Consider the following 115343-nt stretch of genomic DNA (forward strand, 5'->3'; position numbering starts at 1 on the left):
ACGTAGATGCTCTCATCCATGCCCAATCCCTGCAGAATCCTTCGCTGATCAGGGGTAAGGGAGCGATCCAGTGAGCGTTGGATGCGCCCATCCGGCAGCTTGAACAGGACGACGTTCACATATTGAAACAGCTGAAAAATCGCCTGTCCCGTCGGCCGGGTCAGCTTGCGGCCTCCAGGACCCTTCAACGGGTGTTCTGGAGTAATAAACTGACGCACTCGGCGCTGAAAAACGCGGTAAATAGCCAAGGCCAACAGAAACAAATAGCCTAATACTGCGACCCGTTCTGGTTTTTTGACGTAAATCTCATCCGTGAAAAACGGATCTTTCAAAAAAGCGAAGTTCATTTCCACCGAGATCTGCCCTTTATACAGCTTCAAGATCTCTTGGGCATCCATGGGTTGGCCCTTCCATTCCTTCGGAACGGTCGTGACAAGGACAAACCGGGACGCTTTCCGTCTTGCCTGTTCCCACGCGTCTTGGTCGAATTCGACGTCAAGGTGCAAGAAATACAGCGTCTCCACCTCGGGTTCCGCCCCTTTTTTCGGCCGTCCGCGCCGTTTTTTCAGGCGTACGATCTCTTCGACCGCGGCCTCAACCCGATGAAACCGGGGGCGAAGGGACGCCTTGAGGGACGCCAAGGCTTGTTCGGCATCTTCCCGGCAGGAGAAGGGGTGACGCTCCCAACGGGCTTGTTCCTCGCGAAGAAGCTCCGCTTCTTTGGTTCGTTCTTTTTCAAGCGTCTTTCCTTTTCGCTGGTCGAGCGCGCTCGATTCAACAACGATCAGCCGAACGGGGTGGCCTTCATACGTCGAGGCCGTTTCCCATACCCGGTACGTGGCGCCGTTTCTCTCCGCCAACGTAAAGGGATCGCTCCACGTCGTGTCCTCAGCATCCGCTTCGGCCAGCGCGGTTTTCACGATCCGGAGCGACGAAGGGCCTCTGGTGATCAAAAAGGCGTTGGCCGCTTTGGTTTGCGCCAGGGTCTCTTTCGTCATCGCGGCGGAATCGGCCACGTAAATCCATTCGTCTTCGATTTTGGCCTGCTTCAGCTGTTCATGGACACGAGACAGCACCTCGGGATTCCATGTTTTATCGGGCAGGNTCGTGCACATCGCCGTAAAACGGGATGCCGTCCTCGTTGCCGACCAGTCCGAAACCGATCTGTTTTTGCCAACGATGATGGCGGTTGTAGCCATGTGTGATTTGTAAGGCCTCTAACGAGGCCGATTCATACGCGCCGTAAACGGTCTTGTCCGTCGTATCGGCGTGGAAGGCTCGGAGGGAAAGGCCTTCTTTGCGATAAATATGAATCAAGCAAGTGCTGATGACGTTGTGAATGCCAGCCTCATACAGGCGATCGAGATGACGGGCCAACGCATCGTCGTTCAACCAGGAAGGATGGAGATCGGGACGGATGAGTTTCTCACAATCGACCTCCTGAGCCCAATGTTCCAAGTGAACAAGGGCTTGCCGGCCGTCAAACACATTGTAGAGGATGGCCTGAACGGCATCGCTGACTCGCGTTTGGCACTGCGGATCGACGGGCACGAGATGGTCAATCAATTGAGGCAGACCCAGTTTCTTGAATAGGGCACTTATTATATTCAAATAAGAATTGCGATAGACCTTTTTGACTTGAACGTTCATAAGAGAAAAACTCCTTTACGTTCCTTGTGTGTCAAGGATTCATTCGACATCGGAACGAAAAAATCCTCCCGATTTTCGTCGAGAGGGTGCGAAATGTGAGTTTTTAATAATCATATACTGTTTCTTATTGAAACAACTCACCCGTTAGTCGCCTATGCCCNATATTCAAATAAGAATTGCGATAGACCTTTTTGACTTGAACGTTCATAAGAGAAAAACTCCTTTACGTTCCTTGTGTGTCAAGGATTCATTCGACATCGGAACGAAAAAATCCTCCCGATTTTCGTCGAGAGGGTGCGAAATGTGAGTTATTTAGTTTTTCAGAATAACTTTTTGACCAACACAACGAGCGATGGCAATCTTTTTTTTACCATCGCTGGTCGTTCCGTATGACGTTACACGTAAATGCTCTCATCCAGCCCCAACCCCTGCAGAATCCTTCGCTGTTCAGGGGTAAGTGAGCGATCCAGTGAGCGTTGGATGCGTCCATCCGGCAGCTCCAGCAGGACGACGTTCACATATGGAAACAGCTGAAAAATCGCCTGTCCCGTCGGTCGGGTCAGCTTGCGGCCTCCGGCGCCCTTTAATGGGCATTCTGGTGTGATGAACGAACGCACCCGGCGCTAAAGGACGCGGTAAATAGCCAAAGCTAACAGAAACAAATAGCCCAATACCGCGACCCGTTCCGGTTTTTTGACGTAAATCTCATCCGTGAAAAACGGATCTTTCAAAAAAGCGAAGTTCATTTCCACCGAGATCTGCCCTTTATACAGCTTCAAGATCTCTTGGGCATCCATGGGTTGGCCCTTCCATTCCTTCGGAACGGTCGTGACAAGGACAAACCGGGACGCTTTCCGTCTCGCCTGTTCCCACGCGTCTTGGTCGAATTCGACGTCNGTAAATCTCATCCGTGAAAAACGGATCTTTCAAAAAAGCGAAGTTCATTTCCACCGAGATCTGCCCTTTATACAGCTTCAAGATCTCTTTTGCATCCATTTGTTGACCCTTCCATTGTTTAGTGCAAAATAAAAATACACAGTTCTGCAACGTAAAGTGCAGAGCGTAAGGCAAAGAAAAAAGGCTTGCCAGTTCCTAACCTTTCCTCTACTGTGGAAGTTGTGAACGCATAACCAAACAGTGGAGGATGGAGAGGATGCTGACAATGCCTGAAGTTAATCGTAGCAAAAAATTGCGTGAAAAGAAAGGAGACGAAAAGATGAAGGTGCTCGAGTACCGCTTTGCCATTGCACCCATTTTTCATTTCATCGCAAACAAATCGATGGAAGCAGGCTTGCATTTATGTGATGGCCATGCAAAGCAAACCGTGCAGTTGTTTATGAATGATGCCGCTTCTGAGAAAGGGAAGAAGCGCATCGGGGCTATACAATATGAAGGATCCAACGATTACACAGCGAAAGAGCCCTGCATTGTCAGTTGGAGGTTCGAACGAGCGTTGCTTCCCGATGGCCTCAAACAAGATTTGGAGGCCATCACGGCGTTTCGCAGAGATCAAAACGAAGGGACGGCCATCAATCCAAACGCCCAGTCGATTGCCTTTAAATTTGAAGCGTTGACGGATGCCGCCAAAGAAACGATTGAGGCGATTACCGCCGTTCTTCAGAAGCACGCAAAGAGTTGAAGCGGTTATGTGTGTGTCATTTTTCGATGGATGGGACGGTGTGGCTAAGGCGGAGGTTGAAGAGGGAAACGGGGGATTAGGAATGGCGCATGTATTTCAAATCAAAACAAAACCGCATGGGTTTCAGCGGTACGACGAATTCATTCGCGATCAGGTCATTGGGATTGGCTGGCCGCTGATTGGCAATTTGGACGGCATAAGCAAAGATGAGCTGAGAGAGCGATTGCGCAACGTGTACCATTATTCGGGGGCGAAGCTTGGCAACGCTCTTGGCGCGATCTGGGCGTTTGTCAATACAATGGAACAAGGGGATATCGTGTTGGTTCGTAATGGAGCATGGCTCAGCATCGGAATCATTGGCCCCTATCGTTATGTGAAACATCTCGACAATGATCTCGACGGGTTTTGCCATCAACGATCGGTGGAGTGGAAGGTCATGAATGAAAACGTTCGCTTGTATAATGAGAAAGTGCATGAAACATTGCGGCATCCGGGAGTGGTGACAAAAAGCAAATATACGGTACGCGAACTTCAACTAGGGATTTAATGGTGAACCAGGAATGTTTGAGACATATATGAAATGGTACAAAGGTCGAAAATCGTCATTTCGTCTCACTTCCTCGCGAAGAAAATCATGGTACAATCATAATAAAGGTACAGCTTAAGGAAACTTAGCGTCACAAAGCTACAGGGGCTAAGGGGAAACCTATGCCAGCCAGCTGCCATTACCAAAAAATAAAGGCTCTTCACCAAAAGTTGTACTTGATTTTTTCTGAACATACCCTATTTACGCTTGTGAGGGAAAATCAACAAATCAGTGATTTTTGCACATCTTTGTGCAGGAAACCGTATTGCTTGTCAAGTACATGTTGTGGTGAAGAGCCATAAAAGATCAAAAATGGATATGATTGATGGTTCCACAAACCCTTCCTCTCGACGAATCTCGAGCGGTTTCATAGGGATCAGACGGACCGGAACGGTCCGAAATCGCAGGGAGACAAGGAGGAAATCCGAATGGATGAATCGATGAGACACGACATCGCGCTGTTTCGGTACGGGCTGATCGCTCCGTTGGTGAATGGCCAGGTGGAACCCAAAGCGTATTTGAATGAGGTGGGCGGGCGAGTGCACTCGATTCCTCATCAAGGGGAGAAACCCATTGCGGCGAAGACGATTCTGGATTGGTGCGCTCGATACAAAAAAGGGGGCTTTGACACCTTGAAACCGAAGCGCCGTTCGGACCGCGGCCACTCCAGACGTCTGTCCCCCGATGATGAGGATCATATTCTAGCGTTGAGGAAGGAACATCCCACCATGCCCGTCACCGTCTTCTATGAACAGCTCACCAAGCAGGGGGACATTCCCACCACCCTCTCATACTTTACTATATACCGATTGTTGAAAAAACACAACCTGGTGGGGAAAGAAATCTTGCCGATGCCGGAGCGAAAACGTTTTGCGTATGACCAGATCAATGAGCTATGGCAAGGGGACTTATCCCATGGACCCACGATTCGCGTCCATGGGATAAGTCCAGAAAACGTTTCTGATCGCCTATATCGATGACTGCTCACGGTTGGTGCCATACGCCTAGTTTCCCTTCGGAGAAGTTTGACGGGCTGCGGATCGTCCCGAAGGAAGCGGTGCATCGTTGCGGGAAACCAAAGCGCATGGGAGAAGAACCGAAATACCGCAAGGTGGACCTCTTCCGTCAAATCCAGCAGGTGATCGAGCGATTGCATCATGAACGGCGGATCACGCCAGTGTTCATTTTGGACGAGATGCATTTGGTCCAAAGATGCCTTTTTACAAGACATTGCGATCTTGTTCAACTTTGAGATGGATTCGACGAACCCGTTTGTCTTGATGTTGGCCGGGCTGCCCCATTTACAGGGGAAGCTGCTGCTCAATCAGCACCGCCCGCTTGACCAACGGATCATCATGCGATGTCGGATGGGGCCGCTCGAGAAGGAGGAGGTGGTGGGCTACATCGAGCATCGGATGAAACAGGCGGGGGCCAAGCATCCCATCTTCACCCCATCGGCGTTGGAGGCCATTGCCCTGCAGTCGCGTGGATGACCGCGTGTCATCAATACGTTGGCCACGACTTGCCTGTTGTACGGGCATCAGCTGAAAAAGGACGCCATTGACGAAAGTGGTGCGCATGGCTGAAGAGGAGATGGGATATTAGCACGAAAGGGGCCAAATCGGCCTCTTTTGTGCTTTCTCTTTTCCATCGTTCTATCAGGCGCGCTGGAAATCTTGATCTGAAAGAGCGTGCAAATGTTCTGAAAAAATGTGCAGAATCCGCAATAATCTGCAAAAATTTTGCACACGATTTCGGGATCCGTCTGAAATAATTTGAAAAAGGGATTCCGAAATAATGTGCAAATTTACAGCAAGCCTTAAGGAAAATGTAATTATAAATTATTGCGTTTCAGTAGCATAAATGCTATCATATGTGTAATAATTAGTAAAGGGTAGAGGATGTTGTTTGAGGTAATATACACAGGAAATGTAAAGGAATTTGAAGATTATCTATTGAGTAAAGCCGAGCAAGAACTTAGACAAAAAGGTCGTCCGGGTATATGGTGTCATGTTGCTGATGTATATGCAAGGCAACTTACGATTATTCAACATAATCCATATCCTTCTGATCCAGAGGACAACAGCTTTCTGGACGATATAACCCCTCCATCATTGAAACATCTTAGCATGAATGCTCGTTATGATAATTTTTACAGATGGGGTATAAGGGGTGGAAGAGATGGAAATCACAGGATTATATTTGCGATCCACAATTTTTCAAAAGTCATACTGCTCCATTATTTCGACAAGCAGTATAATGGAGCGATAAGACGAGAGGATATTGTGCCTGCCGAATCAGCATATGAAAGTTATTGCGCTTTTGATCCTTACCTTTATTGATCAACTGGGAGGGAAAAAGAATGAGTGATTTTTTTAAGAAATATGCAGCTATTCGAGGCGAGCAGCATGTTCAAAAACTTCAATTAGAGGGAACTATAGCTGCACAAATCAAAACAAGACGGAAGCAGCTGAATATGTCTCAACAGGAACTTGCAGACCGTATTGGAGTTCCAAAATCCACGATTGGGAGAATTGAAGCGGGGCTTACAAGCCCTAGAGTAGAGACACTTTTTAAAATCTCGCAGGCATTGAATACCCCTTTCATCATTGATGGTACAAGTAGACAGGATCATAACTTGCATGTTCAAGTTTAGCGCATAATTAATACGCTTATATTATCGAAGCAGTTCCTTGGAGAGAAAATTCTCCAAGAAACTTGTTTTTTAACATCTGTCCGACAGAAGTCTCTCACCTCAAGGAATGTGCAGGGCAAAGCCCAATGAGTAGGTGGGAGATGAGTGTGAGTAAAATATTTGTGGGTGACATTCCGAAATGATCCCCGACGAGGATTGCGAACTTTTGTTCGCGACGCTCGTCGGGGGTACCAAGCGAAGCGCGGTAGGAAAAAGCTGATCTCATGCAAAAGATTGCTTTTAAGTTTGAAGCGTGGACGGATGGCGCCAAAGAAACGATTGAGGCGATTACCGCCGTTCTTAAGAAGCATGCAAGAAGTTGAAGTGGTTACGCGCCTGTCGCTTTTTGATGGATGGGACGGTGTGGCTAAGGCGGAGGTTGAAAGGGAAACGGGGGATTGGAAATGGCGCATGTATTTCAAATGAAAACGAAACCGCATGGGTTTCAGCGGTACGACGAATTCATTCGCGATCAAGTCATAGGGATTGGCTGGCCGCTGATCGGCAATTTAGACGGCATAAGCAAAGATGAACTGAGAGAGCGATTGCGCAACGTGTACCATTATTCGGGGGCGAAGCTTGGCAACGCTCTTGGCGCAATCTGGGCGTTTGTCCATACGATGGAACAAGGGGATATCGTGTTGGTTCGCAATGGAGCGTGGCTCAGCATCGGGATCATTGGCCCCTATCGCTATGTGAAACATCTCGACAATGATATCGATGGGTTTTGCCATCAACGGTCGGTTGAGTGGAAGGTCATGAATGAAAACGTTCGCTTGTATAATGAGAAAGTGCATGAAACATTGCGGCACCGGGGAGTTGTGACAAAAAGCAAATATACTGTACACGAACTTCAACTAGGGATTTAACGGTGAAGCAGGAATGTTTGAGATATATATGAAATGGTTCAAAGGTCGAAAATAGTCATTTCGTCTCACTTCCTCGCGAAGAAAATCATGGTACAATGATGATGAAAGGTACAGCTAAGGAAACTTAGCGTCACAAAGCTACAGGGGCTAAGGGGAAACCTATGCCAGCCAGCTGCCATTACCAAAAAATAAAGGAGGAATTGGTAATGTTGAAGAAAGGATGGCCGATTTTGGTGGCGTCGATGCTCGTCGCCTCTCCGGCGTGGGCGGCCGCCAAACCTGCGGGCAAAGCGCATGAGCGCGAAACGATGGTGAAGAAAGTGGAAGTCGTCGTCAAGAAGAAGACGGAACAAAAGGAAACAGAGGCGAAGAAAAAACAGGAATCGTCCAAGCAACAAAAATGGCTTGCGCAAAAGTTGGCGCAGTTACATAAAAAAGTAGGCCAAATTGAAGAGCGGCTAGACAAAGTGACCGCTCGCATTCAAGCATTGAGCGAAGCGGAATCGGCAACGGACACGCAAACGACGCCTGCTGATTCGTTGCCAACGGGCGAGCCGTCTGCTTCTCAACCGACAGAAGTCACAGCGGCAACTGACGCTCCGAGTGGACAAGCCATAGCGGCCAATGACGCTGCCGCTCCAGCTTCCAGCGGGCAAACGGTAACGGAGGCGCCGTCTCCGAATTCTCCACAACCTGTTGGTGAAGACCAAGAGGAACTCGATGAAGAAAAACAAGAGCAAATTGATGGCCTCATCGGCCAGCTCATCGCGCTGTCCAACCAGCTGCGGGCGGTGACGAATGAAATTCGCGCCCTTGAAAAGAAAGTCGGCGCCAACAACGCAGACATTCAGAAGTTAAAAGAAAAAGTCAAGGCGTTGAACGACCAAGTGCAAGCGAACAAAAAGGCGTTGCTCAATTTGCTATAGAAATGAGGAAGGGCGCCAGTGTGTGAAGTGCCCCCTGCTGGCGAACATCCTTCTCGACGATTTAGATAAGGAATTGGAGAAGCGAGGATTGAAATTCTACCGCTACGCAGATGACTGCAACATCTATGTGAAAAGTCTGCGGGCAGGACAACGGGTGAAACAAAGCATCCAACGGTTCTTGGAGAGAACACTCAAACTCAAGGTGAACGAGGAGAAAAGTGCGGTGGACCGCCCGTGGAAACGGGCCTTCCTTGGATTCAGCTTCACACCGGAACGAAAAGCGCGAATCCGGCTCGCCCCAAGGTCGATTCAACGTCTAAAACAGCGGATCCGACAGCTGACCAACCCAAACTGGAGCATATCGATGCCAGAACGAATTCATCGCGTCAATCAATACGTCATGGGATGGATCGGGTATTTTCGGCTCGTCGAAACCCCGTCTGTCCTTCAGACCATCGAAGGATGGATTCGGAGGAGGCTTCGACTCTGTCAATGGCTTCAATGGAAACGGGTCAGAACCAGAATCCGTGAGTTAAGAGCGCTGGGGTTGAAGGAAACAGCGGTGATGGAGATCGCCAATACCCGAAAAGGAGCTTGGAGAACAACGAAAACGCCGCAACTCCACCAGGCCCTGGGCAAGACATACTGGACCACTCAGGGGCTCAAGAGTTTGACGCAACGATATTTCGAACTCCGTCAAGGTTGACGAACCGCCTAGTGCGGACCCGCATGCTAGGTGGTGTGAGGGGACGGGGGTTAGCCGCCCCCTCCTACTCGATTGCAATGGTGACCTTCTATTTTTGCTTGGGTTGCTTCTTTTCCTGCTCTTTTAGAAAAGACATTCCTTCAAGGCATATTCTCTCTGCGAATAATGGATTATTTGAACAGCTTTTCTGCTTCCTTATCTACTCCTCTTTTTGTATATTCAAAGACGAGTGACCAGTATAGAGCAACTTTTGCTGTGGACCACATTTTTTCATTTTTGATAGTATATAATACGTCCCTAATTTTAAACGGAATGAAGAGTATTTGTTCCATTTCCCATTTCCCTGGGATTCCTCTGCTGCGTTGTTTCATAATTTCTTCGGCTTTTTCTTTACAGTGCGCAATGCCGATGATATTCCATTGATAGTATTGTTCATCTACACCGAACCCAAGAAATTTTATATTTTCCCTAGGGATGACAACGCCTAGCTCCTCTTCTGCGCCACGTACAGCAGTATTAAATAGGTCCGGCCCTTGTCCTACCGCTTTACGGTCGTGGGAAGGATGGATTGCTTCGACAACGCTAATATCCAACTCGTTTGGCCGCACCCCGCTTTCAGGCGATCGTTTGGTTAAAATGACGTAATTGTCTGAAGTAATGACAGTGATGGCTACGCCAACGCCGTTTGCTAGCGCTGGGATTGGTTGCCTAACTGTGTTTCCGGCCAAGTATTTCTCTCGGATTGTATAACCGGAAGGAAGTTGTTTATCTAGATTCATATTTAACGCTTTAAATGTATAATAATCTGAAGGAACGAACGAAAAAATGACTTTCATATCCTCATTCACTTTTGTTCGTAGAATTGAATATTTTTCGAGAGAGAGCAAAGGTCCATTCCAACTGTAGCTTTCCCCCCGTTGTTTCTTTGCATCTTCCGCTTTTTCTATTTCTCTCCTCAAAATTTTTAAATCACTGGGAAGCTCAACTGCATGGTTGTTTACTCTTGTTTCAATATTTTCAGGAGAGTAGGTCATAACGCCATCTCCGTCACAAACAATAAACGAAGTAGTTTCATTCCCAATGGTAAAATATGAGGGATCTTTAATAGTTTTTGGCTTTGCAAGGAGGCGCTTCATGTATTTGACAAATTTCCCCCAAGCCTCCTTTAGAGGGTCTCCTAAAATGACCCCGATGATCACACCGAGAACAGCATTGATGATGTCCCGCAACATTGCATACTCCCCTTGCAAATAAAAGCTCCAAGTTTTTATTTAATCATAACATTGATGAACGATGCGTGTCACTCCTTTAATGTCGGCTGTCATTCCTTCTTTTTCTATCTTCCAACGGTTTTTTGATGTGTTCTGCTAATGTTGAGCTGTCAATCGCTCGTCGGACGGCGGTTTCAATGATAATATACAGCATGAATGTAAAAAAGAAGATTGAAAAGATCAACCATCCCCAAGAATAGGACATTGTGCTTTCCTCTATCTCTTTCGATATTGTTTGTTTATTTCCTCTATTTTTTTGTTTGTTTTTTCTATCAAAATTTTGTTGCTTTTATGGTAATATGTATAGAGATGACAATGATTTGATCTGAGTGAGGGGGATGGACATTGAAAAAACGGAAGAAATACGCGGCGGCGAGCGTGGTGTTGGCGTTGGGGCTGCTTGCTCCGGCTGTGTTGCCGACCGCAGCGGGCGCGGAAGACCGAGATGTCGTCAAGCTGCGCATTTTAGAGACGACGGACGTACATATGAATCTCGTCAACTACGATTATTTCAAAGATAGTCCGACGAATGAGTTTGGGTTGTCGAAGACGGCGCGTTTGATCGAGCAGGCGCGCGCTGAGCAGCCGAATACGCTTCTGTTTGACAACGGGGATTTGATTCAAGGAACGCCGCTTGGCGACTATGTGGCGAAAGTGAAGCCGCTGCAAGACGGCGAAGTGCATCCAGCGGTGAAACTGTTGCATTTGTTGAAGTACGATGCGGCGACGGTTGGGAACCATGAGTTCAACTATGGCTTGGATTTCCTCAATGAAGTGTATGACGATGCCAAGCTGCCGATCGTGAATGCGAACGTGTACCGTGACGATCATGACCAAAATCCGGATAACGATGTCAACTATTTCACGCCGTATCAAATTTTAGCGAAAGAAGTCGTTGATGAAGACGGGGAGAAGCATACGCTGAAGATCGGCGTCATCGGCTTTGTGCCGCCGCAAATTATGGATTGGGACAAAGCGAATTTGCAAGGGAAAGTGATTGCGAAAGACATTGTGCAGTCGGCGCAAAAGTATATTCCAAAAATGAAAGCGGAAGGGGCCGATTTGATCGTTGTGCTATCGCACTCGGGCATTGAGACCGGCGGAAACAGCCCGAATATGGAAAACGCATCGTATTATTTGACGCAAATTCCGGGGGTCGACGCCGTGTTGGCCGGCCACCAGCATAAAAAATTCCCGGCCCTTCCAGGCACGACACCAGATTTTCCAGACGGAAACGGAATCAACAATGAAACCGGCACGATCAACGGTGTTCCGGTGACGATGCCGGGTTCATGGGGCGATACGCTCGGCGTGATCGACTTGACGGTCGAGCAAATCGACGGAAAATGGAAAGTGACGCAAGCGAAAGCCCAACTCCGTCCAGTGTATGACAAGGCGACGAAAACGCCGCTTGTCGACAGCGACCTGGACGTGGAGCAGGCGATCCAAGCGGAACATGAAGCGACGATTCAGTACGTCCGCAGCCCGGTTGGAAAAACAACGAGCCCGATCAACAGCTATTTTGCGCTTATCAAAGACGATCCGTCCGTGCAAATCGTCACGAATGCGCAAAAATGGTATGTCGAAAAGATGTTGAAAGGGACGAAATATGAAGGCCTTCCGGTGCTGTCGGCCGGCGCTCCGTTCAAAGCCGGCGGACGCGGCGGGGCGAGCTATTATACCGACATCCCGGCAGGGGAAATCGCCATTAAAAACGTCGCCGATTTGTACTTGTATCCGAACACGGTGTATGCGTTGAAAATTACGGGAGCCGAGTTGAAAGAATGGCTTGAGTGGTCGGCGGGGCAATTCAACCAAATCGACCCGAACAAGACAGACGTTCAGCCGCTTGTGAACAACGACTTCCCGACGTACAACTTCGACATTATTGATGGAGTGACGTACGAGATCGATGTGACCGAGCCGGCGAAATACGACAAAAACCAAAATGTGATCAATCCGAATGCGAACCGGATTAAAAACTTGAAATTCGAAGGCAAGCCAGTGACGCCGAACATGGAATTTATCGTCGCAACGAACAACTATCGGGCGACGACAAACCGGATCATCAATCCGGGCGGGAAAAACACGATTTTGGCTGCGCCGGATGAAAACCGGCAAGTGATCATCGATTACATTCGGGAAAACGGAACGATCAACCCGTCAGCGGATGGCAACTGGCGGTTTGCGCCAGTGAAAGGGAAAGCGCCGGTGACCGTCACGTTTGAATCGTCGCCGGAAGCGCAAAAATACTTGCCGCACGACGGCAGCATCCGCTATGTCACCGCCTTGCCGAGCGGATTTGCCCAATATGAATTTGCCTTGCCGCTTTGGAAGGAAGAAAAGCCCAACCCGCCAAAGCAGCCGGAGAAGCCAACCACTCCTCGAGGCCAAGTGAAAAAAGTGTACTGGGATGGCGTGGAGCTGAAAAAAGGGCAAATCGGCCGCTTGACGGTGCAAAAGCCGATCAATCTATGGAAACGGACGAAGGATGGGCGCCTTGTGTTCGTCCGCATCTTACAGCCTGGGGAAGTGNGGTGCAAAAGCCGATCAATCTATGGAAACGGACGAAGGATGGGCGCCTTGTGTTCGTCCGCATCTTACAGCCTGGGGAAGTGTACCGCGTCTACGGGTATGATGCGCGCTTCGGCGGGCAGTACGCGGTCGGCGGCGGGTATTACGTGACCGACATCGACACGCACATCCGCTATGAAACGCCGTCAAAGGAGAAGTTGAAGCAAGCAAATGGATGGTAACATCAAACACGGCCTTGTGCCGCCATTCATGGCGGGCAAGGCCGTGTTTTTTGTCTCAATGATAGAGCGGAATATCTTTACAACGCGATCGCAGGCATCAAGGCCATGCCACCAACCGTGGTTCGGTCCAACGGACGAATTCACCAGTCCACGGTCGGGTTGTGATCGGCCGAGCGATGGTAGAAACGGTCGTTTTTCTAGGAACCCAAACCGAAACCGAACCGCCATTGACTTTGAATTCCCCCCATCCATCACTGTTGATGGTGACGGTGTCACTCCGGTTGCCGGTAAGGTCATAGAACACTTTTCCAGCGTGTTGTTTGCCAACGTACATCCATTTGCTTCCTCCCGGCCCATCGGTGATCAGTGCGGCCAGCCCGGATCCTGGTTTTTCAGTGACCCCTTCCCTTGTCCACCCGATGATGTCGGAGTGATCAAGATAATCATGTTGCGTTCCGTAAGCATAATCCCTGCGCGCGATGAGGAGCGGATCGATTTTGCTTTTCAGCGAAGGAATGTTATATTGTGGAATGCCATAATAGTCACCATAAAAGACGCACGGGTATCCTTCCTGCCGAGTTAGAATAAAGGCGTAAGCCAACGGTTTGAACCATGGGTCGACCCATGACTGCAGCGCTTGGCCGGGTTCGGTGTCATGATTATCAACGAAGGTGACGGCCAATGTCGGTTGATCTTTCATGAGAGTATTGGTCATTAACGTGCGCATATCAAATGCGCCCCCTGATTTGGAAGCGGTATAAAATTTGTTGTGTAACGGGGCATCAAACAAAGACATCGTTCCGTCTGTTTTCGTAATGTAATTGTGCAACTTGTTGATGTCATAGCTCCAATATTCCCCGACGGTAAATAGCGGCTTGCCAGTCTGAGAACGCACATACGACAACCAATCAGGAAAAAAACTGAACTTAATATGCTTGACGGCATCAAGCCGGAACCCATCAATGTTCGTTGTGTTGACATACCATTTCCCCCAGTTTTTCAGCTCGGTCACGACTTCGGGATGATCCATATCAAGGTCGGCATACATTAAGTAGTCATAGTTTCCGTTTTCCGTGTCTACTTCCCAATCCCACGCTTTGCCGATGCCGCGGAATTTGTAAATGCGGCTCAATTTTCGGCTTTCGTCCCAATCAACGCCGTCAAAATGGTACCAGCGCCACTTAAAGCTGGAGTAGGTGTTGCCCCGCCCGGGAAAATCAAATTTCGTCCATGCTTGGATTTGATAGGTGCCCGAGATTTCTTGGTTGCGGTCGGACGGATTGACTTCGACGGCGTCCACCCATTCCGTGCCGTCAGCGCCGCCTTTATGGTCGAACACGACATCGGCGTACACTTGCATTCCAGCGGCGTGGGCGGCTTGAATGGCTTGAAGATATTGAGCTTTTGTTCCGTATTTTGTGCGGACGGTCCCTTTTTGATTGAATTCGCCGAGGTCATACAAGTCGTATACTCCGTACCCTACGTCGCTGCGGCTTGTTCCTTTGTAAGCGGGCGGCAGCCAAAGAGCGGTGATGCCAAGGCTGGATAAGTTGTTGGCTTCATTGGCCACTTTGGTCCATAACGTGCCATCATCCGGCAAGTACCATTCAAAATACTGCATCATGGTGCCGTTAAACGGTGCGGCAGCCTTGGCGGGCTGTCCTGTTGGGCAGAACAGCGAGGCAGTGAGCAAAAACGCGAGCAGGAACATCCATCCTTTTCGAATGATGCGGTGAAACGTTAGCACAATGCCCTTCCCCCTTAATCAAATGTTACATTCGACGGTTTGGCTTCCAAAAAATTAAGGGAAACGATTGCATAAAAAGAGTAAAAAGGGAGCAAACCCTCGAACGTTTACGTCTATTATAATTTTTATTTGTAATCGTTTTCAATATCGAATTTAAACAATTTTGAGTTTGACACGAATGGAAAATAGAACAACGGAACGATTCGTTTTTCAACATGGGGAAAATATAGTTGAAATATTCTGTTTATTCGTATAAGATAAAGATTGATGAAATCGTTTGCATCAACCATTTTGTGCAAACGATTGCACAAAGAATATAAAAAGGAAAGGAGAGAAGGAAGTTGGCCAAACAAAGGAGAAGGGAGCGGGGGATGATCAAGAGGGCAAGGAGAATGCTATCATTGGTTTTGGCATCGGTGTTGTTGCTGGCATTGACTCCTTTCCAGGCGGTTGCCGCTGCGAACGAGGCAGGAAGTTCTAGCGCTCTAGGGAATGGAGCGCATCGGTGGACGGCCGAATCCACGGCCTCGCAACCACGGACGATCACGCTAGTCGGCAATTTGCAAGATGAGTTGGGCCATACGGCGGAATGGGATCCGGGGGCATTGGCGACGAGGATGCATGATGAAGGGAATGGGCTTTATACATTCACCGGGACGCTGCCAGCCGGGACCTATGAGTACAAAATTGCGGTCAACGGCAGCTGGGATGAAAATTACGGCGTCGGCGGCCGCAATGGCGCAAATCTGGTGTTGAAGCTGGATCGGCAAACCGAGGTGACGTTTTATTACAATGACCGGACGCATGCGATCGCTGATTCGACATGGTATACGGCGATTGCGAAGGAGAAACAGCCGCGTCTTGTCGGGACGGTGCTGCCGGCCATCGGCTATGAGGGGGAGAGCAACGGATGGACTCCGGGGACATCGACGGCGCTGTTGACCGATGATGATTTTGACTCGGTGTACACGTTTACGGCGCAGGTGCCGAAAGGATCGTATGAATATAAAATTGTCCTCGGAAACAATTGGAATGAGAGCTACCCACAAGAGAATGCACGCTTAAATGTTTTGGAAACGACGATCATTACATTCTTCTTCAATGCGAAAACAAAAGAGGTGTACACCGACTACAACCCCAATGGCTCTGACGGTGTTGTTCAGAAAGACCGATTAAAACACAATACATGGGATACGCTGTACCGCCAGCCGTTTGGTGCGGTGAAAGCGGGAACGAAGGTGACGCTTCGTCTGGCGGCGAAAAAAGGCGATTTGACGAAGGCGGATGTGTATGTGAAAAATGCGACGACCGGAACCGCCAAAGTCTACACGATGGAAAAAGTCGGCGTGCTCGGGGATGATGAATATTGGGAGGCTGCGTTTACCCCTTCTGCGCCGGGGGTATACGGTTATAAATTTATCGCTGTCGATGCCGGGATGAAGGCGGAATATGGTGAAGATACGAAAGAAGGACAATGGGGGAGGGCGGTCGACAAAAATGCGGGGCTGTTTCAGCTGACCGTCTATGATCCGAATTACAAAACACCAGATTGGATGAAAGAAGCGGTTGTGTATCAAATTTTCCCGGATCGGTTCTTTAATGGCAACCCTTCAAATGATAACAGCAAGCAGCAGGCACGCGGGGCGCAGCCGATTGAGCATCGCGATTGGTCGGATTTGCCCGATAATCCGCGCCTGAAAGGGACGAGCGGCTACGATGGCGACGGTGAATGGTCGAATGACTTTTTCGGCGGAGACATCGCCGGAATTGAACAAAAGTTGGATTATTTGCAGTCGCTTGGAGTGAACACGATTTACTTAAATCCGATCGCCAATGCGCCATCGAACCATAAATATGATGCGAGCAATTACAAAGAATTGGATCCGATGTTCGGTTCCCCGGAAGAATTCCAATCGTTTGTGCAGGCGCTTGCGAACCGGGGGATGCATCTCATCTTAGACGGGGTGTTCAACCACGTATCCGACGATTCGATTTACTTTGACCGCTACCACCGCTATCCGACCGTCGGTGCGTATGAATATTGGGAAGCGGTTTACGATTTGATGAATGAAAAAGGATTGAGCGAGGAAGAAGCGCGGAAACAAGTGGAAGAGAAGTTCAAACAAGAGGGACAGACGTTCAGCCCGTATGGGTTTCACCTTTGGTTCAATATTGAAAACAAAAAAGTCGATGGCCATTATCAATACCAATCATGGTGGGGCTATGACAGTCTGCCGGAGTTTAAGTCGGTGACGGGGGAAAAAGTGCCGCATCCGAGTGAATTGAACAACGATGCGCTCGCGAATTACATTTTCCGTGAATCGGATTCGGTGGCGAAAAGCTGGATTGCCCTCGGCGCCTCCGGCTGGCGGTTGGATGTGGCCAATGAGGTGGATCCGGCGTTTTGGCGCGAGTTTCGCCAAGAATTGCTTCAAGGGTCGTACGGTCGTGGTCCGACGTTAAAAGAGGGGGAGCAGCCGCTCATTTTAGGGGAAATTTGGGATGACGCATCGAAATATTTTCTAGGCGACCAGTACGATTCCGTGATGAACTACCGGTTCCGCGGGGCGGTGCTTGACTTTTTGAAAAACGGAAATGCAGAAGAGGCGGACAAGCGGCTGACGGCCATAAGGGAAGACTACCCAAGTGAAGCGTTTTATGCGCTGATGAACTTAATCGGTTCGCATGACACGGCGCGGGCGGTCTTTCTGCTTGGGAACGGAACGGATTCATCCGAGCGGGCGGAGCTTGATCCGAATTATAATGAGGAACTTGGGAAAAAGCGGCTCAAGCTGGCGGTGATTTTGCAGATGGGATACCCGGGAGCGCCGACGATTTATTACGGCGATGAAGCGGGAGTAACAGGCTCAAGAGACCCAGACAACCGCCGCACGTATCCGTGGGGCAAAGAAGATCAAAATCTGTTGTCCCATTATCAGAAAGTGGGGCACATTCGCCAGCACCATCAATCGTTGTTGGCCCATGGCGACATCAAGACGGTGTATGCGCAAGGGGATGTATACGTATTTGCCCGCCAATACGGGCGTGAAGTGGCGCTCATTGCCGTCAACCGCGGCAATGAGGACAAGACGGTGGCGCTTGACGTCGCTTCGTTGCTTCCGAACGGCACCGTGCTTACGGATGAGTTGCATGATGGCGGGGAAGCTACGGTCGCTGGCGGAACGTTGACGGTCACGATTCCGGCCCTGGATGGACGGATGATGTTTGGGACGGTGACGGCGGAAATGCCGGCAGCAGTCAGCAATTTGCAGGCGAGCGCTTCGGATGGCTGCGTGACGTTAACGTGGGAAGGAAATGCGTCGAGATACCGAATTTACGAGTCCACGTTAAAAGGTGCCGGTTATACGATGGTGCAAGAGACGGAAACAACTTCGGCCACGATCGGTTCGTTGACGAACGGAACAGCCTATTACTTTGCCGTTGCGGCGGTCGATGAAAACGGGAATGAATCACCGAAGGTCGAAACGAATCGCGTCGTTCCTCATTACCCGCTGACGAGCGACAATGTCCAGTTCGTGACAACGTTAAGCGATGCCACACTGGATTTGTCAAAGCCGCAGCAAGTGGATGTCCATGTCAACATCGACAATGTGACAAGCAAAGGAGCAGCTGATGGGTTGCAAGCGGTGTTGCAAGTGAAAGGCCCGCATGACGAAACATGGAAAGAATACAGAGCGGCTTACCAAGGACAAGACGGCGACGCCAACGTGTTCCGAGCTGCCTTCACTCCGCTCGCCGCAGGGACGTATACGTATCGTTATGCGCTGACGACCAACCTCGGCGAGGAGTGGGTGTATACAGAAGAGAAGCAAGTGACGTTTGCGGCAGACAACAGCGACCAAATAGCGCCAGCAGACGCCATCGAGCTGCGGCAGCCTGCGGTTGAATCCGGACAAGTGAATTTATCATGGACGTTTGTTGGGAAAAAAGATGGGGATGCTTATTTGTTAGCCATCGAGCGCAACGGTGATATCGTGCATACAACCACTTCGATCGGCGATTCATTTACAGACTACGATGTCGAAAACGGCACCGAGTACACGTATGTTGTCAAGTTGTATGACCGCGCCGGCAATGTTGTGGCGTCAAACACGGTCAAGGTGACGCCGGACATTGTGATGGTGAAAGTGATTTTTAAAGTGAGGACGCCGGATTACACACCGTTGGATGCCCGAATTACGATTCCGAACAGCTTGAACGGCTGGAACACAGGGGCCTGGGAGATGTCGCGCAACGGTGCGGTGACGCCCGATTGGCAATTTACCGTCGAGGTGCAGGAAGGGGAAACGATCACCTATAAGTATGTGAAAGGCGGATCGTGGGATCAAGAGGGGTTGGCCGACCATACGCGTGAGGACGACAACGATGATGACGTGAGCTACTACGGCTATGGGACGATTGGCACCGACTTGAAAGTGACGGTCCACAATGAAGGAAACAATACGATGATTGTGCAAGACCGCATTTTGCGCTGGATCGATATGCCGGTCGTCATCGAAGAGGTGCAAAAACAAGGAAGTCAAGTGACGATCAAGGGCAATGCCATTAAAAACGGTGTTTTGACGATCAATGGCGAGCGGGTGCCGATTGATGGCCGGATGGCATTCTCGTACACGTTTGCGCCGGCCAGCCATCAAAAAGAAGTGTTGATCCATATCGAACCATCGGCCGAAAGCAAAACAGCCATTTTCAACAACGACGGCGGAGCGATTGCGAAAAACACAAAAGATTACGTGCTGAATTTAGAAACGAAGCAATTGCGCGAAGGGAAGTTGACAACGCCGCCAAGCAACGGCGATTCTCCAGGAAGCGGTTGGCCGGGCAGCGAAACGCCGTCCCATGACGGAGGGACAACACCAGGCAACGGCACCTCTCCGGGCAACGGTGGTCCATCGGATGGCACATCCCCTGGGGGGAGCGTTCCGCCGGGCGGCACAGCTCCGCCGGGAAACGGAGCACCTCCATCAGCACCGCCGCAAAAACCGTCTCCATCGAAACCAAAAGAGAAACCGAGAAAGCCAACCACTCCTCCAGGCCAAGTGAAAAAAGTGTACTGGGATGGCGTGGAGCTGAAAAAAGGGCAAATCGGCCGCTTGACGGTGCAAAAGCCGATCAATCTATGGAAACGGACGAAGGATGGGCGCCTTGTGTTCGTCCGCATCTTACAGCCTGGGNGCCAAGTGAAAAAAGTGTACTGGGATGGCGTGGAGCTGAAAAAAGGGCAAATCGGCCGCTTGACGGTGCAAAAGCCGATCAATCTATGGAAACGGACGAAGGATGGGCGCCTTGTGTTCGTCCGCATCTTACAGCCTGGGGAAGTGTACCGCGTCTACGGGTATGATGCGCGCTTCGGCGGGCAGTACGCGGTCGGCGGCGGGTATTACGTAACAGACATTGACACGCACATCCGCTATGAAACGCCGTCAAAGGAGAAGTTGAAGTTGGTGAATGGGGAGTAAGCAAGAAAGCAAGGCTGTCCGAATGAATGGGGCAGCCTCGCTTTTTGCACGTTATTGTTCACTCGTGACCGTAACCGCCAACCCGTCCGCATCATAGGAAAGGGCAATCACAAGGCCGTCTTTGTGAAATGCGAGTGCAGGCGGGTAGCCTTGGCCAGAATCGGACTGTTCATACTGGTTTCCAAATAGCGTGATGAGCTGTTGTTTCAAATTGTTATAAATCGCTGTGAGCTGATCGTTTGTATACTCCTGGCCGGCATCGAACGAGTAGCCGTAGAAGGCAAGCTTTCCGTTCTCAAATCCATAGACGAGCAGCGTATGATATCCGAAAAGAGAAGTCGAATAGACCCAGGCTTGGCCGCCGTCTATATTTTCTTGTAGGATAAATTTTGCGGTTTCCAACTTCTTGACTTGAGAAGTGGACATGCCGAGTTTTACTCCACGGAACAGCTGTTCCATTTTAACTTGATTGAGTTTTGCTTTGGAAGGAGTTTCGTATTTTACCCGGGCATCGCGATCGACATAATATCCGCCGCCTAAACCTAACATGCCAGGTTTAAACGTGTAAATGCGATAGACTCCGCCGGCTTTTAACGTTTTTATGTAAACTTTCTTCTCTCCTTGTAACTTATAAAGCTCGGTATCTTTCAAAACAGTTAATTTGCCGATCTGTCCCTGCACCAATTCCATGCCATTCCACCAAACTTTTGCTTGCGCATCGTGGGCGTGAAATGGCGACAGAAGGATTCCGGCGCTTAGCGCTGAGACTGCTAGAAATTTTTTCATGATCTTCATAAAGTATGCTCCTCTCTCACGAAAATGGAAGAATAATATGATCCATTTTAACCTATATTTCGCCCCTTAGCCAAGTGGGTGCGAAGCTTGTTTGACGAAATTTCGACATTTGCACAGCCAAAGCGGCCTCTTTTTCGTTGAAATCATTCTTTTTTCTCTTTTCTCTTTTCTTTTGATGGAAAGACCTCTATGATGAAAGAAAAAGAGAAAGGAAGGAGCGGGCGGAAGTGAGGAAATGGGTGCAGGCGGTGGCAATCGGAATGCTGTTGGCTGCGGCCGGATGGCTTTGGATGCCGAGTTCATCAATGGTCAAGGCGGAGGATTGCGAGGAGCTTGTCGGAACGGAAAAAGTGTGGTGGGACGGCGCTGAACTGAAGCCCGGACAAATCGGCCGGTTGACGGTGATGGCGCCGACAGAGCTATGGTTGTCGAACAAAGCAGTGAAGACGTTGCCAAGCGGTGCGGTGTATCGCGTGTACGCGCTAGGCGGCGGCTATTTTGGTGTCGGCCGAGGATATGGGATCAAGAACGATGCCCGCGTCCGCTATGAAACGCCGTCAAGAGAGAAGTTGGCCGCTGCTTTATGCGTGCAGCAGGCGAAGGCAAACATGGCGGATGTCACGATGAACGGGGTGGCGATCGGCGACTCGCGCGCCAAGGTCGAAGCGATGTACGGCACGGCGAAGCGCAAGACGAAAAACGCCTACGGCCTATATTGGGAGGCGTATGATCAAGGCGGTTACAAAAACTTTTTGATGGTGAGCTATGACCGTGATCGGGTGGCGGCGATGTACACGAACCAACCGATCGTCCAAACGAAAAAAGGAACGGGCATCGGAACGGCGAAAACGGTGGTGGAAGCGCGCTACGGCCGGCCGCTCGCCTTCATCCAAAAAAAGGATGCCGTCTACGACATTCAAAATGACGAATACGGGACCTATCTTGTCAACGGCCGCTACGTCACCTTCTTTTATGACCGGTACAACAACAACCGGGTGGATGGCGTGCTTGTCGTCAATCGGGCGCTCGAGGATGAAAAGCCCGGGTTTTACGGAACGACGACGGAGGAGCTGCGCACAGCGTATGAATATCAAATTTTTGATTTAGCAAACGCGGCGCGCCGCTTGCACGGGCTTCCGGCGCTCGCGTGGGATGCGAAGGCGGCGGCGGCCGCCCGTGAACATAGCGAAGATATGGCGGTCCATCACTACTTCTCTCATACGAACTTGCAAGGATTGTCGCCGTTTGACCGTCTGAAGCGCCATGGCATCGCTTATCGCGTGGCGGGCGAGAACATCGCCTACGGACAATACGATGCGATTTTTGTCCATGAAGCGTGGATGCACTCGCTCGGGCATCGGCAAAATCTTTTATACCCGGACTTTACCCGCCTTGGCGTCGGGGTCGCGTTCAATTCATTCCATCAACCCTACTACTCTCAAGAGTTTTATGCTCCGTGACCGCGGATGATCCTTTCGCTTCTCAAGAGCGTCCCAGCAGTGCTGGGACATTTTTTTTTGACCAGATAAATGGAAAAAGATCCCCCTTTTTGTAGAAGTTTGTCGTATAATAGAATCGATTGCAACAAAATGATAGAAAGAGAGGAAAAGGGGACCAGTGGGAAAAGCGAAGAACATCATCCGCATTGGGGTCGGGGCGGTGTTGGCCGCATGGACGGCGCTGCAAGCGCCAGAAGCGGATGCCGGAGCGAATGTCGTCTACTGGGAAGGCATGCGCCTTGTGCAGGGGCAAATTGGAAAATTGGAGATCGTGAAACCGATTAACCTATGGAAACGGGAAAACGGGGCGCTGACGTTTGTCCGCGTGTTGCAGCCTGGAGAACAGTACCGGGTGTATTCGTATGACGAGGCGTTTGGCGGCCAATACGGGGTTGGCGGTGGATATTACGTCACCAATATCAAAGGACATGTTGTGTATAAAACGCCGTCGAGGGAGAAGCTGAAGCTTGTCAATCCGGGGCGGTATGGAGCGAGGCAGTTGGCGGTCGGCACGGTGGTAAAGGAGGTGTCGACGCGCATCGCCTCTGGGGTGGAAAAAGAGGAAATGGAAGTCGTCGGAACGCGCGGCAAGCAGCACGTGTACAAGCTTGACATCGATACGTCGAATGAGAGGCTGGTCATTGAGACGGCGCTGTCCAATGATCAAGTGCTTGGCATTGAACCGGTGCTTGAGCAGGCAAAACGGTACGATGGCCGCGACGGAACCGTGCTGGCGGCGGTGAACGGCGATTATTTCAAACAGGATGGTTCGCCGACCGATTTGATGGTGCACCGTGGGGAAATTGTGATAACAAATACGACGCCGGCGGCGGAACGGACGATTTTTGGCATCAGCGCTGATGGGAAGCCGATGATTGGAAACCCAGATGTTCAAATTGGCGTTCGAATTGGACAAGGAATCTCATATCCCGTCGATGGCATCAACAAGCCGCGGCGCGCTCATCAGTTGATTTTGTACACCCCGTATTTCGCTGCTTCCACGAAAACGAACGCTCTTGGGACGGAAGTCGTGCTGACGAATGTACAAGGGGTGTTGAACGGGAATGGAACGGTCACCGGAACGGTGAAGAAAGTTGTAGTCGGTCAAGGCGATGAACCGCTCCAGCCTGGAGAGCTCGTGTTGTCGGGCCATGGCCGGGCGAGCGACTATTTGCGGCAGGCGAAAGAAGGGGATGCGGTGGAAATTTCCCTTCAGTATGACCAGCCCGAATGGAGTGGGGTGAAAGAAGCGCTCGGCGGCCGATACCGGTTGGTGGCGGATGGAAAAGTGCAGCCGTTTTCGATTGAAGGAGTCCATCCGCGTACAGCCGTCGGCATTGACAAGAACGGAAATGTCATGCTCGTCGTTGTCGATGGCCGCCAGCCTGCCCATAGCCAAGGAATGACATTGAATGAGCTGGCCAAGCTGATGTATGAGCTTGGCGCCGTCGATGCGATGACGCTCGATGGCGGCGGTTCTTCGACATTTGTCGTCCGCCAGCCAAACGGGCAGCTCAAAGTCGAAAACAAACCGTCTGATGGATTTGCGCGTCCGGTGGCGAATGCGCTTCTTGTTGTGTACAAAGAGACGCAAGAGAACGGGGAAAGCGAAGAAGTGCTTGATGATTTTGAGGCCGAGTCGAAGTGGAATGCATCGGGCGTCAACTATGTGGGGGCGGCGGTCGAGCGGACGACAGAAAAGGTGAGAGAAGGAAAGCAGGCGCTGAAAATTTCATATGATTTTCGCGGGATGCCAGGGACATCCGGCGTCTATGCTAGTCGGGAGGAAGCGATTTGGATTTCGAAACGGCCGCAAGCGATTGGCATGTGGGTGTATGGAGACGGAAGCGGCCATTGGCTGCGCGCCCAGCTGCGGGATGGAAGCGGGCGCCGCATCTGGATCGATTTTGCCCGCCATGTCGATTGGACCGGTTGGAAATATGTGCAAGCCGCTGTGCCTAGCGATGTCGCGCTTCCGCTCATGCTGGAGATGCCGGTGCGTTATATGGAAACGGAAGCGGGACGGAAAAACGCCGGAGCGATTTATATCGACGGCCTTCGCGCCATCTTCCGCTGATGCGCTCGCCTCCCCTGCTTGCCTAGAAGGATGGTGAATGAACAAGGGATGTTGCTCATCGATAGGGGTTCCGAAATCGAGAAAGTCCTTGCATGCTGCTCTTCTAGGCATTTGCATTTCTCTGAAAAGTATTGTATATATTATAAAATGGGCGGATAGGCAAACCACAAGGGAGGCAAAAGTTTGACGATGGACGAGCAAACGTTGTTGGAGCAGTTGCGGAAAAATCCGCCGAAGCTGGTCGGAGGATATAAAAAACAAGGATGGGCGATCAAAGTGTTGGAGCGAATCGCCAATCCGGATGTGGAAGACGAAGGGGACGGTCGGGTGACGGCCAAAGCGGTGCTGCGGGCGCAAGACGGCACGTATTACCCGGCTTTTTTGACAATTGACCTCAATCAACAAGGAAGAGTCGTCGGCGTCTATTTTATCGCTGAAAACAAGGAGCAGTTCGATTTGATTCCGTTCGAATGGGCGAAAGAGTTTCTTGGCAAGCCAGAGCAGGAAATCGTTCCGTTTCGCTACCGGACGCTGAGCAAAATCGACGGCGACAAGCAGCAAACCCATTGGCCGGACTTTAGTTGATCAAGGCTGGCTCTGACAGTCAAAAAGGTGGCTGAAGAGTCGGCCTTATTTTATGCTTTGAAGGGCTTAAGTTCGATTTTTTTCAGAACATATTTTCATTTTGTGTCTTTTCCAGTAAAATTGAAATACATGTTTACTATTTTCATAGATAGCAGGTGAAAGTGTGAGGAGAAAACGGAGAAAAGCATTTTCCATCATCGGATGGCTGGCGGTGTTTTGGTTGTCGTTTTCGCTGTTGGCTGTTCAGGCGGAAGCGGCCCCGTTCCCAAGTGTGGAGAGGCTTGAACAGCATGCCGCCCAGCTTGAGCGGGCGATGAAAGCGGATCAATGGTCCAAGCCGTACCGTCTCTTCAACCAAGTCAAACGCGATTATGAGGCGGCAAAAAAAGAAGTGGCGCGCGTGCGTCCACAAACGGCAAGGGCGCAGTTGGAAAAACGGATCGCGGCCGGAGAACAGACGATGAAAAAGGCTTCCGCCTATATCAGCGCGGTCGAAAGCGGGGAGCGATTGCGCACCTTGACGGCCAACGTCGACCGGGCGCTGCGGACGGGGGATGTGGATGTTGTGTACGATTCCTATGGTCCGCTGGAATATCAAATGCGCAAAACAGCGATTCTCATCGGCCGCGTTCCGGGAGCGTCGCTGCGCGAAAAGATGGAAGGATGGTTTCAACGCCCGGCTTTGTCTGTCAAGCTGCGTGCCTATTATCCCATCAATATTATGAAAGCCATGGACAAGCTGCTTGATGCGTATGATGAAGGGGATATCGCGCGGGCGGAGCGGTTGCTGTCGCTTTGCGACCGGTGGCTGCCAAACGTGGTGGATGCGGCGACGCGCAAGCAGCTGGCGGTGTATATCGATGATTTTAAAGCGCCGGTTGTCTTAGATGTCGATATCGAATAAACCGGCGCATGTCGGGAGAGGAGAGACGGATATGAATGTGATTCAGCGATGGGCGGCGGCTCTTATGTTGCTTGCGGCTTCATTTTCGGTTTGGAGTCCGCCGGCGGAGGCGGCGACGGCTCCGGCGTCAACGAAGGTGCTCGAAGAAGTGCGGGAGTTGGTTCGTCAGTATTATGTTGAACCCGTAAGCGATCGAGTGTTGAAAGCCAGCACCCCGCAAGATATTGTCAAACAGCTTGACCCGTATTCTGCCTATATGACAAAGGAAGAATACGAGGAATTTTTGAAGTGGATCGATATGGAGTCTGTCGGCATCGGCGTGATGATTGAGGAAGATGAGGACGGCGTCCACATCATGTCTGTCTTGGACAATGGGCCAGCCGCCCGCGCCGGACTGCAGCCGGGCGATGTGATTCAGGCTGTTGACGGGCAGCCGGTAACGAATGAGACAATGGAAAAAGTATTGAGCTTGATTGCAGGGGAAGAAGGAACGACGGTGGCCGTAACCGTTTGGCGGCCGTCGACCGAGGAAACCGTCAGCGTCACCATCAAGCGGGAAAAAATCGACTGGCCGAACGTTGAGTTCAAACGGCTGGCAGGGAATATCGGCTATATTCAGCTATATAGTTTTGATGAGACAGCGCCCGGTGAGATCGAACGCGCCATCCGCTCGTTAAGCGGGGTGAAAGGGTGGATTTTTGACCTCCGCGACAATCCGGGGGGATATGTGGAAACGGCGCAGAAAATCGCTGGCTTTTTCCCGAATGTGAAACAGGCGTTTCAGTTGCGCGACCGTTCGAATCACCCAGAAGTGTATGCCGCTGTCAAACAGCCGGTGCAAATGACGGGACCGATCCGGCTGCTTGTCAACGCGTCGAGCGCGAGTGCGTCGGAAATGTTGGCGGCGGCGGTGAAGGAGCAAAAGGCGGCCGTTTTGTATGGGCAACGGACGTTTGGCAAAGGATCGATGCAGGAAATGTTTGAGCTGTCGGACGGCAGCATGTTGAAGTTGACCGTCGCCCACTTTTTCTCGCCAAAAGGGACGCCGATTCATAACGTTGGGGTGAAGCCGGATGTGCCGACGGTCGTTGGGAAAGAGCTGTATGCCGCTCACCGCGATTTGCTGATTGGGCAGCTGAAAGGGTATCAGTCGCTCGGCAAGCTGCGCAATGCGCCGGTCGATAAGACGTTTGTCGTCCGTTTCTCTCGTCCGCTCGCCAATACCGCGGTAAGCGGAGTAAAATTGTATCAATTAGGTGGACAGGAAGTAGCGGTGACGGCGCAAATCCGCCGGGGGACGGAGCTTTTGATCAAACCGGCAGCGAAGCTGGCCAAAGGGCAGAGCTATTTGTTGGTCATTCCGCCGGTGTTAAAAAGCAAAGACGGCGTAGCGATGAAAAAAGGCGCTTACATGGAGATTCAAACCGCTGCTTCTACGAAATAAGGCTCTCCCATCGAGATGCGTTGGATAGCCGTCTGCTCTTGATGGTGCAAAGTTCGGCTGCTTCGACTAAGGCGCGGCCGACAGCGGGAGCGCGGTCGTTTTGAACGGAACGATGCAAAGAAAGCTGGCCTCCATCGGTCGTTTGGCGACCATGGGGGCCAGCTTTTTGCAGGTTACTCGTCGCTTGACGGCGTTTCTTGCTTTTCGCTCTGTGCCGGGGAGGATGGGATTGTCACCTTCCAGGACGTCCAATCCGGTTCTGCTTTGTGCAGCAATTCCGGTGGGAAGAGGAACGTCCATGGTTTGCTGGTGTGGGCTTTCACTTCCAGATGGCAGGGAAATAATCCGCGGGCGACGATGTCGCCAGCATGATCCCGCACTTCAAGCGGGATTTGTTCAAAATGGATATGTTTGTCGCTGCCGTTGCGAATGAGCAACGTGACGCCTAGTTCACCGGAAGGCAGCTGTTTCGCTTCAATGCCCATGAAGTTCACCTCTCCGGGAGCGGGAGGCGGAACCGAGTCAACGAGGGCTTGCAGCTGTTGGCGCTGCTTGGCCGACAGCGCCTGCTCCCAGCTTTCCTCTAGGTCGAGCCGATGCCGCGGTGTCAGTTCAAAGGCGATCTTCCATCCATCTGCGGGCAACTGATCGACGAGCTTGTCCTCGGCGGCGAACAAAAACCGCCACGGGCGGGCCGTCATCGGCGGCAGTTCGCCGAAAGCGCTCATATCAAACTCTTTGCGGGCGATCGCCGTGCCATCCTCGTCAAGCAGCAACAGGCGGATTCGTTCAAAGCGAACCGGCTTCGGCAGCGTGTTGCGCAAAATGGCGACAGCGACAAACCCATCGTTGTATTCGACCAGCTTGACGCCGGAAATGGAAATTTGGTTTGGCTGAAGCGGCGGCAGCTGTTCGTGGTAAAAGCGATAGACGTACGTTTCTTCCGGAGACAGCTGCCAGTCCGGATGAAACGACAGCGTCGTTTTCGTTCCGACCTCCGGCTGTTTGACATGTTGCGCCGGCAGCTCGGCTTCCGGTTGCGTGCGTTGTTTTCGTCGGAAAATCATAGGGAACCTCCTTTACGAGGCGGCGTGCTGCGCCGCGGTTATGGTTTGTTCGCGGCGGCGGCCGCTTCGTCATCGATGACAAACTGGCTTTTCAAATAGTTCATGGCTGTCGTGCAAATGCCGGCGTCGATCGCTTGCTGCAGCGCGACGAATTCGCGGTAGGCGTCCATTTCAAAGGCGCGGTACGGATCCTCTTGGCCGTAGCTGCGCAAATGAATCCCCTCTTTTAATAAATTCAGTTGATTTAAGTGGCGAATCCAGTGGGCGTCGATTGTTTCGACCATCAAATGCTTAAGCCGCATGGTTTGTTCTTCGTCGCACGGAAGATCGGCGAGCGCCGCTTCAAGCGATTTGTATTCGTCCCAAACAAGCTGGGCGATTTCTTCTTTTTGCTTATGGCGAAGATCATCAATCGGATAGGCAAACCGGAAAAAGGCACGGCGCAGCTCGTTGTGCAGTCCTTCGATGTTCCACTCTTCAAAAAAGACGTTTTCCGGACAATAACGGTCGATTGTTTGCGTGATATGGCGATGGATGTGCCGAAGGAGCTCGGACAGCACCTCTGCTTGCTTCAGCGCCAAGACGCGATCGCGCATATGGTAGATGACTTTGCTTTGTTGGTCGATCACGGTGTCCAATTTCAATAAATGCAATCGCGCCGAATAATGGGCGTTTTCGATCGTTGTTTGCACTTTTTGGACGAACTTGATCGGGTCGGGCGACACGATGCGCCCGGTTTCATCCGTCTCGACTTTGCTTTTCCATTTTTTCAATTCATCTTGATCATACAAGCGGAATAAATCGTCGTCGAGCGAAATGATAAACTGGGAAGACCCCGGATCCCCTTGGCGTCCTGCCCGGCCGCGCAGCTGCATATCAATGCGATGGCTTTCATGGCGCTCTGTGCCAATGATGTGCAGCCCGCCCAGTTCCTTGACGCCTTCCCCAAGCAAAATATCGGTCCCGCGCCCGGCCATATTGGTGGCGATCATCACTTGCCCTTTTTGCCCGGCGGTCGCGATGATGCGCGCCTCTTCTTCCTCCGTTTTGGCATTGAGCAGGTGGTGAGGGATGCCTGCTTTCGAAAACGCTGCTGACAACCGTTCCGACTGAGCGACCGATGTCGTGCCGATGAGAACAGGGCGGCCGATGGCATTCATTTTTTTCACTTCGTCAATAATTTTCCGTACTTTCGCCTCGTACGTCTGGTAGACGAGGTCGTTCCAGTCGGTGCGTCGGGATGGCCGGTTTGTCGGAATCGTAATAACGCGCAGCCGGTACGTTTGCCAAAATTCTTCTTTCGACGGCGTAGCGCTGCCGGTCATCCCGGCCAGCTTCTCATACATGCGAAAATAGTTTTGGATCGTAATCGTTGCTTGGATGTCGTTTTCTTCGGTGATTTCCACACCTTCTTTCGCTTCAATCGCTTGATGCAGGCCGTCGCTGAACGAGCGTCCTTCCATCACCCGGCCGGTGAACGGGTCAACGATCATCACTTTGCCGTTTTTGACGATGTAATCGACATCCCGCCGCATGATAAACCAAGCGCGCAGCGACTGCATCGCATGATGGAGCAGCACGTGATGCTCCCAGTCGTATAGGTTATCGATGCCAAACGCCCGCTCGATTTTTTGCGCCCCTTCTTCGGTGAGGAAAATTTGTTTCGTCTCCGGAGACCGTTCATACTCTTTTCCTTCTTCGAAGGTGCGGACGATGCGTGCCATAATCGGGAACAATTCGGCTCCGATTCCCGATTTATTGGCGATGATGAGCGGGGTGCGCGCTTCGTCGATTAAAATGCTGTCGATTTCATCGATGATGGCGTAATACAGCGGGCGCTGCACTTTATCTTCGAGGCGGTACACCATGTTGTCGCGCAAATAATCAAAGCCGAACTCGGTGCCGGTGCCGTACGTGATGTCGGCCGCGTACGCTTCTTTTTTCTCGCTGGCCGTCATTTGCGACACATTCAGGCCGACGGTTAAGCCGAGAAAGCGGAACACACGGCCCATTTGTTCGCAGTCCCGGCGCGCCAAATATTCGTTGGCCGTAATAATGTGGACGCCTTTTCCAAGGAGGGCGTGCAAGTAGCTTGGCAAAGTGGCCGCCAACGTCTTTCCTTCCCCGGTCTGCATTTCGGCGATGTTTCCTTCATGCATCGCCAATCCGCCCATCAGTTGCACGTCGTAATGGCGCAGACCGAGCACGCGCCGCGCCGCCTCCCGGACGACGGCAAACGCCTCGGTTTTTATGTCATCGAGCGTCTCGCCGCGTTCGAGCCGTTCTTTGAAGACAACCGTTTTTTGGCGCAGTTGTTCATCGCTCAGCGAAGAAATGGTTGGTTCCCATTCATTGATTTGCGCCGCCAGCTTGGCAAGACGCTGCACTTCTCGCGCGCTTTCGTCAAATAGTTGCTTTACTTTTGCAAACATATGTCCATTCCTCTCCTAGACAGGCGTGATTCACATCAAGTGCTCTAAAACCTAATTATAGCACAAGATGTTTCCTGTGGAGGGAGGATGTAAAATGTGGAATCGTTCGCCGGATTGGCGCTCGAGCTTCTCGCGGCAAGGGAAAAAGAAATTTTCCATCCTTGGGGACAAAAAAGGGGTGTAAAAAAAGATTGATTTACTCATCGTATATGGTAACATAAAGATGATGTGTGTTTCCGCGATTTTATAAGGCCAAGGTGATTGCACATGAATATGGAAGCATTTGCCGCATGTTTGGCTTCGTTTATTACAGTATTGGTCATCACCCCATTCGTGATCAAGCTCGCCATCAAAATTGGGGCGGTCGATCGGCCGAACGGGAGAAAAGTGCATACAAAAGTCATGCCAAGGCTTGGCGGATTGGCCATTTTTATCGGTGTCGCCGTCGGCTATTTTGTCGGCGGGGTGTATAAAGAGCAAGTGACGGGGATGACGGTCGGCGCCATCATCATCGTGCTCGTCGGGATGCTCGACGATTTGTACGAGCTGTCGCCAAAAGTGAAGCTGGCCGGCCAGTTGCTGGCGGCGTTCGTCGTTGTCGCTTCCGGGCTGAAGGTCGATCTTTTGACTGTCCCGTTTGTCGGCACGTTTGAGTTGGGGCTGTGGAGCTACCCGATCACCATATTTTGGATTATCGCGATTACGAACGCCATCAACTTGATCGACGGGTTGGACGGATTGTCCGCAGGCATTTCCGCCATTGGAATTGCGGCCATTGCCGTCATGGCGGGCATGGCGGGCAAAATGCTCATTTTCACGCTCTGCTTGATCATCTTGGGCAGCGTCATCGCTTTCTTGTTTTACAACTTCCACCCGGCGAAAATTTTCATGGGGGATACCGGCGCGTTGTTTTTAGGTTATGCCATTTCCGTCCTGTCGGTGCTAGGGCTTTACAAAAGCGTGACGCTCTTCAGCTTCGTCGTTCCGGTGATCATTTTGGGCGTGCCGATTTTCGATACGACATTTGCCATTATTCGCCGCATTGTGAATAAAAGGCCGATCTCGGCGCCGGATAAGTCGCATCTTCATCATCGACTGCTGGCTCTCGGCTTTTCGCATCGCAACACGGTCTTGCTCATTTATGCGTTTGGCCTGATGTTTGCCATCAGCGCGATTTTGTTCTCCGCCTCGACGTTATGGCAGTCCATTCTCATCGTCTTTGCCTTGATCGTCTTCGGGGAACTGCTTGCTGAACTGATCGGCTTGGTCAATGATCAGTACAAGCCGTTTATGACCTTTATTCGCAAGCTGCTTCGGGGAAGCCGAAAAGTATACGGAAATGACCGATAAATAGCAAATGGGCCGTTTGTGTCATGAAAGGGACAAACGGCTTTTTTCAGGAATTGCCCTTCTTTGGAAAATTATACCCTTCTTTTTCGTTGTTTATGCAGCTTCTGCCGTTCCTTCGCTGATTTTTTTTGCGGCAAGGCCAAGATTGCCACAAAACTGTCATTATATATTGACGCAAATGTGATAAACTAAACATGTTTATTCTATATATTTTTTGGATTTGGAGGAACTTGCGATGAACGTGCCAATGTTGGATTTAAGCGAACAGTATGAACAATTGAAGCCGGAGATCATGCGCGTATTGGATGAAGTGATGCGCTCCTCTCGCTTTATTTTAGGAGATTATGTCAAAAAGCTAGAAGCAGATATTGCTGCCTACAGCCGGGCGAAACACGGAATCGGCTGCGGCAACGGAAGCGATGCGATACATATTGCTTTGCAAGCGGCCGGCGTCGGGCCGGGCGATGAAGTCATCACAACGGCGTTCACCTTTTTCGCGACGGCAGGATCGATTGCGCGGGCCGGCGCCAAACCGGTGTTTGTCGATATCGATCCGGTGACGTTCAACATCGATCCGGCGCAAATTGAAGCGGCGGTGACGGAGAAAACGAAAGCCATCATCCCGGTGCATTTGTACGGGCAAATGGCGGATATGGAGGCGATCGCCGCGATTGCCAAGCGGCATGGATTGGTTGTCATCGAGGACGCCGCCCAGGCGATCGGCGCGAAATACAACGGGAAATGCGTCGGCGAGCTTGGGACGGCGGCGACGTACAGTTTCTTCCCGACGAAAAACTTGGGCGCCTACGGGGATGGCGGCATGATCATTACGAACGATGACGAACTGGCGGAAAAATGCCGGGTCATCCGCGTTCATGGCAGCAAGCCGAAATATTACCATCATGTACTTGGCTACAACAGCCGCCTTGATGAGATGCAAGCGGCGATTTTAAGCGTCAAATTCCCGCATCTGGATCGGTGGACGGAACAGCGGCGCAAGCATGCGGCGACGTATACGCGCCTGCTCGAGGAGGCGGTCGGCGACCTTGTTGTGACGCCGAAAGAAGTCGATGGGCGCTATCATGTGTTCCATCAATACACGATTCGAGCGCCGAAGCGAGACGAGCTGCAAGCGTTTTTGAAAGAACAAGGGATCGCGACGATGGTGTACTATCCGCTGCCGCTGCATTTGCAGCCGGTGTTTGCTTCGCTCGGGTATAAGGAAGGGCAGTTGCCGGAGGCGGAAAAAGCGGCGAAAGAAGCGCTGTCGCTGCCGATGTTCCCAGAGCTGAAAGAGGAGCAGCAACAGTACGTCGTGGAGAAAATTGCGGAATTTTACCGTCATTCCGCTTGATCGTCCAACCGGCCAAAGGAGACGTCACTTGCGCACAGCAATGGCGTTTTCTTTGGCGTTGGATCATTTGTTTTGTTCACAACACTTTGTTATTTTATGATAAGGGATGGTGGCCGGATTGACGGCGGAAAAACGACCGTTTGTGCTATACGAATATTTGCGCTTTTTTTGGCAGCGAAAATGGTGGTTTCTTCTCGTTCCGCTTGCAACGATCGTTTTGACCGTCATCGCAGGGCGGTTTTTGCTGCAGGGGGAGAAGTATACGGGGAAAGCTGTCGTGTTTACCGGATCGATTGACGTAAAAGAGTTGACGGATCCGAAAAATATAGAAGCGAAGTTTCCTGAGGTGAAAAACTTGGATGTCGTCGTTCCTGAGGAACAGTACGTGCAAATCACTGTCAAAGGCGACGATGAACAAGACGTGAGTCGAGAATTGAAGCTTGTTGTGTCGGAATACAGTCAGGAGCTCAAGCGCCATTCGCAAGAGCGGATTGATGTCACCACGAAATACTTGCATGCGCTGGAAGAACGGGAGCGCGCATTGCAGCAAAAAGTCGATTATTATAGCGAACAAATACAGTCGGGCCGCTTGAATCCAGAACAGCTCAATGACATCAGTGACTTGTTGGTCGAGTCGGAAAACAACTTGACCGAAGTGATGGAGCGCGTCAATCGCATCCGCGGCAATCTTGTCTTTTACGAAAAACCGGCCGTGTTGTCGGAAACGGTGGCGAAATCGAAAACGTATACGGGGCAGCTGATGGCCGTCGGCCTTGTCCTCGGCCTGTTTTTGACGGTCGTTTGGCTCGTGCTTTGGAAGTATATATTGGACGCGAGGAGGTACTATTCTTCATGATCCGTTTTGCCATTGTCGGCATGGGGCATATCGCCAAAAAACATATCGATGCCATTGAAAAGGCGGACGGCGCCGAGCTGGCGGCAGTGTGCGACACGAATCCGGAACGTTTGCGCGACGTGTCGGACGTTCCTGTTTACACTGATATGGAGACGATGTTGAAGGAGAACGAACAGATCGATGTCGTCAACATTTGTGTTCCGTCTGGATTGCACGCGCGGCTGGCCAAGCTGGCGGCCCGCTATCGCCGTCATATCATTGTGGAAAAGCCGATGGCGCTCCGTGTGAGCGACGCCGAAGAGATGATCCGCGCGGCGAAAGAATACGACGTGAAGCTCGCGGTCGTTCATCCGAACCGCTTTCGTCCGGCTATTCGGAAGCTGAAAGAGGCGATGGAGCGCGGGATGTTCGGAAAACTGAGCCATGCGAACGCCACGGTGCGCTGGAATCGAAATCAAGCCTATTATGACCAGGCGGCGTGGCGGGGGACGAAAGAGTTTGACGGCGGCGTCCTGATGAATCAAGCCATTCACAATTTGGATTTGCTGCTTTGGCTGATGGGGCCGGTCAAGGCGGTGCAAGCGATGGCGGCGACCCGTCTGCGCAAGATTGAGACGGAAGATGTCGCGGCGGCGGTCGTCGAGTTTGAAAGCGGGGCGCTTGGCGTCATTGAGGCAGCGACGACGATTTATCCGCAAAACTTGGAGGAATCGATCGCCATTTTCGGCGAAACGGCATCAGTGAAAATCGGCGGCCGGACGGCCAACTTTATCGAAACGTGGGAAGCGGAAGGCGTCAGCGAGGAAGAACGGGCAAAGCTCATCGATGAGATCAACGCCGACCCGTTTGGCAAGCCGGGGCACCAATGGATCATTGAAGATATGGTGCAAGCGATTCGCGAAAGCCGCGAGCCGATCGTCACTGGTTGGGACGGATTGGCTCCTGTTCGGCTGATCGAAGCGATTTTGCGTTCGGCGGAAACGGGGACAAGAGTGCAACTATCTGAGTAGAAAGGAATGAGAGGAATGAACTACGCGGAACGGCTGTTGCAAAAGTTTGAGAAACGCGACGCGGTCATCGGCGTGGTCGGGCTTGGCTACGTCGGGCTGCCGCTGGCAGTCGAAAAAGCAAAAGCAGGGTTTCATGTCATTGGCTTTGACATCCAACAAAGCCGCGTCGATCAAGTGAACAATGGGATCAACTACATCGGCGATGTCGTCGATGAAGATTTGCATGAGATGGTCAAACAAGGGCGGCTTGTGGCGACGACCGATTACGCCCGGATCGCGGAAGTCGATGCCGTGGCGATCGCGGTGCCGACCCCGCTCGATGCGCATCACCAGCCGGATACGTCCTACGTTGAAAACTCGGCAAACGAAGTCGCCAAATACGCCCATGAAGGGATGCTTGTCGTTTTGGAATCGACCACCTATCCAGGCACGACGGAAGAAATCGTGAAACCGGCGCTGGAGAAAAAGGGGCTCGTCGTCGGGGAAACGGTGTTCGTTGCCTATTCGCCGGAGCGGGTTGACCCGGGCAACAAGCAGTTTAAGACGAAAAATACGCCGAAAGTCGTCGGCGGCGTGACAAAGACGTGCACGAAAGTGGCAGCGGCCATGTATCGAGCCGTGCTTGAAGGCGATGTGCACGAAGTGTCGAGTCCGGCGGTGGCGGAAATGGAGAAAATTTTTGAAAACACGTTTCGCCATATCAACATTGCGTTAGCGAACGAAATGGCCATTTTGTGCGAACGGATGGGCATTGATGTCTGGGAAGTCATCGATGCAGCGAAAACGAAGCCGTACGGATTTATGGCGTTTTATCCGGGGCCGGGGCTTGGCGGCCATTGCATTCCAATCGACCCGTTTTATTTGACATGGAAGGCGCGCGAATACAACTACCATACGCGCTTGATCGAGCTGGCCGGAGAAATCAACAACGCAATGCCGGAATATGTCGTCAACCGCGCGATGCTCATTTTGAACGAAGAAGGGAAGGCGCTGCGCGGTTCGAAAGTGACGGTGCTCGGCGTCGCCTACAAAAAAGACATTGATGATGTGCGCGAATCGCCAGTGTTGAAAATCGTCGAGCTGCTCGAGCAATACGGAGCGGAATTTGCGGTCGTCGACCCGTATGTTCCGTCGTTCCGGGCGTGCAACCGGGTGATTGAGACGGTCGAGCTGACGCCGGAACTGCTTGCACAGTCAGATCTTGTCTTGATTACGACGGATCATTCCAACATCGACTATGAAATGGTCGCTCGTCACAGCCGGGTCGTGTTTGACACACGCAATGCTATGAAAGATGTGTCGAAACCGGCAAAATACGTCAAATTGTAAGCGAAGGAGACGAAACCATGAACGTTGTCGATCCCTCTGTTGTTTGCGGTGAACGTGTCGAAATGGGCCATTTCACTGTCATCGAGGCGAATGTAAAAATCGGAAACGACGTTAAAATCGGACATCGCGTCACGATTCACGAAGGAACCGTCATCGGCGACGGCGTGACGATCGCCGACGGAGCGGTGCTCGGCAAACCGCCGAAGCCGGCGAAAACGAGCACCGTCAAGCTGTCGGGCGAGCTGCCGCCGCTTGTCATCGGCGACCATTGCACGATCGGCGCCAACGCCGTCATCTATCGAGGCGCGACGATCGGCGCCTACACATTGATCGCTGATTTGGCGAGCGTGCGCGAAAACGTGCACATCGGCCAATATGTGATCGTCGGGCGCGGGGTGTGCGTCGAAAACCACGTCCAAATCGGCGATCGGACGAAAATCCAGTCAAACTCCTACATCACGGCCTACACGACGCTCGAAGACCATGTGTTCATCGCCCCGTGCGTCACGACGACCAATGACAACTACATGGGGCGGACGGAAGAACGGTTCGCCAAAATCAAAGGGGCGACCGTCAAGCGCGGGGCGCGCGTCGGAGGCGGAGCGATTTTGCTGCCGGGCGTGACGGTGGCGGAAGAGACGTTTGTCGCCGCTGGGGCGCTCGTCACAAAAGATACGGAACCGAGGACGGTCGTGAAAGGATTCCCGGCGCGCTTCAGCAAAATGGTCGACGAGCGGGAGTTGTTATAAATTGTTCTCGGCATTCAAGCGTTTAGGAGCGGATTCGCTCCTTTACGCGTTTATGAACGTCGGCACGAAGCTGATTGCCTTTTTGATGCTGCCGATTTATACAAGCTATTTGTCAAAGGCGCAGTACGGGGCGGTCTACTTGATCGACCAATGGACGTCGATGCTGACATTTCTCGTCATTTTCGGTACGGATTCGGCGCTCTCTTTTTACTATTACGACACGGACGACAAAGAGAAGCGCCTTTTGTATGTGCGCAACGTCATGTACTTCCGGCTGTTTGTCGTCGCCATCTTATTTTTGGCTGTCGTTTTGGCCGGTCCGTGGATCGCAGGCGCGCTGTTTCAAGAACCTCGCTATGTCGATTTGCTGTACATCAGTATCGCGACGTTGCTGCTCGATACGATTTTCGTCATGGCGACGACGGTGCTGCGGTTTGAATTTCAGACGAAAAAAGTCGTGATTTGGACGCTCGTGAAAATGCTGCTTGTCTCTGTGCTGTCGTATGCGGCGCTCCGGTGGTTCGCGGCGACGCCGGAAGGGCTGCTCATCGGCCGGCTCGTGAGCAGCGCGCTCGTGTTTTTGTTGATGCTGCATTTGACCGTAAAGTATATGGTGTGGCGCGTGCGCTTTGACGTGTTAAAGGAGCTGCTTGCCTACGCCGCCCCGCTCGTGCCGACTTCGCTCGCCTTTTGGGTGATCGCCAACGTCAGCACGTTTTTCATCCAACGGTTTGCGTCGTTGGAGGAAGTCGGGGTGTTTGGGGTTGCCTTGCGTCTCGCGACCGTGATCACGCTCATCACGAGCGGCGTGCAGATGGCGTGGCGTCCGTATTCGATGTCGATGAAAGACCGGCCGGAAAGCCGTGCGCTGTTTGCGAAAGTGTATATGGCGCTTTTGCTCATTGGAGCGTTTGGGCTGCTTTTGATCGCCACGGCGAGCCCGTGGCTTGTGGAAACCTTTTTCAAACCGGAATATCGCGATGCAGCGTCCTATATCCCGTTTTTATCGGCCGTCACGTTTTTGAACTTTTATTATCTGATTGTTTCCACCGGCTTGTTTTTGACAAAGGAAACCGGCTATATTTCACGGGTGTTCACGCTAGCGGCGCTTCTTCATCTTGCGTTGAACGCCGTTTTGGTGCCGCTTTGGCTCAGCTGGGGGGCGGTCGCGGCCAGCCTCATTACGTATATTGTCGCTGTGGCTTTCATTTTTCGCAAAAGCCAGCAAGTGTATCCTGTGCCAGTGTCATGGAAAAAGATGGCTTTGGTTTTGGTCGGCACATTGCTCGCCCTCATCGTCATCGTCTACGTTCAGCAGGCGCCGCTTGCTGACGGCTGGGTGCTCGCTGGTTGGGGCTTGTTTGCCGCCACGCTCTTTGCCAGCCGGGTTGATCGTGATTTGCGCCGTCCGGTGCGCACGATCGAGGATGAAAATGCGCAAAATACTTGATAACCGCTCATCTGATCTAGGAGGTGTTTCGGATGAAAATCGCCACCGTGTTAGGCGCCAGACCGCAGTTTATCAAGGCTGCCCCCGTCTCGCGCGTCTTGCGAAAACAATATACCGAAGTGCTGATCCATACCGGGCAGCACTATGACCCGAATATGTCGGCCATTTTTTTTGAGGAGTTGAATATTCCGACGCCTGACTACTATCTTGGGGTGGGTTCAGGCAGCCATGGAAAGCAAACGGGCGAAATGCTGATGAAAATTGAAGAAATTGTCATGCAAGAAAAACCGGATTATGTGCTCGTCTATGGCGATACGAACTCGACGCTCGCCGGCGCGTTGGTCGCTTCGAAGTTGCACATTCCGGTCATCCACGTCGAAGCCGGGCTGCGCAGCTTCAACAAGCAGATGCCGGAAGAAATCAACCGCATCATGACCGATCATGTCTCCGAGCTCTTATTTTGTCCAACGGAGACGGCCGTGGAAAATTTACGAAAAGAAAATATTACGCGAAACGTCTGGAATGTCGGCGACGTCATGTATGACGCCATTTTGTACAACAAGGAGCTCGCACAGCGCCAATCGACGATTTTGGCTGATTTGTCGCTGGCGGAACAATCCTACTACTTGATTACCATTCACCGAGCGGAAAATACCGATGACCCCGACAAATTGAAAGCCATTTTGGCTGCTTTTGCGGACATCGACGGGACGAAAGTGTGGCCGATTCATCCGCGGACGCGGCATAAGCTTGAAGAGTACGGCTTGGACGCTTCGGCGATTCCAGGGCTTCGGCTGATCGATCCGGTCGGTTATTTGGACATGCTTCGGCTAGAGAGCGGCGCGAAAAAAATCATCACCGATTCAGGCGGCGTGCAAAAGGAGGCGTATTTCTTGCGCGTGCCTTGCGTGACGGTGCGCGAACAAACCGAATGGGTGGAAACGCTCAAAGGCGGGGCGAACATCTTAACCGGCACGGACCGCGAGAAGATCGTCGCGGCGGTCCACAAGGAAGTCGCCCCTGTTTATGCGGACGTCTTTGGCGATGGGCATGCGGCGGAGAAAATCGTGGCGGCGATCGGACAGCGATAAGGGTGCGTCGGCATGTTGGACGTGTTGATCTGGTTGATTGTTCTTGTCGCCTCCACCTTGATGTTTCGCTATGCAGCGGGGACGCTTTCATGGACGGCGCCGAATCTCGTGTCGATTGTGTACTATTACTCGTTCCTTCTGTCGAGCTTCATCGGCGCGCTGCTGATCGCATTGGGAATGGATGATTACTACATGATTCGCAAGTTGTTTCGGCCCGAGGAATACCGGCAGATCGGGTTTTTCGTCGTCAGCTTCGTTATGATCGTGTTCCCGCTGTCGATGGTGGTCGTTTCAAGGCTGTGCGGATTTGAAGCCAGGCAGGAGTTTCGCGCCTATTTGCAAAAGCCGCTTTCCCCGTTGGCCGGAGCGACGGGCAGCCAAGTGTTTTATGCGTTTTTGGCGCTGTCGCTGCTCAGTTTTGCCGCCATTGCGTATATGATTTGGAAAACGCCGACGATTCCGGTGTTTGCGCTCTTGACAGGGACGGATGAGAGCTTGGCTGCGTTGCGCATTGAGGCGTCGCGCCATTTTGCCGGAAACGTGCTCGTTCGCAATATTTTTGCCATTACGCTCACGCCGCTTTTGTCGTTTATCGCTTATTTGTTTGCCGAGCTGACGCACGAGTGGCGGTGGAAGCTGCTGTTTATCTGTCTGTTTGTCGGGGCGGTGTTCGTCAATGTGTATGATTTGGCCAAATCGCCGATTTTCTTTTATGTGATGATGTTTTTCCTCATTCGCATTTACATTGGAAAAACAAGGCTGTCGGCGGTGAAACTGGCGCTGTATGGGGGAGTGGGGGCGGCGGTGCTCGTCGGCATGTACATCGTCATTCAAGGGGTGCAAGATGCCACGACCTTTTTGTCTTACAACAAGGGCCCGATCGGCCGCATGATTTTGGCGCAAATCGCGCCGACGTTTCTTCATTTGAATTTGTTCGGCGAAGCGCTGCCATTTCTTTATGGAAAAAGCTTGCCCTCGATTTTAACAGGGTTGTTTGACGTCGAGAACGTCCGCTCCGCCCGCCTCGTGATGGCGCACGTGTTCCCGGAGCGGATCGAGGATGGAACGGGAGGGGTGCTCAATACGCTCTTTGTCGCTGAGGCGTATGCGAACTTTGGCTACGTTGGAATCGTCATCGGCACGCTGTATGTCGGTGTCGTGACGCAGCTGTTGTACATTGGGTTTCTACGGCTGCCAAAAAATCCTTTGTTTTTAAGTTTGTTCGTTTATTTTTCCATTAACATCCCCCGCACGCTCGTCGGTGGGTTCACCGATTTTTTGTTCAATCCGACCTGGGTGCTGCTCGTGGCGTTGTTTGGCGGAATGGCGTTATGGCTGCGGGTGCAGGGGGATTTACGGGCATGGTTTGCAACGAAAAGGCGAATCACTGATGAGGGATGAATGATGAAAACCGTATTGATTTATTACCCGTTTTCACTCGCCGCGGAACGAAACAGCGGGTCAAAGCTGCGGCCGTATGAAATGCATCAGGCGTTTTTGCGCTGGGGAGCGAAAGAGGGAGTGGACGTTCTTCTGATCGCCGGCACGTCAGCCGAGCGGGAGAAGCAATTTCAAGAGCTCCGCAGCCAAGGCAAGCTCGATGATGTCTGGTTTTGCTATATGGAAAACCAGACGATTCCGCTTTGGCTCACTGACCCAGGACACCGGCCGCAACGTCCGTTCGTCGACCGGGACGTTCTCCGCTACTTGAAAGCCCGCAACGTTCCGATCGGCGTCTTTTACCGCGACGTCTATTGGAAGTTTCCTGATTTGTATCCGCTCCGCGGTTGGAAAAAAGCGGCCATGCAAATGATGTACCGTTGGGAAGAACGGTTTTACGAGCGGTACTGCGATGTCATCTTTTTGCCGAGCCTCGAAATGGGAACATATGTCGCGATCCGCCGCCCGATGGTCGATTTGCCGCCGGGTGGGAAGCAAAAGCCGTTTCAGCGGTTCGGGACGGCGAAACAGCCGCTGAATGCCATTTATGTTGGCGGCATCAACAATGCCGACTATGGGCTTTTGCTCCTGCTCGAGGCGATTCGCTTGGCAAACCGCCGCAAGCCGCTTGTTTCGCTCACCGTCGTCTGCCGAAAAGACGAGTACGAGCGGCAGCCGCTTGCGGTGAAAGAAGAGCTTGCCGCCTTGCAAGTGCGCGTCGAGCACGTCAGCGGCGAAGCGCTCGACCGTTTGTATGCGGAGATGGATTTCGCCTTCATCCCGCGGCGGCGGAGCGAGTACAATGATTTTTCCGTTCCCGTCAAGCTGGTTGACTATCTGTCGAGCGGCCTGCCGATTGTCGCCACCGCTTGCTCAGCGCAAAAGCGGTTGATTGAAGCGGATGGGTACGGCGTCATTTGCGACGACAACCCGTCGTCGATGGCAGAAGCGATCGCCAAGATGGCGGACATGCTCGAGGAGTGCCGCTTGCGCATTGAGCAGACGTTTATGGCGAAACATTCGTGGGAAGCGAGAGTGGAAAAGGTGAAAGAAACGTTGGTGGGGGGCCTCCGATGAAAGTCGCCTTATTGGCTCCAAGCAAATCGATCCATACGCATAAGTGGGCCCGCTTTTACCAAACGCAAGGCATCGATGTGAAAGTCGTGACGTTTAAAGACCATTACGGGCCGGAGCAAGCGAAAGAAGTCGAGACAGTCGTGCTGCCGAAATGGCTGCCGGGGAAGTTGTCGTATTTTTCCACTGTCTTTTCATTAAAGCGGCTGCTCGCTTCGTTTCGACCAGATATTTTGCACGCCCATTATGCCTCCAGCTACGGGTTGATCGGGGCGCTTGCGGGGTATCATCCGTTTTACGTCTCCGTCTGGGGGCGCGACGTGTATCAGTTTCCGAATGCCAATCGTTGGAACCGACGGATGCTTGAATATACATTCCAGCGTGCGGATGTCATTTGTTCGACAAGCCGTGTGATGGCGAAAGAAACCGGAAAGTATACGGACAAACCGATCGAAGTGACGCCGTTTGGTGTTGATGTCGCCCGCTTCAAACCGTTGCCGAAACAGCCGAAACGGACCGTGACGATCGGCACGGTGAAAGCTCTTTCCGACAAGTACGGGATCGCCGATTTGATTCGGGCGTTTGCCATTGTGCACGAGCGGCATCCGCAAACGGAGCTGTTGATCGTCGGCGACGGGCCGCAGCGGAGTGAATATGAGGAGCTGTGCGCCCGCCTCGGCATCCAATCCGTGACGACGTTTGCCGGCAAAGTTCCGAACGAACAAGTGCCGCTGTATATCAATCAAATGGATATTTTCGCCGTGCCTTCGACTGAAGACAGCGAAAGTTTTGGCGTTGCCGCCGTCGAGGCGATGGCGTGCGGCGTTCCCGTTGTCGTCTCCAACGTCGGCGGGCTGCCGGAAGTCGTCCGTGAGGGAACAACGGGGTTGATCGTGCCGAAAAACAGTCCGGAAAAGCTGGCGGAGGCGTTCGAACGGCTGCTGCTTGATGAGAGGCTGCGGCAACGAATGGGGGAAAACGGTGTCAACCATGTCCATGAACATTACGATTGGACGGAAAATGCGATGCGCATGATCCGATTGTATGAGCAAACGTTGAAAGGCGGTGGAGGGAGTCGATGAGGAACAAAGCCGTCATATCAGCCGCCGCGGTTGGTGCTCGTTTGTTGCCGAAAGCGGAGGCTAAGTCGCGAAGCCGGCGGCTTTCCGTTGGCAAGCTCATGATGACCGTCGGTTCGCGGCAACGATTATACATCCAAGGACAGCGGGACGATGTCAGGGGGGCGTTTCCCCTTTTCCACGCCTCGTTTGCGCTCGCCTCTTGGCGCTCGAAATGGAACGTTCGTTTGCGATTTTTTGGGAAAGTGGTGTGGAGCGGGCCATGAGGATCATTTACCTATGCCAACACTTCCCGCCGGAAACAGGCGCACCGCAAATTCGTGTGTATGAGGTGAGCAAGGAGCTGATCAAACGGGGGCATCAAGTGGAAGTGCTCACGGCGTTCCCGCATCACCCGCACGGCGTCATCCCCAAGCCATACCGCGGCCTGTTTTATTTGTTCGAACAATGGGACGGCATTCCCGTTCATCGGACATGGATTTATCCGTCGCCAAAGGGGAGCTTTTGGAAACGGCTCGCTTCGTATTTTTCGTTTACGTTCAGCTCGTTTTATTCGCTGCTTGTGAAAGCGAAGCCGACGGATGTGATCATTTGCAATTCCCCGCCGTTGTTTTTAGGGATCACCGGGTACGTGGGCGCGAAGTTGAAACGGGCGAAGTTTGTTTTCAACGTCGCCGACATTTGGCCGGAATCGGCCGTTGAGCTCGGCATTTTGAAAAATCGGCTGTTCATCCGAATGGCGAGATGGCTCGAGCTGTTTTTATACCGGAAGGCGTGGAAAATCGCCGCCGCGACGGAAGGCATTCGCGATTATATGATTGAGCAAGGGAAGGCGCCCGAGGATGTCTTTTTATTGCCGAACGGCGTCAACACGGATGTGTTTCGCCCGCTGCCGAAAAACAAGAAGCTGCTTGCGGAATTAGGGCTCGAAGGAAAAGTGGTGTTTACGTACGCCGGAACGATGGGATACGCCCAAGGGCTCGATTCGGTGCTGCGGGCGGCGGCCATCGTCAAAGCAAAAGATGAACGGGCGCATTTCCTGTTTGTCGGCGACGGCCAAGAGCGAGAAAAGCTGATGGCGTTAAAAGAAGAGCTCGGCCTTGACAATGTGACGTTTTACGGATCCGTTCCGGTTGAGAAGATGCCGGAGATTTTCTCCATCACCGATTACAGCATCGTTTCGCTGCGCAACATCGATTTGTTTAAAGGGGCAAGGCCGTCGAAAATTTTCCCGGCGATCGCCACCGGAACCCCGGTGCTGTATTGCGGCGAAGGGGAGAGCGCTGAGATTTTAGAAACATATCATTGCGGGAAAATCGCTCCTCCAGAAAATCCTGAACAGATCGCTGCAGCGGTTCTCGAGTTGCTTTGCCTTCCGAGCGAGGAATACGAAAAGATGGCGGAAAATGGGCGCAAGTTGGCGGTGGAGCAATACTCATGGATTCGCATTGTCGACGATTTGCTTCACGCCCTTGGCGATGAAACAAAACGCGAATCCGTTTGGCCGACGGAACAATAAAAAAGAAAAGGGTGTCCCGCTCATAAGCAGGATGCCCTTTCCTTTATGTGAAAAGCGGCTATGTTTCCATTTGGAAAGATATTTTCCGACCGCGTCGGGAGTGTTGGAATGCGAGTGATGTTTTCCTTCACAATCGTCATGCTTTCACTCGAACGAGACTTCCGCCCCGCGGAAGTAATGCTCTAAAATTTGCTCCGCCGTCCATCCACGCTCGGCAAATGCTTTTGCTCCGTATTGGCTCATGCCGATCCGGTGCCCCCATCCTTTTCCAGTGACAGTGATCGAGCTAACCCCTGACGGCGAGGCGGAAAGCGGCACGATGCCATCCGTTGTTTGCACCTTGATTCCTTCGACGCCGGCGAGCGAAACCGTTCCGTTCCCTGTTTGGACGGAGTAAGATGACAAGGAAGAGGCGGCGATGTTGCCGCTGGCCGTTTGAATCGACACGGATGGACCGCTTTTTTGCACTTGAATGTCAAACCAGTTGGACGGCAAGATGCCGTAAAATTGATTGCCGTCTAGCGGGAACAGTTTGCGGATGGTCGTTTCATTGCCTTTCACCGTTTTTTCGCCTGCCGAGGTTTCAATCGTGACGGCACCCACTTCTCCGTTCGCGCCGGTTTTGGCGATCGAGACGTCGTATAAAACAACCGATGGATCGGTGAACCCGAACGAACGCAGCAGCACAGCTGGGGAGAAGATGAATGACCATCGGCTGTACGGCGATGATTCATACGGGTCATCGACGCTCGCCAAATATGGGTAGGCGGTTTGCGACGAGTTCCAGACGTCGCTTACATTGGCGGTTCTGCCGCCGCTTGTCGAGTGGTAATACGTTTCAATGATACTGCCATTATATTTCAGATACAATCCTCTTGTTGCATCCACTGCCGCGTTCGATCGTGGAGATTCTCCATCATATCCTTTATACGTCTGTGTGTTTGGATTGGTCGTCAAACTTGTTTTATGTTTATAGGCATAGTTTCGGGCCGCAATGGCTTGCGCCTTCAGCGCTTCGAGCGGCCAAGAGGCGGGCATCTCGCTCGGCACGACTCCTTTTAAATAATCTTCCATATCTAAAATATTGACAGCATACAAGACGTTGCTTTGCCGGCGAATGTCGACGCTGCCGCGATAACGGGTTTGATTCACTTTCACAAGCGACAACGGCGCAGCGCCGATCGTTTCTTGAATGGTAAATCCGGTGCTTGAAAAATCCGTCTTTCCATTGTACGTGACAAACACGGTCGAAGAGGAAGACTGAAATGTCAGATTTGTCCCGCTTGGCAGCGGGGTGATCGTCAACGTCTCTTTATTGACGATTTGATAGTTTCCTTCGACGGCGACTGTCACCGATGTCCCTTTATATAAAAGGACTTGCACGGGATTGTTGTACGTTTTCACCCCAGCGGCGTTCGACGCGGAAGGAGAGACGATGAGCAAAAACAGGCCGACGGCCAACCACGCCAATTTTTTCACCGTCTACTTCACCTCACCAAATTCAGCGGCCATCCAACCCCGACGCCCATCAGACAGTTGCACGTTGTACCATTTCTCCCCTTTGCTGTTGGTAAACGGCTGAATATAGACCATCTCTGTCCCTTTTGGAACGGTCGCAATAATCGGATAAGAAGTCGTCGCTCCTTTTCGAATATTGACCGCGGCCGTGGCGATGACGTGCTTGGTGCTGTCGCTGCTGACGGCGGATGTCGAGACATCGCCGGAATAAATCCAACCTTTCAACGATGAGGAGAGGATGATGTTGTACCACAATCCTTGGGAAGTAAGGTGCGCCCCGACCACTTGCAGTGAAGCCCCTGCCTGTTTATAAGTGATGACGCGGTAGCTCGTTGACGCTCCGCTGCGGACGGCCGCATTGTTTTTCACTACATAGACGACAGAAGGCAAAGAAGGCGAAGCGGGTTTGCTGGCAAGTTGTTGTTGAAGTTGTTGAATTTGTTGTTGCTGGGCGGCCAGTTGTGCTTTCAGGTTGGCAATGTCGTTTTTCATCGGGTTGAGCTGGGAAGTCACCCAGTCGACGCTCGCTAACACGACTTCTTCCGATGCTTTCATCGCCGATGGCGTAAACAAGAGGGCGCCTGCCGTCATTCCGAACGCCAGGCTGGCAGCAACGGCCCATTTGGCTTTTCGTTTCATCATGTTCATCTCCCCCGTTTTTGGATATGGAAAGAAAGGAGAATAATAGCTTTCCTAAAAGGCCGGTGAAAAACAACGGATTCGCTCGGTTCATGAGGAATCGCAAGGAATGAAAACGCGATGCTGCCATGTTTCTCAGTTTGACGAACTCCGTCGTAAAGCTTTGCAATCCGTTGCATTACCGGCCTTCTCATGCTATTATTCTCCGAACGCGAACAAACTAGAATTGGCTGAAATACTCTTCCAGTCCTTCGCGAATGCCGACGGCCGCTTTTTGGCGGAACGCTTTCGTTTTGAGCAGCGCCTCTTCATTTGGATTGGAGATGAAGGCGAGCTCAACGAGAATGCTCGGCAGCTCGTTTTTCCGGTTGACGTAAAAGTCTTGCGTTTTATGGCCGCGGTCATATGTTCCGAGCTGTTGGACAAGATGTTTTTGCACGATGGCGGCCAACTGCTCGCTTTTTGGCCCATTGAAGTTGCTCGATACGTTGTAGTACGTTGTCGTTCCGCGAGATGTCCGCGAGTACGAGTCGGCGTGAATGCTGATAAAGGCGTCGTAGTCGGAACTGTTGGCGATCCATGTCCGTTCAGACAGCTCCAAAAAGATGTCGGTGCTTCGCGTCAATTTCACGATCGCTCCGGCCCGCTCCAATTCTTCTTTTAGCAATAAGGCGGTGTCGAGAGTAATATCTTTTTCCCGCGTGCCGCCAGGGCCGATCGCCCCGGTGTCGTGCGCCCCATGCCCTGCGTCAATGATGATTTTTTTGCCCTTGAGTCCGGTCTCGAGAATTTTCAGCGCCAATCGGTCGCTGTAATGGCGCAGGGTGAACGTGTACCCCGGTTCAAAGGTGATGAGCAGGCTGCTGCCGTTCCACTCCACCGTTTGTATGCCTGGAATGTCGGTCGACGGGACTTCAGCGTAGGAAAACGAGCCGGTGATTTTCAGACGATTGCCCGGCAACAACGAATAGGAGACGCGGAAATTAGAAGTTTTTTTCCACGTCAAATAGGCATCTTCGTTGATGGTCGAAAACGTCGGTTCAACGAGACTATTTAAGGCGACGGTAGAGGTGCTTGATTCCTCCACCCATCCGCGGACGCCATTGGATGTTTCGACATTCAGCCATCCATGATATTCGTAAAGGACAGCAAGCCGCTCATTCGCTGCCAACGCCTTCAACGATTGATAGTTCGAAGATGCACCTCGGCGCAGCGGAGTGCCCGCCTGTTTGACGTATACGTAGGATGGGGCTTTTACTTCAAACACCGGCATCCATCCCGTTTTCCCCGATGCAGAGGTGACTTGCACCCAGTCGAACGGAGATGCTTCTGTCGTCTTCAAAACCGTGACCGTTCGGTTTTTCGCAATCCGCTCGATGACGGCGGCGCTCAACGAAGGTTCGGCAAACAGCGCCGCATTAGCGGTTGTCACCTGCTTTTGCATCCCCTGGCTGGCTGGTGGGGAAAGGTAGGATTTGGTTACGACCGTCTCGTGCACCCAGCCGAGCGTTTTTCCATTGAGGGACACTTTGTACCAAAGCGCTCCCGACGCATCTTTGGCGCTTGACAGGCTGTTCAGTTTGGTTCCTTTTTTCAGTTGGGTGACGACTTTTGCTTTTAAAGATGGAGCTTGCCGCACATTGGCGACCGAAACGCTGACCGTCAGCGGCTGGCCTGAGACGCTGGACGTATCCGAGACACCGCTTGGAACCGACATGGTTGATGACATCGTCAACACTTTTTCCGACACCCATCCCCGGACATGTCCGAGATCAACGCGGCACCAAAGTTCCTGACCATTTGTGACGAACAAATCGATCACTTTGACAGATTGACCGCGTGACACTGTGGCGACGGCGCGGTAATGGACGCTCGCCCCGCGGCGAACCGGGGAGGACTGCACAACGTTCATGAATGTCGGCAAAAGTGTCGGAAGCTGTTTGGGTATGTAGATCTGTTCCGTTTTCACCCATCCTTTGACTCCCGCCCACTCCGCACGCACATACTGTTCCCCGAGCGAATTGGTGAACTCGGCAATGATGGAGACGACATCGCCGTTAGACAGTGTTTTGACGACCGGATAGTAAGGGGATGCCCCCTTGCGCATCGCGATGTCGTTGGCGGCGATCACCGCACGCTTTCCGACGAGCATGGAAGGCGGTTGGTTGGAAAAGCTGTCCGCACGCGTCCAGCCGGTGACGCCTCCGTACTCGATGCGGTACCACGTTTCACCATAGGCATTTTGAAACTCGTCTATGACTTTCACTTGTTGGCCAGCGGGAATCGAACCAACGGACCGATATGAATCGGTTGCCCCTCTTCTCAGCAACGAGTCTTGCTTGGCGAACATCACGTTAGGGAAGGCGGAAGAGACATGCGCTTCAGAAAAGTCGTCTGCCCGCGCCCAGCCCGTGATGCCCTTATATTCGATGCGATACCACGTTTCGCCAGCAGCGTTTTGGAACTTGTCGATGACCTTTACTTGTTGGCCAGCGGAAATGGATTCGACGATTTGATAGGAATCCGTCGCTCCTCTCCTCAGCAAAGCGTTATGCTCAGCGACCATGAGTGTCGGTGAGGATGAGGACGGACTTCCATCGGCGGCCAAGGCGGCCGACGGCCACAGCGGGCAAGTCGCCAACAAGACGGAAAGAAGCGTTTTTTTCAAGGATTCGATCCCCCCTTTTTTCTCAAGTTTTCGTTTTCTATACTATCATAGCGAATTTTTCCGTTTTATCCAACCCGAATTCAGTCCTATTATGAGAAAAAATGAAAAGTTTTGTTGAAAAAGAGAGAAAAAAAGCAGAGGACATGAAAAGTTGTGTTCTTTCATCATCATTGCGGCATGATATACGCTGTAAATGGAAAAAGGCGCCCCATTGCTTTTGGGAGCACCTTCTTTGTGATCGTTAATTTTGGCTTTGTGTGGATGGTGAATCGCTGCGCGTGAGGGAGGCGTTGGACGTCTCGAGCGCTTGCCGCAGCGTTTCATTGATTGAGCTGACCGATTGCTCGTCGGGGATGTAGTAGTACACGCCGTTGATCGTTTCGTCGTATCCTTTCAAATGCAAATTTTCTACATCCGCGTTTTTCATTTTTTGATAGACATAGATGAACGACAACAAATCGGACGGAGGGATGTTCGTCCGCACGTGATCCCCTAAATCGGCGATGACGTCATCCAGCTTCGGCAGCGAGGTGATGGACGTGCTTTTGTCAATAATGGCGCGAATGACTTGTTTTTGCCGCTCGTTTCGGCCAAAATCGCCGCGGGGGTCCGATTTTCTCATGCGCACATAGGCGAGCGCTTCATTGCCGTTCAACTCTTGTTTGCCTTTATGGAACGTATGCCATTTGAGCGAACCTGTCAGCTGAGCTTTGAATGTAAACGGAACATCTACCGTGACGCCGCCGAGGGAATCGACAATTTTTTCGAACCCTTCAAAATCAGTCGTCACGTAATAGTCGATCGGAACGTCGATCAGCTCATTGACGGCTGCAATCGTCGATTGAATGCCTCCATGACTGTAGGAGTGGGTGATTTTGTCTTTCCGCCCTTCGCTCGGGATGTAAACGCGCGTGTCGCGCGGAATGCTCAACAAATACACTTTGTTCGTCTTCGGATTGACGGTCAAAAGCATGACGACATCAGACCGCCCCTCCTCGTCGTGGTACTGGTTTTCCACTCCAACCAACAGCACGGTAAACGGATCTTTGCGCATTTCAATATTTCTTGCAGGCTTGCTTGATGGATCAAGCGCTTGATAAATTTTGCTTGACGCCTGTTTCGTCTCGGAGTAAATATTGTAGCCAAAGGCGCCGACACCCCCGAGCAAAAGAAGAAACACGAGCAAAAATAATCGGCGGAGCCGCTTTTTTTTCTTTCGCTTTTTCACCGTTTTTCTTGTATGATTCATCGTTTAACCCTTCTTTCCTTTACGGTGTCGTTTTAGGAAGACGGAAGCAACCGTTCGGCATACTCCATCGCTCCCGCCTGAATGTCCGCCCTTCCGTTTGTCAGTTCGGTCATCCACTCGCCGAACGAAGACTGGCCGTCCTCGGGAACGAGAACATCAAACGTGACGCGGTCGGCATATTGGATATTTTTAATAGTATATACGGAAGAGCGCAGCTCATTTTCCACCTTCCCAAGCCACGGGTAGTCGATCGTAACATGCATGACGCGCATGAGCCGACGCTCGACGATGCCGGCGGCGTTCAGCCCCTCGGAGACGGCGCGGCTGTAAGCGCGCACCAACCCGCCCGCGCCGAGCTTGATGCCGCCAAAGTAGCGGGTGACAACGGCGACGGTGTCTTTCACCCCTTTTTTCTTCAGCACCTCAAGCATGGGCACCCCTGCGGTGCCGCTCGGCTCGCCGTCATCGTTCGCTTTTTGGATTTGGTCATGCTCGCCGATCAAATAGGCGGAGCAGTTGTGGGTGGCATCCCAATGCTTCTTCTTGATTTGTTGAATAAAGGCGACGGCCTCTTCCTCGGTTTCAGCGCGATTGATATAGCAGATGAACCGTGATTTTTCGATCACGATCTCGCGTTCGCCGTATCCTTTGACCGTGTAATATGTTTGCAACAAAGCAAAACACCTCAACATACAAAAAACGCGAAAACGGTTTAATTTTGTTCATTTTTTTGCATGAATGGCTAGCGCTCTACTCTAATTATGGTAAACTGAAAATAAAAGAGCAATAGATAGGGCATGCTTTTATTATTATAAATCGACAACTTTTTTCCTTCAAACAAATTTTGCTGGCGCCCATGCGCACCGCTTGGCAGCGCTGTTGGAGGTTGGCAAATGGCTGAGGCAAAACAGTGGGACGTGAAGCAATTAGATCGGATTGTCGAAAAAATGATCGACACCGTTCAACACAGCAAAGACGAAATTTTCCGCATCGGGGAGCAGTCGCGTCAAGAGCACGACCATTTGCTTCGCGAACTCGAGGAGGTGAAGCAGCTGACCGTGCAGGCGATCGAAGAAGCGGATCAGCTGGAAATGAAGGCGCGTCAGGCGCGCCGCCGCCTGTCGGAAGTGAGTCAAAACTTTTCCACCCACTCGGAGCAAGATATTCGCGAGGCGTATGAAGCGGCGCATGAGTTGCATATGAAGCTGACGATGGTGCGCGAGCGGGAGAAACAGCTGCGGCTGCGCCGCGACGAGCTCGAGCGGAGATTGGCGAGCCTTGCGCAAATTATCGAACGCGCCGATTATTTAGTTGGACAAATTACGGTCGTGCTCCACTACTTAAACAGCGATTTCCGCCAGGTCGGCGAGCTTATTGAAGGAGCGAAGCAAAAGCAGGAATTTGGGCTGAAAATCATCGAAGCCCAGGAAGAAGAGCGGCGGCGGCTGTCGCGGGAAATCCATGACGGCCCGGCGCAGCTGCTCGCTCACGTCCTTCTTCGGTCTGATTTGGTCGAAAAGGTGATCAAAGAGCGAGGGACAGAGGCGGCGATCGCCGAGATTCGTGATTTTCGCAAAATGGTGCGTTCGGCTTTGTCCGAAGTGCGCCGCATCATTTACGATTTGCGGCCGATGGCGCTTGATGATTTAGGATTGGTTCCGACGCTAAAAAAATACTTGCAAACGACCGAAGAATATAACAAGGGAGTCCACATTTCCTTTGTACATATCGGCGAAGAAATTCGGCTGCCGTCGCGGATGGAGGCGGCCGTGTTTCGGCTTGTCCAAGAATCGGTGCAAAACGCCTTGAAGCATGCCGAAGCGCGCCATATCGACGTCAAAATGGAAGTGACGTGCCACCATCTGCTTGTCAGTGTCAAAGACGATGGCAAAGGATTTGATCCATCGGTCAAAAAAGAAAATGCGTTCGGCTTGATTGGAATGCGGGAGCGGGTGGAGCTGCTCGGCGGCACGCTCGACATCCGCTCAAAGATTGGCAGCGGAACGACCGTGTTCATTCGCGTTCCGCTCGACCGTTCGACTGACAAAACGAACAAGGAGGAAAGGAAACGATGAAAACACGCATCGCGATTATCGACGATCACCAGCTGTTTCGCGAGGGCATCAAGCGCATTTTGGAATTTGAGGGCGATTTTGAAGTCGTGGCGGAAGGAAGCGACGGAAGCGAAGCGCTTTCAATCGTCGAAACATACCGACCCGATTTGGTGCTGATGGACATTAACATGCCGGACATCAACGGCGTTGAGGCGACGAAACAGCTGATTGAAGCTTACCCTGATACGAAAGTCGTCGTGCTGTCGATTCATGACGATGAAAACTATGTCATGCGCGCCTTGCAGACGGGAGCGACCGGGTATTTGTTGAAGGAGATGGACGCCGATACACTCATTGAGGCGGTGAGAATCGTCGCGGAAGGCGGTTCGTACTTGCATCCGAAAGTGACGCACAACTTGATTCGCGAATACCGCCGATTGACGACGGAAAAAGGCGGCGCAGTGGTTAAGCAGGAGGTGCGCCGCCCGCTTCATTTGCTGACGCGGCGCGAGTGCGAAGTGCTGCAGCTGTTGGCTGACGGCAAAAGCAACCGCGCCATCGGCGAGGCGCTTTACATTAGCGAAAAAACGGTGAAAAACCATGTCAGCAGCATCCTGCAAAAGTTAAACGTCAACGACCGGACGCAAGCCGTTGTGGTTGCGATCAAAAACGGCTGGGTGGAAGTGCGCTAATGGCAATGCCCCCTTCGTTTCCGCCTATTGTCAGCGGATTGGATGGGCGTCTGGCGGCTGGTGTTGAGGGGATCGAGGCAGCGATGCTTCGTTGTTGGTGTGTCCGTGGTGAGGACAAGCTGTTTTGTAGTTGGCGGCAAGCGGCTTTGTTTAGGTCCTTGCGGTGCGCTATCCCCCATTTGGATTCGTAGTGGTGGGCGGTTTGTCTTTTTGGTATAATGGAAGAAAATTTGAAATCAGGAAGGAATGGCGTTCGTGAAAACGGCAATTGTCACCGACAGCACGGCCTACTTGCCGAAAGAGGTGCGCGAGAGGTTGGGCATTCGCCTGATTCCGCTCAGCGTCATTTTCGGGAATGAGACGTACCGCGAAGAGATTGATATGACGGCCGATGAATTTTTTGCCAAAATCAAGCAGCATCCGACGTTGCCGACGACGTCCCAACCGTCGGTCGGTGAGTTTGTTGACTTGTTCACCGCCATTCGCGAGGAAGGATACGAGGCGGTCGTCAGCATCCACCTCTCAAGCGGCATCAGCGGCACGTACCAAGGGGCGGTCACGGCAGGGACGATGGTGGACGGATTGCGTGTTTACGCATACGACTCGGAAATCAGCTGCATGGCACAAGGGTTTTATGCGATCGAAGCGGCGGAAATGGCGCAGGCGGGGAGGTCTCCTGAGGATATCATCGCTCGCTTGGATGAAATGAAACAAACGCTGCGCGCCTACTTTATGGTCGATGACTTGGCCCATCTGCAGCGGGGCGGACGGCTGACCGGGGCGCAGGCGTTCATCGGCGGCTTCTTGCAAATCAAGCCGCTTCTTCGCTTTGAAAACAAAGTGATCGTGCCGTTTGAAAAAATCCGCACGCGCAAAAAAGCGATCCACCGCATCGAAGAGCTGTTCGCCGAAGATGCGGAAAAGGGTGTGCCGCTCAAAGCCGCCATCATCCACGCCAACCAGCCCGATGAAGCGCACCGCTGGCGCGATGAGCTGTCCGCCCGCTATCCGCACGTCGAATTTTCGATCAGCTATTTTGGCCCCGTCATCGCCACGCACGTCGGCGAAGGCGCGCTCGGGTTGACGTGGTATCAGCCTTAAGCCGAGGCCGCAAAGCGCCGTCTCGAGGCTCTACAGCCAAGCGCAAGGCGGAACGGTGCGCTCCGCCTTGCACGGCGGCGGATTCTCGTTTCCGCTGTATGGTCGATCAAGATGTTTCCGTCTTCCCGTTTGGCGTTCATGGGACGAAATGATCCGAATGAGTTTTGGGTCATGTTGATGCTATTCATAGTGGATGCTATTTCATATAATGTTTTTATCGATTTCCTCATCCAACTTCAATGCGCTTGCCATTCTCCTTCGGCGGTATTCTCCATAACTGCCCGCAGTTGACGAATTCATCTGTGACAAACATAAGAGCGAGAAAACCTATTCCCTTTAGGTGTGGGGAATGTCAAATTCGTCAGCTGCATCGTCTTCCTCTCCTCTCTCCACTTTATGAAACGGGCGGAGATGTGGGGCTGGCCAAACTTGTCGAACCGTTTTCCTTTCCTGAAAAATTTGTCGCTATTTCCCTGGGAATGTTGTCGAAACACGTTATTGATCGGCTCCATGACTCTCCTGTGAATCTTCGCTGTCGTCATGTTTCGCCGCATCCATTTCTTTCGAAGGCCGATATGTCGTGAAAAAGACGGTCAAACCACATCCTTATTCCATTTGGAAAGGCCTTTTCATCTCCACTTTCTTTTCTAGCGGAATGTTGCTGTTTTGCGCATGACGCCCATTTTTCACCATCTTTCTAACTTTTTACGAAAAAGAACGCCGTCGATCGCTCTTCCTGTACCTTTATGCGCTTCAAGCCTCTCAACTTGGGGAGAGAGGGTTTTTGCCGCGTCATCTGCTCTTCTTGCCTCTCAGCTGGGGAACGTGCTTTTCATACGTTCAAAAGGAGTGATGCTTCTTGTGCATCCAACAACCATCTTGTGTTCCACACCTCGTTTCATGGTTGAACGGCCAGCGCCTCCCACGCGAACAACTGCCGTTTTCTGATGAAGAAATCAAAGCCGCGGTGCAAGCCGGTTGGGTTCACGAACAGCCCGGCCTCATCAAAACATCAAACGGCTGGCGCTGTGTGCGCTGCGGGAATGAAGACGCGCGTCTTTTTGCATCGTTTCCATGCGCCCGCTGCGGATCGGATTGCGCGTATTGCCGCAAGTGTCTTGTGATGGGGCGCATCAGCTCCTGCACTCACCTTGTGCACGTGACGATGCCGCTTCCGTCCGAGCGGCACGAGGCGCCGCTTGTTTGGGATGGGACGCTGTCCGCCGCTCAGGAGGATGCCGCTATGGCTGTCAAACAGGCCGTGCTCGATCGAAGCGAACTGCTCGTTTGGGCCGTATGCGGCGCAGGGAAAACCGAGATTTTGTTTCCCGCCATCGCCGCCGCGCTCGAGAAGGGCTGGCGCGTTGGCCTCGCCACGCCACGGACCGATGTTGTCCGCGAGCTTGCTCCCCGCTTTCGCCAAGCGTTCCCGCGCGTTCCGCTCGCTGTTTGGCACGGCGGAAGCGAAGAGCGCGGGCGGATCGCTTCCTTGGTCCTCTCAACCACCCACCAGTTGCTGCGGGCTTACCGCGTCTTTGACGTTATGATCGTGGATGAAGTCGATGCCTTTCCATATTCTGTTGAGCCGATGCTCCAATACGCCGTCAGTCAAGCGCGGAAAGAACAGTCGAGCCTCATTTATTTAACCGCCACCCCATCGCGTGCTTGGCAGCTTGACATCACAAGAGGTAAACGGAAAGCTGTCGTCATCCCCGCCCGCTACCACGGCCGTCCGCTTCCCGTCCCCGTGTTCGAATGGTGCGGCAATTGGCGCAAACGGTTAGAGCGCGGCCGCTTGCCCGAAAACGTCCTTGCGTGGGTTCTCCATCGTTTGGCGCAGGGAAAACAAGCGTTTTTGTTCGTTCCCCATATCGATGAGCTTGAAGCTGTCACCCGCCTCTTGCAGCGCGTCGATCCCCGCATCGTCGGCGTTCATGCCGAAGCCCCAGACAGAGCCGAGCACGTTCAGGCATTTCGCGATGGGCGCGTGCCGCTGCTCGTCACAACGACGATCCTTGAACGGGGAGTGACGGTGCCGAACATCGATGTCGCCGTTCTCGGCGCCGAAGACCGCATCTTCACGGAAAGCGCTCTCGTGCAAATCGCCGGCCGCGTGGGCCGCCACGCCGCGTTTCCGGATGGCGATGTCCGCTTTTTCCATCACGGGAAAACGAACGAGATGGTGCGGGCGCGCCGCCACATTGTCCGCATGAATGAGACAGCAAAGAAAAGGGGGTTGCTGCATCGATGAACTGCCTCCTTTGCCATTCTCCGTACAACCCGATCGCGAGCTGGCGCCAGCTTCTTTTCCTCGAAGACCTTGACGTCCTTTGCCCACGCTGCCGCGGGTCGTTCAAACTCATTGACGGCCGCCTTTGCGAGATGTGCGGCCGCCCGCTCGAGGAGTCAGCGCCATCCGTGTGCGCCGACTGCCTTCGGTGGCAGGAAGATGAACAATGGGGGAGGGCGCTCGTGAAAAACCGATCCGTGTATATATACAACGACTGGATGAAAGACGTCGTCACCTTATGGAAATTCCGCGGCGACTATGTCATCGTCGAGGCATTCCGCCGTCCGTTTTCCCAAGCGTTTCGCCGACATTTCGGCCGCGATTGGCACATCGTCCCAATCCCGCTGAGCCCCGAACGGCTGTATGAGCGCGGCTTCAACCAAGCCGAAGCGCTCGCCCGCCTGCTTCCGTTTCCGTGTTTCCCTTGGCTTTCTCGCAAGCATTCCGAAAAACAATCGAAAAAATCGCGCCGTGAGCGGCTCGAGACCGACAACCCGTTTTTTCTCTCCGGACATCCGCCGATTGACGGAAAACGAATCGTTCTCATCGATGACATTTACACGACGGGCATCACCGTCCGCCACGCGGCCCTTGTTTTGCTTGAAGCGGGGGCGGCCGAGGTGGGGGCGTTGACGCTCATTCGCGCGTAACAGTGTAAACATTGGAAGCCTACGTGCCGATATAAAAAGTAGGAGAACAAAGAGCGAGGAAGAATAATGATGCGTATTCGTCACGATCAACTATCCAATGAGGTCGCCGCACCGGCTGTTTCATTGCAGCCGGGGAGCGTGCAGATGGCGGTAATGAAAGAAAGGTTCAACGATCAAGAGGCCGTGGTCGCCATCGGCCAACAGGATGTACGCGTCCACTTTGTGGATGGCGTCCCAAGCGACCGTTCGTTTATGGTGCGGCTTGTGAAGCAAGAAGGTGGAACTTGGATGGCGCAAGCGGTGCCACTATCGTCTATAGGGCGGTTTCTGCCATCTTCGTTGGACGATGGAATCGATTCATGGCTGTCGGCCCGTGGCATTCGCCTGACCGAAAAGGAAAAAGAAGCCGTTCGTCGTTTTTGGGAGACGGAAGGCGGCTCGATAAAGAAAAAACAGGAAACCGTCGCTGCTTTGGCGGCGAAACAGCTCGAGGTGACCGAGACGCATTTGCGCCTAGCGCATGAAGCGCTCCATGGCCCGCCGCTCGGAGACCTGTTGGCGCCGTTGTTGACGAAAACGGAACCGGAAGAAACCCATGAAGCAAAAGCGGCGCCTGTTCGTGAACAAACGGAGCGATTGGAAGGTTCGCGCGCGTATGCGGTTGCATCGGAGCTGGTTCTTCCGACGGCAGAGGCCCGGACGTTTGCCGTGACGGTAGTGACGGAAAAAATGGTGCAACTCGTGCACGATTTTCGTGTTTGGCAGCGTGATATGGTCCGTCAGCTCGAACAATTTGCGCATGCCGCTGCCCAACAGTCGACAGAGCGAGCCGCGCCGCTTGTTGAGTCGCTCATTCATTCACTCGACCGCATGCTGTTGCACGGGGAATGGTTGTTGTTTACTGACATGAAAACGGAAACGAAGTTGCTTGAGGCGGGGGCGAAATTGGCAGAAGCGAAACGCGGCCTTGCTGAAGGAAAGACGGACGAAGCGGCCAAGACGGCGCGTGAAGTGAAAGCGTTGTTGGAGTCGCTCCGCTTTCAGCCATCTGAACAAAAAGTACAGCGGTTTTTCATGGAATCGGAAGCGTGGCAGGGCACGAAGCCGCACGAGCAGCTGTCGCGCCTTCTGAAACATGTGGACCAAGCGCCCAACGATGGCGCATTATCGGCGAGAGGAGTCTTTGAATCGCTGCGCCGCCTCGGCTTTTTCCATGAACAAGAGACCGCCCGTGCGCTCTTGAGCGGAGAGCGATTACAGCCGGTCGAGAATTTGAAGGCGATGCTGCTGTCATGGGTTGAGGAAGGAACGGCTCCTGCGCAGGCGGAACGGCTGCTCATGAATCTTACCGGCCAACAGTTGCTCAACAAATTTACTGTTGACAGCCACACCCAAACTATGTTGTACCAGTGGCCACTCTCGCTTCATGGTGAGATGGCGACCGTACATGTGCACGTCAACGCTCGCAGCGGTGACGGACAGCTTGACTGGCAAAACTGCCGCCTCTACTTTTTGTTGGACACGAATCAAGGCAAAGTCGGCATTTCCTTGCAGTCGGTCGAACGGCAGCTGTCCGTGACGGTGGAAACAGAACACGAGCGGTTGGCGGCGGTGTTGCAGTCATGTGCGGCGACAGTCAAAGACCATTTGGAACAGATCGGTTATCGGGTGCAACGCCTCACTTTCCAACCGATGAACACCCAAGACCAAGAGCGGGCGGCGACAGACAGAGTGAAGACGGAAAACGAAACGAGCCAGTGGGAGTGGACGATATGAACAGACACCGTTACGCCCCTGCTTTCAAATCATATGAGCAACATCTTGGCCGACAGCCGCGGCAGCTCGCTGATGAGGTGGCCGACAAGGCGGGGCGGGCGGGCATTCCGCTGCCCCATGACCGGGAGTTGCTGAGACAGCTGGTCGATCCGGTGCCGCGCGTCCCGCCGCAGCTTTACGCGGTGATCGGGGAAGTTTTAAAATGGATTCAGAAGCTTGATGAACAAGGCGGTAGGAGCGAAGAAGATGGAGATCAATAAAATTGCCAACACCCCATCGGTTCCAATCGGCAAAAAAGCGGCGGCTTCTTTTTCGCCATCCGTGTCATTTGCCGAGCTGACCGCCAAGGAGCAGGAAAAGCTGCGAAACGAGCGGCTGAGGCAGCTGGCGGATGAAATCGAACAGCAAGGAAAAAAACTGGCCAAGTTGCGGACGGTTGACGATTTGCGGCGGTATAAACAGCTCGTCAGACAATTGCTCGATGAAGCGGTGAACCATGGCTTGAAACTGACGGAGCAGTATGGGTTCCATTGGAGCGGCCGTTCCCGCGTCTATCATATCGTCAAAACGATCGACCAAAAGCTGCTGGACGTCACAAACGCGGTGCTCGAGCAAGAACGGCCGAGGATTGATTTGCTGCAGACGTTGGGGGAAATTCAAGGGTTGATCGTCAATTTGTATACGTAATGGGCACATTGGGAGGGGAGAATGATGAACTTAGAAAATTGCCCGGTTTGCAGCCGTCTGTTTGTCCGCTCGCCGTTTCGCGATATTTGCCCGTCTTGTCATGAAGAAGAAGAACGGCAATTTCAAACCGTGGTCCAATTTTTGCGGCGCCGGGAAAACCGGTTGGCGACGATGGAGCAAATTGTCGATGCGACAGGGGTGCCTGAGACGCTGCTGGTCAAATTCATCAAAAGCGGCCGCTTAACGTTGGCGCAGCTGCCGAATTTAGGATATCCGTGCGACCGTTGCGGCAAGCTGATCCGCGAAGGCAGAATGTGCGCTGACTGTTCAAAAGATTTGCAAGGGCAGCTGGAAATGGTGAAAAAAGAAGAACAGAAGAAAAAACAGGTGTTTCGCACGTATTACACCGACAAAGAGCGAAATGGCCGCTAAACAAATGAATGGATTGACCGATAATAGTAGTAAGACAACAACGTGAGGAACGGATAGGAGGAATCGCAGTGAGAATCGATAACCGGTTTTCGATTGGCGTTCATCCCTACCGTCAGTACTCGGGCGCCCCACAAGGAAAAACAGGGCAAACCGGGCGGCGGGATCGCGTCGAAATTTCCGAGGCGGCAAAAGAGCTGCAGCAACGCTCCACTTGGGCCGCCGAGCGGGAAGAGAAAGTGCGCCGGTTGAAGGAACAAATCGACAACAGAACGTATGAGATCGATGCCCGCGCCATTGCGGAGAAACTATACAAGTTCTATAAGGGCGATGGCCAATGAACACAAGGGTAGAAAATCGCCGAACCGATGATGAACAGCGTGCGCCAGCGCTGCAGCTGATGGCGCTCCTTGACCGGCACTTGACGCTGCACCGGCATTTGCTTCAATTGGCCTATCAAAAAACGGACGTATTAAAACGAGGCGATATGGACGGATTAATGCAGCTGATCCAAAAAGAACAAACTGCTATCGCCGCCATCCAGCAGCTCGAGCGCGAGCGGGCACAACTCGTCGCCGCATGGTCCGATGGCGGGCATCCGCTGACATTGGCCGATTGCTTGCCGAAAATGGACGAGGAGGAGCGGCAAAAAGCCGAACAGTTGGCTAGCGAGTTGCTCGACGTGATCAACGAGCTCCAGGCAGTCAACGAGCTGAATGGGCAGCTCATCCGCCAGTCGCTGCAATGGGTGACGCTGATGTTGGACCAATTGATGCCGCAGCCGCCCAACGTGAACTATACCGCGCCAAACCAATCAACGAGACAATATGGACATGGACGAAGCCGTTCACTCTTTGATTCCAAAGCATAGCAGCACAAGTCACCGACGGAAAATAAGGAGAGATCGATCCATCCAACAGCCGTCAAAACGAAACAGAGCCGCTAGGCAGAAAACAGCGGACAATCATTAGAAGATGAAAAGGAGGGGCACGATGGGATCGACGTTTCACGGGCTTGAAGTCGCCAAGCGCGGCATGGCCGTGCAGCAAATGGCGCTATACACGACCAGCCATAACATTGCCAACGCCAATACGCTCGGCTATTCCCGTCAGCGTGTCAATTTTGTCCAAAGCGAGCCGTACCCGCCGGCGTCCCTCAACCGCCCGCAAATTCCGGGACAGATGGGGACGGGGGTCGAGGCGGGGTCGATTGAGCGGGTGCGCGACCGCTTTTTTGACTGGCAATACCGCGGCGAGAACAACAAGCTCGGCTATTGGCAAGCCCAAGCCGATGCATTAAAAAAAATGGAGGACATTATGAACGAACCGTCCGACAGCGGTTTATCCAAAACCATGGATCAATTTTGGCAGGCGCTCCAGGATTTAAGTGCAAACCCAGAAAATACAGGGGCCCGCTCGGTCGTGCGCCAGCGCGGACTGGCGGTGGTCGAGACGTTTCATTATTTGGCCGATTCGTTAACCTCTATTCAAAACGATCTCGCCAATGAAATTCAAGTGACCGTCAAATCGATCAACTCGATCGCGGAACAGCTGTATAAAATCAACCAACAAATCGCCGAAGTCGAACCGCACGGCTACTTGCCGAACGATTTGTACGATGAGCGCGACCGACTGCTCGATGAACTGTCTGCGCTCGTCAAAATCGAAGTCGAGCCGAAGCCAAGCGGCGGCAATGCGCTGAAAACGGCGGAGGGGTCTTATGATGTATATATTTTTGATGGCAACGGCCAGCGTCAGCTGCTGGTCAATGGCAACCAAGGATACCAGACGCTGTCCGTATCGCCGAGCGCCAGCTCCTCCCCGGAGATGCCGACCGGTCCGCTTACCGGACTTTCGCTTGGAGGCTCTTCCATCCCGTTTGTCGCCTCCGGCAAGTTGAAAGGGTTGATCGAGGCCTACGGATATGATGACGGAAGCGGTGTCAAAGGCATTTATCCCGATATGTTGAAAAAGCTCGATACGCTCGCGTATTCGTTCGCCAAACGGTTTAACGAAGTGCACCAAACAGGGTATACGCTCAGCCCGAGCAACCCGGGAGGGCTGTTTTTCAGCGATTTGACGCAAGTGGACGGGGCAGCGAAAGCGATCCAATTGTCATCCAATATTGATGATTTAAACAATATCGCCGCTTCATCAGCGCCGAACGAACCGGGGAACGGCTTAAACGCCATTCGTCTCGCCAATGTCAAAAACAGCAATTTTGCCAACCTGCAAGATCCGGCGCCGTCGGTCTCGTATCCGATCACAGCGGGCACGCTGCAGGCGTATTACGAAAGCATGATCGGCCAGCTGGCGGTCGACACCCAACAGGCGAACCGCCTCGTCAACAACTCCGAAGTGCTCCGCCAGTCGGTGGAGGAAAGGCGGCAGTCCGTCAGCGGGGTGTCGCTCGATGAAGAAATGACGAACATGATTCGGTTTCAGCACGCCTACAACGCGGCGGCGCGCACGATTACAACGATTGATGAAATGCTCGATAAAATCATTAACGGCATGGGAATTGTCGGAAGGTAGGTGAGCGATGATGCGCGTCACGCAATCGATGTTGACGCAAAATATGCTGCGCAACTTGAGCCAAAGCTATGAACGGCTCGGCAAAATTCAAGACCAGCTGTCCACCGGCAAAAAAATTGCCCGCCCGTCTGACGACCCGGTCGTGGCCATCAAAGGGATGGCGTACCGGACGAACTTAACTGAGGTGGAACAGTTTAAACGCAATTTCTCCGAAGCCCATAACTGGATCGATGCGTCCGACTCGGCGCTTAACGAAGCGACGCAAGTGCTCCAGCGCATTCGCGAGCTCGTCGTCCAGGCAAGCAACGATACGTATGAGCAATCGCAGCGTGAGCATATCGCGAAAGAGATCGATGAGCTAAAAAACCATTTAGTGTCCATTGCCAACACACAAATTGCGGGCAAATACATTTTCAATGGCACGGATACCCTTCGACCGCCGGTCAACTTGGACGACCCAGTGAACAAAGTGTCGACGAACACAGAACAAGTGAAAATCGAGCTGTTAAAAGGCATCCAGCTCCCGGTCAACGTCAATCCGACGCGCGTCTTTACGTACAGCGCGACTCCAGGACAAGGGCTGTTCAGCGATTTAGAAGCGCTTGTGAATGACTTGGAAGCTGGCAAGAGCGGCCAAGAGCTGAACGGTTATTTATCCTATATTGACAAGCACATCGACAACGTCTTGGCCGAGCGTGCCGAGCTTGGCGCGCGAAGCAACCGCCTTGAGCTGATGGAAGCGCGTGTCGATGAACAGGAAGTGATCGCCCAACAAATTTTGTCGGACAATGAAGACGCCGATATCGAACGGGTCATTACCGATTTGAAAACACAGGAAAGTGTGCACCGCGCCGCCCTTGGCGTCGGCGCCCGCATCATTCAGCCGACGCTGCTCGACTTTTTGCGCTAAGCGGATAAGGGGGAGATGACGATGCAGCTGCCGCAGATCCGCTTGCAGTCAACGATGGCGAAAATCGCCATCGAAACCGTTCCGGCGAAACTAGAAATCCAACAGCCGCCTGCCGAGTTGGAAATCGAGCAATCTCCGGCCCGACTCACGATCCGTACGACGCCGTCCAAGCTAACGATCGATCAGACAAAAGCGTGGGAAGACATGAACTTAGAACATATCTTCCGCCGCATCGAAAAGTTTGCTGAACAAGGATACAACGATTGGCTTGACGGGCTGGCCCGCGTCTCTCGCCAAGGCGACGAGCTCATGCGCATTGAGGACGGCGGCAACCCGATCGCCGAGCAGGCGAAAGAAAACAGCGAAACTCCGATGTACGAATTCAACATCGGCTGGGTGCCGTCCCCGTTCAGCGTTCACATATCCTATACTCCGGCGGATGTGGATATTCGCTTTGAGGCACGCAAACCGGTCATCCGCGCCCGCACGCATCCACCGGTCATTCGCTACACGCCGGGCGAGGTGGCGATCCGCCTCGCCCAGCGCCCGTCGCTTCACATTGACGTCGTCATTTGAGGAAACAGGAGGGACGATTCATGAATATCGACACCAAATACCACGGAACCGTGGCGGTGAAGGAAGAAGACATTATCCATTTCCCACATGGCTTGCCCGGATTCGCCGACGAAAAGCGGTTCGTCCTTCTTCCGCTCGCCGACACGCCGTTTGTCATCTTGCAGTCGGTCGAGACCCCTGCGCTCGGGTTTGTGCTGATTGAGCCGTTTTCGTACTTTCCAACATACGAATTTGAACTGGATGAAGCGACGGTCGAACAACTTAACATCGAAAGCGAACGCGACGTCGCGGTGTACGTGATCCTCACCGTCGCCGACCCGTTTCACGAGACGACGGCGAACTTGCAGGCACCCGTGGTCATTAACGTCCATAAGCGCCTCGGCAAGCAAGTGATCTTAACGAACCCCCCGTACAAAACGAAACATCGCCTCTTCCCGGAAAAAGTGGCGACGTAAAGGAGGCGGCTTATGCTTGTTCTAACGCGCAAACTGAAAGAAGCCATCCAAATCGGCGATGACATCGAAATCACCGTCCTCGCCATTCAAGGCGACCAAGTGAAACTCGGCATCAACGCGCCCAAGCATATCGACATCCACCGCAAAGAAGTGTATCTTGCCATCCAAGCCGAAAACAGCGCCGCCTCCGAAGCGCCCGAAGCGTCGCTCACCGCACTGACCGCCAAGCTGAAACAGTGGAAACAACCATAACCCGAAGCGCCCAAGCGGCGCTTTTTTTGTCACCATCGACAAAAAATTTAAATTTCCCTATTAAACTTCCAAAAAACGCGCCGATATAAAAAGTGAGCGCGGCTTGCGGCGAAAGGCGGCCGACTTTCGCCCTAGCCCCGCCGTTCCACAAGGACGTGGAAAAAATCATTTCAGGGAGGAAGAGAACATGAGAATCAACCACAACATCGCGGCGTTGAATACGTATCGGCAGTTGACGACCAATACGACGAACGCATCCAAATCGATTGAAAAACTTTCGTCTGGCCTCCGCATCAATCGCGCCGGCGATGACGCCGCAGGTCTAGCGATTTCGGAAAAAATGCGCGGCCAAATTCGCGGGTTGGAGCAAGCGAGCCGCAACGCTCAAGACGGCATTTCGCTCATCCAAACGGCGGAAGGCGCGTTGAATGAAGTGCACTCCATCCTTCAGCGGATGCGCGAGCTGGCGACGCAGGCGGCCAATAGCACGAATACGCAAGCAGACCGCGAGCAGCTGCAAAAAGAATTTAACCAATTGACGTCCGAAATCAACCGGATCGGCAATACGACGGAATTCAACACGCAAAAATTGTTGAACGGCAATGTCAGCGGCGCGAGCCCGATTAAACTGCAAATCGGGGCGAATACAAATCAATCGTTTGAAATTAAAATTTTCGATATGCGCGCCCAAGCGCTTGGATTGGCTGGCGCATCTGGTGCATCTGCCAACACTATCGGTGCAGCTACTTCGGCAAACGGTACATCGGTATCCTCCGTATTGTCTGGAGGCATTGCAAATGCTAAATTTGCTGGAGGAACGGCGAACCAATTGACAGATGTCAGCAGTGCAGGCACTCCTGAATATGCTTTAGATATCATGTCTTTCAGCGGCGCAACGGCGGCGATTTCGAAAATCGACATCGCGATCAACACGGTTTCGACGGAGCGCGCCCGCCTCGGTTCTTATCAAAACCGTTTAGAGCATACGATCAACAACTTGGATACGTCGGCGGAAAACTTGACAGCGGCGGAATCACGCATCCGCGACGTCGATATGGCGAAAGAAATGATGGAATTTACGAAACAAAACATTCTCACCCAAGCGGCCCAATCGATGCTGGCCCAAGCGAACCAACAGCCGCAGAGCGTGCTTCAGCTGTTGCGATAATCGAAAAAGCAATAAGGCCTCTTCTCGGTCTACGGGAGAGGCCTTCCTTCTTTTTTATGAAGCCATTGGAAGCATTTTTCTCCTATGATTCGCTTCATATTGGCAAAAGCCATCCGATAATAATGATAGAAGGTGTCGAAGAATAGCCGACAAATCTCGTTTAGGAGAGTGCGAGACATGCAGCTCAACATTTTCGGACAAACGTTTGAATATCGCAATGATCGATCAGAACTTGAAGCGATGTTCCAAAAAATCTTCTGCATGGTTGCCGAGGCGGATCGGCAATTGAGCCATCTCGTCATCGATGGCGTCGAAGTGTATGACGATTTTGAGACCTATATGGAGGAAAGAATCGATTCCATCCGCACGATTGACGTTGTAGCGGTGACGATCGAAGAATACATACAAGATGTACTCCAGACGATGCATTCGTATTTGATGCGCGCCTTGCCAGAGATTGAGCGCATCATTGATGAGTTTTACCAAACGCCTTCGGAAGATGCGTGGATGCGATTCGAGCAAATGCTGGAAGGAATCCAATGGATCGACCAAGCTCTTTATTGGCTCACCGAACACCCGAAACATTCGCTTGATCGTCAAGCGCTCGCTCGCATCCGGGAAACGCTGGCGGAACAATTGCGGCAATTGCTTCAAGCTGTAGAAGCAGGCGACGCGATTTTGATCGCCGACTTGATCCAGTATGAGATCAAGCCGCTATGGAAGGAAATGACGGAGCATGTCCAAACAAACGTGGTCAACTAAACAGAGACAGCAAAGGCAGTGAACCGAGTTGAGCATTTACACAGGAAAAAAAATCTTAATTATCGGCGGCACGGGAACGATCGGACAACATCTCACAAAAACGCTGTTGCAGCATGAACCGAACGTCATTCGTATTTTTAGCCGCGATGAGCATAAACAGTTTGAACTGGCGCAGGAATTTAAACAACATTCAAAGGTGCTTCGTTATTTAATTGGCGATGTCCGCGACGAAGCGCGTGTGCTGCGGGCGATGGAAGACATTGACTACGTCTTTCATCTTGCCGCAATGAAGCATGTCCCCGCTTGTGAATACAATCCGTTTGAAGCGGTGAAAACGAACATTATCGGCACGCAAAATGTCATTCAAGCCGCATTGAACGCCGGAGTGAAAAAAGTGTTATTTACAAGCACGGATAAGGCCATTTCGCCCACGAACACGTACGGTGCAACAAAACTGGCGGCGGAACGATTAATCGCGGCGACCGAATATCAAAAAGGGCCGAAGCAAACGATTTTCTCTGCGGTGCGGTTCGGCAATGTCATGGGTTCGCGCGGTTCGGTCATTCCATTATTTAAAAAGCAGATTTTAGAAGACCGGGAAGTGACCGTCACCCATATGGACATGCTTCGTTACATGATGACGCCGTCGCAAGCCATTTCTCTCATCTTAAAAGCCAACGAACTGGCTGTAGGCGGAGAAGTGTTCGTGCTGAAAATGCCGGTGGTGGCGCTAAGGGATTTAGTTGAGGTGATGATTGAGGAAGTCTCAAAAAAATATCACATTGCCGAAACGATTAAAATCAAAGAAATTGGCTTGCGTCCAGGGGAAAAAATGTACGAAGAGCTCATGACAGAAGACGAAGCGCATGCGGCATGGGAGACGGAAGACATGTATGTGATCGGGCCTCCTTTCGGCTGGAAACCGCATGCCTATCCGAAGGAATGGAACATCCGCCCGTGTCAAAATCCGTTTCAAGGCGAGATGATTGATAAAGAAACATTGCGCCGTTGGATTTTAGCAGAAGGCTTAATATAGGAGGAACTGTGAGTGATTGGGAGATGAGCATCATGGTGTTGGCAGAGAATCAACGATTTTTGCAAAGCAACTACCCGGCCGTTTGGCAACTGTGGAACCAAATCCAGCATGAGCAAATGTGGCGGCAATATGAAATCATCCCGTCCCATGTTGGTCTGCCGACGATTCAAGTTCATGTGGATGGACGCCCTTTGTATTTGCACAGCAAATACAACCCAGAGCAAGAGGCCGAGCGTCTCGTCCAACAGCTCAAAGACAAAATCGAACAACACGACCATCTTTTCTTTTACGGCATCGGGCTCGGATACCATGTAGAAAAAATCTTATCGATGTTTCCAGATAAGGCGTTCACGATTTATGAACCGAATCCATGGATTTTTTTTCACTTTCTATCATACAAACGGATGACAAAATGGCCGATTCAGCGGCTTCGCTATCTTCATGTGGAAACGGACGAGGCTTCGCGCAAGCAGTTTTTTGCCGAGTTTGCGAATGCGCTGGAGACGAATGTGTTGCTCATTACGTTGCCGAGTTATGAGCGTATTTTCGCCGATCCATTTCAACAATTTGTCCGACAGTTTCGTGATTTAATGCAGTCGAAGCGCATCAATTTGGCGACAGAATTTGCATTTGGAAAACGTTGGACACTAAACAGCGTCATGAATTTGCCGACAACGTTGAGATCACCGAGCATTTTCAGCCGAAAAGAGCATTTTCGTTCCAAACCTGTCTTGCTCGTGGCGGCTGGGCCGTCGCTGCAAGAGGAATATCACAACCTCCGTTATATAAAGGAAAATGGACTGGCTTACATTTTTGCTGTCGGATCGGCGAATCGAGCGCTAGTGGCGAACGGCATCCTGCCCGACGCTGTTTGCACGTATGATCCACAGGCTCATAATTTCGCCGTGTTTTGGGACATGATTGACAAAGGGATCGACGCCAACGTGCCGATGATTTATGGGACAAGCGTCGGATACGAAACGATTCAAAAATACAAGGGGCCAAAGTTTTATGCCGTCACCTCCCAAGATACCGTAACGCCATACTATCTTGACAGCCTTGACAGCAGCGAAGTGATTGATGATGCGTTTTCGATCGCAATCATTACATTGCAAATCTTGGCGAAATTGGAGGCAAATCCTGTCATTCTTGTCGGGCAAAATTTCGCCTTCCGCGACAATTACTATTATGCGAAGGAAATCAAACGGGGAGAAAAACAGACCGCTGAAGTGCTGGAACATGAGCGGCATGGCCTCATGCAAGTGAAGGACGTATACGGCCATCTTGTCACGACGAATGAATCGCTCAACCAAATGCGGCTGTTGATGGAGCATTATATCCAAACATATTCCCAGATGGAAGTCATCAACACAACCAAAGGCGGAGCTCATATTTCCGGGGCGTCATTTCTTCCACTGGAGGCTGTCATCCAAACCCGGTTGACCAAGAAAGTCGTGAATGAAAACTGGCATATCGGCCAAGAAAACAGCCAGATGCAAGGGATGAAAGACAAAATCGGCCGCATGAATCGTGCGATGATCGATTTCATCAAGCGATACAATGAACTCGAAGCGATGCTTCACGAGCTGGAGCAGGCTGCTATTCGAAAAAAAGAAGACAAATTATGCAAATTATTCGCTCGCTTCGATGAGCAGTTTCGCCGTTTGACCCAAAACGACTTTTTTGACGTATACGTACGGCCTGTCGTTCGCGTCTATACGGAAATGTTGCAAAAAGAAGCTCACGAAATCCGAGAAGAGCAAGATCCGATTGTGAAGGCGGACAAAGTGGTCCGGTCGTTCCGCAGCTATTTGCATATATGCCAGCAAGTCTATAACGAAATGGCGCCATTGGTTCAAACGTATCTGCACCCCGCGCTGAAACATAAGGACAATGGATGGAAGAGATACGAAAGCACGTCCAGTGCATTTCACTATAGCGGCCAATGGCGCAAAAAAGAAATCAAAATTCAAAAACAACTGTCAATGGAATCCGACGTGATCGGCGCGTATTACGAAACGAACGAACCGAATGCAACGATCAAGTTTAAGTTTAAAGGGACGGCGATTCGGGTGATTGGGGGGAAGCATGCGGATTGCTCGGATCAATTGCAAATGATGATTGATGGCTATAACAGGAAGTTCTCTGCTAAGGATAGAGGAGTAGAAGGGCGATTTTCTCCGCAATTTGAACAGGTTTTATTTCAAATATCTGGTTTACAAGAAGAGATACACAATGTTGAGATGAAGCTCTTGGGTAATGAATCCTTTATTTTCCAGAGAATAGAATTCAGAGGTTAAAAACTCCTAATTTTAGGGAGCGGAGGGCAAATATTTTCGCTCATAGAATTTTGATGGGAGGAGAAAAGAGGTTGAGCTTGAAAATTTTTTATGGATTAATATCTGTTTGTGGATTAAATACAACCTTTTCAAAAGTTTTTAGAGAAAAGGGATATGATACTAAGTCTGTTTCATTGTTAAAACATTGCTTCGAAAAAGCTGATATTGACTTTGATATTAATAGATTTACTAAACATGAGAAAATAAGAGTTCGTCAAAAAATATTCGAAGAACATAAAGATCACTATGATATTTTTCATTTCTTTTTTGCCCACACATTTCTATATGACCAAAAAGATTTGCCTTATTTGTCGTCTAAAGGAAAAAAATTATTTATGCACCACAATGGAACCGATGTAAGGAGACCTAGTGTATTGGAGAAATTTAATCCGTATGCGAGATTGATGTATAAAAATTTTTTGGTGGATGAGAATGAGGTAGTTAAATACATAAAAAATTGCGCTGAATGGATTCCCGTATCTATCGTCCAAGATTTAGAACTGGCCGAATATGTACAACCCTTCTATGATTACGTAGAGATACTACCTTTACCAATTGATTTGGGATTGGATAAATATCGTATTGAAAATTATGATTATGAACCAATTACCTCAACGCGAAAGAGAAAATTGAAAATTATACATGCCCCAACAAATCGAACGTTTAAAGGAACAGACTATATTGTTGATATTATGAAGAAAGTATGTTTGAAGAGAAACGATATTGAATTTATTTTAATCGAGAATCAAAATCATAATGATTTTCTCAAAGAGCTAGCCAAAGGAGATATTATTATTGATCATCTATTATACGGGACTTACGGAATGTTATCGATTGAAGCAATGGCGTTAAAAAAGCCAGTCATTACTTATATCAACGATTTTGTTAAAAAAGGTTATCCTCATGATCTACCCATTATATCTGCGACGATAGATAATCTTGAAGAGGTTATTGATCAATTAGTAGATGATAAAGAAAAAATGATTCATGTAGGTGATCATGGAAGAAAATATGTAGAGAAGTACCATGACTTGGAGAAGGTTGTTTTACCAAAACTCATAGAAATATATAGGAAATATTAACTTTGTTGGGTGTGTTCACCTAGCGTCAAACATTGCTTTGTAAAAAAACGAAAATAGGAAAGACTACATTGGCCTTGAAAAGATGCGATATCCAAAATGTGATTTAACATTCCCGTTCTTCTATCGGTGATGATTTTTTTCGTTATGGGGGTTATAGGGTTTGTTGCATTGTGTTATTTTTATTTTCTCGAGTTCAGAAGATACGTTTATTCCCTTGCTTTATTTTGTAAATTTAAGGTAGCGTCAAAAGTTCTATGAAAGCTCCACACAAGCCATCCCATGGAGCATCGTAGGGCATGTCGAGAGCCGGATTCGCCCTTGACCAACACCCGCCAAAGGTGCGAAAGGGACGTCAAGGGCGACGGGGACAAAAAAGAGGGCATAGGAAAGCCGCCCTTGCCCTTACTGAATTTTACCTTTGGCGGTGTTCGGTTGGTCAAGGGTTCGCTTCGCCGAATCCGGCAGGTTTTCTCTTCAACGGGCTCCGGAGGACAAAAAAGTCAGGTCGCCTCTTGTTGGAGAAACGCTTGTGCCATGGCGATCAGCTTCGTCCACTTGGCTGGCATATGCGGCAGCTCGGCGAGCTCCGGAATGACGACGGGAACCCGGCCTTCGAGCGCACCATGCGGGCGCAGGAAGTTGAAATACGCCACCAAACAGCGTGACAAAGGAGACCGAGCCTTCTTCCGCGCCAAACCCGTGAGTCGGCCGGCAGCTGCCTTTAAACGTCCGGTTGAATCGCTTGATGATTGGTTTGAGTGGACGGAATTCCTCGGACGCCGGATCCTCATGGGTCAGCCCGATCACCTGGCGGACATCGAACCGGGATCCCGTGCTGGGCGAAGAAGTGCTGTGCCAGCAGGTAAAGGGGATTGCCGTCGACGACAAACGACAAGTCGTCCGGGATGGACGGCAGCTTTCGCAGGACGTCATCACAGGCCTGGATGGCCGAGAGTGTGTCCCGGTTGGGGGAGACGCGATACGACAGCACGATCTTTTTCACCGCGTCGAACATGAAGAACAGGTAATGCCAACGGCCTTTCACCCGAATAGACGTCTCGTCCCCGCAGAACGAGCCGGACAGCTCATACGGGAACCGGTCGACAAAGGGCTTCATCAAGAGCGCGACGCTGTTGGCGTAGTTGAGCACCGTCTGATGTGAGATCGACACGCCGTGAAGGTCCTTCATGGCCGCTGCCGTCATGCAGGAAGACATGCCAAAGTTGACATGGTGCGTCAACACCAGCCCCAGAATGTGCGGCGACGCAGCCAGCCGGGACCAATCGACTTTCGGCTTGACGGGCGATGATGGAGCCACCGGGAGAAAGTCAAACCAAAACTCTCGAAACCAATACCGCACCTTGAAGGCTTGAGGATCCTGTTTGAAACGTTGGCGCTCCTTGTTCGTCATCCGGCGAAGGTTGGCCTGGTAAAACGGGCAGTCGTTGTTCTTGCACTTGTAGATGTTGTATTCTTTGCGTTCCTTGATGTTTTCCAGCGTCTTTTTGCCGTGCGGGCAACGAAAGATCGCTTGCTTGGTGAAGCGGTTCCGGCGGTTGAACCGGCACTGGCACACTTTGCATGGGTATTGCCCGTTCCCGCCATTGTTGGCGTACAGGTAGGAAGAGGGCGCCTGGCAGCGAGGACAGGTCAAGGAATCCGGAACACGGTGTTTTGCCTTCGCCCGGCGCTGAATGGGCCGCAAAGGACGGCCGTGCTGCGCCTCGTAGTCTGCCAACAGCTTCCGGTCATCAAGGGTTTCCGGTGCATCGATGATCGGAAGGTCATCGACCTGGAGTTTCCGGTACGGTTTTCGAATCGGTTCATCCATGTCTTTGCGGCGTAAGGATTTTCCTAATAAGGCCCCAAGTCAATAGACAATGATTGGATGTTGGGTCTTGATGATTTCGAGCCAATAGGCGAATCATTGAGGTAACAAGCTTGTCACTCCTTCTTTGTTTTGGCTGTTGAGTGTGTGGTGGCCTCAATGATGGCCGAAAGCAATGGGGGTGGCAAGCTTTTTTCTTTCAACCGTCGAAATTCAAGGGAAAACCGTGAGTGTGGAGGATAAACTTTTGACAATACCAAATTTAATAAGTAAAGGAGGATATTAATATGATTGGAAGATATAAGGTGCAAAAAAAAATTTTAAATCTATTTACACAACTGTTGGACGGTAAAGATGAGATATTGATTTGGGGTGCGGGAGAGCATACGGTTGCTTTATTTGGCTTTCTGAGAGAAAAAAATATTTCGCTTCATTCTATCCGGGGGATTCTTTCTAGTTATCAAGAATATGAGCAAATAATGGGAATCCCAGTATATTCGCTTCAAGAGGTCCTTGGTTGGATCGACCATATCAAATACATTGTTGTTTCCTCATACTCTTTTCAAAATGAGATTTTGTCAGAGTTAGAAAGAAACGGCCTGCGCTCTAAGGCGTTTGTTTTATATGATATAGAGAAGTTTGATCCATTGTTTTATTGGAAAGTAGGAGAGCAGTTTTATTATAACTATGAAGATATTCCTGATGAACGAATTATTCATGAGGTGAAGTTAGACAATATCGAATTTAAAATGATGCTTAACATAAGGGAGTTTATCCAAAACACAATTTATAATTATGGGTATTATGAAGAAAAGGAAACTCGATTTTTATCACGACAAGTTCAGCCTGGCCAAACTGTTTTTGACTTGGGGGCGAATGTCGGCTATTATACTTTAATGTTTGCTCGGAGAGTTGGAAATAGCGGGGCGGTCCATTGTTTTGAACCGGATAACAAAAATTTTAGACAATTGGTTGATAATATTTATTTAAATCAATTATCAAATGTGGTGGCTAATCAAGTAGCTGTCTCAAATGCTAATGGTTATATGACTTTGTATTCTAACTCCGATGAGAATGGAGGAATGAAATCAATTGTGCAACAATTTGAACACGTTTATGACCGAGAAAGGGTAGAAACTATCTGCTTGGATGATTATGTTAAACGAAACGCGATTGATAAAGTAGATTTTATTAAAGTTGATATTGAAGGAGCGGAAATGCTTGCTTTTCAGGGAGCTGAACATCTCCTCACATCTTCCAAAGCACCAGATATTATGTTAGAAATTAATCCTATTTGTTTATCAAGATTAGGATTTTCCGATATAGAGCTTCAGAAGTTGTTAATTGGCTATGGATATAAAATATACTTGATAGAAGATAATGGAACGTTAAAGCATCTTCCATCGGAAATCGAAACGAGGAAATCTATTAATGTTTTTGCGACAAAAAAAGATTATTGAATTAAAGGGTGTTAATTATGAAAAAGTTGAGAGTGGCAGTCTTGTCAGACAATCCAAGCAATAAAGATCCTAGAGTATGGAGAATGACAAAAACCTTGGTGGAATTAGGATATGAAGCGACGCTCTTTTGTCAAAAAGAAAAAGGTGATCGAGAGTATGATTATGAAGACAATATTCATATTAGGAGAGTATTAGATTATAAGTTAGGCACCTCGGTGTTAATTGATAAATATTTAATAGCACATTTTCAATTGAGAGACGCTTTGCTGAAGGAAGAACGTTTTGATATTTTCCATTGTCATGATCCAGAGACATGGCCAATTGGATATTTAATGGCTAGGGAACAAAAGGCAAAGTGGATAGCAGATTCACACGAGTATTTCCCAGACTATATTGAAAAGCGAAATTATGGGGATGATATAAATAAATATAATACCGCTGTTCAATTAGGAAAAAATCGTGGGAATTATATAAGGTTTGCAGACGGGGTCATAGCTGTCAGTGAAGAAATGTTACATGTTCTTTCCAATGAGTATTCTCTCACCTGCCCTAGGACGGTGATTTTTAATACTCGTTATTCCTCACATATAGTGACTAAATCCAAACAACAAACACGCCAAGAGCTTGGACTCAGTGAAGAGTGTAAATATTTTGTGTTTGCCGGAAACATTATGCCAGATAGAGGCATTGATACGATTATTGAAATGATTAAGATGATGCCAGGTCACTTTCGGCTCATTATTATTGGTGATGGTTTGTTGGATAATTATGTAAAAGAAGAGCATAAACAATCTCATAAGATTATCTATTTAGGTAGATTAGAATACACAGATTTAATTAAATATGTTTATGCTTGTGATGGTTACTTGTATTTTCCGCATCACTATGGACAACATGTATTGAGAAATTACAAATACGCTATTCCGAATAAATTATTCGATGCTATCTTTTCTGATATCCCTTTTTTTACATATGATGGGTTTGCTTTCTCTGAGATTGTCAAAAAATTTCGTGTAGGGATTACTTATCCAATTGGGAAGGACATAGCGTCCATTGCTGACGATATTGTTAATAAGTTAAATAACAATGTTTTTTCGAAAGAATCTTTCGAACATGCTAAAGCATACTATTCATGGGAAAATCAGAAACATAAGTTGGATTGTTTATACAAGGATATTTTTAGAGAGGAACTGAAATAATGAGGAGAAAGGATGGGGACTTTTGTGGGGAAATTTCTGTATGGGGTGATAAATAATGACTACTATTTGCGCAGTTGTTCCGTCCTTTAACTCAGAGTTGCATATTGAACAGACCATTGACAGCCTTTTAAATCAGACAAAGCCGCTCCATAAAATCGTTATTGTAGATGATGGCAGTCAGGATGGTACGTTAGAAATCATTGATGGCATGATACGGGAAAACAAAAATATAGAGTTGATTCAATTGAAACAAAATTTAGGCCCTTCCTATGCACGAAATATTGGGGTTGAGCATGCAGACAGTGATTGGATCCTATTTATGGATTCCGATGATATAGCTCATCCGCTATTAATTGAAGAGCTTCAAGCACATTTGGAACGTTTGAATCGAACAGGTGATCAGCCAGAGTATTTCCTTGCTCATCCCAACTATCGCCATATTGATGAACATGGGAATGTGATAGATAATTTAAACTACGGTCGTCCATATAGAAAAGAGGAAGCTTTGGGATTTCTGCTATTAAGGAATACAATCGCGACAAGCGGTACCTTAGTGAATCGGGAGTTGTTTCGAAAAGTAGGTGGATTCAATACTGAATATCGTTATGCAGAAGATTGGGATTTATGGTTGCGAATGAGTGAACATAGCGGAGTCGCCCATATCAATAAACATTTAGTTGATATTCGAAGACATTCTCGTAATTTATCTGCGAGTATGTCTACCATGCATGAGTATGAAAAAAAAGTGCTATTATCTTATTCATTAGAGAAGATAAAAGAAGCGATCTTTAGAAGGACGCAACTTTCTCCTAAGCAGAATATGTGTGATTATGTTTCTATTCTTTTTCGTTTAGACAAATGGGAGGAAGGCTATACAATTATACAAGAGTTAAAAGATAATGATTGTAATTATGAGCAGCTCTTATTTTTAGAGGGGATTTATTTTCTGAAGACCGAGAGCGCAATAGAAGCTGAGAAAAGATTTGCAGAGATACTTAACATTAACCAGTGTGAAGGGGCATCTTTAAATAATTTAGGAGCTGTGAAGTTAATCAGAGGAAAAGTAGAGGAAGGGAGGAATTTGCTGCTAAGAGCTTTAGAACTTTACCCTAATTATTTAGATGCTCGTTATAATCTTCAGTCGCCCCCCCCTTATACTTGGAAATCGCTGAAGTTTACATGGAGAAAATTACGTTCTAAATTAATCTCTTATGATCAGCAATAAATCTTTTTCTAGAAGGTCGGTGATTTAAGAGAAAACACTGCTCTCTAACCGTGTTTCTTAAATTAAAAAAACTTTCATAAACACCACTTAATTCCTTACGATTTCTCACAAATCGAGCGAATATATTGTTTTTCACCGGACTTCTAGACTCTTCATCAAAAGTTGTACTTGACTGTTTCGCAACATGTCTTCTTTACGCCTATAAGGATATAAGGAAGAATCAGCAAATGAAATGTTTGATTCATGACAGTTCAAAAAAACGCCCTTCTTATCAAGTATACGTTGTGGCGATGAACCTTTTTCTATGGATTTTGGAAGTGTGTTCTAATACTATCACAAGGGCTGGAGTAACTGATGAGCTACAAAGGATACATCTTCGACCTCGACGACACGCTATATTGCGAACACGATTACGTCAGATCTGGATTCTGGACGGTGGCGAATGAGCTGGCGAATCAGCGTCCGGATATAGGGGTAAGCCGCATTTATCAAATACTGATCCATGAATGGCAGCGAAACGGGCGTGGCCGGGTGTTTGATCATGTATGCAGCCGGTTAGGGATTGATGTCAGTATTCCTGATCTAGTCCGTCTTTACCGCAAACATCAACCTGTCATTTCTTTATATGATGATGCGAAAGAGGTTTTGGTCTATTTAAAAAGAAAAGGCAAAAAGCTGGGCTTGATTACGGACGGGAATTCGGTGGCGCAATGGGCCAAAATTAAGGCGCTTCATCTTGAACCGTTGTTTGATTGCATCATTGTGACGGGGGATTTAGGGGAAGAGCATTGGAAACCAAGTGAGACGCCTTATCGAAAGATGGCCGAGCGTTTGGGGTTGAATTTTCGCGATTGCGTATACATCGGTGATAACCCAAATAAGGATTTTATTGCCGCCAGACGGCTCGGGATGGGGACAGTGAGGATTGTTCGGGATGTTGGCGATCATATGCGAACGAAGTTGGGGGTCGAATACGAAGCCGATATGACGATTCGTTCGTTGACAGAATTGATTGACAAGCGTTTGTAAGTCGACTAAGGAGCGTCATCGGCTCTTTTTCCCCTGTTTGGTGAGAGAGGTGGTTCGTATCAACGTCTTGGTGACCAGCATTTCGAAAAAGGTTCCTTTGCTTCAAGCGGTTCGACGCGCGATGAAGAAAATGGGAATGTCAGGGATTCTGATTGGCGCTGATCGGAATGGAAATTGTATTGGGAAATATTTTGTCGATGAATTCTGGCCAATGCCTTCTTTAGAGCATTTCACTGTTGAAGAATTCATTTCGATTTGTCGCAAGAAGCAGATCCGCTTCATTATACCGACAAGGGATGGAGAGCTTCCCTTCTTCTCTGCTTATCGTCAAGTGTTTCAAGAGAATGGCATCGTTGTCATGGTGTCTGAACAACATGCCGTTGACATTTGTCTTGATAAGCTACGGTTTTATGAGGTGCTCTCCGCTCATGGATTTCCTGTCGTTCCGACGGCGCTTTCGCTGGAAGAACTGAATGATGGTGATTATGTTGTGAAGGAACGTTATGGAGCGGGAGCGAGAACCATAGGGCTTTGCTTAACGAAAGAAAAAGCACATCGGCATGCCCAAAAGCTGGAGGCCCCTGTTTTTCAGCCTTTTATTCCTGGAATAGAAATGAGTATCGACCTTTATATGACCCGTGCAGGAAAGGCAAAGGGGGCGGTGGCTCGAAAAAGAGACTATGTCATAAACGGGGAGTCGCAAATTACGACAACGATCAGAAATGAGAAATTGGAAGACTTGTGTATCGGTGTTGCCACATATTTAGGGCTGTACGGGCATGCGGTGATGCAGGTGATCATCGATCATGAGGGGCAGTTTCATCTCATCGAATGCAACCCCCGCTTCGGTGGAGCCTCAACGGTAAGCCTCGAAGCCGGTTTGGACAGTTTTTATTGGTTTTTGCTTGAGTCGCAAGGGGTGAATTTGGACGATTATCCTTTTAACCGTTCACTGAAGGAGAAGAGGCAAATTCGGTATCCAGCCGATTTCGTCATCGATTTGTAAAGGAGGATTCAGTTGAAAACGATTATCATCATTCAAGCTCGGATGGGGTCATCTCGGTTGCCTGGCAAAGTGCTGATGCCTCTTGGCAACACGGTTGTGTTGGACTATGTTGTTTCGCGGTGCCAACAAGTAGAAGAAATTGATGAAGTGGTGGTTGCGACGTCCACTCTGATGCAAGATGATGCGATTGAAAATTGGTGCCAGAAACGCCATGTATCTTGTTTCCGCGGCTCAGAGGGCGACGTGCTTGCCCGCTATTACGAGTGCGCTAAGCCTCATCAGCCCGATTATGTCATTCGCGTGACGGCGGATTGCCCTTTTGTTGATTTTGAACTAGCCAATCAAGTTGTTGCGGCCATGAAGGCTGAGCCATCTGATATCGTCATGGTGGAAGGAGAGCTGCCGCGCGGTCTAGTGGTTGAAATGGTGTCGTTTTCCGCGCTCGAATACATTTATCATCATGGGAAAGAGCCGCGTCATCGTGAGCATGTGACGTACTACGCCTATGAATTTCCGAGTGAATTCCGCCGCACCTATGTTCAAGCGCCGAAAGACATTTGTCAACCGCAGTTGCGCATCACGTTGGATACCGAAGAAGACTATCAATTGTGCGCGGCCGTTGCGAACCATTTCAAAGGGAATCGGCTCGTTCGTTCGAGCGAGGTCGTTCAGTTTTTACTGGCTCATCCCGATGTGGCCAAACTCAACGCCCACGTTCAGCAAAAACCGGTGGTGTAAAATGTGTACGCGGAGGCAAAGCGATGAGTCATCAAAATAAAACGATTGTCCTTTATAATGGGCAAAGTCAGTATGGTGTGCTTCGATATTTTATTCAAGATCTCGCTGCAAGTTTTCAACAACTTGGTTTTGAAGTGAAAATTATAGATCTTCTAGCATCTTCATGGATAGCAGAACTTGAAAGAGTTTTAAAAGAAAAAGATGTATTTTTCTTCTTCTCAATGAATGCCATGGGGATTGACATAAAGGTTGGAGATCAGTCGTTATATGACCATTTAAATATTCCATTATTCGCCTTTTTAGTTGACCATCCTATGTATCATATAAATCGATTAAACCAAGGGGTAAAAAATCTCATTGTTTCGACTGTGGATCAAACCCATCTTTCATTTCTAAGAACCTTTTTGAATGGAGTATATTCCAAAGTTTTTATTCCTCATGGTTCTTCGTATCATGAGGTTTCTGTTTCAAGTAAGACAATAGAAGAGAGAAAGATCGATATTTTATTTGTGGGGACGTTTACAAATCCAGATCACTTCCGAAAACAGTGGACAGACTGTGATAAGTATATCGGTAAATTGTTTGATGCAATTATGGAAAAATATTTATATACTCATAATCAAACGTTAATTGATATAGCTGAGAGTGTATTTGTCGACTATGGAATTGATCAGGAATATATGCATCACGTTAACTTTTGGAGTCATCTTGTGAATGTAGATTTGTATATACGAAATAGGAGAAGAATGGAAGCGGTTTTGGAAACGGCCAAGTTGGATGCTAGATTTGAAGTATATGGGAATGGATGGGAAACTTTATTCACTAATCATCATTCCATAAAGTTGAATCGGGCTATTGGTTTTGGAGATGTATATGAGAAGATGAAGGACTCCAAACTTGTTCTGAATGTTTTGCCCAATTTCGTTCACGGTGGTCATGAGAGAATTTTTACGACTATGCTAAATGGATCCGTTAGTTTGACAGACAACAATCTATTTTTGGAAAGTGAATTTAAGGACGGAGAGGATCTTCTTTTGTACTCTTTTACTCCATATCCTCATGCTAGGATACAGTCATTTTTGGACAATAAAGTAACGTTGCAGAAGATTGCTGAGAATGGAAGAAAGAAAGCGATGGAAAAGCATACTTGGTTGGCAAGAGCGGAAAAAATTATTGAAACGGTTATTTATCACAAACATTTTATGGCTTGAATGGGTAGAGGCGAATAGGATCATGCGTATTTTATTCCGTGTCGACTCATCGTCTGCGATCGGCACCGGCCATGTTATGCGCTGTTTGGCATTGGCGAGGATGCTGAAAGAAGCCGGTTGTGCCGTTTATTTTGCGATGAGGGTAGGCCCAGGGGATTTGTGCGATGAGGTTGAAAATAAAGGGTTTCCTGTGTTTCGCCTTGTTTACGAGGGACCTGTTGTACAAGAAGTCGATGCCAAGTGGACGATTGAGGTGATCCGGCAGTTGCTCCAACCGCTCGACTGGTGCATTGTCGACCATTATGAGCTTGATCGCCGCTGGGAAGAAAAAGTGAAAGCCTATGTCGGCCATGTGATGGTGATGGATGATTTAGCGAACCGACCTCATCAATGTGATATTTTGTTGGATCAAAACTATTACCAACAGGCGCAACAGCGGTATCATGGACTTGTGCCGCCAGGCTGCCGTCTATTGTTAGGCCCGCAATATATGTTGTTGCGGCCGGAATTTTATGAAGCCAAAAAATTCGTAAGCCTTCGTAGTGGCCAAGTGCAACGGATACTCCTATTTTTTGGCGGCAGCGATCCGACGAATGAAACAGAGAAAGCGTTGCATGCTTTCAGGGAGTTGGATGCTCTTGATGTGGAAGTTGACGTTGTGGTAGGTAAAGCCAATTTGAATCGTTTTCGCGTGGAACAATTCTGTCGTGAAATAGGATTTCGTTACCATTGTCAAATTGATTACCTTGCCGAACTGATGGCAAAGGCGGATTTTTCGCTTGGAGCTGGCGGCGCGTCGATGTGGGAACGTTGCTTTCTCGGCTTGCCCTCTGCGGTGACAATCGTTGCTGAAAACCAAAGGCGATCGACGGAAGACGCCGCCGCGTACGGAGCCGTTTGGAATATAGGTTGGCATGCAGATGTAAAATCGGCTGATTATGCCGATATAGTGTATAGAGCGATTGCTTCACGGGAACAACTGAAGCACATGAGCCGCAAAGCGCTCGAATTGGTGGGGAGTACAAAAGCGTCTATCGTACATCCGGTCGTGGAGGCGCTATTGGAGGGATGATCCATTGATCAAAGACATTCAAATTGGCCATCGTCTTATTGGGCCGAATCATAAACCGTTTATTATTGCGGAAATGTCCGGCAACCATAATCAATCGTTGGAAAGAGCGTTGGCCATCGTGGAAGCAGCAGCGCGGGCAGGCGTCGATGCGGTGAAATTGCAGACGTATACGGCGGATACAATGACGCTCGATATGGACGAAGGAGATTTTTTTATTGATGACCCCGATAACCTTTGGCAGGGGAATTCGCTTTATAAGCTCTATCAGGAAGCTTACACGCCTTGGGAATGGCATGAGCCGATTTTTCAGCGTTGTCAAGAATTAGGGCTTATTGCGTTCAGCACCCCTTTTGATGAAACGGCCGTTGAGTTTTTAGAGGAACTGAATGTGCCTGCCTATAAAATCGCCTCGTTTGAAAATACGGATTTGCCTTTAATCCGCAAGGTTGCCGCAACAGGGAAACCATTAATTATTTCAACAGGGATGGCGACAGCGGCGGAGTTGGACGAAACGGTTAGAGCGGCGAGAGAATCGGGTTGCCGTGATCTCATTTTATTAAAATGCACAAGCACATATCCCGCGACGCCAGAGAACTCACATTTGGCGACGATTCCGCATATGAGAGAGCTGTTTCAATGTCAAGTCGGACTGTCCGACCATACGATGGGCATTGGGGTCAGTGTCGCCGCTGTTGCGTTCGGCGCCACTGTCATTGAAAAACATTTTACTCTTTCGCGCGCAGAAGGAGGAGTAGATGCAGCTTTTTCCATGGAACCGCATGAAATGGCTGCATTAGTGATCGAAACGGAACGGGCTTGGCAAAGCATCGGCCATGTTCAATATGGCCCTACGGACGCGGAGAAAGCATCATTGAAACATCGGCGGTCGTTATACATTGTGCAAGATATGAAGGCAGGCGAGACGTTGACGAAGGAAAACGTCCGCGCGATTCGTCCTGGCAATGGATTGCCACCGAAATATTTCGACCAGTTGCTTGGAAAAACCGTGAAACGCGACGTGAAAAAAGGAACGCCGGTGACATGGGATTTATTATGGTAAGGAGTGATCCGTATGAGAATATTGTTGACAGGCGGTGCGGGATTTATTGGGCGCGCCGTGGCGAAACGGCTACTTGACGATGGGCATGATGTCTGGATTGTGGATGACCTTTCGAATGGGCGGGAAGAAAATATTTCCGAGTTTCGCCATCATCCGAATTTGAAGCAATTCATCGTCGGGGATATCAAAGACGAACGTTTGCTTGCACAGCTTTTTCGTGAACATGAATATGATCTTTGCTACCACTTAGCGGCGTCGATTAATGTGCAAGATTCCATTGATGATCCAAGAACAACGTTTTACAACGATACGATTGGAACGTTTTATCTCCTTGAACAATGTCGGAAGCATCGAACCAAATTGGTTTTTATGAGCACATGCATGGTGTATGACCGTTGCTATCATGAAACAGGGATTGCCGAAACTCACCCGACCAAGCCGGCTTCGCCGTATGCTGGAGCGAAAATTGCGGCGGAAAATATGGTGTTGTCTTATTTCTATGCTTATCACCTGCCCGTTGTAGTTGTGCGTCCGTTTAATACATATGGTCCTTATCAAAAAACGAGCGGCGAAGGCGGGGTTGTCGCCATCTTTATTCGGAAAAAATTGATGGGGGAGACGTTGCAAATTTACGGCGATGGCACGCAAACACGCGATTTATTGTATGTGGACGATTGTGCGCGATTTGTTGTTCAGGCAGGCTATTCAGACAAGGTGAACGGGGAAATCGTGAACGCTGGATTAGGCCGGGACATTTCGATCAATGATTTGGCCAAGCTCATCGTGGGCGATGAAAAGCGGATTGAGCATGTTCCCCATATTCACCCACAGAGCGAGATTCAGAAGTTGTTATGCAATTATGAGAAAGCCAAACGGCTGTTAGGCTGGGAACCGAAAGTGTCTCTTGAAGAAGGGATTCAAAAGACGGAAGAATGGATCAAAACGAGCCGCCTGATGTAGTCGGGTGGCTTTTCTTCGTCGAGATGTCAAGGAGGAAATGAAGCATGAAGTTAGCCATCCATGGGGGGACTCCTGTGCGTGAATCTTTTTTATCTTACGGACAGCAATGGATTGATGAGGATGATATTGAAGCGGTGGTGGAGACATTAAGAAGCCCTTTTATTACACAAGGGCCGAAAATTCAGCAATTTGAAGAATCGATCGCCCGATACGCCGGCGCAAAATACGCAGTGGCATTTGCCAATGGAACAGCCGCTTTACATGGCGCTTGCTTTGCCGCTGGCATCTCTCGGGGAGATGAGGTGATTACGACCCCGATTACCTTCGCAGCCAGCGCCAACTGTGTTCTGTATGTTGGCGGAACACCTGTGTTTGTGGATATTGACGAAAAAACGTACAATATCGATCCAAGCCGGATTGAGAAGGCCATCACTTCGCGCACGAAGGCGATTATTGCCGTTGATTTTACAGGCCAGCCTGCCGATTTAGATCCAATTCGGGAAATCGCCAGAAAATATGGTCTCGTCTTCATCGAAGATGCAGCTCATTCTCTAGGTTCGTGTTATAAAGGAAAGAAAGTAGGCTCGTTGGCCGATATGACGATGTTCAGCTTTCATCCTGTCAAGCATATTACGACTGGTGAGGGAGGGATTATTGTCACTGACGATGAGGAGTATTATCATAAATTAAAACGCTTTCGTACGCATGGGATTATAACAGAAAATGTAAACAATGATGAAGGGCCTTGGTATTATGAGATGGTGGATCTCGGCTACAATTACCGAATGACGGATTTGCAAGCAGCGCTTGGGCTCAGCCAGTTGACAAAGCTTGATGCATTTGTGCAGAAACGGCGAGAAATTGCTGCGATCTATAATGAGGCGTTTTCTAACGTTCCTGGTGTACGCATTCCTTATCAACTTCCATATGTTGACTCTAGCTGGCATTTATATGTGCTTCAGTTGCAATTGGGGCATTTCCGTGTTGGGCGTAAAGAGATCTTTGAAGCGTTGCGGGCAGAAAATATCGGTGTGCACGTTCATTACATTCCAGTTTATTTTCACCCTTATTATCAACGATTAGGATACAAGAAAGGAATTTGCCCGGTGGCGGAAAAGTGGTATGAAGGGGCGTTAACGATTCCCATTTTTCCGAAAATGAGCGAATATGATATTCGAACGGTTATAGAAGGGGTAAACAAAGTGCTCTCCTTTTATCGAAAATAACGAGGTTTGCCGCCTGGTTTTTATGTGATGGAAGCAGCTTTCTGAGTTTTTATTGGTGATCGCGGCAGGAAATGGCGATGGGAATGGAGAAAGGAAAAATACGGTTTCATGATTTAGGTATCGTTAACAATTTGGACCTTAGGTATTAAGGGCAAGGTTACATCTTGTTTATTTCAAAACGTATGTTCATAATGAAAATAAAGACTGTGGCATGGAGGTTGTATCATGTCTGGCAAAGAAAAGGTCGTTCATTTTAAATACTTGTTTGCTGATGACTATAATCCTGTCTACGTCAATGGGGCGCACGGCGGAATTTCTCCGCAGGGGGAGATTGTTGTGAACTTTTATTTTGAACGCCGTCCCTTGCCTTACGAGGAAACATACGTGTTTGAAGGAACGGGACAACCAGCAAGAAAGACGGATGTACAGCCCCCTGACCATGAGGAAAATGTGATCCGCTATGTGTCAACTGGGGTTGTGATGAATTTGGAGACCGCGAAACTTTTTCACGAGTGGCTGGGTGAGCATATTATGATGTTGGAACAAATTCGGAACGAGGGGACACAGCGATGATTTTACCCGCAGAGAAGTCTTCATCTACTGGAATCGACGAGTATTTTCGTTTGCCGAAAACCCAAGCTGTCCGTGCCCGTTTCCCCGTTTCGGAACCATTGATTCGGGAAACAGTGGGAGAGGAACATGTTTGGTTGCCCCATGTTGAGGAAACAGCAACACCGATGAAAACGGTGATATGGCGAAATGAGCATTCTTTTGGACGGGTGACTCCCTTTATTTATGACCAAGTGCGAAAGGCAGAAAACATAGCCAAACTGCAAGCCATCAGAGAACTGGGGAACGATTGGAATGGAAATGGCGCGGATTCATTTTCCGATAAATTGATTGAGAAGGTCTTCAGTGTGATTCACACGATCATTAAGCAGCCGAAGCTGTTCCCCACAGCACGAGATAGCATTCAGCTTGAGTTTGAAAAAGAAAATGGAGATTACTTGGAGTTTGAACTTTTTGAAAACAAAATTGATGTTTTTGTGTCATATGCAGATGGACGTGAAATGGAAAAATCGATCCCATACGATGTGCGGGAGATAAATCGAATCATTGTTGACTTTTATGAAACCAGAGATCGGACGGGAAGAAAGGCTGTTTAGGGCTGTTTTTCCGAGCATTGTATGGGATGAGGAGCACAATCGTCCATCATCTGCTTTGTTCAAAGATAAGAGAGGGGTTTCTGTTGACCGAGACGGTGGACGCACGGAGGAAGAGGTCGTTTCTAGGTTTCAAGACCGTTTTGGTGTGGAAAAAGTAAAGGCTGTCGTCTATGTTGAAGCCGGTTTTTGTATGGATATCGGCGCTCATCTTGTTTATTGTCCGTCGCGACGAAATCCATATCATGCCGAAATTCATGATTCCCCTAGTAAAACGATGTTATCAACCGCTAAAGCGAGAAAGCTGGCATTGCATTGTGCAGTTGTTTATCGCGCATAGATCTACAAGACTGGTGAAAACAAAATTTTCCTTCCCCCGACAAAACCGTCCGTCTCAACGCACAAGAACCTCTAATAAAGCGTCGGAAAAAGAATCTTCGTTTAGCTCAAGAAACCGGATGTTTGGCGGGGGAGTGGCGATTTTCCAGGCGTATTCGATGTCGTCTTTGTCACGGAGAAGGCCCCTCTTCTTGAATGCCTCAGCCGGCAAGTTGGGAAAAGAAACGGTGATGTTCGGTGACAGCGCCTGTTGATCGACTAGCAGAAATTTCACGGTTTCGTTTTTTCCGATCATATCAATTCTCCCGTTTGCGCCGATTACTTCCTTCCCGACCGGTTCGATCGTGACGATTTGGTCGGGAAAATGGAGCTGCCATTTTTCTGTCGTGTATTCCCCGAGAAGTTCTTCTTGTATTTTGATGTTTTCCCGCTTCACTGACAGCAACCCTTTTTCCTGCAATGGGGTAAGGAATGGTTCGATTTGCCTATAGAACGATTCGATTTCACGTAGCCATTGCTTTTTTAACTCCTCGCGATTGAGTTGCTTTCGCTCCCTTTCTTCTTTCTTCTGTTTCAAAAACTGCTCTAAATGCTCCAACCCCAATGTACTCATCTCCTTTGCTTTTCGATACCTTTATTATACATCAATTTTTCCAAGAAGGACTCTTTCGTCGTTACCCACCGCATTTCTCTCCTTTCCCCACTTCACACTTCCCATGTTTCATCCGATATAAATCATAGAAAGCGTCCAAACCAAAGGAGCGGGTCGTATGACGATTGAACGGTTGTCTTCTTCGTTTCCTTCGTATGAACCGATGCGAAATGACCAGGCGAAGACGAATGCTGGGCTGTCGGCGGTGCGGCCGCCGGAAGGGGAGGAGTCTGTTTCTTCTCCTGCGCGGCTGTTTTCGCACGATGAGCTCGAGAATGTAGTCAATGGGTTGAATGAGTTGCTGCAGCCAAGCCATACATCAATTCGGTTTGAGCTGCATAAGGAGCTGAATGAGTACTACGTGCAAGTAATCGATGAAAAGACGCATGAGGTGATCCGCGAAATTCCGCCGAAAAAGCTTTTGGATATATATGCGGCAATGATGGAATTTGTCGGGTTGATTGTCGATAAAAAAATTTAACGGTGGTGAGTCGAAATGGCGAATACGTTGCGCATCAGCGGCCTCGCGAGCGGGATGGACATTGACAAAATCGTGAGCGATTTGATGAAAGCGGAGCGGATGCCGCTTGATAAATTGAAGCAGAAAAAGCAGCTGCTCGAGTGGCAGCGTGATGATTACCGAGCGATGAACACGTTGCTTCAGGGGCTTGACGACTATTTGTTCAGCAACATTACGCTCCAAAGCAGCATGCTCAAAAAAACTGTCTCGAGTTCGAACGAATCGGTCGTCACAGCGACGGCGGGATCGAGTGCGGCGAACGTGGCGACGACGATGCAAGTAAACCAAGTGGCCACATCGGCCGTCTGGCTGTCGGATGCCGCCGTGAGAGTGGACAAGGCGAGTTTTTCCGTTGCCGCTGATGTGACGCTGACGATCAACGTGACAAACGGGGATGGGACGACGAAGCAGGCGTCGATCATGGTGAAACAAGGAACGACGTTAGACGGATTGATCGCCCAACTCAACAGCAACCTAGACCTTGGCGTCAGCGCGTTTTACGACGAGCAAACTAGGCGGGTTTCGATCATGAAAAAAGACACGGGAGCGCAAGCGAGTCTGGTGCTCGCCGATCAGGCGACGGCTGACTTTTTTGCGCAAAAGCTTGGGTTTACGAATACCGTAGCGGGGCAAGAGCTCACGGGGAAAACGGCAGGGAAAGACGCCGACATCACCATCAACGGCTTGCGAACGACCCGCTCGTCGAATACATTTACGATCAACGGTGTGACGTATACGGTGAAAGGGACGGGCACGGCGACAGTGTCGGTGGCGACGGATGCGGACGCGATGTTTAACGCCATTAAAGGGTTTGTTGACAAATACAACGACACAATCGCCAAAATCAACGCCGAGCTGAAAGAAGAGCGCTACCGCGACTATCCGCCGCTTACCGACGAGCAAAAGGAAGCGATGACGGAAAAGCAAATTGAGCTGTGGGAAGAAAAGGCGCGGAGCGGGATGCTTCGCGGTGATTCGATTTTGTCCAGCGCCCTCAGTAAAATGCGGATGAATGTGTACACGAAAGTCGAAGGGGCGAACATCCCAAGCGGGTTCTCGCAGCTCGCGCAAATCGGGATTACGACGTCGTCGAATTATCTAGACGGCGGGAAGTTGATCATTGACGAAACGAAGCTGCGGGAGAAAATCAAGGAAAATCCGGATGCCGTCTATCAGTTGTTTAACCAAGACGGTGCGACCGATGCGGAGAAAGGCATCGCCCGCCGCCTGCGCGATACGATCAAGGAAACGATCGGGAAAATCGAGCAAAAGGCGGGGAAAACCGTTTGGACAAACCAACAGTTTGCGATCGGGCGCGATTTAATCCAGATCAATGACCAAATTGACCGGTTTCAAGATCGGCTGAAACAGATTGAAGACCGCTACTACCGCCAATTCACAGCGATGGAAGAGGCGATTCAGCGCGCCAACCAACAAAGCATGTATTTGATGAATGCCTTTGGCGGCATGCAAAGATAACGATCAGCGGCTGTGGCATGCAGGCGTCCGTTGGCGCTTGGCCATCATCGGAAAGCGATCCGCTTCCTGATGATGGAGGTTTTAGGCTGAGACAACTGAAAAGGCGCGACGCCTCTTGAAAGGGGCGGTTTGGCTGAAAAAAACGTTCTTGCTTCAATCTTGAAACGTGTGCAGCACTTGACGTGGAAGAGGAGTGATCGGGATGGCAACGAACAATCCGTATCAACACTACCAAGCGAACGCTGTGCAGACGGCGTCGCCTGGGGAGTTGACATTGATGCTGTATAACGGCTGCTTGAAGTTTATCAAGCTCGCGCGCCAGGCGATGGAGACGGGCGATATCGCGGCGCGTAATGAAAACTTGTTGAAGGCGCAAAAGATCATGTTGGAATTGATGGCGACGCTGAAAATGGAATATGACGTCGCGAAATCGATGATGACCATGTATGACTACATCTACCGCCGCCTGGTCGAGGCGAATGTGAAAAACGATGCGGCGATTTTGGACGAGGTGGAAGGGTATGTCATCGAGTTTCGCGATACGTGGAAGCAAGTGATTCAGCTGAACCGGCAGCGCCAATACGCGGAAGGCGGGCAGGCGTAATGGGCGTTGTACACGATGTTTGGCGCGCAACGAAGGAGTTGCTTGAGGCGACGGCGCTGCCGTGGCCGTCCGAGGAGCGCGAAGAGCGGCTTGCGGCGGTCGATCGGCTGCTTCGGGAGCGTGAGGAGCTGCTTCGGAAGCTGCGGCCGCCATACAGCGAGGAAGAACAAGAGCTTGGCCGTGAGATTATCGTTTGGAATCAAGAGATTGAGGCACGGCTGCTTCGGGTGTGCGAAGAAATTCGCCGCGACTTGCGGATGACAGGGGCGAAGCGGCAGGCGAACGCCCGCTACGTTCACCCGTACGAGCAGCCGCTTTCGTTTGACGGGATGTTTTACGACAAACGGCGATAGGTGGGATTCAGGATGGCGGAATTGACAAGCGAGGCGCTGAATATCATCCGCCAATACGCGGCGCTGCTTGAGACGGTCGAAGAAGGGCTCGATTATGTGGAGACGAGTTTTTCTGACCCGCGGCGGATGCATGCGGATGTGTTGCTGGCGGATCTTTTATTGGCGCTTGGGAAAATCGGTGAGACGAACGTTTATTTATGCCAGCTGTTCGCTGACGAGAGCGATTTGGTCGGCCATATCGAACGGTTTGCGGATGTGCTGGAAGCGGCAGCGGCGCTTGACGGGCAATTTTCCGATGCGGCGGCGAAAGAGCGTATTGTCTGTGGACGGTTGTCGCCGGCGTTTCAGGCGTGGAAGAGTGCGATGGAGAGCGGTCTGCGGCGGTATGTTGTGCAGTGAAGAACGAACGGCGGTGCTTTGCCAGCCGTGCAAGCGAAAGCGGGTGTCCTCTTGCTGGAATCGAGGGCACCCGCTTTTGTGCGGCAGGGCGAATGAAACCGGCATTCGTTCGCCTGTTTTTGCCGTGAGCGGCAAAAGAGTCAAACGGCCTTGACAATGGTGATGTTCATCTCTTTCCGCAAGTCAATCTCATACGGGCTTTTCAGCTCCTCGCCTGCTGGGTTTTTGATGACGCGGACGATGGGGCGGAGCGGGAAGCCCGGAAACACTTGCGAGACGACGCCGACGTGCCCGGTGTTGAGCAAGACGGTCGTGGCGACCGGGTAGATGGCGATGTGAGAGAGAAACAGCTTGATCAGATCATAGTCTAAAATGCCGCCGGCGGCGGATAGGTATTCGGCTGCCTCGTGCGGCGAGTATTGTCTTCGGTGGTAGCGCGCCGATGTCAAGGCGTCAAAAACGTCGGCGATGGCGACGATGCGGGCGTATTCGTGAATTTCATCGCCCGATAAGGCGCGCGGGTAGCCGCTGCCGTCGCACCGCTCATGGTGTTGCAAGGCGCAGTGGGCGGAAAAGAGCGAAATGTTGCGCTGGCGCCGCAACAGCTCGAAGCCGAGATACGTATGGCGGCGGACGATTTCCTTTTCCTCTTCCGTCAAGAATCCTTTTTTCCGCCAGAGCCCATCAGGAAGCTGCGTCATGCCGATGTCAAACAACAGCGCGCCGATGCCAAGGTCGAGCAGCTGCTGGGGGCGGTAGCCTTTGGCGATGCCGATGACACCCGCAATGGTGGCGACGTTGACTGAATGGTGGAAAAAGTATCCATTGGAAATGACCAAATCCGACAAGTTGATGAGCAAATCTTCTTGTTTTAGCAAATAATCCAAAATGTCTTTGAACACTTTTTCGTACTCTTTTCCTAAATCGAGGGAGGACACACGGCTGAGCAGTTTTTTTTGCTCAATCAAGGCCGTCATCGTCTCGTACACTTTTTTCACTGCCTGCTGGCGCACGGTCGGGCTGATGAGCGGGCGCGGGCGGATGTCATATGTTTGTTTGTCGTCAATATAAATGTATTGAACCCCTTTTTGTGCTAAAGAACGGATGTAGCCGCTTGTCAGCCGCACACCGCGCGACAAAAGGACGCTGCCGTTGGCGGCAAACAAGTCGACAGCGAGCACGTCACCGCTTTTCGCATGGGAAATATGGACCTTTCGCATCGTTCACACACTCCGTACCTTCCACATCATAAGAAAAAACACCTATGCCTATCTTACCATATTTTCCTATGTTTTTCACAAAATCTTCAAAAATATTTTTGATTGAAACATGGATTGGATGGGTAATAAAAAGTGTAGGGATTTACAGTTTTATAAGATAAGGAGTGGTCAGCGATGATGTATAACGTTCGCGGGGAAAACCTCGAAGTAACTCCAGCGTTGCGCGAGTACGTGGAGAAAAAAATCGGGAAACTGGAACGCTACTTTGATGGCACCGAAGACGTGCATGTGCACGTCAATTTAAAAGTATACAACGATGGACAAGGGAAAATCGAAGTGACCATTCCGATGCCGCATTTGTTGTTGCGCGCTGAAGAGCGCCATGAAGATATGTATGCGGCGATCGATTTAGTGACGGATAAACTGGAGCGGCAAATCCGCAAACATAAAACGAAAGTCAATCGGAAGCTGCGCGACCGCGAGAAAGAAGCGAAGCTGGCTGCCCCTGTCTCGATCGGCGCTTCCGCGGCGGAGAATGAAGAGGAGTTTGAAATCGTGCGCACGAAACATTTCAGCTTGAAGCCGATGGACAGCGAAGAAGCGATTTTGCAAATGAATTTGTTGGGGCACAACTTCTTCATTTTCACCAACGCGGAAACAAACCGGACGAACATCGTCTACCGCCGCAAAGACGGAAAATACGGATTGATCGAGGCAAATTGAACAGCCTCCCTATGCGCATCCCCTGCTTTTTTTGGCAGGGGATGTTATAATATGCATGAGAAAAATCAAAATGGGGGAGAGCGATGGAGGAACTGTTGCGTCAAATCTTGTCCAAGTTGGACAACATGGAAAAAGGATTTTTGGCGTTCCAAGAAGAAACTCGCCAACGGTTTGAGCAGATGGATGGCCGTTTGACGGAGATGAACGGACGCCTCGTCGGCCTCGAACAGGAAATGGGCGCGGTGAAAGAGCGGTTAGACCGTGTGGAAACGCGGTTGAATGGTGTAGAGACCCGGTTGGACGGCGTGGAAACGCGGTTGAATGGTGTGGAGACCCGGTTGGATGGTGTGGAAAACGAATTGAGGGAAGTGAAAGAGACGCTTCATCGGGTCGAAACGCAGCTTGTGGATGATGTGCAAATATTGCTTCGCAAAATTCATGAAAAAGTTGAGGAGAAAAGTTTTGAAATTTATGCGCTGAACCGGCGGCTTCACCATGCGGAAGCGGCGATTGAGCAGCTTCAGTCCAAGGCGTGATTCCCTCTTTTGGACATGCCCCTCTCTAAGCCTGTGCAACAGTTGTCACCTATCCCTGTAAATGATATGATGAATAAGTGAGTCCATGAAAAATAAGGAGCGTTTCCTATGCTTGGAGTCTTAAAAAAAGTATTTGACCCGAACAAGCGTCAGTTGGCAAGGCTCGAGAAAATTGCGGATCAAGTGGATGCGCTCGGTCCGGAGATGGCCCGACTGTCCGATGAACAGCTGCGGCAAAAAACCGAGGAATTCAAAGCCCGCTACCAACAAGGCGAATCGCTCGATGATTTGCTTGTTGAGGCGTTTGCCGTTGTGCGCGAAGGGGCGAAGCGCGTCCTTGGCTTGTACCCATATAAAGTGCAAATTATGGGCGGCGTCGTCTTGCATGAGGGCGACATCGCCGAGATGAAAACCGGGGAAGGGAAAACGTTGACGGCGACGATGCCCGTCTATTTGAACGCCTTGACGGGGCGCGGCGTGCATGTCGTGACGGTCAACGAATACTTGGCGACGCGCGATGCGACGGAAATGGGCAAACTGTATGAGTTTTTAGGCATGACCGTCGGCTTGAACTTAAGCGGCATGTCGCGCGAGGAGAAGCAGGCGGCGTACAACGCCGACATTACGTACGGGACGAACAACGAGTTTGGCTTTGACTATTTGCGCGACAACATGGTGCTCTATAAAGAGCACATTGTGCAGCGGCCGCTCTATTATGCGATCATCGACGAGGTCGACTCGATTTTGATCGATGAAGCGCGGACGCCGCTCATCATTTCCGGCACGGCGCAGAAGTCGACTAAGCTGTATGTGCAGGCGAATGCGTTTGTCCGCACGTTGCGCAAAGATGTCGATTACACATACGATGAAAAAACGAAAAGCGTCCAGCTGACGGAAGAAGGAATCAACAAAGCGGAGCGCGCGTTTGGCATCGACAACTTGTTCGATTTGAAACACGTCACGCTCAACCACCATATTCAGCTGGCGCTAAGGGCGCACGTGACGATGCAGCGCGATGTCGACTATGTCGTGCAAGACGGAAAAGTGATCATCGTCGACCCGTTCACCGGGCGCTTGATGCACGGCCGCCGCTACAGCGATGGGCTTCATCAAGCCATTGAGGCGAAAGAGGGGCTCGAGATTCAAAACGAGTCGATGACCTTAGCCACGATCACGTTCCAAAACTATTTCCGCATGTACGAAAAATTGGCGGGGATGACGGGGACGGCGAAGACGGAAGAGGAAGAGTTCCGCAACATTTACAACATGCGCGTCGTCGTCATTCCGACGAACCGCCCGGTCATCCGCGAAGACCGTCCGGATTTGATTTATCGGACGATGGAAGGGAAGTTCCGCGCCGTGGTTGAGGACATCGCCGCCCGCCATGCGAAAGGGCAGCCCGTGCTTGTCGGCACGGTGGCGATCGAAACGTCCGAGATGTTGTCGGAGATGCTGAAAAAACGCGGCATCCCGCACAACGTCTTAAACGCGAAAAACCATGCGAAAGAGGCGGAAATCATCGCCCAAGCCGGGCAAAAAGGTGCGGTGACGATTGCGACGAACATGGCCGGGCGCGGGACGGACATTAAGCTTGGCGAAGGGGTAAAGGAGCTTGGCGGGCTTGCGGTCATCGGCACGGAGCGTCACGAAAGCCGGCGGATCGACAACCAGCTGCGCGGCCGTTCCGGGCGTCAAGGCGATCCTGGGGTGTCGCAGTTTTACTTGTCGCTTGAAGACGAATTGATGCGCCGTTTCGGCTCGGAAAGCTTAATGGCGATGATGGACCGCCTTGGAATGGACGACTCGCAGCCGATCCAAAGCAAAATGGTGACGAGAGCGGTCGAGTCGGCGCAAAAGCGGGTCGAAGGCAACAACTTCGACGCCCGCAAACAGCTGCTTCAATATGACGATGTCCTGCGCGAGCAGCGGGAAATCATTTACCGCCAGCGCTATGAAGTGCTCGATTCCGACAACCTGCGCGGCATTATCGAAAAGATGATCCAATCGGTGATCGAGCGCGTCGTCAACGCTCATACGCCGAAAGAAGAGGTTCCGGAAGAGTGGAATTTGAAAGGGCTCGTTGAGTATCTCAACGCCCATCTGCTTCCGGAAGGGGATGTAACGGAAGCTGACTTGCGCGGCAAAGAGCCCGAAGAGATGATCGAGCTCATTTGGGCGAAAGTGAAGGCGCGCTATGATGAGAAAGAAGCGCAAATCCCGCCTGAACAAATGCGCGAGTTTGAACGCGTCGTCGTCTTGCGCGCTGTCGATATGAAATGGATGAACCATATCGACGCGATGGAGCAGCTTCGCCAAGGCATCCATTTGCGCGCCTACGGGCAAGTCGACCCGCTGCGCGAATATCAGATGGAAGGCTACGCCATGTTTGAGGAGATGATTGCGGCGATTGAAGAGGAAGTCGCCACCTATATTATGAAGGCGGAAATTCACCATAACCTTGAGCGCCAAGAGGTGGCCAAAGGCGAAGCGGTTCACCCGAAAGAAGACGGCGAAGAACCGAAGAGAAAACCGGTCCGCAAGGCGGTGCGCGTCGGCCGCAACGACCCGTGCCCGTGCGGGAGCGGGAAAAAATATAAACATTGTTGCGGAAGAACGGTGTGACCGTTTATAAATATAAAAGGAAGGCTCTGCCTCCCTTTTGAATGGCAGACATTCATCGTTGGCATACTATATTGATGATGAGGTGAGGACAACATGATCGATTTGGTGGAAATCAAGCAAGAGCTTGAGAAAATGGCTAAGCGATTAGCGGAAATCAGGGGGTCTCTTTGACCTCGAAGCGAAGCAGGCGCGCATTCGCGAATTAGAAGAGCAAATGGCCGCGCCAAACTTTTGGGATGATCAAAAATCGGCGCAGGCGGTCATTTCCGAAGCGAATGCGCTCAAAGATCTCGTCGAGGAATTTTCCTCGCTTGAAGAACGGTTTGACAACTTGGAAGTGACGTACGAATTGCTCAAGGAAGAGCCGGATGACGAGCTCCAAGCTGAACTCGTCGAGGAAGCGAAAAAGCTGATGAAAGACTTCAGCGAGTTCGAGCTGCAGCTGCTGCTCAACGAACCGTACGACCAAAACAACGCCATTTTGGAGCTCCACCCGGGCGCGGGCGGCACGGAATCGCAAGACTGGGCGTCGATGCTTTTGCGCATGTACACGCGCTGGGCGGAGAAAAAAGGGTTTAAAGTCGAGACGCTCGATTACCTCCCGGGCGAGGAAGCCGGGATTAAAAGCGTCACGCTGCTCATTAAAGGGCACAACGCCTACGGCTATTTAAAAGCGGAAAAAGGGGTGCATCGGCTGGTTCGCATCTCGCCGTTTGACGCCTCAGGCCGCCGCCATACGTCGTTCGTGTCGTGCGAGGTTGTGCCGGAATTGGATGATAACATTGAAATTGAGATCCGGCCGGAAGAGCTGAAAATCGACACGTACCGCTCAAGCGGCGCGGGCGGGCAGCACGTCAACACGACCGACTCGGCCGTGCGCATCACCCACTTGCCGACCGGGATCGTCGTCACGTGCCAATCGGAGCGGTCGCAAATCAAAAACCGCGAAAAAGCGATGAATATGTTGAAGGCGAAATTGTACCAAAAGAAACTCGAGGAGCAGCAAGCCGAGCTCGCTGAGCTGCGCGGCGAGCAAAAAGAAATCGGCTGGGGCAACCAAATTCGTTCGTACGTCTTCCATCCGTATTCGCTTGTCAAAGACCATCGGACGAACGTCGAGGTCGGCAATGTGCAAGCGGTGATGGATGGGGAAATTGATGTGTTTATTGACGCGTATTTGCGTGCGAAGTTGAAGTAAAGGGCGATCATCGGATCGTCCTTTTTCGTTTCAAAAATCATTTTTCTGGTTTTGACGCATCTGCACCCCCGTGGTATGCTGAAGGTAACGAAAGGCAAAAGGAGGGCGATGGCTTTGGCTGTGCGCAAACAATTGCTTTACGAACTGATTGACCGGTTGGATGAAACGGATCATCAAACAGCGTACGATTTTTTGATGTACTTGCTTGATCGGTCCAGAAAGGAACGAATGGTATGGGAGCGGATTGACGAAACAGATGAAGAAGAAGCGTTGACGGAAGAAGAGCGCCAGCAGCTGCAAAGCGATGAAGGATATATCACCGGGGGAGAAGCCAAGCGTGAATTCGGGCTACAAGTTGATTTACCGTAGGGCCGCAGTCAAATTCATCGCTAGGCAAGAAAAAGAGGTTCAAGAACGGTTGGCCTCTGGGTTGCAAGGTCTGCTTGCGATCCCACCGCAGGGGGATATTAAAAAGTTGAAGGGGCAGGATGGATTATATCGGCTGCGAATCGGAACATATCGTGTGTTGTTTCGCATCGATCATGATGAACGAATCATCTATATTGAGGCGATCGGCAACCGCGGGGATGTGTATTGAGGCTTGTATTTTTTGGCTAGGGCGATCATCGGATCGTCCTTTTTTCCTTTAGCATAGCATACCATTATCGCGTTAATCGGCTGTCATTTACTTGCCAAAACGGGCATGCTATACTCACAGAGGAAGGTGGGGAAGCATGCGGAAGCGAAGAGAGAAGACCATGCCTCCGGCGGTGGAGGCGGCTTTGGAGTATGCGTATGTTCTGATCGGCGCGGCGATCGTCGCTGTGGCGTTTAACGTGTTTTTGCTGCCAAACCGGATCGCTTCAGGCGGAGTGAGCGGCATCAGCACGATTATGCACGCGTTGTTTGGCATTGAGCCTGCCTATGTTCAATGGGCGCTCAACATTCCGCTCTTTATCGCTGGCGTTGTGCTTTTGGGCCGGCAGTTTGGCGTAAAAACGTTTGTCGGGACGGTGTTCTTGCCGCTTGTCGTCTATTTGACGAAAGGGATGGAGCCGGCGACGACGAATCCGCTTCTTGGCGCGATCTTTGGCGGCATCGGCGTCGGGCTTGGCCTCGGCGTTGTTTTCCGCGGCCGGGCGTCGACCGGAGGAACCGATTTGGCAGCGCAAATCATCCATAAATATACCGGGCTGTCGCTTGGCATGTGCGTCATTTTGATCGATGGCTTGATCGTGTTGACCGCGGCGTTTGTGTTTGATATTGAACGGGCGCTCTATGCGTTGATCGCGTTGTATGTGACGAGCAAAACGATCGACCTCGTCCAAGTCGGTCTTGGGTATTCGAAAATCGCTCTTATTATTACGAATGAAGAAGAAAAAGTGCGCCGCGCCATTTTGCACGAAATCGACCGCGGAGTGACGCGCTTGCCCGCGTATGGCGGTTACACGGAACATGAGCGGCCTGTGTTGATGTGCGTCGTCGCGCAATCGGAGTTCACAAAATTGAAACAATTGGTCCGAACCATTGATCCGACAGCGTTTGTCATCGTTGCGAACGCCGCTGAGGTGCTCGGCGAAGGATTTCAACGTACGTAAAACGGAAGAAATCGGTTATAATAAATGAGAACGAAATTTTTGTTTTCAGGGGGAGTTCGCCATGAAATGGAAATTGGCTGCGATGTTCCTTGGCGTTTCGCTCGCGCTTGCCGCATGCGGCGGTGGCGGGGACAATGCCGGGGAGAAAAACGACGGCAGCAACGGCGGAGGGGATACTGCAGCGGCTGCCGAGCAAATTTTTAAACAAAACTGTGCGTCCTGTCATGGACAAGACCTGTCGGGCGGGGTCGGCCCGAACTTGCAAAAGGTTGGAAGCAAGTATTCGAAAGATCAGATTAAAGACATTATCGCCAACGGCCGCGGCGCGATGCCGGCAGGAATCATTAAAGGGGAAGACGCCGACAAAGTGGCGGAATGGCTGGCTGCGAAAAAATAATGGACGGATGTTTCTGACTCTTTGAAAGGAAAAGATCGTTTCATTCAAGGAAGGTGCACCGCCTTGTTCGCTTAAGAACGGGGCGGTGTTTGCTTTTTTGAATCTTTTGTCCTAGTTTCTCCATTGTTCCCCATTTGAAATATAAATGTAAAATTCGACAATAGAAAATCGTGTTATAATAATCCTTGCGGAATTTTGCAAGATTCATTCGAAACAGCTCGAGAAATGGCAACAGGGAAGTCGAAAATAGGTGATGATGATGATTGAAATGCAAGATGTATACAAAACGTATCCAAACGGCGTTGTGGCGTTAAACGGCATCAACGTCCGCATCAAGCAAGGAGAATTCGTCTATGTCGTTGGACCCAGCGGAGCTGGGAAGTCGACGTTTATTAAGATGATGTACCGCGAGGAAAAGCCGACGAGCGGGACCATTATGGTCAACGGCGTCAACCTTGCCAAACTCAAAGACAGCAAAGTCCCTCTTTTGCGCCGCCATATCGGTGTTGTGTTCCAAGATTTCAAGCTGCTTCCGAAGCTCAACGTTTACGAAAACGTGGCCTTTGCCTTGGAAGTCATTGAAGAATCGCCGAAAGTGATCCGCAAAAAAGTGATGGAAGTACTCGACCTAGTCGGCCTCAAACATAAAATCCGCTCTTATCCGAACGAACTGTCCGGGGGCGAACAGCAGCGCGTCTCCATCGCCCGCTCAATCGTCAACTCCCCGAAGATCGTGATTGCCGACGAACCAACAGGAAACTTGGACCCGGAAACCTCATGGGGCATTGTGGAGCTGTTTGAAAAAATCAACGACCGGGGAACGACGATTGTGATGGCGACCCACAACAAAGAGATCGTCAACGCGACCCGGCGGCGCGTCATCGCCATCGAAAACGGGAAAATCGTCCGCGACGAGGCGAAGGGGGAATACGGCTATGACGCTTCATACGTTTAAGCGCCACGTCCGGGAAAGCATCAAAAGCCTTGGCCGCAACGGTTGGATGACGTTTGCGTCCGCGAGTGCCGTCACGGTGACGCTTTTGCTTGTCGGCGTCTTTTTTGTCGTCATGTTCAACATCAACCATTTTGCCCAAAAAGTCGAAAACGATGTCGAAATTCGCGTCCATATCGAGCTGACGGCCGACAGCCGGCAAAAAGACGCTTTGCGCCGGCAAATTGAAGCCATTCCAAACGTCAAGGAAGTGCGCTATTCATCGAAGGACGAAGAGCTGAAGCGGCTGATCAAAAGCATGGGGGATGAAGGCTCGTCGTTCCGCTTATTTGAACAGGACAATCCGTTGAGCGATGTATACGTCGTGAAAGCGGCCCATCCGCAAGATACGGTGAAAATCGCCAAACAAATCGAAACATTGCCGTTCGTCCATAAAGTCAATTATGGCCAAGGGACGGTCGAGAAGCTGTTTGACGCGCTGAAAGTGGCGCGCAACGTGGGGCTCGTGCTCATTCTCGGATTGTTGTTTACGGCGATGTTTCTCATTTCCAACACGATCAAAATTACGATTTTCGCCCGCCGCCGCGAAATCGAAATTATGCGGCTCGTGGGCGCGACGAACGGGTTTATCCGCTGGCCGTTCTTTTTGGAAGGGTTATGGCTTGGAATGCTTGGCGCTCTCTTCCCGATCGCGGCGCTTTCGATCGTGTACTACAACGTGTATCAAGTGTATGAACAGCGGGTTTCCTTGCCGTTTTTTGAACTTCTTCCGTTTTCGCCGTTTATGTGGCAGTTGAGCGCACTGCTCTTGGCGATCGGCGCCGGCATCGGCATTTGGGGAAGCGTCATGTCGGTGCGCAAGTTTTTAAAAGTGTAAACAAAAGTCATAGGGAGAGGGAAAGCGATGAAAAAGAAAAACATGATGGCGCTCGCGGTCGCCGCGGCGCTCGGCCTTGGCGTTCTGCCGCCGGCGGCGGACGCCGTCAGCACTCGTGATATCGAACAAAAGCGGGGCGAGATCGACGCGCTTCGTTCGAAACGGTCAGAGGTGCAGGAAAAAATCAGCGAGGCGCAAAAAAACATCGAAGCCCTTCAGTCGCAACAAAAACAAGTCGCCAACGATATTGAAAAGCTGAACATTGCCATTGAGGAAACGAGCGGCAAAATCCGCAACGTCAGCGCAGATATTGACCAAACGGAGCAAGCCATTGACCAATTGAAACAAGAAATTGCCGAAATTCAAGAACGGATTGAAAAGCGGAATGAAATTTTGAAGGAGCGGCTTCGTTCCTTGCAGGAAAGCGGCGGAGCGATCAGCTACTTGGAAGTGTTGCTCGGCGCGCAAAGCTTCAGCGACTTCATTGACCGGATGAGCGCCGTGACGACGATCATGGAAGCGGACCAACAAATCATCCGCGAGCAGGAAGCTGATAAAACGTTAAAAGAGAAAAAGGAAGCCGAATTGACGGAGAAGCGGAACAAGCTGCAAGCGGATTTGCAAGAATTGAAGCAGCTGCAGGCCGAACTGGCCGGCCAGCTCGAACAAAAAAATCGCCTGATGGCCGATTTGAAGCAAAAAGAGGAAGAAGAGCATGATCATAAGATGGCGCTTGAAGAAGAAAAAGAACTGATCGCCAAGCAAGAAGCGGCGGTGAAAGAGCAGCTTGCCGAACTCGAACGGCAAAAACGGGCCGAAGAAGAAGCGAAACAGAGAGGACGTACATATGCCTCGCCAAACGGTGGAGGAGCGTCATCAGGAGAAACGCCATCCGGCGGCAGCACGCCGCCTGTATCGAGCGGGGCGTTTACCCGTCCAGCCAACGGACCGATCACCTCGGGCTTTGGCTACCGGTTTGGCGGCACGGACTTCCATCCAGGGGTCGACATCGGCAAGCGAGCTCCCGTTGTGCCGGTTGTCGCTGCAGCGGACGGCATTGTGTTCCGCTCCTACTATTCTAGCAGCTACGGCAACGTCATTTTCATCAGCCATGTGATGAATGGGCAAACCTATACGACCGTGTACGCTCATTTAGAAGCGCGTCTTGTTGGCGAAGGGCAGCACGTCCGTAAAGGACAAATTATTGGCTACATGGGCAATACAGGGAATTCGACCGGTCCGCATCTTCATTTTGAACTGCATCGCGGCGGCTGGAACGAGGCGAAAACGAATGCGGTCAATCCGCTTGACTATATTCCTTTCTAATTTCGAACGGTAGGTGGCATGGCGCAACTTGTCTGTCTTTTGGCGGGACAAGTTGCGTATTTTTTTGATTGATTTAACATCATCGGCAGGCAAATTCTATGCCCATTCCGCTTTGATTCTGTTTCAATCCGTTTTTGGCGGTGATGGATGCGGGAGACCCTCTCCAACTCGTTGGGAATGAAAAAAGATTGTGGCCATCGGTTGCCTGTGATACGATAAATGTAAACATTTATTTATTTTTGGTTTACAAATGGTGGTGAAAGGGGGAAAGATCCGATTTACGGGATGAGGAGATAAAGGCGCAAGGACCGAAGCTCGGGGAAAACCAACCAACGCTCTGGGCTGATTTTGTACATGACGGCGCAAAGCGTATGGGTCATGATCGAGAAAAAAGCGGCCGCTTAATCTAGCTTCACATCCACACGCTGTCCGTTAAGGAAGGCGTTTCCCATCTTCTCTTGCATGGTGCTTGTTGCTTATCGATGAAGCAACAGCTTGACGGGCCGTTTGGATCAATGGCTGTGTTGGCAGAAAGTTAGGGGGGATCCCATGAATATTGTCTGCATTCCGGGATGGGGAATGAAAGCGGATATTTTTGCGCCGTTGCTCGATTCGTTATCACTAAGGGGAAATGCGACAGTCGTCGAATGGAAGGAAATTAAAACGGTTCATTGCTTTCGAAAGCGAGCGGAACAGGTGCTTCATGAGCGTGCGACGGTCATCGGCTGGTCGCTCGGTTCGCTTGTGGCGCTAGAGTTGGCCCATGCTTATCCCGAGCGGGTCTCTCGCCTTATTTTGATCGGCGGCACGAGCCGTTTTATTGCCGATGACGGTTATGAAGCTGGATGGCATCCACGGATCGTCAAGCGGATGAAAACAAAGCTGCAAGTACGGCCGGCTGACACGATAGCTGCTTTCCTTGCTTCATTATGGTCCAAGAGCGAAAAGGGGGATATTTCTGAGTTCTTTTACCGCGATCGGGTTGAGGAACTGCTGATCGGGCTTGATTATTTGATTGAGGCCGATGCGCGCCCGTTTTTGGCGGACATCTCCGCTCCAATGCTGATCGTTCACGGTGAGCAAGATGCGATTTGTCCACCTGCTGCTGCGCGCTATATCGTTGAACGCGCTCCCAGCGCTATTCAAAGCCATGATGCGCGAATACGAACAGCGCTTTTTGGCGCACGGGGAGATCACAGCTACTTACCATTGCCTATTGATCCGTATGACCCGCTGTTAAGGCGGGGATTTTTTTATGGTTTCGGGCGTTGCTTGGCCGATCCAAGGAAATGGTTTGGCCGCACCACATTCCCCCTTGACTCTGTACCTTAGTCTATCGTTTATAATGTTGAGCAAAGACGGGAACCCCCCCACCCCGTCATCGCAAGGAGGGAGAACGATGGAAATGGTCAAAAAATCGTTTTGGGCCGTGCTGGCACTGCTCAGCTGCCCGTGTCATCTGGCGGTTATTCTGCCGTTGTTGGCCGGAACATCGGTCGGTGCGTATTTGATCCGACACCAAAGCCTTGCCATCGGCCTTTTTACGGTTTTGTTTTTCTTTTCGCTGATGATGATGGTTGGAAAGCGAAAGCCAATGCGATCAGGTGAAACGGAAAGCTATGGCCGAGGGAAAACGGGAAACGGCCATGGGGCGTGCTGTGTCCCCTTCCGAACGAATCATGAGGACGAGTGATAGAGGAACTGAACAAAATAGGAAAGAGACATTTGTTGATAAGGAGTGTTTTTTACCATGAAAACATATCGAATGACCGTCCAAGGCATGACATGCACCGGCTGTGAACAACATGTCGCCAGAGCGCTGGAGGCGATTGGGGCTAAGCTGATGGATGTCAGCTTCCGGCGCGGTGAAGTGGTATTCGCGCTGCCTGAGGGCACGGACGTTGACATGGCGAGACAAGCGGTCAAAAACGCCCATTACGAGCCGGGGGAAGCCGAGGAGATCACCGCATCAGCCAGATCTGTTATCGATGGCGAGGGAGAGTATGATTACATGATCATCGGTTCCGGCGGGGCGGCGTTTTCCTCGGCGATCGAAGCGGTGAAATACGGGGCGAAAGTGGCGATGGTCGAGCGCGGAACGGTCGGGGGGACGTGCGTCAATATCGGATGCGTGCCATCGAAGACGCTGCTTCGGGCCGGAGAAATCTATGCGTTGGCGCGAAATCATCCGTTTCTCGGCCTGCATACATCCGCTGGTCCGGTTGATTTGGCGCCGTTAGTGAAGCAAAAAAATGAACTGGTCGAGCAGCTTCGCCAAGCGAAATATGCAGACTTGATCGGAGAGTATGGGTTCGATTTCATCCAAGGGGAGGCTCGGTTTATCGATCGCCAAACGATTGAAGTGAACGGCCAAACGCTGTCGGCGAAACGGTTTTTGATCGCGACAGGCGCTTCCCCGGCCGTGCCGGATATTCCGGGACTTCATGATGTCGACTACTTGACCAGCACGACCTTGCTTGAACTGAAAAAAGTGCCGAAGCGGCTCGCTGTCATCGGCGCCGGCTACATCGGGATGGAGTTGGGACAGCTGTTCCACCATCTCGGCTCGGAGGTGACGTTGATGCAGCGAAGCTCGCGCCTGCTGAAAGAGTATGACCCGGAAATTTCCGAAGCGATGACGCGGGCGCTCACGGAACAAGGCATCCGCGTCATCACCGGTGCTTCATTTGAACGGGTCGAACAAGATGGGAATACGAAAAAAGTGTATGTGAACGTGGACGGACGCACCCGGGTCATCGAAGCGGACGAATTGCTCGTGGCTGCCGGGAGAACGCCGAATACGGCGGCGTTGAACTTGCCGGCAGCCGGTGTGGAAGTCGGGGCGCGCGGGGAAATTTTGATCGACGAATACACACGGACGACGAACCCGTCGATTTATGCGGCAGGCGATGTCACGCTCGGCCCGCAGTTCGTCTATGTCGCGGCCTATCAGGGAGCCGTTGCCGCGGCTAATGCCGTCGGCGGGCTGAACAAGCGCTGGGATACGGCCGTCGTTCCGGCGGTGACGTTCACCCATCCGGCCATCGCCACCGTCGGTTTGACCGAACAGCGGGCGAAAGAAAACGGGTATGACGTGAAAACGTCCGTTCTGCCGCTTGAGGCGGTGCCGCGCGCCATCGTCAACCGGGAAACGACGGGGGTGTTTAAACTTGTCGCTGAGGCCCGTACGGGCAAGCTGCTAGGCGCCCACATCGTTGCGGACAATGCCGGCGAGGTCATTTACGCCGCAGCGTTGGCGATTCAATTCGGATTAACGATCGACGACCTTCGCCACACGCTTGTCCCGTATTTAANCCACATCGTTGCGGACAATGCCGGCGAGGTCATTTACGCCGCAGCGTTGGCGATTCAATTCGGATTAACGATCGACGACCTTCGCCACACGCTTGTCCCGTATTTAACGATGGCGGAGGGGCTGAAGCTGGCGGCGCTTACGTTTGACCAAGATGTTTCGAAGTTATCGTGCTGCGCGGGATGAGGCCTTCGAATTGGGCCGCCGCTTCGCGGACCGTTATCAAGGGGGGAACTCATTGCTGTTGCGGTTGCAACGAAGCTTAATGGGGAGCGGTCCGTTTGGCGGAACGCTTCCCTAAAAGGCTGGTGATTGAACAGAGCATGAAGCTTAACAGCAGCACTTCTCAAATTGAAAAACTTTGTAACATCGATTCCTCTTTTCGCACGATAACCAATCGATCAGGGGGAACAGTTGTTTTGTTTTTCGCCGGCCCAACTTTCATATTGACTTGACCCTGTACTATAGTACAAGGTTTATGCTTTTGGGTGAGGTGGTTATGTGAGTCAAAAGACGAAGGGAAACTTACATGAAGTTGTTAGCCTAGCGGAAAGAACAGATGGTTTCAGAAAGGTGCATATCAACGGTTCACATGGAAGAGAGGAATAGCGAGGGTGATGATATGGGAACGTATCGCATCGGTAAACTAGCGGAAAAATGCCATGTCAATAAAGAAACGATCCGATACTACGAACGGAAAGGGCTTATTCCAGAAACGGAGCGGACAGAAGGCGGATATCGTCTGTATACGGAGGAAACGGTCAGGCGAATTCAGTTTATTAAGCGGTTGCAAGGGCTCGGATTCACCTTGGCGGAAATTGATAAACTGCTTGGCGTTGTCGATCGGGATCGCGATCGATGCAAAGACATGTACCGCTTTGTTACGCAAAAGATCGAGGAGATTCAAGCCAGCATTCGCGATTTGAGGCGGATCGAAGCGATGCTCCAGCAATTAAAGGAATGTTGCCCTCATGAAGACAATTTATATAACTGCCCGATTATTGATCTGCTGCTCGAAGAACGGCCGGACGAGGAAAGGAAATAAAAGAAAGTGGAGGCCGGAAGCCCCGACAAAAATACGGCTGCCCTCATTAGCCGGTTTCCCGGCCTTTCGGGCAGCTGCTTGTCTGCTCAGGACGCGATTATTCGCTGCTGTTGCCATCATCGCCGCCTACATTGCCGCCATCGTAGTCATCATCGTCTTGGTCGTGATTTTGATCATGACCTTGGTCATCGTCATCTTGATCATCGCCGGGTTGCCCAGCATTTTCTCCTTTGTCCTCGTCTTGCTTGACGGAAAGTTTCCGCGTCCGGCCGCTTCCATATTTCCACTCGAGTTCAAGGCGGAACGGGATATCAAGGGAAAAGAGAGTTTGGATTTTGGCGATGATTTCATCATTTGACAGCGACGGTGATGCTTGCAAGTCGTTAATGAGCGACTGGACGTCATTTGTTGTCACTTCACCCGTCTGGTCTTTAATGTGTAAATGGGAATGGCGGTCAGACCAATGATAGTCGATTTTAATCGTTCCAAAGTTGACAGGCAAAACGGTTTTTTATATAATAATCTCGAATTCGAGATTTTAGAACCAATCAAATTGATGTAGAACTTCATGCTGGCTAGCCCTCCAAGGAGGCCGGTGAAAAACGTCCATTTCCCCTAATATCGATGATTCTTGAGTGGAGGGAAGAGCAACATTTATATATAAGGCTCCTCCGTTTGAGAAGCGACATGATTGAACCGCATTTCCTGTTGAATCACCAGCATTCTAGATTTTTCATGATCCGCATCGTATATATCACATGACTATGATCGCTATGGCGATCGCCGTATCAAGGTAGCATGCTCTTGGTGCTCTATTTCGATAAATGAAGGAGAGGAACAAGATGATCCGCATCGACCGGGCGTCGTCCCGATATCATGCCGATTACGGCTGGCTGAAAACATACCATAGCTTCTCATTTGGCGAGTATTATGATCCGAACAACATCCAGTTTGGCCCGCTAAGGGTGTTAAACGACGATTTCGTTGCGCCGCTCTCCGGTTTTGGCGCTCACCCGCACCGGGAGATGGAAATTGTGTCGATCGTGCTTAAAGGCTATTTGCAACATGAAGACAGCACCGGACATAAGGCGGTGACAACGTTCGGCGGCGTGCAGCGGATGTCGGCCGGCACCGGCATCGTCCATTCGGAAGTGAACCCGTCGGCGACGGAAGAGGTGAACTTTTTGCAACTTTGGTTTTTGCCGGAACAATACGGATTGCCGCCGTCGTACGAGCGGACCGAGTTTCCGGTCGACAAGATGAAAAACGCCTTGTTGCCGATTGTCACGAAACACCCGTCTTCCCCGGGGATTGCTCACATTCATCAAGATTTGACGATTTATCTTTCCGATTTGGAAGCCGGGCATGAGGTGACGTTTACCCAGCCGGAAGGGCGGAACATCTTTGTCTTTGTCATTGAGGGGGATCTGACGTTAAACGGCGAGGCCCATCTCGAGCGGCGCGATGCGGCCCGCATCACGGAAACGCCGGTTCTTCGCCTCGCAACGAACGAAGGATCGCGGTTGATGCTCATCGACTTGCCAAAAGAGGGGTGAAAGCGTTTCGTTTTTGTGCGGCTCATTGGTTTGGCTTCCATTCTAGAAGGCCGGTGAAAAACGGCTGTCACGAGCAAATCAGCGGCATTTCGCCAAAAAAGAAGGCTGATTTCGCAAGGTTTTTCTAATTGAGAAATAGCTGGAACTAGCAGCATTTTGTACTATATAGATGCAATTTAAAGCTTTAACATTTTTCGTCTTTGCCGGTCATTGCATCCGACTGTCGAGTGACCGAACAACGCCGCTTCCAGACCCATGAATGGGTCTGTGAAGCGAGTCGTTGTTCGGTCTTCCGTCGCGCGAAGGCGTGACGGAGGAAAGCGGCACGCTTGCCTTCGACAGTCGAAAATGGGCAAACCACTTTTCTGTCAAGGATATGTTAAACTTCTTTGTTGCATCTATATAAATCACCAGCCTCCTAGATCGTGCCAAGAAGACGAATCAAGAAGAGGCACCGTTCGCCGCCAAGGGCGAGGGGTGCCTCTTTTTTCTGCTCTGTATGAGTTGAGAAATCAACAAGGAGCGTGTAAACTAGTAAAGGATGGGCAACGCACTAGCATACTCGGTACAAGCCCAACATATGATGAAGATAAAGGCATGGCACGGCGTGAGGCGGTGCTTTTCCTTTTCGTGTTTTGCAAAAGCCGTCAGCGTTGAGGCGGAAGGGATGTTCATTTGCTTCACTGACGGAGGAGCGAGGAGAAAGCCCCCTTCCCGCACCGCAGCAAGCGGTGGGGAAGGTCAAGCATAGGGTGAGGAGGAAGCAACGTGAAAAAATCGACGACGGCCGCATTGATGGCCATATCGATGCTCATTGGGGCGGGAGGGACGTACGCTGGCCTTCAGTTGGCGGACCGCCCGATGGAAGGCTCGCTTTCGACGATTGTTTCGAATGAGCCGTCCAAGTCGACGAACGACAGCGAAGAGATGAAAAAAATCCGGCAAGCTTATGAGCTCATTAAGAATCGGTACGTGGAGAAAGTGGATGAAGAAAAACTGACGGAAGGCGCCATTCAAGGTATGATCAACACGCTCCATGACCCGTATTCCGTCTACATGGATGCGGAAACGACGGAGCAGTTCAACGAGTCGCTCGACTCGTCGTTTGAGGGGATCGGCGCCGAAGTGAGCATGATCGACGGCAAGGTGACGATCGTTGCTCCGATCAAAAACTCGCCGGCGGAAAAAGCGGGTCTGAAGCCGAACGATCAAATTTTGCGCGTCAACGGAGAAAGCCTGGAAGGGCTTGATTTATATGAAGCGGTGTTGAAAATCCGCGGCAGGAAAGGAACAACGGTGGAGCTTGACATTTTGCGCCCCGGCGTCAAAAACGTGATGAAAGTCAAAGTCGTCCGCGACGAAATTCCGATTCAGACGGTGTATGACTCGATCAAAACATACAACGGCAAAAAGGCGGGCTATTTGCAAATTACGTCGTTTTCGGAAAACACAGCCGCCGATTTTAAAAAGAAATTGGCGAAGCTTGAGGCCGAACATATTGATGGCTTGATCATCGATGTGCGCGGCAATCCGGGCGGCTATTTGCAAAGCGTTGAGGAAATTTTGAAACAGCTCATCCCGAAAGGCAAACCATATGTGCAAATTGAAGAACGCGATGGCGATCGGCAAAAGTTTTATTCCGATTTAACGGCGAAAAAGCCATACCCGATCGTTGTGCTCATCGACAAAGGAAGCGCATCCGCGTCGGAAATTTTGGCGGGAGCGATGAAGGAAGCGGGCGGCTACAAGCTGGTCGGCGAGGCAACGTTCGGCAAAGGGACGGTGCAGCAGGCGATTCCGATGGGCGACGGCAGCAACATCAAATTGACGCTGTACAAATGGCTGACGCCGGACGGGCATTGGATCCATAAAAAAGGGATCAAGCCGGATGTCGCGGTGGCGCAGCCGGATTATTTCCACGTCGCTCCGCTTCATGTGGAAAAACCGCTTCGGTATGACATGAACGACGAGCAAATCGCCAATGCGCAAAAAATGCTCAAAGGGCTTGGGTTCGACCCGGGCCGCACGGACGGCTACTTCAGCAAAGAAACCGAACAAGCCGTTCAAGCGTTCCAAAAAGCGAATCAGCTGCCGGTTACGGGACGAATCGATGAGACGACGGCGGATGTGCTGCAAACGAAAATCATGGAAGCCGTCCGCGATCCGAAGCATGATGTGCAGCTGAAAAAAGCGCTTGGCGTGTTGTTTCCGTCGTAAGCGAGCCGAGGACGATTGATGCTATATACGGTAATAAGAAAGGGTGTCCCGATCCTTTTGGGACACCCTTTCTTTTTATCATCTCTATAGATGCAATTTAAAGCTTTAACATTTTTCGTTTTTACCAGTGATTGCATCCGACTGTCGAGTGACCGAACAACGCCGCTTCCAGACCCATGAATGGGTCTGTGAAGCGAGTCGTTGTTCGGTCTTCCATCACGCTTTAGCGTGACCGACGAAAATGGACAAACCACTTTTCCGTCAAGGATATGTTAAACTTCTTTGTTGCATCTATATCGAATCGAAGGAGGATGCTGCTGCCAGGCCGCAAGTGAAAGCAGGAGATGTTCAAGCGGATCCGATGGATCCGTCCGACCTTTTCGATTTTGGATCACCTATGCCTTCCTACAGGCGGGCTGGTGTTTTCTCCCTTTCTGATGGAAGCGGCAGCTGCACGGTTTTTTCGATCGCAAACCGCGGCCGCCGTTTCACCTCTTGATAAATTTTGCCGATGTATTCCCCGATGAGGCCGAGGCTCATGAGCACCAGCCCGCCGATGAACCAAACGGAAATCATGAGCGACGTCCAGCCCGATTCGGCGTGTCCAAGCCATTTGACGATCAGGGCGTACAGCCCGGCCGCACCGCTCGTGAGAAAGGCCAAAAACCCGATGAGCGTAATGGCGCGAATCGGTGCGACGCTCAAGGACGTGATGCCGTCAAAGGCGAAGGCGAGCATCTTTTTGAGCGGGTATTTCGACTGTCCAGCCCACCGCTCATGCCGGTCGTAAAAGACGCACGTCGAGCGGAAGCCGACGAGCGGAACCAACCCGCGCAAAAAGAGATTGACTTCCGTGTAACGGCTCAGTTCATCGAGCGCCCGCTTGCTCATCAGACGGAAATCGGCGTGGTTGTAAATCAGCTCGATTCCGATGGCCCTCATGAACCGATAAAAGGCTTGGGCGGTCGTACGCTTGAACCACGTGTCTGTCTTTCGGCTCCGCCGCACGCCATACACGATGTCATACCCTTCGCGGTATTTTTGCACAAATTCGCGGATCGCCTCCACATCGTCTTGCAAATCGGCGTCAATGGACACGGCACAATCGGCGTACGCGCGAACGGTTTCGAGCCCAGCGAGCAGCGCCCGCTGATGGCCGACGTTGCGAGCGAGTTTCACACCGGAGACAAACGGGTTGCGCTCGCTTTCTTCTTCAATGAGCGCCCATGTCCGGTCGCGGCTGCCGTCGTCGACAAAAACGATATGGCTGCCGATGGCGACCGCTCCTTCTTCGAGCAGCTGCTCAAGCAAAGCGGTCAGCCGCCGGGCCGTTTCCGGCAACACTTCTTCTTCGTTGTAGCATGGGACGACGATGGCTAACAATGGTTTGTCCACCATGTTTCTTGCCTCCCTTTCACTCCACTTCGTATACATAAATTTTCCAGACTGACTGTCGATCGGTGAACGCCCGCAAGAAGCGGAGATGGATGTCGCGGGCGTTCATGATCGGGACGGAGGAAAAAATGTACTTGCCGCCAAGCTGTTTGAACGCCTTTGTGTCGATCTCGAAATGACGAATCACTTTATGCGAGCGTTTCGTGAACATGTAATGTTTCCCGAGCTCTGCCGAAAACAAATAGACGCGGTTGCCCCAATGGTCGAAATAGTCTTTCAGCACTGGGCTTTTGTCCAATTCTTTGGCAATGATGCGGCGAAACTTCCGCTTATACGACAACGGGTAAAAATTGTTGTACGTATCGAGCGTATAAAACCCGTTGTATTGAGCGATGGCCGGGTGAAGCCCAACGCTGGCAACGCGGTAGGACGATACCGGCTTGCCGATGTATTGCTTGATTTTGGTAAATAAATGTTCGGAATAAAACTGCTCGAACGACGGCGTGCCAGCGAGGCGATAGCGGATTTCCTCGTTAAACCCGCCAAGCAAAAGCAGCTGCAGCGCCAAGGCGATCGGCACGAGGCGCCGCCATGCGGTCCGTTCCTTGGCTAAGATTTGCAAGGCCAAGGCAAAATCGACGTAAATGACCATCGGCCGCAAAAAATGGAAGCGGGCGAAATTGAACGTATTCAAAAGTGAAATCCGTTCTTTCAGCGGCTGCCACCCTTTGTAAAACCAAAACGCATACCAAGCCGATAAGGCGATGTTCAACCAAAACAGCAAAAGGAAGCGCCGCTCCAATGACCCGCGCTGACGGCGGCGCAAAACGAGAAAAAACGCCGCCCAAAGCACCGGCAAGATGATCGGCCCATGGACGGTCATCACATGCGTATGGCCGAGCACATAGTTTTTCAACGTTAAACGAAGGCAGTGGACGAAGCTGAGCCGCGAGGAGAGGAACTCGTTCCGGCTCGTCGGTTCGCCGCTGAAGACAAGCGAGTACACGAGGCGGTACTCGATGGCCAAAAACAAGCTTGTCATCAGGGCGATCGCGGCGAAAAACCGCTTGTTCCACTGCTTGCGGACAACGCCGTCAAACAGCCACACCGCCGCCATCGCGGCGAGGAAAAAGAAAAATCCGAGCACAAAGCTGGCGTAAAACGGAAGCAAGATGATCGCAAGCCATTCTTTCCATGTCGCTTCTCCGTTGCGGATCGACAGAAACGCCCAAAGCGCCAGCGGCATGCCGAGCGTGCTTAACATGCCGGACGGCCAAAACGGTGTCAGCGCAAAAGCAAGCGCCGCCCCGACGCGAATGAGCCATGATTCCGGTGAAGGCAAAAAGTGGCGCCTGAGCAGCCAATACATACCCAAAAAGGCGAATACCCTCGTGATCGTCTGGCTGAGCGCGTACGCCGCCATGGAGGGAAACAAAGCATGCAGCCACACGATGCCGCTGAATTCTGTGCCGAAGGCGTTGCGCGGCAACCCGTTGATCACTTGCGGGATGACGGCATCGATTGGGCCAAATAGTTGGCCGCTGCGAACGAGCACGCGATACCAGGCGATGTTCGAATCCATATTGTCGTGCACGCGAATATGGGCGTGTTCGCCTAACATGTACAGCGGAGAAAGGTAGAGAGCCAATACGATGAACGCGATGGCGACCGCTTTTCGTTCTCTTTGTTCCATCTCGCGCGCCCTCCTTTCCCATACGGGAAGATTGCACAACATGGTCCATTATAAACCGCTGCGATTAAAAAAGCATAAAAAAATTGTAAAGAAGTAGTGAAGGGGGAGAAAAAGGGGAAAGAAGCAACCAAAAAAACACCCTGCGTCAAGCAGGGAGGATGGAACCATTAGGCAAACAACCCCATCACCCGCCCAAGGCCGCGCCGTTTCTGCTTTGGTTCGTCCGATGTTTCATGGGAGGAAGGCGGCCGATTGTTCAGCTGCTGTTCAAGGCGGGCGACAAGCTGCTCCAACGCAGTGAGGCGGGCGACGATTTCTTCCATTTCTTGGCGGTGATGCAACAGTTGAATGGAGACGACGTCATCTGCTTTTTGCTCCAGTTGCCGTTCAAGCTGGTCCAAGCGCGAGGAGACGCGGGCGATTTCGGGTTCGATCGATTCATGTAAGGCGTCAATAGGAATGTTGTTCCGCAGCGGCGTCGGAGGGCGTTTCGGGGTCGGCGGCGCTTCCATGGCGGCGCCTTGTTCAAATTTGACCCGTTCGAGCAAGGCGACTGTTTTTTCATCAAACAAGTAGTGGCCGGCCTCGTTTCTCCGCAACGGAATGTTGTATTTGCGCACCCAGCGCTGGATCGTTTTCGGCGATACACCAAGGCGAATAGCGACGTCGGACGTTTTCAATTCCATCGTTTCACTCCTCCTTGTTTCGTCTTGTTTATCCTTTTTCCTCTGCATCTTTGAAAATCCTTCCCAGCCGACAAAACTAGTGTTGATTCGGCAAAGAAAGTGGAAAACAGCGAAGATTCGCCATTGGCGAAAAAAGATGGCTGTGGGAATGGGAATTGGCCATGCCATTT

General features: G+C 50.9%; 98 protein-coding genes, 7 pseudogenes and 2 riboswitches. Of the genes and pseudogenes, 86 read left to right on the forward strand and 19 right to left on the reverse strand.

What is annotated here, in order from left to right:
* Positions 1 to 1650, reverse strand: a pseudogene (locus T260_RS01000000137865) (IS1634 family transposase); the annotation flags it as partial.
* Positions 1651 to 2045: 395 nt separating this feature from the next.
* Positions 2046 to 2546: pseudogene (locus T260_RS1000000139445) on the reverse strand (IS1634 family transposase); the annotation flags it as partial.
* A 248-nt stretch (positions 2547 to 2794) separates the two neighbouring features.
* Between T260_RS1000000139445 and T260_RS133585 the strand changes: the two are divergent.
* From T260_RS133585 to T260_RS0119855, 9 genes and pseudogenes are all read left to right on the forward strand, one after another.
* Complete coding sequence (locus T260_RS133585) at positions 2795 to 3289, forward strand: hypothetical protein (RefSeq protein ID WP_236620416.1); 495 nt, start codon at positions 2795 to 2797, stop codon at positions 3287 to 3289.
* Between the two features lie 82 nt (positions 3290 to 3371).
* Positions 3372 to 3836, forward strand: coding sequence for a DUF8426 domain-containing protein (locus T260_RS133580; RefSeq protein ID WP_031212429.1), 465 nt, complete (start codon positions 3372 to 3374; stop codon positions 3834 to 3836).
* Positions 3837 to 3932: 96 nt separating this feature from the next.
* A riboswitch (cyclic di-GMP riboswitch) is annotated at positions 3933 to 4016 on the forward strand.
* Positions 4017 to 4303: 287 nt separating this feature from the next.
* Positions 4304 to 4962 (forward strand): annotated as a pseudogene (locus tag T260_RS01000000137870) (helix-turn-helix domain-containing protein); the annotation flags it as partial.
* Positions 4960 to 5480 (forward strand): annotated as a pseudogene (locus tag T260_RS1000000140200) (ExeA family protein); the annotation flags it as partial. The pseudogenes T260_RS01000000137870 and T260_RS1000000140200, both read left to right, overlap by 3 nt.
* A gap of 296 nt (positions 5481 to 5776) precedes the next feature.
* The gene (locus T260_RS133575) at positions 5777 to 6217 is read left to right on the forward strand and encodes a hypothetical protein (RefSeq protein ID WP_023633613.1); all 441 of its coding nucleotides are present in this window, start codon (positions 5777 to 5779) and stop codon (positions 6215 to 6217) included.
* A gap of 20 nt (positions 6218 to 6237) precedes the next feature.
* On the forward strand, positions 6238 to 6531 hold the full coding sequence (locus T260_RS133570; protein ID WP_015865141.1) for a helix-turn-helix domain-containing protein: 294 nt from the start codon (positions 6238 to 6240) through the stop codon (positions 6529 to 6531).
* 443 nt (positions 6532 to 6974) lie between these two features.
* Positions 6975 to 7439 carry a DUF8426 domain-containing protein gene (locus tag T260_RS133565; protein WP_031206176.1) on the forward strand — a complete coding sequence of 155 codons (465 nt, stop codon included), beginning with the start codon at positions 6975 to 6977 and terminating at the stop codon, positions 7437 to 7439.
* Positions 7440 to 7536: 97 nt separating this feature from the next.
* A riboswitch (cyclic di-GMP riboswitch) is annotated at positions 7537 to 7619 on the forward strand.
* A gap of 26 nt (positions 7620 to 7645) precedes the next feature.
* Positions 7646 to 8365 carry a hypothetical protein gene (locus T260_RS133560; protein ID WP_023633615.1) on the forward strand — a complete coding sequence of 240 codons (720 nt, stop codon included), beginning with the start codon at positions 7646 to 7648 and terminating at the stop codon, positions 8363 to 8365.
* A gap of 31 nt (positions 8366 to 8396) precedes the next feature.
* Positions 8397 to 9071: pseudogene (locus tag T260_RS0119855) on the forward strand (group II intron maturase-specific domain-containing protein); the annotation flags it as partial.
* A gap of 170 nt (positions 9072 to 9241) precedes the next feature.
* Here T260_RS0119855 and T260_RS133555 read toward each other — a convergent pair.
* A complete protein-coding gene (locus T260_RS133555; RefSeq protein WP_021321947.1) occupies positions 9242 to 10303 on the reverse strand; it encodes an NUDIX hydrolase in 1062 nt (353 codons plus the stop codon).
* Positions 10304 to 10687: 384 nt separating this feature from the next.
* On the opposite strand from T260_RS133555, the pseudogene T260_RS12320 reads away from it, so the two are divergent.
* Positions 10688 to 13098, forward strand: a pseudogene (locus tag T260_RS12320) (bifunctional 2',3'-cyclic-nucleotide 2'-phosphodiesterase/3'-nucleotidase).
* 97 nt (positions 13099 to 13195) lie between these two features.
* Here the strand turns inward: T260_RS12320 and amyS are convergent.
* Complete coding sequence (gene amyS / locus T260_RS133550) at positions 13196 to 14845, reverse strand: alpha-amylase (RefSeq protein WP_023633617.1); 1650 nt, start codon at positions 14843 to 14845, stop codon at positions 13196 to 13198.
* Between the two features lie 392 nt (positions 14846 to 15237).
* Between amyS and T260_RS133545 the strand changes: the two genes are divergently transcribed.
* Positions 15238 to 20325 carry a pullulanase X25 domain-containing protein gene (locus tag T260_RS133545; RefSeq protein WP_023633618.1) on the forward strand — a complete coding sequence of 1696 codons (5088 nt, stop codon included), beginning with the start codon at positions 15238 to 15240 and terminating at the stop codon, positions 20323 to 20325.
* Between the two features lie 51 nt (positions 20326 to 20376).
* Here T260_RS133545 and T260_RS133540 read toward each other — a convergent pair whose 3' ends face one another.
* Positions 20377 to 21120 carry a hypothetical protein gene (locus T260_RS133540; RefSeq protein WP_021321951.1) on the reverse strand — a complete coding sequence of 248 codons (744 nt, stop codon included), beginning with the start codon at positions 21118 to 21120 and terminating at the stop codon, positions 20377 to 20379.
* Between the two features lie 227 nt (positions 21121 to 21347).
* On the opposite strand from T260_RS133540, the gene T260_RS133535 reads away from it, so the two are divergent.
* The 5 genes from T260_RS133535 (at position 21348) to T260_RS133515 (ending at position 27629) form a co-directional block, all read left to right on the forward strand.
* Positions 21348 to 22580, forward strand: a complete 1233-nt coding sequence (locus T260_RS133535) for a CAP domain-containing protein (RefSeq protein ID WP_023633619.1) — start codon at positions 21348 to 21350, stop codon at positions 22578 to 22580.
* Between the two features lie 157 nt (positions 22581 to 22737).
* Positions 22738 to 24696, forward strand: a complete 1959-nt coding sequence (locus T260_RS133530; protein WP_023633620.1) for a phosphodiester glycosidase family protein — start codon at positions 22738 to 22740, stop codon at positions 24694 to 24696.
* A gap of 183 nt (positions 24697 to 24879) precedes the next feature.
* A complete protein-coding gene (locus T260_RS133525; protein ID WP_021321954.1) occupies positions 24880 to 25281 on the forward strand; it encodes a hypothetical protein in 402 nt (133 codons plus the stop codon).
* Between the two features lie 163 nt (positions 25282 to 25444).
* Positions 25445 to 26185, forward strand: a complete 741-nt coding sequence (locus T260_RS133520) for a hypothetical protein (RefSeq protein WP_023633621.1) — start codon at positions 25445 to 25447, stop codon at positions 26183 to 26185.
* Positions 26186 to 26216: 31 nt separating this feature from the next.
* The gene (locus T260_RS133515) at positions 26217 to 27629 is read left to right on the forward strand and encodes a S41 family peptidase (RefSeq protein WP_023633622.1); all 1413 of its coding nucleotides are present in this window, start codon (positions 26217 to 26219) and stop codon (positions 27627 to 27629) included.
* Between the two features lie 173 nt (positions 27630 to 27802).
* Here T260_RS133515 and T260_RS133510 read toward each other — a convergent pair whose 3' ends face one another.
* Positions 27803 to 28696 (reverse strand): accessory Sec system S-layer assembly protein, encoded by an 894-nt coding sequence (locus T260_RS133510; protein WP_021321957.1) that lies wholly within the window; start codon positions 28694 to 28696, stop codon positions 27803 to 27805.
* Between the two features lie 38 nt (positions 28697 to 28734).
* Entirely contained in the window at positions 28735 to 31128 is a 2394-nt protein-coding gene (secA2, locus tag T260_RS133505) for an accessory Sec system translocase SecA2 (RefSeq protein ID WP_023633623.1), read from the reverse strand.
* Positions 31129 to 31395: 267 nt separating this feature from the next.
* Here secA2 and T260_RS133500 point away from each other — a divergent pair, with 267 nt between their 5' ends.
* The 13 genes from T260_RS133500 (at position 31396) to T260_RS133445 (ending at position 45429) form a co-directional block, all read left to right on the forward strand.
* Positions 31396 to 32478, forward strand: coding sequence for a glycosyltransferase family 4 protein (locus tag T260_RS133500; protein ID WP_020278877.1), 1083 nt, complete (start codon positions 31396 to 31398; stop codon positions 32476 to 32478).
* A 235-nt stretch (positions 32479 to 32713) separates the two neighbouring features.
* Complete coding sequence (locus T260_RS133495; protein WP_021321960.1) at positions 32714 to 33832, forward strand: DegT/DnrJ/EryC1/StrS family aminotransferase; 1119 nt, start codon at positions 32714 to 32716, stop codon at positions 33830 to 33832.
* 118 nt (positions 33833 to 33950) lie between these two features.
* Positions 33951 to 34688: a GumC domain-containing protein gene (locus tag T260_RS133490; protein WP_031206184.1), complete on the forward strand. Its 738-nt coding sequence runs from the start codon at positions 33951 to 33953 to the stop codon at positions 34686 to 34688.
* Positions 34685 to 35698, forward strand: a complete 1014-nt coding sequence (locus T260_RS133485) for a Gfo/Idh/MocA family protein (RefSeq protein ID WP_023633624.1) — start codon at positions 34685 to 34687, stop codon at positions 35696 to 35698. Before T260_RS133490 ends, T260_RS133485 begins: the two co-directional genes overlap by 4 nt.
* A 15-nt stretch (positions 35699 to 35713) precedes the next feature.
* Positions 35714 to 37027: a nucleotide sugar dehydrogenase gene (locus tag T260_RS133480; RefSeq protein WP_020278880.1), complete on the forward strand. Its 1314-nt coding sequence runs from the start codon at positions 35714 to 35716 to the stop codon at positions 37025 to 37027.
* 17 nt (positions 37028 to 37044) lie between these two features.
* A complete protein-coding gene (locus T260_RS133475) occupies positions 37045 to 37776 on the forward strand; it encodes an N-acetyltransferase (RefSeq protein WP_011232634.1) in 732 nt (243 codons plus the stop codon).
* A gap of 1 nt (position 37777) precedes the next feature.
* Positions 37778 to 39226, forward strand: a complete 1449-nt coding sequence (locus T260_RS133470; RefSeq protein WP_021321963.1) for a lipopolysaccharide biosynthesis protein — start codon at positions 37778 to 37780, stop codon at positions 39224 to 39226.
* Positions 39227 to 39258: 32 nt separating this feature from the next.
* Complete coding sequence (gene wecB / locus T260_RS133465) at positions 39259 to 40317, forward strand: non-hydrolyzing UDP-N-acetylglucosamine 2-epimerase (protein ID WP_011232632.1); 1059 nt, start codon at positions 39259 to 39261, stop codon at positions 40315 to 40317.
* 12 nt (positions 40318 to 40329) lie between these two features.
* The gene (locus T260_RS133460; protein WP_021321964.1) at positions 40330 to 41718 is read left to right on the forward strand and encodes an O-antigen polymerase; all 1389 of its coding nucleotides are present in this window, start codon (positions 40330 to 40332) and stop codon (positions 41716 to 41718) included.
* Positions 41719 to 42834: a glycosyltransferase gene (locus T260_RS0119870; protein ID WP_014196796.1), complete on the forward strand. Its 1116-nt coding sequence runs from the start codon at positions 41719 to 41721 to the stop codon at positions 42832 to 42834. It abuts the gene before it with no gap.
* Positions 42831 to 43913, forward strand: a complete 1083-nt coding sequence (locus T260_RS133455; RefSeq protein WP_014196795.1) for a glycosyltransferase — start codon at positions 42831 to 42833, stop codon at positions 43911 to 43913. Before T260_RS0119870 ends, T260_RS133455 begins: the two co-directional genes overlap by 4 nt.
* Positions 43910 to 44176 (forward strand): hypothetical protein, encoded by a 267-nt coding sequence (locus T260_RS133450; RefSeq protein ID WP_023633628.1) that lies wholly within the window; start codon positions 43910 to 43912, stop codon positions 44174 to 44176. The genes T260_RS133455 and T260_RS133450 overlap by 4 nt, the downstream gene beginning before the upstream one ends.
* The gene (locus T260_RS133445; protein WP_011232627.1) at positions 44173 to 45429 is read left to right on the forward strand and encodes a glycosyltransferase family 4 protein; all 1257 of its coding nucleotides are present in this window, start codon (positions 44173 to 44175) and stop codon (positions 45427 to 45429) included. The genes T260_RS133450 and T260_RS133445 overlap by 4 nt, the downstream gene beginning before the upstream one ends.
* Positions 45430 to 45573: 144 nt before the next feature.
* Here T260_RS133445 and T260_RS133440 read toward each other — a convergent pair whose 3' ends face one another.
* From T260_RS133440 to T260_RS133420, 5 genes are all read right to left on the reverse strand, one after another.
* Positions 45574 to 46908, reverse strand: a complete 1335-nt coding sequence (locus T260_RS133440) for a SpoIID/LytB domain-containing protein (RefSeq protein WP_014196793.1) — start codon at positions 46906 to 46908, stop codon at positions 45574 to 45576.
* A gap of 3 nt (positions 46909 to 46911) precedes the next feature.
* Positions 46912 to 47589 (reverse strand): SH3 domain-containing protein, encoded by a 678-nt coding sequence (locus tag T260_RS133435; RefSeq protein ID WP_031212437.1) that lies wholly within the window; start codon positions 47587 to 47589, stop codon positions 46912 to 46914.
* Positions 47590 to 47806: 217 nt separating this feature from the next.
* Positions 47807 to 50254: an SH3 domain-containing protein gene (locus tag T260_RS133430; protein ID WP_023633630.1), complete on the reverse strand. Its 2448-nt coding sequence runs from the start codon at positions 50252 to 50254 to the stop codon at positions 47807 to 47809.
* Positions 50255 to 50495: 241 nt separating this feature from the next.
* Entirely contained in the window at positions 50496 to 51503 is a 1008-nt protein-coding gene (locus T260_RS133425; protein WP_023633631.1) for an LCP family protein, read from the reverse strand.
* 32 nt (positions 51504 to 51535) lie between these two features.
* Entirely contained in the window at positions 51536 to 52177 is a 642-nt protein-coding gene (locus T260_RS133420) for a YigZ family protein (RefSeq protein WP_014196788.1), read from the reverse strand.
* Positions 52178 to 52396: 219 nt separating this feature from the next.
* Here T260_RS133420 and T260_RS133415 point away from each other — a divergent pair, with 219 nt between their 5' ends.
* The 21 genes from T260_RS133415 to T260_RS133320 all read left to right on the forward strand — a co-directional run bounded on the left by T260_RS133415 (position 52397) and on the right by T260_RS133320 (position 72296).
* Entirely contained in the window at positions 52397 to 53578 is a 1182-nt protein-coding gene (locus tag T260_RS133415; protein ID WP_023633632.1) for a sensor histidine kinase, read from the forward strand.
* A complete protein-coding gene (locus tag T260_RS133410) occupies positions 53575 to 54249 on the forward strand; it encodes a response regulator (RefSeq protein ID WP_020278885.1) in 675 nt (224 codons plus the stop codon). The genes T260_RS133415 and T260_RS133410 overlap by 4 nt, the downstream gene beginning before the upstream one ends.
* A 255-nt stretch (positions 54250 to 54504) precedes the next feature.
* Entirely contained in the window at positions 54505 to 55350 is an 846-nt protein-coding gene (locus T260_RS133405; protein WP_023633633.1) for a DegV family protein, read from the forward strand.
* An 859-nt stretch (positions 55351 to 56209) separates the two neighbouring features.
* The gene (locus tag T260_RS133400) at positions 56210 to 57601 is read left to right on the forward strand and encodes an ATP-dependent helicase ComFA (protein WP_023633635.1); all 1392 of its coding nucleotides are present in this window, start codon (positions 56210 to 56212) and stop codon (positions 57599 to 57601) included.
* Positions 57598 to 58290 (forward strand): ComF family protein, encoded by a 693-nt coding sequence (locus tag T260_RS133395; RefSeq protein WP_023633636.1) that lies wholly within the window; start codon positions 57598 to 57600, stop codon positions 58288 to 58290. The genes T260_RS133400 and T260_RS133395 overlap by 4 nt, the downstream gene beginning before the upstream one ends.
* A gap of 69 nt (positions 58291 to 58359) precedes the next feature.
* Positions 58360 to 60066: a hypothetical protein gene (locus T260_RS133390; RefSeq protein ID WP_152333174.1), complete on the forward strand. Its 1707-nt coding sequence runs from the start codon at positions 58360 to 58362 to the stop codon at positions 60064 to 60066.
* A complete protein-coding gene (locus T260_RS0119880; protein ID WP_023633638.1) occupies positions 60063 to 60326 on the forward strand; it encodes a hypothetical protein in 264 nt (87 codons plus the stop codon). The genes T260_RS133390 and T260_RS0119880 overlap by 4 nt, the downstream gene beginning before the upstream one ends.
* Positions 60313 to 60753 carry a YaaR family protein gene (locus T260_RS133385; protein ID WP_020756448.1) on the forward strand — a complete coding sequence of 147 codons (441 nt, stop codon included), beginning with the start codon at positions 60313 to 60315 and terminating at the stop codon, positions 60751 to 60753. The genes T260_RS0119880 and T260_RS133385 overlap by 14 nt, the downstream gene beginning before the upstream one ends.
* A 24-nt stretch (positions 60754 to 60777) precedes the next feature.
* Entirely contained in the window at positions 60778 to 61185 is a 408-nt protein-coding gene (locus T260_RS133380; protein ID WP_023633639.1) for a TIGR03826 family flagellar region protein, read from the forward strand.
* A gap of 68 nt (positions 61186 to 61253) precedes the next feature.
* On the forward strand, positions 61254 to 61523 hold the full coding sequence (flgM, locus tag T260_RS133375) for a flagellar biosynthesis anti-sigma factor FlgM (RefSeq protein ID WP_023633640.1): 270 nt from the start codon (positions 61254 to 61256) through the stop codon (positions 61521 to 61523).
* Positions 61520 to 62053: a flagellar protein FlgN gene (locus T260_RS133370; protein WP_023633641.1), complete on the forward strand. Its 534-nt coding sequence runs from the start codon at positions 61520 to 61522 to the stop codon at positions 62051 to 62053. The genes flgM and T260_RS133370 overlap by 4 nt, the downstream gene beginning before the upstream one ends.
* Before the next feature lie 121 nt (positions 62054 to 62174).
* On the forward strand, positions 62175 to 63716 hold the full coding sequence (gene flgK, locus T260_RS133365) for a flagellar hook-associated protein FlgK (protein WP_023633642.1): 1542 nt from the start codon (positions 62175 to 62177) through the stop codon (positions 63714 to 63716).
* 10 nt (positions 63717 to 63726) lie between these two features.
* Positions 63727 to 64626, forward strand: a complete 900-nt coding sequence (gene flgL / locus T260_RS133360; protein WP_031212447.1) for a flagellar hook-associated protein FlgL — start codon at positions 63727 to 63729, stop codon at positions 64624 to 64626.
* 21 nt (positions 64627 to 64647) lie between these two features.
* On the forward strand, positions 64648 to 65202 hold the full coding sequence (locus T260_RS133355) for a DUF6470 family protein (protein WP_023633643.1): 555 nt from the start codon (positions 64648 to 64650) through the stop codon (positions 65200 to 65202).
* Positions 65203 to 65222: 20 nt separating this feature from the next.
* Positions 65223 to 65657, forward strand: coding sequence for a flagellar assembly protein FliW (gene fliW, locus T260_RS133350; protein ID WP_023633644.1), 435 nt, complete (start codon positions 65223 to 65225; stop codon positions 65655 to 65657).
* 12 nt (positions 65658 to 65669) lie between these two features.
* Positions 65670 to 65909, forward strand: coding sequence for a carbon storage regulator CsrA (gene csrA, locus T260_RS133345; RefSeq protein WP_020756457.1), 240 nt, complete (start codon positions 65670 to 65672; stop codon positions 65907 to 65909).
* Between the two features lie 187 nt (positions 65910 to 66096).
* Positions 66097 to 67077, forward strand: a complete 981-nt coding sequence (hag, locus tag T260_RS133340) for a flagellin Hag (RefSeq protein ID WP_023633645.1) — start codon at positions 66097 to 66099, stop codon at positions 67075 to 67077.
* Positions 67078 to 67254: 177 nt separating this feature from the next.
* Positions 67255 to 67839, forward strand: coding sequence for a DUF8042 domain-containing protein (locus tag T260_RS133335; protein ID WP_023633646.1), 585 nt, complete (start codon positions 67255 to 67257; stop codon positions 67837 to 67839).
* 28 nt (positions 67840 to 67867) lie between these two features.
* Positions 67868 to 68875, forward strand: coding sequence for a UDP-N-acetylglucosamine 4,6-dehydratase family protein (locus T260_RS133330; RefSeq protein WP_023633647.1), 1008 nt, complete (start codon positions 67868 to 67870; stop codon positions 68873 to 68875).
* 32 nt (positions 68876 to 68907) lie between these two features.
* A complete protein-coding gene (locus T260_RS133325; protein ID WP_023633648.1) occupies positions 68908 to 71175 on the forward strand; it encodes a motility associated factor glycosyltransferase family protein in 2268 nt (755 codons plus the stop codon).
* 71 nt (positions 71176 to 71246) lie between these two features.
* The gene (locus T260_RS133320) at positions 71247 to 72296 is read left to right on the forward strand and encodes a glycosyltransferase family protein (protein WP_023633649.1); all 1050 of its coding nucleotides are present in this window, start codon (positions 71247 to 71249) and stop codon (positions 72294 to 72296) included.
* Positions 72297 to 72796: 500 nt separating this feature from the next.
* Here the strand turns inward: T260_RS133320 and T260_RS01000000137880 are convergent.
* A pseudogene (locus T260_RS01000000137880) lies at positions 72797 to 74202 on the reverse strand (IS6 family transposase).
* A 209-nt stretch (positions 74203 to 74411) separates the two neighbouring features.
* Here T260_RS01000000137880 and T260_RS133315 point away from each other — a divergent pair.
* The 14 genes from T260_RS133315 (at position 74412) to T260_RS1000000139450 (ending at position 87813) form a co-directional block, all read left to right on the forward strand.
* Positions 74412 to 75584 (forward strand): FkbM family methyltransferase, encoded by a 1173-nt coding sequence (locus tag T260_RS133315; protein ID WP_023633650.1) that lies wholly within the window; start codon positions 74412 to 74414, stop codon positions 75582 to 75584.
* Between the two features lie 17 nt (positions 75585 to 75601).
* Positions 75602 to 76783 carry a glycosyltransferase family 4 protein gene (locus T260_RS133310; RefSeq protein ID WP_023633651.1) on the forward strand — a complete coding sequence of 394 codons (1182 nt, stop codon included), beginning with the start codon at positions 75602 to 75604 and terminating at the stop codon, positions 76781 to 76783.
* Positions 76784 to 76838: 55 nt separating this feature from the next.
* Complete coding sequence (locus T260_RS133305) at positions 76839 to 78008, forward strand: glycosyltransferase (RefSeq protein ID WP_023633652.1); 1170 nt, start codon at positions 76839 to 76841, stop codon at positions 78006 to 78008.
* Between the two features lie 354 nt (positions 78009 to 78362).
* Positions 78363 to 79037, forward strand: coding sequence for an HAD family hydrolase (locus T260_RS133300; protein ID WP_023633653.1), 675 nt, complete (start codon positions 78363 to 78365; stop codon positions 79035 to 79037).
* A gap of 37 nt (positions 79038 to 79074) precedes the next feature.
* Entirely contained in the window at positions 79075 to 80043 is a 969-nt protein-coding gene (locus T260_RS0119890) for an ATP-grasp domain-containing protein (protein WP_031212452.1), read from the forward strand.
* A gap of 12 nt (positions 80044 to 80055) precedes the next feature.
* Positions 80056 to 80781 carry a cytidylyltransferase domain-containing protein gene (locus tag T260_RS133295; RefSeq protein ID WP_023633654.1) on the forward strand — a complete coding sequence of 242 codons (726 nt, stop codon included), beginning with the start codon at positions 80056 to 80058 and terminating at the stop codon, positions 80779 to 80781.
* Between the two features lie 23 nt (positions 80782 to 80804).
* The gene (locus T260_RS133290; protein ID WP_023633655.1) at positions 80805 to 81992 is read left to right on the forward strand and encodes a glycosyltransferase family protein; all 1188 of its coding nucleotides are present in this window, start codon (positions 80805 to 80807) and stop codon (positions 81990 to 81992) included.
* Positions 81898 to 83064, forward strand: coding sequence for a UDP-2,4-diacetamido-2,4,6-trideoxy-beta-L-altropyranose hydrolase (pseG, locus tag T260_RS133285; protein ID WP_236620417.1), 1167 nt, complete (start codon positions 81898 to 81900; stop codon positions 83062 to 83064). Before T260_RS133290 ends, pseG begins: the two co-directional genes overlap by 95 nt.
* 4 nt (positions 83065 to 83068) lie before the next feature.
* On the forward strand, positions 83069 to 84124 hold the full coding sequence (gene pseI, locus T260_RS133280) for a pseudaminic acid synthase (RefSeq protein WP_023633657.1): 1056 nt from the start codon (positions 83069 to 83071) through the stop codon (positions 84122 to 84124).
* A 12-nt stretch (positions 84125 to 84136) separates the two neighbouring features.
* Entirely contained in the window at positions 84137 to 85084 is a 948-nt protein-coding gene (locus T260_RS133275) for a dTDP-glucose 4,6-dehydratase (RefSeq protein WP_023633658.1), read from the forward strand.
* 44 nt (positions 85085 to 85128) lie between these two features.
* Entirely contained in the window at positions 85129 to 86310 is a 1182-nt protein-coding gene (gene pseC / locus T260_RS133270) for a UDP-4-amino-4,6-dideoxy-N-acetyl-beta-L-altrosamine transaminase (protein ID WP_023633659.1), read from the forward strand.
* 225 nt (positions 86311 to 86535) lie between these two features.
* A complete protein-coding gene (locus T260_RS133265; protein WP_023633660.1) occupies positions 86536 to 86883 on the forward strand; it encodes a hypothetical protein in 348 nt (115 codons plus the stop codon).
* Positions 86880 to 87476, forward strand: a complete 597-nt coding sequence (locus tag T260_RS133260) for a hypothetical protein (RefSeq protein WP_023633661.1) — start codon at positions 86880 to 86882, stop codon at positions 87474 to 87476. Before T260_RS133265 ends, T260_RS133260 begins: the two co-directional genes overlap by 4 nt.
* Positions 87439 to 87813 carry a hypothetical protein gene (locus T260_RS1000000139450; RefSeq protein WP_128738858.1) on the forward strand — a complete coding sequence of 125 codons (375 nt, stop codon included), beginning with the start codon at positions 87439 to 87441 and terminating at the stop codon, positions 87811 to 87813. Before T260_RS133260 ends, T260_RS1000000139450 begins: the two co-directional genes overlap by 38 nt.
* A 54-nt stretch (positions 87814 to 87867) precedes the next feature.
* Here T260_RS1000000139450 and T260_RS1000000139920 read toward each other — a convergent pair whose 3' ends face one another.
* Entirely contained in the window at positions 87868 to 88416 is a 549-nt protein-coding gene (locus T260_RS1000000139920) for a hypothetical protein (RefSeq protein WP_171698157.1), read from the reverse strand.
* 166 nt (positions 88417 to 88582) lie between these two features.
* Between T260_RS1000000139920 and flaG the strand changes: the two genes are divergently transcribed.
* The 5 genes from flaG to T260_RS133230 all read left to right on the forward strand — a co-directional run bounded on the left by flaG (position 88583) and on the right by T260_RS133230 (position 91819).
* A complete protein-coding gene (flaG, locus tag T260_RS133250; RefSeq protein WP_023633663.1) occupies positions 88583 to 88945 on the forward strand; it encodes a flagellar protein FlaG in 363 nt (120 codons plus the stop codon).
* A 15-nt stretch (positions 88946 to 88960) separates the two neighbouring features.
* Positions 88961 to 90463, forward strand: a complete 1503-nt coding sequence (locus tag T260_RS133245) for a flagellar hook-associated protein 2 (RefSeq protein ID WP_023633664.1) — start codon at positions 88961 to 88963, stop codon at positions 90461 to 90463.
* Between the two features lie 202 nt (positions 90464 to 90665).
* The gene (gene fliS, locus T260_RS133240; protein ID WP_023633665.1) at positions 90666 to 91067 is read left to right on the forward strand and encodes a flagellar export chaperone FliS; all 402 of its coding nucleotides are present in this window, start codon (positions 90666 to 90668) and stop codon (positions 91065 to 91067) included.
* Positions 91067 to 91420 carry a flagellar protein FliT gene (fliT, locus tag T260_RS133235; protein WP_023633666.1) on the forward strand — a complete coding sequence of 118 codons (354 nt, stop codon included), beginning with the start codon at positions 91067 to 91069 and terminating at the stop codon, positions 91418 to 91420. Before fliS ends, fliT begins: the two co-directional genes overlap by 1 nt.
* Before the next feature lie 12 nt (positions 91421 to 91432).
* Positions 91433 to 91819, forward strand: coding sequence for a DUF8042 domain-containing protein (locus tag T260_RS133230; protein ID WP_023633667.1), 387 nt, complete (start codon positions 91433 to 91435; stop codon positions 91817 to 91819).
* A 140-nt stretch (positions 91820 to 91959) separates the two neighbouring features.
* On the opposite strand, the gene T260_RS133225 is transcribed toward T260_RS133230, so the two are convergent.
* Positions 91960 to 93039: an HD-GYP domain-containing protein gene (locus T260_RS133225; protein ID WP_023633668.1), complete on the reverse strand. Its 1080-nt coding sequence runs from the start codon at positions 93037 to 93039 to the stop codon at positions 91960 to 91962.
* A gap of 174 nt (positions 93040 to 93213) precedes the next feature.
* Between T260_RS133225 and hpf the strand changes: the two genes are divergently transcribed.
* From hpf to merR, 15 genes are all read left to right on the forward strand, one after another.
* The gene (gene hpf, locus T260_RS133220; protein ID WP_014196756.1) at positions 93214 to 93762 is read left to right on the forward strand and encodes a ribosome hibernation-promoting factor, HPF/YfiA family; all 549 of its coding nucleotides are present in this window, start codon (positions 93214 to 93216) and stop codon (positions 93760 to 93762) included.
* A gap of 83 nt (positions 93763 to 93845) precedes the next feature.
* The gene (locus tag T260_RS133215) at positions 93846 to 94298 is read left to right on the forward strand and encodes a hypothetical protein (RefSeq protein ID WP_023633669.1); all 453 of its coding nucleotides are present in this window, start codon (positions 93846 to 93848) and stop codon (positions 94296 to 94298) included.
* 108 nt (positions 94299 to 94406) lie between these two features.
* Positions 94407 to 96920 (forward strand): preprotein translocase subunit SecA, encoded by a 2514-nt coding sequence (secA, locus tag T260_RS133210; RefSeq protein WP_020278901.1) that lies wholly within the window; start codon positions 94407 to 94409, stop codon positions 96918 to 96920.
* A gap of 93 nt (positions 96921 to 97013) precedes the next feature.
* Positions 97014 to 98118, forward strand: a protein-coding gene (gene prfB / locus T260_RS133205; RefSeq protein WP_112111375.1) for a peptide chain release factor 2 whose coding sequence is annotated in 2 segments (ribosomal slippage) — positions 97014 to 97088 and positions 97090 to 98118 — 1104 coding nt in all. Because the reading frame shifts where the segments join, the coding sequence is not laid out codon by codon here.
* A 108-nt stretch (positions 98119 to 98226) separates the two neighbouring features.
* Entirely contained in the window at positions 98227 to 98487 is a 261-nt protein-coding gene (locus T260_RS133200; protein WP_011232575.1) for a hypothetical protein, read from the forward strand.
* Entirely contained in the window at positions 98456 to 98716 is a 261-nt protein-coding gene (locus T260_RS0119900) for a type II toxin-antitoxin system RelE family toxin (RefSeq protein WP_011232574.1), read from the forward strand. The genes T260_RS133200 and T260_RS0119900 overlap by 32 nt, the downstream gene beginning before the upstream one ends.
* A 136-nt stretch (positions 98717 to 98852) precedes the next feature.
* Complete coding sequence (locus T260_RS133195) at positions 98853 to 99716, forward strand: YitT family protein (RefSeq protein ID WP_023633670.1); 864 nt, start codon at positions 98853 to 98855, stop codon at positions 99714 to 99716.
* 61 nt (positions 99717 to 99777) lie between these two features.
* Positions 99778 to 100113, forward strand: a complete 336-nt coding sequence (cccB, locus tag T260_RS133190; protein WP_011232572.1) for a cytochrome c551 — start codon at positions 99778 to 99780, stop codon at positions 100111 to 100113.
* Between the two features lie 259 nt (positions 100114 to 100372).
* Entirely contained in the window at positions 100373 to 101068 is a 696-nt protein-coding gene (gene ftsE / locus T260_RS133185) for a cell division ATP-binding protein FtsE (protein ID WP_011232571.1), read from the forward strand.
* Complete coding sequence (ftsX, locus tag T260_RS133180; protein ID WP_020278905.1) at positions 101049 to 101942, forward strand: permease-like cell division protein FtsX; 894 nt, start codon at positions 101049 to 101051, stop codon at positions 101940 to 101942. Before ftsE ends, ftsX begins: the two co-directional genes overlap by 20 nt.
* A gap of 27 nt (positions 101943 to 101969) precedes the next feature.
* Positions 101970 to 103268: a murein hydrolase activator EnvC family protein gene (locus tag T260_RS133175; protein ID WP_011232569.1), complete on the forward strand. Its 1299-nt coding sequence runs from the start codon at positions 101970 to 101972 to the stop codon at positions 103266 to 103268.
* Between the two features lie 549 nt (positions 103269 to 103817).
* On the forward strand, positions 103818 to 104600 hold the full coding sequence (locus tag T260_RS133170) for an alpha/beta fold hydrolase (protein ID WP_011232568.1): 783 nt from the start codon (positions 103818 to 103820) through the stop codon (positions 104598 to 104600).
* Between the two features lie 67 nt (positions 104601 to 104667).
* The gene (locus T260_RS133165; protein WP_011232567.1) at positions 104668 to 104961 is read left to right on the forward strand and encodes a transporter; all 294 of its coding nucleotides are present in this window, start codon (positions 104668 to 104670) and stop codon (positions 104959 to 104961) included.
* Between the two features lie 57 nt (positions 104962 to 105018).
* Entirely contained in the window at positions 105019 to 106767 is a 1749-nt protein-coding gene (gene merA, locus T260_RS133160; RefSeq protein ID WP_023633671.1) for a mercury(II) reductase, read from the forward strand.
* 436 nt (positions 106768 to 107203) lie between these two features.
* On the forward strand, positions 107204 to 107626 hold the full coding sequence (merR, locus tag T260_RS133155; protein WP_011232565.1) for a mercury resistance transcriptional regulator MerR: 423 nt from the start codon (positions 107204 to 107206) through the stop codon (positions 107624 to 107626).
* A gap of 97 nt (positions 107627 to 107723) precedes the next feature.
* Here the strand turns inward: merR and T260_RS133150 are convergent, their stop codons facing one another.
* Entirely contained in the window at positions 107724 to 108128 is a 405-nt protein-coding gene (locus tag T260_RS133150; RefSeq protein WP_023633672.1) for a hypothetical protein, read from the reverse strand.
* 340 nt (positions 108129 to 108468) lie between these two features.
* On the opposite strand from T260_RS133150, the gene T260_RS133145 reads away from it, so the two are divergent.
* Complete coding sequence (locus T260_RS133145; protein WP_023633674.1) at positions 108469 to 109182, forward strand: pirin family protein; 714 nt, start codon at positions 108469 to 108471, stop codon at positions 109180 to 109182.
* Positions 109183 to 109950: 768 nt separating this feature from the next.
* Positions 109951 to 111399, forward strand: coding sequence for a S41 family peptidase (locus T260_RS133135; RefSeq protein ID WP_023633676.1), 1449 nt, complete (start codon positions 109951 to 109953; stop codon positions 111397 to 111399).
* A gap of 405 nt (positions 111400 to 111804) precedes the next feature.
* Here the strand turns inward: T260_RS133135 and T260_RS133130 are convergent, their stop codons facing one another.
* The 3 genes from T260_RS133130 to T260_RS0119905 all read right to left on the reverse strand — a co-directional run bounded on the left by T260_RS133130 (position 111805) and on the right by T260_RS0119905 (position 115173).
* On the reverse strand, positions 111805 to 112797 hold the full coding sequence (locus tag T260_RS133130; protein WP_013146402.1) for a glycosyltransferase family 2 protein: 993 nt from the start codon (positions 112795 to 112797) through the stop codon (positions 111805 to 111807).
* A gap of 16 nt (positions 112798 to 112813) precedes the next feature.
* On the reverse strand, positions 112814 to 114487 hold the full coding sequence (locus T260_RS133125) for a DUF6044 family protein (RefSeq protein WP_023633677.1): 1674 nt from the start codon (positions 114485 to 114487) through the stop codon (positions 112814 to 112816).
* Between the two features lie 167 nt (positions 114488 to 114654).
* Positions 114655 to 115173 (reverse strand): MerR family transcriptional regulator, encoded by a 519-nt coding sequence (locus tag T260_RS0119905; RefSeq protein ID WP_011232559.1) that lies wholly within the window; start codon positions 115171 to 115173, stop codon positions 114655 to 114657.
* Positions 115174 to 115343: the final 170 nt, after the last annotated feature.

It is taken from the genome of Geobacillus thermopakistaniensis (genome assembly GCF_000498995.1).
GTDB lineage: Bacteria > Bacillota > Bacilli > Bacillales > Anoxybacillaceae > Geobacillus > Geobacillus thermoleovorans.

Excerpts from the sequence above, each read along its gene's own strand:
- T260_RS133585 (WP_236620416.1), top strand. The coding sequence starts at position 2,795 with ATGGAGAGGATGCTGACAATGCCTGAAGTTAATCGTAGCAAAAAATTG.
- T260_RS133580 (WP_031212429.1), top strand. The coding sequence starts at position 3,372 with ATGGCGCATGTATTTCAAATCAAAACAAAACCGCATGGGTTTCAGCGG.
- T260_RS133575 (WP_023633613.1), top strand. The coding sequence starts at position 5,777 with ATGTTGTTTGAGGTAATATACACAGGAAATGTAAAGGAATTTGAAGAT.
- T260_RS133570 (WP_015865141.1), top strand. The coding sequence starts at position 6,238 with ATGAGTGATTTTTTTAAGAAATATGCAGCTATTCGAGGCGAGCAGCAT.
- T260_RS133565 (WP_031206176.1), top strand. The coding sequence starts at position 6,975 with ATGGCGCATGTATTTCAAATGAAAACGAAACCGCATGGGTTTCAGCGG.
- T260_RS133560 (WP_023633615.1), top strand. The coding sequence starts at position 7,646 with ATGTTGAAGAAAGGATGGCCGATTTTGGTGGCGTCGATGCTCGTCGCC.
- T260_RS133555 (WP_021321947.1), bottom strand. The coding sequence starts at position 10,303 with ATGTTGCGGGACATCATCAATGCTGTTCTCGGTGTGATCATCGGGGTC.
- T260_RS133540 (WP_021321951.1), bottom strand. The coding sequence starts at position 21,120 with ATGAAGATCATGAAAAAATTTCTAGCAGTCTCAGCGCTAAGCGCCGGA.
- T260_RS133515 (WP_023633622.1), top strand. The coding sequence starts at position 26,217 with ATGAATGTGATTCAGCGATGGGCGGCGGCTCTTATGTTGCTTGCGGCT.
- T260_RS133510 (WP_021321957.1), bottom strand. The coding sequence starts at position 28,696 with ATGATTTTCCGACGAAAACAACGCACGCAACCGGAAGCCGAGCTGCCG.
- secA2 (WP_023633623.1), bottom strand. The coding sequence starts at position 31,128 with ATGTTTGCAAAAGTAAAGCAACTATTTGACGAAAGCGCGCGAGAAGTG.
- T260_RS133500 (WP_020278877.1), top strand. The coding sequence starts at position 31,396 with ATGAATATGGAAGCATTTGCCGCATGTTTGGCTTCGTTTATTACAGTA.
- T260_RS133495 (WP_021321960.1), top strand. The coding sequence starts at position 32,714 with ATGAACGTGCCAATGTTGGATTTAAGCGAACAGTATGAACAATTGAAG.
- T260_RS133485 (WP_023633624.1), top strand. The coding sequence starts at position 34,685 with ATGATCCGTTTTGCCATTGTCGGCATGGGGCATATCGCCAAAAAACAT.
- T260_RS133480 (WP_020278880.1), top strand. The coding sequence starts at position 35,714 with ATGAACTACGCGGAACGGCTGTTGCAAAAGTTTGAGAAACGCGACGCG.
- T260_RS133475 (WP_011232634.1), top strand. The coding sequence starts at position 37,045 with ATGAACGTTGTCGATCCCTCTGTTGTTTGCGGTGAACGTGTCGAAATG.
- wecB (WP_011232632.1), top strand. The coding sequence starts at position 39,259 with ATGAAAATCGCCACCGTGTTAGGCGCCAGACCGCAGTTTATCAAGGCT.
- T260_RS133460 (WP_021321964.1), top strand. The coding sequence starts at position 40,330 with ATGTTGGACGTGTTGATCTGGTTGATTGTTCTTGTCGCCTCCACCTTG.
- T260_RS0119870 (WP_014196796.1), top strand. The coding sequence starts at position 41,719 with ATGATGAAAACCGTATTGATTTATTACCCGTTTTCACTCGCCGCGGAA.
- T260_RS133455 (WP_014196795.1), top strand. The coding sequence starts at position 42,831 with ATGAAAGTCGCCTTATTGGCTCCAAGCAAATCGATCCATACGCATAAG.
- T260_RS133450 (WP_023633628.1), top strand. The coding sequence starts at position 43,910 with ATGAGGAACAAAGCCGTCATATCAGCCGCCGCGGTTGGTGCTCGTTTG.
- T260_RS133445 (WP_011232627.1), top strand. The coding sequence starts at position 44,173 with ATGAGGATCATTTACCTATGCCAACACTTCCCGCCGGAAACAGGCGCA.
- T260_RS133435 (WP_031212437.1), bottom strand. The coding sequence starts at position 47,589 with ATGATGAAACGAAAAGCCAAATGGGCCGTTGCTGCCAGCCTGGCGTTC.
- T260_RS133425 (WP_023633631.1), bottom strand. The coding sequence starts at position 51,503 with ATGAATCATACAAGAAAAACGGTGAAAAAGCGAAAGAAAAAAAAGCGG.
- T260_RS133415 (WP_023633632.1), top strand. The coding sequence starts at position 52,397 with ATGGCTGAGGCAAAACAGTGGGACGTGAAGCAATTAGATCGGATTGTC.
- T260_RS133410 (WP_020278885.1), top strand. The coding sequence starts at position 53,575 with ATGAAAACACGCATCGCGATTATCGACGATCACCAGCTGTTTCGCGAG.
- T260_RS133395 (WP_023633636.1), top strand. The coding sequence starts at position 57,598 with ATGAACTGCCTCCTTTGCCATTCTCCGTACAACCCGATCGCGAGCTGG.
- T260_RS133390 (WP_152333174.1), top strand. The coding sequence starts at position 58,360 with ATGCGTATTCGTCACGATCAACTATCCAATGAGGTCGCCGCACCGGCT.
- T260_RS0119880 (WP_023633638.1), top strand. The coding sequence starts at position 60,063 with ATGAACAGACACCGTTACGCCCCTGCTTTCAAATCATATGAGCAACAT.
- T260_RS133385 (WP_020756448.1), top strand. The coding sequence starts at position 60,313 with ATGGAGATCAATAAAATTGCCAACACCCCATCGGTTCCAATCGGCAAA.
- T260_RS133380 (WP_023633639.1), top strand. The coding sequence starts at position 60,778 with ATGAACTTAGAAAATTGCCCGGTTTGCAGCCGTCTGTTTGTCCGCTCG.
- T260_RS133370 (WP_023633641.1), top strand. The coding sequence starts at position 61,520 with ATGAACACAAGGGTAGAAAATCGCCGAACCGATGATGAACAGCGTGCG.
- flgK (WP_023633642.1), top strand. The coding sequence starts at position 62,175 with ATGGGATCGACGTTTCACGGGCTTGAAGTCGCCAAGCGCGGCATGGCC.
- flgL (WP_031212447.1), top strand. The coding sequence starts at position 63,727 with ATGCGCGTCACGCAATCGATGTTGACGCAAAATATGCTGCGCAACTTG.
- T260_RS133355 (WP_023633643.1), top strand. The coding sequence starts at position 64,648 with ATGCAGCTGCCGCAGATCCGCTTGCAGTCAACGATGGCGAAAATCGCC.
- fliW (WP_023633644.1), top strand. The coding sequence starts at position 65,223 with ATGAATATCGACACCAAATACCACGGAACCGTGGCGGTGAAGGAAGAA.
- csrA (WP_020756457.1), top strand. The coding sequence starts at position 65,670 with ATGCTTGTTCTAACGCGCAAACTGAAAGAAGCCATCCAAATCGGCGAT.
- hag (WP_023633645.1), top strand. The coding sequence starts at position 66,097 with ATGAGAATCAACCACAACATCGCGGCGTTGAATACGTATCGGCAGTTG.
- T260_RS133335 (WP_023633646.1), top strand. The coding sequence starts at position 67,255 with ATGCAGCTCAACATTTTCGGACAAACGTTTGAATATCGCAATGATCGA.
- T260_RS133325 (WP_023633648.1), top strand. The coding sequence starts at position 68,908 with ATGGTGTTGGCAGAGAATCAACGATTTTTGCAAAGCAACTACCCGGCC.
- T260_RS133315 (WP_023633650.1), top strand. The coding sequence starts at position 74,412 with ATGATTGGAAGATATAAGGTGCAAAAAAAAATTTTAAATCTATTTACA.
- T260_RS133310 (WP_023633651.1), top strand. The coding sequence starts at position 75,602 with ATGAAAAAGTTGAGAGTGGCAGTCTTGTCAGACAATCCAAGCAATAAA.
- T260_RS133305 (WP_023633652.1), top strand. The coding sequence starts at position 76,839 with ATGACTACTATTTGCGCAGTTGTTCCGTCCTTTAACTCAGAGTTGCAT.
- T260_RS133300 (WP_023633653.1), top strand. The coding sequence starts at position 78,363 with ATGAGCTACAAAGGATACATCTTCGACCTCGACGACACGCTATATTGC.
- T260_RS133290 (WP_023633655.1), top strand. The coding sequence starts at position 80,805 with ATGAGTCATCAAAATAAAACGATTGTCCTTTATAATGGGCAAAGTCAG.
- pseG (WP_236620417.1), top strand. The coding sequence starts at position 81,898 with ATGGAAGAAAGAAAGCGATGGAAAAGCATACTTGGTTGGCAAGAGCGG.
- T260_RS133275 (WP_023633658.1), top strand. The coding sequence starts at position 84,137 with ATGAGAATATTGTTGACAGGCGGTGCGGGATTTATTGGGCGCGCCGTG.
- pseC (WP_023633659.1), top strand. The coding sequence starts at position 85,129 with ATGAAGTTAGCCATCCATGGGGGGACTCCTGTGCGTGAATCTTTTTTA.
- T260_RS133265 (WP_023633660.1), top strand. The coding sequence starts at position 86,536 with ATGTCTGGCAAAGAAAAGGTCGTTCATTTTAAATACTTGTTTGCTGAT.
- T260_RS133260 (WP_023633661.1), top strand. The coding sequence starts at position 86,880 with ATGATTTTACCCGCAGAGAAGTCTTCATCTACTGGAATCGACGAGTAT.
- T260_RS1000000139450 (WP_128738858.1), top strand. The coding sequence starts at position 87,439 with ATGAAACCAGAGATCGGACGGGAAGAAAGGCTGTTTAGGGCTGTTTTT.
- flaG (WP_023633663.1), top strand. The coding sequence starts at position 88,583 with ATGACGATTGAACGGTTGTCTTCTTCGTTTCCTTCGTATGAACCGATG.
- T260_RS133245 (WP_023633664.1), top strand. The coding sequence starts at position 88,961 with ATGGCGAATACGTTGCGCATCAGCGGCCTCGCGAGCGGGATGGACATT.
- fliS (WP_023633665.1), top strand. The coding sequence starts at position 90,666 with ATGGCAACGAACAATCCGTATCAACACTACCAAGCGAACGCTGTGCAG.
- fliT (WP_023633666.1), top strand. The coding sequence starts at position 91,067 with ATGGGCGTTGTACACGATGTTTGGCGCGCAACGAAGGAGTTGCTTGAG.
- T260_RS133230 (WP_023633667.1), top strand. The coding sequence starts at position 91,433 with ATGGCGGAATTGACAAGCGAGGCGCTGAATATCATCCGCCAATACGCG.
- T260_RS133225 (WP_023633668.1), bottom strand. The coding sequence starts at position 93,039 with ATGCGAAAGGTCCATATTTCCCATGCGAAAAGCGGTGACGTGCTCGCT.
- hpf (WP_014196756.1), top strand. The coding sequence starts at position 93,214 with ATGATGTATAACGTTCGCGGGGAAAACCTCGAAGTAACTCCAGCGTTG.
- T260_RS133215 (WP_023633669.1), top strand. The coding sequence starts at position 93,846 with ATGGAGGAACTGTTGCGTCAAATCTTGTCCAAGTTGGACAACATGGAA.
- secA (WP_020278901.1), top strand. The coding sequence starts at position 94,407 with ATGCTTGGAGTCTTAAAAAAAGTATTTGACCCGAACAAGCGTCAGTTG.
- T260_RS133200 (WP_011232575.1), top strand. The coding sequence starts at position 98,227 with ATGGCTTTGGCTGTGCGCAAACAATTGCTTTACGAACTGATTGACCGG.
- T260_RS133195 (WP_023633670.1), top strand. The coding sequence starts at position 98,853 with ATGCGGAAGCGAAGAGAGAAGACCATGCCTCCGGCGGTGGAGGCGGCT.
- cccB (WP_011232572.1), top strand. The coding sequence starts at position 99,778 with ATGAAATGGAAATTGGCTGCGATGTTCCTTGGCGTTTCGCTCGCGCTT.
- ftsE (WP_011232571.1), top strand. The coding sequence starts at position 100,373 with ATGATTGAAATGCAAGATGTATACAAAACGTATCCAAACGGCGTTGTG.
- ftsX (WP_020278905.1), top strand. The coding sequence starts at position 101,049 with ATGACGCTTCATACGTTTAAGCGCCACGTCCGGGAAAGCATCAAAAGC.
- T260_RS133175 (WP_011232569.1), top strand. The coding sequence starts at position 101,970 with ATGAAAAAGAAAAACATGATGGCGCTCGCGGTCGCCGCGGCGCTCGGC.
- T260_RS133170 (WP_011232568.1), top strand. The coding sequence starts at position 103,818 with ATGAATATTGTCTGCATTCCGGGATGGGGAATGAAAGCGGATATTTTT.
- T260_RS133165 (WP_011232567.1), top strand. The coding sequence starts at position 104,668 with ATGGAAATGGTCAAAAAATCGTTTTGGGCCGTGCTGGCACTGCTCAGC.
- merR (WP_011232565.1), top strand. The coding sequence starts at position 107,204 with ATGGGAACGTATCGCATCGGTAAACTAGCGGAAAAATGCCATGTCAAT.
- T260_RS133145 (WP_023633674.1), top strand. The coding sequence starts at position 108,469 with ATGATCCGCATCGACCGGGCGTCGTCCCGATATCATGCCGATTACGGC.
- T260_RS133130 (WP_013146402.1), bottom strand. The coding sequence starts at position 112,797 with ATGGTGGACAAACCATTGTTAGCCATCGTCGTCCCATGCTACAACGAA.
- T260_RS133125 (WP_023633677.1), bottom strand. The coding sequence starts at position 114,487 with ATGGAACAAAGAGAACGAAAAGCGGTCGCCATCGCGTTCATCGTATTG.
- T260_RS0119905 (WP_011232559.1), bottom strand. The coding sequence starts at position 115,173 with ATGGAATTGAAAACGTCCGACGTCGCTATTCGCCTTGGTGTATCGCCG.